General features: G+C 39.9%; 104 protein-coding genes and 2 tRNA genes (2 of these 106 cut by a window edge). 78 read left to right on the plus strand and 28 right to left on the minus strand.

Going from position 1 to position 115343, the window contains the following annotated elements:
• Positions 1-52, plus strand: the end of a protein-coding gene (locus CH377_RS11380) for a cytochrome c (RefSeq protein WP_100723927.1). It extends 905 nt beyond the left edge of the window; the window shows 52 of its 957 coding nt (coding positions 906-957); its start codon lies off the left edge, out of view; the stop codon is at positions 50-52.
• A 56-nt stretch (positions 53-108) separates the two neighbouring features.
• Here the strand turns inward: CH377_RS11380 and CH377_RS11385 are convergent, their stop codons facing one another.
• The 4 genes from CH377_RS11385 to CH377_RS11400 all read right to left on the minus strand — a co-directional run bounded on the left by CH377_RS11385 (position 109) and on the right by CH377_RS11400 (position 4102).
• A complete protein-coding gene (locus CH377_RS11385) occupies positions 109-423 on the minus strand; it encodes an antibiotic biosynthesis monooxygenase family protein (protein WP_100723928.1) in 315 nt (104 codons plus the stop codon).
• Between the two features lie 67 nt (positions 424-490).
• Positions 491-1267, minus strand: a complete 777-nt coding sequence (locus CH377_RS11390) for a helix-turn-helix domain-containing protein (RefSeq protein ID WP_100723929.1) — start codon at positions 1265-1267, stop codon at positions 491-493.
• Positions 1268-1311: 44 nt separating this feature from the next.
• On the minus strand, positions 1312-3834 hold the full coding sequence (locus CH377_RS11395; protein WP_100723930.1) for a cation-translocating P-type ATPase: 2523 nt from the start codon (positions 3832-3834) through the stop codon (positions 1312-1314).
• A gap of 43 nt (positions 3835-3877) precedes the next feature.
• On the minus strand, positions 3878-4102 hold the full coding sequence (locus CH377_RS11400) for a YgaP-like transmembrane domain (protein ID WP_243402114.1): 225 nt from the start codon (positions 4100-4102) through the stop codon (positions 3878-3880).
• A gap of 130 nt (positions 4103-4232) precedes the next feature.
• Between CH377_RS11400 and CH377_RS11405 the strand changes: the two genes are divergently transcribed.
• A complete protein-coding gene (locus CH377_RS11405; protein ID WP_100723931.1) occupies positions 4233-4793 on the plus strand; it encodes an ion transporter in 561 nt (186 codons plus the stop codon).
• A gap of 58 nt (positions 4794-4851) precedes the next feature.
• Positions 4852-5823 carry a UDP-glucose 4-epimerase GalE gene (gene galE / locus CH377_RS11410; RefSeq protein WP_100723932.1) on the plus strand — a complete coding sequence of 324 codons (972 nt, stop codon included), beginning with the start codon at positions 4852-4854 and terminating at the stop codon, positions 5821-5823.
• A gap of 57 nt (positions 5824-5880) precedes the next feature.
• Here galE and CH377_RS11415 read toward each other — a convergent pair whose 3' ends face one another.
• Both CH377_RS11415 and fbp read right to left on the minus strand, forming a co-directional pair.
• Positions 5881-7533 (minus strand): thiol-activated cytolysin family protein, encoded by a 1653-nt coding sequence (locus tag CH377_RS11415; protein WP_100723933.1) that lies wholly within the window; start codon positions 7531-7533, stop codon positions 5881-5883.
• 316 nt (positions 7534-7849) lie between these two features.
• Complete coding sequence (fbp, locus tag CH377_RS11420; protein WP_100723934.1) at positions 7850-8872, minus strand: class 1 fructose-bisphosphatase; 1023 nt, start codon at positions 8870-8872, stop codon at positions 7850-7852.
• Between the two features lie 117 nt (positions 8873-8989).
• Between fbp and CH377_RS11425 the strand changes: the two genes are divergently transcribed.
• The 7 genes from CH377_RS11425 to rpoD all read left to right on the plus strand — a co-directional run bounded on the left by CH377_RS11425 (position 8990) and on the right by rpoD (position 14706).
• Positions 8990-9412 (plus strand): hypothetical protein, encoded by a 423-nt coding sequence (locus CH377_RS11425; RefSeq protein ID WP_100724050.1) that lies wholly within the window; start codon positions 8990-8992, stop codon positions 9410-9412.
• 62 nt (positions 9413-9474) lie between these two features.
• Entirely contained in the window at positions 9475-9690 is a 216-nt protein-coding gene (locus tag CH377_RS11430) for a hypothetical protein (RefSeq protein WP_086449339.1), read from the plus strand.
• A gap of 68 nt (positions 9691-9758) precedes the next feature.
• The gene (locus tag CH377_RS11435) at positions 9759-10223 is read left to right on the plus strand and encodes a hypothetical protein (protein ID WP_100723935.1); all 465 of its coding nucleotides are present in this window, start codon (positions 9759-9761) and stop codon (positions 10221-10223) included.
• A gap of 201 nt (positions 10224-10424) precedes the next feature.
• A complete protein-coding gene (gene rpsU, locus CH377_RS11440; protein ID WP_008591132.1) occupies positions 10425-10634 on the plus strand; it encodes a 30S ribosomal protein S21 in 210 nt (69 codons plus the stop codon).
• Positions 10635-10672: 38 nt separating this feature from the next.
• Positions 10673-11122 (plus strand): GatB/YqeY domain-containing protein, encoded by a 450-nt coding sequence (locus tag CH377_RS11445; protein WP_100723936.1) that lies wholly within the window; start codon positions 10673-10675, stop codon positions 11120-11122.
• Between the two features lie 11 nt (positions 11123-11133).
• Positions 11134-12924: a DNA primase gene (dnaG, locus tag CH377_RS11450; RefSeq protein ID WP_100723937.1), complete on the plus strand. Its 1791-nt coding sequence runs from the start codon at positions 11134-11136 to the stop codon at positions 12922-12924.
• Positions 12925-12939: 15 nt separating this feature from the next.
• Positions 12940-14706: an RNA polymerase sigma factor RpoD gene (rpoD, locus tag CH377_RS11455; RefSeq protein ID WP_086448759.1), complete on the plus strand. Its 1767-nt coding sequence runs from the start codon at positions 12940-12942 to the stop codon at positions 14704-14706.
• 102 nt (positions 14707-14808) lie between these two features.
• Here the strand turns inward: rpoD and CH377_RS11460 are convergent, their stop codons facing one another.
• On the minus strand, positions 14809-16422 hold the full coding sequence (locus CH377_RS11460) for a glycerol-3-phosphate dehydrogenase/oxidase (protein ID WP_100723938.1): 1614 nt from the start codon (positions 16420-16422) through the stop codon (positions 14809-14811).
• 62 nt (positions 16423-16484) lie between these two features.
• On the opposite strand from CH377_RS11460, the gene tyrS reads away from it, so the two are divergent.
• Positions 16485-17702 carry a tyrosine--tRNA ligase gene (gene tyrS / locus CH377_RS11465; RefSeq protein ID WP_100723939.1) on the plus strand — a complete coding sequence of 406 codons (1218 nt, stop codon included), beginning with the start codon at positions 16485-16487 and terminating at the stop codon, positions 17700-17702.
• A 13-nt stretch (positions 17703-17715) separates the two neighbouring features.
• Complete coding sequence (locus CH377_RS11470; RefSeq protein WP_100723940.1) at positions 17716-18915, plus strand: polysaccharide deacetylase family protein; 1200 nt, start codon at positions 17716-17718, stop codon at positions 18913-18915.
• Positions 18916-18939: 24 nt separating this feature from the next.
• On the opposite strand, the gene CH377_RS11475 is transcribed toward CH377_RS11470, so the two are convergent.
• From CH377_RS11475 to CH377_RS11490, 4 genes are all read right to left on the minus strand, one after another.
• Positions 18940-22317: an efflux RND transporter permease subunit gene (locus tag CH377_RS11475; protein WP_100723941.1), complete on the minus strand. Its 3378-nt coding sequence runs from the start codon at positions 22315-22317 to the stop codon at positions 18940-18942.
• A 38-nt stretch (positions 22318-22355) separates the two neighbouring features.
• A complete protein-coding gene (gene def / locus CH377_RS11480; protein ID WP_086448754.1) occupies positions 22356-22886 on the minus strand; it encodes a peptide deformylase in 531 nt (176 codons plus the stop codon).
• Positions 22887-22889: 3 nt separating this feature from the next.
• A complete protein-coding gene (locus CH377_RS11485) occupies positions 22890-23576 on the minus strand; it encodes a hypothetical protein (RefSeq protein WP_100723942.1) in 687 nt (228 codons plus the stop codon).
• Between the two features lie 52 nt (positions 23577-23628).
• Positions 23629-23704: transfer RNA gene (locus CH377_RS11490), tRNA-Ala, on the minus strand.
• A gap of 62 nt (positions 23705-23766) precedes the next feature.
• On the opposite strand from CH377_RS11490, the gene CH377_RS11495 reads away from it, so the two are divergent.
• The 7 genes from CH377_RS11495 (at position 23767) to CH377_RS11525 (ending at position 35344) form a co-directional block, all read left to right on the plus strand.
• Entirely contained in the window at positions 23767-24072 is a 306-nt protein-coding gene (locus CH377_RS11495; protein ID WP_086448752.1) for a hypothetical protein, read from the plus strand.
• Positions 24073-24081: 9 nt separating this feature from the next.
• On the plus strand, positions 24082-26850 hold the full coding sequence (locus tag CH377_RS11500; protein ID WP_100723943.1) for a SpoIIE family protein phosphatase: 2769 nt from the start codon (positions 24082-24084) through the stop codon (positions 26848-26850).
• Between the two features lie 14 nt (positions 26851-26864).
• Positions 26865-27194, plus strand: coding sequence for an STAS domain-containing protein (locus tag CH377_RS11505; RefSeq protein ID WP_086448750.1), 330 nt, complete (start codon positions 26865-26867; stop codon positions 27192-27194).
• 65 nt (positions 27195-27259) lie between these two features.
• Positions 27260-28912 carry an acyl-CoA carboxylase subunit beta gene (locus tag CH377_RS11510; RefSeq protein WP_100723944.1) on the plus strand — a complete coding sequence of 551 codons (1653 nt, stop codon included), beginning with the start codon at positions 27260-27262 and terminating at the stop codon, positions 28910-28912.
• A gap of 6 nt (positions 28913-28918) precedes the next feature.
• Positions 28919-31660 (plus strand): ATP-binding protein, encoded by a 2742-nt coding sequence (locus CH377_RS11515; RefSeq protein WP_100723945.1) that lies wholly within the window; start codon positions 28919-28921, stop codon positions 31658-31660.
• A 314-nt stretch (positions 31661-31974) separates the two neighbouring features.
• The gene (locus CH377_RS11520) at positions 31975-33378 is read left to right on the plus strand and encodes a choice-of-anchor D domain-containing protein (RefSeq protein ID WP_165780509.1); all 1404 of its coding nucleotides are present in this window, start codon (positions 31975-31977) and stop codon (positions 33376-33378) included.
• Positions 33379-33394: 16 nt separating this feature from the next.
• Positions 33395-35344 carry a S8 family serine peptidase gene (locus CH377_RS11525; RefSeq protein WP_100723947.1) on the plus strand — a complete coding sequence of 650 codons (1950 nt, stop codon included), beginning with the start codon at positions 33395-33397 and terminating at the stop codon, positions 35342-35344.
• Between the two features lie 9 nt (positions 35345-35353).
• Here CH377_RS11525 and CH377_RS11530 read toward each other — a convergent pair whose 3' ends face one another.
• The 10 genes from CH377_RS11530 to ispH form a co-directional block, all read right to left on the minus strand.
• Positions 35354-36382, minus strand: a complete 1029-nt coding sequence (locus CH377_RS11530; protein ID WP_100723948.1) for a protein-glutamate methylesterase/protein-glutamine glutaminase — start codon at positions 36380-36382, stop codon at positions 35354-35356.
• Positions 36383-36388: 6 nt separating this feature from the next.
• Positions 36389-36880, minus strand: a complete 492-nt coding sequence (locus CH377_RS11535; protein ID WP_100723949.1) for a chemotaxis protein CheD — start codon at positions 36878-36880, stop codon at positions 36389-36391.
• 2 nt (positions 36881-36882) lie between these two features.
• Complete coding sequence (locus tag CH377_RS11540) at positions 36883-37392, minus strand: chemotaxis protein CheW (RefSeq protein WP_100723950.1); 510 nt, start codon at positions 37390-37392, stop codon at positions 36883-36885.
• 10 nt (positions 37393-37402) lie between these two features.
• Positions 37403-40279: a methyl-accepting chemotaxis protein gene (locus CH377_RS11545; RefSeq protein WP_243402124.1), complete on the minus strand. Its 2877-nt coding sequence runs from the start codon at positions 40277-40279 to the stop codon at positions 37403-37405.
• Between the two features lie 49 nt (positions 40280-40328).
• Positions 40329-42440 carry a chemotaxis protein CheA gene (locus CH377_RS11550; RefSeq protein ID WP_100723951.1) on the minus strand — a complete coding sequence of 704 codons (2112 nt, stop codon included), beginning with the start codon at positions 42438-42440 and terminating at the stop codon, positions 40329-40331.
• Positions 42440-42823 carry an STAS domain-containing protein gene (locus CH377_RS11555; protein ID WP_100723952.1) on the minus strand — a complete coding sequence of 128 codons (384 nt, stop codon included), beginning with the start codon at positions 42821-42823 and terminating at the stop codon, positions 42440-42442. Before CH377_RS11555 ends, CH377_RS11550 begins: the two co-directional genes overlap by 1 nt.
• Before the next feature lie 13 nt (positions 42824-42836).
• Complete coding sequence (locus CH377_RS11560) at positions 42837-43199, minus strand: response regulator (RefSeq protein ID WP_100705876.1); 363 nt, start codon at positions 43197-43199, stop codon at positions 42837-42839.
• Between the two features lie 19 nt (positions 43200-43218).
• Positions 43219-44490 (minus strand): hybrid sensor histidine kinase/response regulator, encoded by a 1272-nt coding sequence (locus CH377_RS11565; protein WP_100723953.1) that lies wholly within the window; start codon positions 44488-44490, stop codon positions 43219-43221.
• Positions 44483-46561 carry a PAS domain-containing sensor histidine kinase gene (locus tag CH377_RS11570; protein ID WP_100723954.1) on the minus strand — a complete coding sequence of 693 codons (2079 nt, stop codon included), beginning with the start codon at positions 46559-46561 and terminating at the stop codon, positions 44483-44485. Before CH377_RS11570 ends, CH377_RS11565 begins: the two co-directional genes overlap by 8 nt.
• Before the next feature lie 132 nt (positions 46562-46693).
• On the minus strand, positions 46694-47632 hold the full coding sequence (gene ispH, locus CH377_RS11575; protein WP_100723955.1) for a 4-hydroxy-3-methylbut-2-enyl diphosphate reductase: 939 nt from the start codon (positions 47630-47632) through the stop codon (positions 46694-46696).
• 242 nt (positions 47633-47874) lie between these two features.
• Here ispH and CH377_RS11580 point away from each other — a divergent pair, with 242 nt between their 5' ends.
• Together CH377_RS11580 and CH377_RS11585 are read left to right on the plus strand one after the other, a co-directional pair.
• Positions 47875-48723 carry a flagellin N-terminal helical domain-containing protein gene (locus CH377_RS11580; RefSeq protein ID WP_010515586.1) on the plus strand — a complete coding sequence of 283 codons (849 nt, stop codon included), beginning with the start codon at positions 47875-47877 and terminating at the stop codon, positions 48721-48723.
• A gap of 379 nt (positions 48724-49102) precedes the next feature.
• Positions 49103-50734, plus strand: a complete 1632-nt coding sequence (locus CH377_RS11585) for an ArnT family glycosyltransferase (protein ID WP_100723956.1) — start codon at positions 49103-49105, stop codon at positions 50732-50734.
• A gap of 198 nt (positions 50735-50932) precedes the next feature.
• Here the strand turns inward: CH377_RS11585 and CH377_RS11590 are convergent, their stop codons facing one another.
• Entirely contained in the window at positions 50933-51964 is a 1032-nt protein-coding gene (locus CH377_RS11590; protein WP_207797668.1) for a glycosyltransferase family 2 protein, read from the minus strand.
• Positions 51965-52138: 174 nt separating this feature from the next.
• On the opposite strand from CH377_RS11590, the gene CH377_RS11595 reads away from it, so the two are divergent.
• The 8 genes from CH377_RS11595 (at position 52139) to CH377_RS11630 (ending at position 60634) form a co-directional block, all read left to right on the plus strand.
• On the plus strand, positions 52139-53221 hold the full coding sequence (locus CH377_RS11595; RefSeq protein ID WP_100723958.1) for a PHP domain-containing protein: 1083 nt from the start codon (positions 52139-52141) through the stop codon (positions 53219-53221).
• A gap of 61 nt (positions 53222-53282) precedes the next feature.
• Positions 53283-53702: a hypothetical protein gene (locus tag CH377_RS11600; protein WP_100723959.1), complete on the plus strand. Its 420-nt coding sequence runs from the start codon at positions 53283-53285 to the stop codon at positions 53700-53702.
• A gap of 35 nt (positions 53703-53737) precedes the next feature.
• Complete coding sequence (locus CH377_RS11605) at positions 53738-55108, plus strand: TolC family protein (protein ID WP_100723960.1); 1371 nt, start codon at positions 53738-53740, stop codon at positions 55106-55108.
• 10 nt (positions 55109-55118) lie between these two features.
• Positions 55119-55568, plus strand: coding sequence for an LIC13259/LIC11441 family protein (locus CH377_RS11610; RefSeq protein WP_100724052.1), 450 nt, complete (start codon positions 55119-55121; stop codon positions 55566-55568).
• A complete protein-coding gene (locus CH377_RS11615) occupies positions 55555-56628 on the plus strand; it encodes a heavy metal-binding domain-containing protein (RefSeq protein WP_100723961.1) in 1074 nt (357 codons plus the stop codon). Before CH377_RS11610 ends, CH377_RS11615 begins: the two co-directional genes overlap by 14 nt.
• 10 nt (positions 56629-56638) lie before the next feature.
• Positions 56639-59926 (plus strand): efflux RND transporter permease subunit, encoded by a 3288-nt coding sequence (locus CH377_RS11620; protein WP_100723962.1) that lies wholly within the window; start codon positions 56639-56641, stop codon positions 59924-59926.
• 17 nt (positions 59927-59943) lie between these two features.
• A complete protein-coding gene (bufA2, locus tag CH377_RS11625; protein ID WP_100723963.1) occupies positions 59944-60207 on the plus strand; it encodes a BufA2 family periplasmic bufferin-type metallophore in 264 nt (87 codons plus the stop codon).
• Between the two features lie 118 nt (positions 60208-60325).
• Positions 60326-60634: an LIC_10421 family protein gene (locus tag CH377_RS11630; protein ID WP_100723964.1), complete on the plus strand. Its 309-nt coding sequence runs from the start codon at positions 60326-60328 to the stop codon at positions 60632-60634.
• A 79-nt stretch (positions 60635-60713) separates the two neighbouring features.
• Here the strand turns inward: CH377_RS11630 and CH377_RS11635 are convergent, their stop codons facing one another.
• On the minus strand, positions 60714-61565 hold the full coding sequence (locus CH377_RS11635) for a flagellin N-terminal helical domain-containing protein (RefSeq protein ID WP_100723965.1): 852 nt from the start codon (positions 61563-61565) through the stop codon (positions 60714-60716).
• Positions 61566-61874: 309 nt separating this feature from the next.
• On the opposite strand from CH377_RS11635, the gene CH377_RS11640 reads away from it, so the two are divergent.
• Genes CH377_RS11640 through CH377_RS11650 form a run of 3 tightly spaced genes read left to right on the plus strand, consistent with a single transcriptional unit; the run spans position 61875 to position 64944 of the window.
• The gene (locus CH377_RS11640) at positions 61875-62432 is read left to right on the plus strand and encodes a cob(I)yrinic acid a,c-diamide adenosyltransferase (protein WP_100723966.1); all 558 of its coding nucleotides are present in this window, start codon (positions 61875-61877) and stop codon (positions 62430-62432) included.
• The gene (locus tag CH377_RS11645) at positions 62405-63697 is read left to right on the plus strand and encodes a peptide MFS transporter (protein WP_100723967.1); all 1293 of its coding nucleotides are present in this window, start codon (positions 62405-62407) and stop codon (positions 63695-63697) included. Before CH377_RS11640 ends, CH377_RS11645 begins: the two co-directional genes overlap by 28 nt.
• A complete protein-coding gene (locus CH377_RS11650) occupies positions 63694-64944 on the plus strand; it encodes a C40 family peptidase (RefSeq protein ID WP_100723968.1) in 1251 nt (416 codons plus the stop codon). The genes CH377_RS11645 and CH377_RS11650 overlap by 4 nt, the downstream gene beginning before the upstream one ends.
• A gap of 146 nt (positions 64945-65090) precedes the next feature.
• On the opposite strand, the gene CH377_RS11655 is transcribed toward CH377_RS11650, so the two are convergent.
• Positions 65091-65705, minus strand: a complete 615-nt coding sequence (locus CH377_RS11655; protein WP_100723969.1) for an LON peptidase substrate-binding domain-containing protein — start codon at positions 65703-65705, stop codon at positions 65091-65093.
• Between the two features lie 62 nt (positions 65706-65767).
• Between CH377_RS11655 and rfaE1 the strand changes: the two genes are divergently transcribed.
• The 28 genes from rfaE1 (at position 65768) to CH377_RS11795 (ending at position 89566) form a co-directional block, all read left to right on the plus strand.
• Positions 65768-66778: a D-glycero-beta-D-manno-heptose-7-phosphate kinase gene (rfaE1, locus tag CH377_RS11660; protein ID WP_165780518.1), complete on the plus strand. Its 1011-nt coding sequence runs from the start codon at positions 65768-65770 to the stop codon at positions 66776-66778.
• The gene (gene rfaE2, locus CH377_RS11665) at positions 66775-67269 is read left to right on the plus strand and encodes a D-glycero-beta-D-manno-heptose 1-phosphate adenylyltransferase (protein WP_100723971.1); all 495 of its coding nucleotides are present in this window, start codon (positions 66775-66777) and stop codon (positions 67267-67269) included. The genes rfaE1 and rfaE2 overlap by 4 nt, the downstream gene beginning before the upstream one ends.
• A gap of 81 nt (positions 67270-67350) precedes the next feature.
• Positions 67351-68967, plus strand: a complete 1617-nt coding sequence (locus CH377_RS11670) for a CTP synthase (protein WP_100723972.1) — start codon at positions 67351-67353, stop codon at positions 68965-68967.
• On the plus strand, positions 68967-69818 hold the full coding sequence (gene kdsA, locus CH377_RS11675) for a 3-deoxy-8-phosphooctulonate synthase (RefSeq protein WP_100723973.1): 852 nt from the start codon (positions 68967-68969) through the stop codon (positions 69816-69818). Before CH377_RS11670 ends, kdsA begins: the two co-directional genes overlap by 1 nt.
• 41 nt (positions 69819-69859) lie before the next feature.
• Positions 69860-70459 carry an LPS export ABC transporter periplasmic protein LptC gene (lptC, locus tag CH377_RS11680; protein WP_423789949.1) on the plus strand — a complete coding sequence of 200 codons (600 nt, stop codon included), beginning with the start codon at positions 69860-69862 and terminating at the stop codon, positions 70457-70459.
• Positions 70456-71787: an LptA/OstA family protein gene (locus CH377_RS11685; RefSeq protein ID WP_100723975.1), complete on the plus strand. Its 1332-nt coding sequence runs from the start codon at positions 70456-70458 to the stop codon at positions 71785-71787. Before lptC ends, CH377_RS11685 begins: the two co-directional genes overlap by 4 nt.
• A 9-nt stretch (positions 71788-71796) precedes the next feature.
• Entirely contained in the window at positions 71797-72522 is a 726-nt protein-coding gene (gene lptB / locus CH377_RS11690; RefSeq protein WP_100723976.1) for an LPS export ABC transporter ATP-binding protein, read from the plus strand.
• Positions 72519-73955, plus strand: a complete 1437-nt coding sequence (rpoN, locus tag CH377_RS11695) for an RNA polymerase factor sigma-54 (protein WP_100723977.1) — start codon at positions 72519-72521, stop codon at positions 73953-73955. The genes lptB and rpoN overlap by 4 nt, the downstream gene beginning before the upstream one ends.
• 3 nt (positions 73956-73958) lie before the next feature.
• Positions 73959-74921 carry an HPr(Ser) kinase/phosphatase gene (hprK, locus tag CH377_RS11700; protein WP_086448715.1) on the plus strand — a complete coding sequence of 321 codons (963 nt, stop codon included), beginning with the start codon at positions 73959-73961 and terminating at the stop codon, positions 74919-74921.
• Positions 74896-75162, plus strand: coding sequence for an HPr family phosphocarrier protein (locus tag CH377_RS11705; RefSeq protein WP_207797669.1), 267 nt, complete (start codon positions 74896-74898; stop codon positions 75160-75162). The genes hprK and CH377_RS11705 overlap by 26 nt, the downstream gene beginning before the upstream one ends.
• A complete protein-coding gene (locus CH377_RS11710; protein ID WP_100723978.1) occupies positions 75159-76958 on the plus strand; it encodes an LIC_11548 family sensor histidine kinase in 1800 nt (599 codons plus the stop codon). The genes CH377_RS11705 and CH377_RS11710 overlap by 4 nt, the downstream gene beginning before the upstream one ends.
• A complete protein-coding gene (locus tag CH377_RS11715; RefSeq protein ID WP_100723979.1) occupies positions 76959-78302 on the plus strand; it encodes a sigma-54-dependent transcriptional regulator in 1344 nt (447 codons plus the stop codon).
• The gene (locus tag CH377_RS11720; protein ID WP_100723980.1) at positions 78295-79140 is read left to right on the plus strand and encodes a hypothetical protein; all 846 of its coding nucleotides are present in this window, start codon (positions 78295-78297) and stop codon (positions 79138-79140) included. Before CH377_RS11715 ends, CH377_RS11720 begins: the two co-directional genes overlap by 8 nt.
• Positions 79137-81080: a replication restart helicase PriA gene (priA, locus tag CH377_RS11725; RefSeq protein WP_100723981.1), complete on the plus strand. Its 1944-nt coding sequence runs from the start codon at positions 79137-79139 to the stop codon at positions 81078-81080. The genes CH377_RS11720 and priA overlap by 4 nt, the downstream gene beginning before the upstream one ends.
• Positions 81080-82024, plus strand: a complete 945-nt coding sequence (gene fmt / locus CH377_RS11730) for a methionyl-tRNA formyltransferase (protein WP_100723982.1) — start codon at positions 81080-81082, stop codon at positions 82022-82024. Before priA ends, fmt begins: the two co-directional genes overlap by 1 nt.
• The gene (locus CH377_RS11735; RefSeq protein ID WP_100723983.1) at positions 82021-83025 is read left to right on the plus strand and encodes a PASTA domain-containing protein; all 1005 of its coding nucleotides are present in this window, start codon (positions 82021-82023) and stop codon (positions 83023-83025) included. The genes fmt and CH377_RS11735 overlap by 4 nt, the downstream gene beginning before the upstream one ends.
• A complete protein-coding gene (gene rpe, locus CH377_RS11740; RefSeq protein WP_100723984.1) occupies positions 83022-83666 on the plus strand; it encodes a ribulose-phosphate 3-epimerase in 645 nt (214 codons plus the stop codon). The genes CH377_RS11735 and rpe overlap by 4 nt, the downstream gene beginning before the upstream one ends.
• A gap of 101 nt (positions 83667-83767) precedes the next feature.
• The gene (gene rpsP, locus CH377_RS11745; RefSeq protein ID WP_100723985.1) at positions 83768-84034 is read left to right on the plus strand and encodes a 30S ribosomal protein S16; all 267 of its coding nucleotides are present in this window, start codon (positions 83768-83770) and stop codon (positions 84032-84034) included.
• Positions 84034-84264 (plus strand): KH domain-containing protein, encoded by a 231-nt coding sequence (locus CH377_RS11750; protein ID WP_008591501.1) that lies wholly within the window; start codon positions 84034-84036, stop codon positions 84262-84264. Before rpsP ends, CH377_RS11750 begins: the two co-directional genes overlap by 1 nt.
• Complete coding sequence (rimM, locus tag CH377_RS11755) at positions 84257-84775, plus strand: ribosome maturation factor RimM (RefSeq protein ID WP_100723986.1); 519 nt, start codon at positions 84257-84259, stop codon at positions 84773-84775. The genes CH377_RS11750 and rimM overlap by 8 nt, the downstream gene beginning before the upstream one ends.
• Entirely contained in the window at positions 84765-85433 is a 669-nt protein-coding gene (trmD, locus tag CH377_RS11760; protein ID WP_100723987.1) for a tRNA (guanosine(37)-N1)-methyltransferase TrmD, read from the plus strand. The genes rimM and trmD overlap by 11 nt, the downstream gene beginning before the upstream one ends.
• Positions 85430-85849, plus strand: coding sequence for a 50S ribosomal protein L19 (rplS, locus tag CH377_RS11765; protein WP_100723988.1), 420 nt, complete (start codon positions 85430-85432; stop codon positions 85847-85849). The genes trmD and rplS overlap by 4 nt, the downstream gene beginning before the upstream one ends.
• Positions 85850-85925: 76 nt before the next feature.
• Positions 85926-86621, plus strand: coding sequence for a ribonuclease HII (locus tag CH377_RS11770; protein WP_100723989.1), 696 nt, complete (start codon positions 85926-85928; stop codon positions 86619-86621).
• Positions 86587-87393 carry a hypothetical protein gene (locus CH377_RS11775; RefSeq protein ID WP_100723990.1) on the plus strand — a complete coding sequence of 269 codons (807 nt, stop codon included), beginning with the start codon at positions 86587-86589 and terminating at the stop codon, positions 87391-87393. The genes CH377_RS11770 and CH377_RS11775 overlap by 35 nt, the downstream gene beginning before the upstream one ends.
• A complete protein-coding gene (locus tag CH377_RS11780; protein WP_207797670.1) occupies positions 87381-87644 on the plus strand; it encodes an EscU/YscU/HrcU family type III secretion system export apparatus switch protein in 264 nt (87 codons plus the stop codon). Before CH377_RS11775 ends, CH377_RS11780 begins: the two co-directional genes overlap by 13 nt.
• Positions 87645-87658: 14 nt before the next feature.
• Positions 87659-88843: an HD-GYP domain-containing protein gene (locus tag CH377_RS11785; protein WP_100710218.1), complete on the plus strand. Its 1185-nt coding sequence runs from the start codon at positions 87659-87661 to the stop codon at positions 88841-88843.
• A 71-nt stretch (positions 88844-88914) separates the two neighbouring features.
• Positions 88915-89274 (plus strand): YraN family protein, encoded by a 360-nt coding sequence (locus CH377_RS11790; RefSeq protein ID WP_100723992.1) that lies wholly within the window; start codon positions 88915-88917, stop codon positions 89272-89274.
• A 94-nt stretch (positions 89275-89368) separates the two neighbouring features.
• Positions 89369-89566 (plus strand): hypothetical protein, encoded by a 198-nt coding sequence (locus CH377_RS11795; protein WP_008590301.1) that lies wholly within the window; start codon positions 89369-89371, stop codon positions 89564-89566.
• Between the two features lie 30 nt (positions 89567-89596).
• Here CH377_RS11795 and CH377_RS11800 read toward each other — a convergent pair whose 3' ends face one another.
• A complete protein-coding gene (locus CH377_RS11800) occupies positions 89597-91132 on the minus strand; it encodes a YifB family Mg chelatase-like AAA ATPase (RefSeq protein WP_100723993.1) in 1536 nt (511 codons plus the stop codon).
• Positions 91133-91214: 82 nt separating this feature from the next.
• Here CH377_RS11800 and CH377_RS11805 point away from each other — a divergent pair, with 82 nt between their 5' ends.
• The 15 genes from CH377_RS11805 to CH377_RS11875 all read left to right on the plus strand — a co-directional run bounded on the left by CH377_RS11805 (position 91215) and on the right by CH377_RS11875 (position 105872).
• Entirely contained in the window at positions 91215-91589 is a 375-nt protein-coding gene (locus tag CH377_RS11805; RefSeq protein WP_100705834.1) for a type II secretion system-associated lipoprotein, read from the plus strand.
• Positions 91558-92571 (plus strand): M23 family metallopeptidase, encoded by a 1014-nt coding sequence (locus CH377_RS11810; protein WP_423789948.1) that lies wholly within the window; start codon positions 91558-91560, stop codon positions 92569-92571. Before CH377_RS11805 ends, CH377_RS11810 begins: the two co-directional genes overlap by 32 nt.
• A gap of 86 nt (positions 92572-92657) precedes the next feature.
• The gene (locus CH377_RS11815) at positions 92658-93551 is read left to right on the plus strand and encodes a general secretion pathway protein GspC (RefSeq protein ID WP_100723995.1); all 894 of its coding nucleotides are present in this window, start codon (positions 92658-92660) and stop codon (positions 93549-93551) included.
• A 7-nt stretch (positions 93552-93558) separates the two neighbouring features.
• Positions 93559-95349 (plus strand): type II secretion system secretin GspD, encoded by a 1791-nt coding sequence (gspD, locus tag CH377_RS11820; RefSeq protein ID WP_100723996.1) that lies wholly within the window; start codon positions 93559-93561, stop codon positions 95347-95349.
• Positions 95350-95353: 4 nt separating this feature from the next.
• Positions 95354-97027 carry a type II secretion system ATPase GspE gene (gspE, locus tag CH377_RS11825; protein ID WP_100723997.1) on the plus strand — a complete coding sequence of 558 codons (1674 nt, stop codon included), beginning with the start codon at positions 95354-95356 and terminating at the stop codon, positions 97025-97027.
• Positions 97028-97038: 11 nt separating this feature from the next.
• Positions 97039-98265 (plus strand): type II secretion system F family protein, encoded by a 1227-nt coding sequence (locus CH377_RS11830; RefSeq protein ID WP_100723998.1) that lies wholly within the window; start codon positions 97039-97041, stop codon positions 98263-98265.
• Between the two features lie 23 nt (positions 98266-98288).
• Positions 98289-98771, plus strand: a complete 483-nt coding sequence (locus CH377_RS11835) for a type II secretion system protein GspG (RefSeq protein WP_100723999.1) — start codon at positions 98289-98291, stop codon at positions 98769-98771.
• A 5-nt stretch (positions 98772-98776) separates the two neighbouring features.
• A complete protein-coding gene (locus CH377_RS11840) occupies positions 98777-99346 on the plus strand; it encodes a type II secretion system protein (RefSeq protein ID WP_100724000.1) in 570 nt (189 codons plus the stop codon).
• Positions 99327-99875, plus strand: coding sequence for a prepilin-type cleavage/methylation domain-containing protein (locus tag CH377_RS11845; RefSeq protein WP_100724001.1), 549 nt, complete (start codon positions 99327-99329; stop codon positions 99873-99875). The genes CH377_RS11840 and CH377_RS11845 overlap by 20 nt, the downstream gene beginning before the upstream one ends.
• Before the next feature lies 1 nt (position 99876).
• Entirely contained in the window at positions 99877-100572 is a 696-nt protein-coding gene (locus CH377_RS11850) for a type II secretion system protein GspJ (protein ID WP_100724002.1), read from the plus strand.
• On the plus strand, positions 100569-101699 hold the full coding sequence (locus CH377_RS11855; RefSeq protein ID WP_100724003.1) for a type II secretion system minor pseudopilin: 1131 nt from the start codon (positions 100569-100571) through the stop codon (positions 101697-101699). The genes CH377_RS11850 and CH377_RS11855 overlap by 4 nt, the downstream gene beginning before the upstream one ends.
• Positions 101699-103315 carry a cell division FtsA domain-containing protein gene (locus CH377_RS11860; RefSeq protein ID WP_100724004.1) on the plus strand — a complete coding sequence of 539 codons (1617 nt, stop codon included), beginning with the start codon at positions 101699-101701 and terminating at the stop codon, positions 103313-103315. The genes CH377_RS11855 and CH377_RS11860 overlap by 1 nt, the downstream gene beginning before the upstream one ends.
• Before the next feature lie 12 nt (positions 103316-103327).
• The gene (locus CH377_RS11865) at positions 103328-103858 is read left to right on the plus strand and encodes a hypothetical protein (protein WP_100724005.1); all 531 of its coding nucleotides are present in this window, start codon (positions 103328-103330) and stop codon (positions 103856-103858) included.
• A gap of 1 nt (position 103859) precedes the next feature.
• Complete coding sequence (gene gspN, locus CH377_RS11870) at positions 103860-104816, plus strand: type II secretion system protein GspN (protein WP_100724006.1); 957 nt, start codon at positions 103860-103862, stop codon at positions 104814-104816.
• Positions 104817-104831: 15 nt separating this feature from the next.
• Entirely contained in the window at positions 104832-105872 is a 1041-nt protein-coding gene (locus CH377_RS11875; RefSeq protein WP_100724007.1) for a sulfite exporter TauE/SafE family protein, read from the plus strand.
• A gap of 117 nt (positions 105873-105989) precedes the next feature.
• Here the strand turns inward: CH377_RS11875 and CH377_RS11880 are convergent, their stop codons facing one another.
• Positions 105990-109583 carry a vitamin B12-dependent ribonucleotide reductase gene (locus tag CH377_RS11880; RefSeq protein ID WP_100724008.1) on the minus strand — a complete coding sequence of 1198 codons (3594 nt, stop codon included), beginning with the start codon at positions 109581-109583 and terminating at the stop codon, positions 105990-105992.
• A gap of 217 nt (positions 109584-109800) precedes the next feature.
• On the opposite strand from CH377_RS11880, the gene CH377_RS11885 reads away from it, so the two are divergent.
• Positions 109801-109876, plus strand: a tRNA-Asn gene (locus CH377_RS11885).
• A 176-nt stretch (positions 109877-110052) separates the two neighbouring features.
• On the opposite strand, the gene CH377_RS11890 is transcribed toward CH377_RS11885, so the two are convergent.
• A complete protein-coding gene (locus CH377_RS11890) occupies positions 110053-111195 on the minus strand; it encodes an NHL repeat-containing protein (RefSeq protein ID WP_100724009.1) in 1143 nt (380 codons plus the stop codon).
• Between the two features lie 652 nt (positions 111196-111847).
• Here CH377_RS11890 and CH377_RS11895 point away from each other — a divergent pair.
• Together CH377_RS11895 and CH377_RS11900 are read left to right on the plus strand one after the other, a co-directional pair.
• The gene (locus CH377_RS11895; RefSeq protein WP_100724010.1) at positions 111848-112399 is read left to right on the plus strand and encodes a hypothetical protein; all 552 of its coding nucleotides are present in this window, start codon (positions 111848-111850) and stop codon (positions 112397-112399) included.
• A 14-nt stretch (positions 112400-112413) separates the two neighbouring features.
• On the plus strand, positions 112414-114633 hold the full coding sequence (locus tag CH377_RS11900; protein ID WP_100724011.1) for a membrane dipeptidase: 2220 nt from the start codon (positions 112414-112416) through the stop codon (positions 114631-114633).
• Positions 114634-114688: 55 nt separating this feature from the next.
• Here CH377_RS11900 and CH377_RS11905 read toward each other — a convergent pair whose 3' ends face one another.
• On the minus strand, positions 114689-115343 hold the 3' portion of the coding sequence (locus tag CH377_RS11905) for a LytR/AlgR family response regulator transcription factor (protein WP_100724012.1). The gene runs 53 nt beyond the window's last position; 655 of the gene's 708 nt are visible here — the last part of the coding sequence; its start codon lies off the right edge, out of view; its stop codon occupies positions 114689-114691.

Raw genomic sequence — 115343 nt, forward strand, 5'->3', positions numbered from 1 at the left:
ATTTGCTTATTTGCAAACCGTTCCAGCTATTAAAAATAAGATCAATAATTGAAGATTGATATTCAGAAGAGCTGAGAACCATTTTCCGTTCTTCTGAATCTATATATCTTACGTTTTCGATGGATCGAAAATCTCGCGCTCGATAGATATCCCAAGTCTTTCTAACATTCCAGGCATATCAAAACCTTCTTTTTGATATGATGTTAGCACTTCCTTTTTTGCATTCAAAATTGCTTCTTCATTTTCCCAAACTGCTATCGTTACAAATTGGATCTCGTCCTTACCATTCTCGCGAATATATGCCGAGTCTTGTATAAAGCCGGGAAGGTTCTTAATCAAGTTCCGATTTACCTTAACTCGATTGAAAAATTCTAACTCTGATTTTTTGGGTACGATAAACGTATCGATCAATACTTTTTGCATTTTTGCTCTCCTTCTTAAGAGTAGAATACTCTATCCAAAGGATCAAAAATTGTAAAAATTCAGGATTCTACCAGTAAGGTGTGGATAGTTTAAAAAACTGTTTCGGCGTCGTGTCTGTGAAAGTTTTGAATTCTCTGATAAAATGGGCCTGGTCAAAGTATCCAGCATCTTGTGCAGCTTCCGTTAAACTGGTCTGAGAAGAATATGAATCTATAAAGTTTCTCATTCTAACCAGGACGGAAAATTGTTTGGGGCTTATCCCAATTGTTTCCCTAAATCTTTTTTCATAGGAATCCCTACTAATAGGCATTCCTTTCAGCAAATCCGCTATTTTCAGATTTCCTTTGGATTTTCTGATCTTTCGGATAGAATCTAAGATTAAATTGTCCTCTTTAGATCCGGTCCATTCCGAGATCAGGAAATTTTCCACTATAGAGATTTTTTCCGGATTCGTATTTGCTTTGAAAAGTTTTTCTTCCATTTCCGAAATTTTCTTGGATGAGATCAAATTGTCCAAAGACAGATTCAGTTCGAATAAGTTATGAAGAGGTTCTTTAATAAAATTTGCGGCTCCGCCTTCTTTAAAGATCACTAATAAAGTAGAGGCATTTTTAGAATATTCGATTAATCTAGGTATACGTCTAAGTCCGGTGATCCCGGACATCGGAAGAACATTCTCTTGATCATTATACTTGTGAGCAATCTTTCCTGAGATCCTAAATGAAATGACTAAAGACGATCCAGGCAGAATTTTGTTCTGCATTCCGTGTTCGCTCTCAATGATCAGGAATTGGCGAATATACGGTTGTAAATCTTTACTAGGTAAAAATATCTCAACGTTCATAAAAGAGGATTCTAAAAGTAGATTGTGTCTTCTTTATAGAGTTCTCAAGCAAAAAAACGGTTCTTTCTGATTTCCCAAATAAGGCCGGATACCAATCCTAATCCGATAGAGAAAAATACCCAATCGGAAGGTATTGTTTCAAATCCGAATAACCGAAGACTGAATTCAAATTGGAAACTTGAGATCAGCGCGGCTGCAGCTAAAAGGAAAATCCAGAAAACGCTGGAATGTAAAGATCTCAGAATGGAGATAAATCCTCCTTTATGAGTCAAGTTTGTCAGCATTAAACTGAAATTGGATACGACTAAAAAGATAAAACCGAAAGATCTGATTTGATTTTCGTTATGACCTTGGTGTTTTAGCCAAAAATAAGATGCTAATAATACTCCTAGAACGCCGGCCCCTTGAGAAAACGATAAAGTAAATCCTGAGAAACTTATTAAACTAGAACTTTTTCGTCTTGGACTGGAATAACGATCTCCTTTTTCCAGATCCAACGACTCAAAAACAATGGAACAGGTTGGATCTATAATCAGCTCTAAGACTAAGATATGTGCAGGAAAAAAGAAAATAGGATCACCGGTGAAAGCGGGAAGCAAAGACATTCCTATGATAGGGATATGAACGGATAGAATATAAGAAATACTCTTTTGTATATTCTCATAGATCCTTCTTCCTAAAAATACCGACTTTACTATGGAGGAAAAATTATCATCGAGCAGTACAAGATCGGATGCTTCTCTTGCTACATCTGTTCCTCTTTTTCCCATGGAGATCCCTATATGAGCCGCTTGCAGAGCAAGAGCGTCATTTACTCCATCTCCCGTCATGGCGACTATTTCTCCTTTTCTTTGGAATGCCCTTACTATCTTTAATTTCTGTGCCGGTTTGATCCTTGAAAAAATACCTACCGTATCTAATTTAGACTCCAATTCATCTTCGTTAAGTTTTTCTAACTCATCTCCGGTGATACTCTCTTTATAACCTTCTAATCCGATTTTATAAGCCACCGCCTTTGCAGTTCCTGCATGGTCTCCCGTGATGATAATAACTCTGATCCCTGCTTGTATACATTCCGAAACAGAAGAGGGCACAGTTTCTCGGATTGGATCTTCTAATAAGATCAGTCCTAAAAATTCGAATTCTAAATCGTGTTGGTTTTCTGGAAGAGAAGAATTTACAATTCTGGACCTTGCGACCCCTATTGCTCTGTATCCCTGCAAAGAATAACTTTCTGTGATCTTTTCCCATTTATTAGTTCTTTCTTTCGAAAAATGGCATAAGTCAAAAATCGCTTCTGGAGCACCTTTGGTTCCGATCACAAATATTCCAGGTTCTTCTGAATTCCATGCGTAACTGAGCGCAAGTAGTTTAGGAGAAAGTGGATATTCCTTTTCTAAGGTCCAGTCTGCATGAAGATGTTCCGTATCGTATAGAAGATTGATACCTAATTCACGGATTGCTTTTTCCATCGGGTCGAAAGGATCTTTTTTTGAAGCAAGGATAGAAAATTTTAAAAGTAAATGGAATTCTTCTGCAATATTCGGAGTTTTAAATTCGAATAAACTATTCTCTTCGGAAGAAACCAGACCTTTAACTTTCATTTGGTTTTCAGTTAAAGTTCCTGTTTTATCCACACATAATACTGTTGCTGCTCCTAATGATTCAATGGAGTTCAGTTTTCTTGTTAAAACTCCACTTTTGGAAATTCTCCAAGCTCCTAAGGAAAAGAAAATACTAAGGACGACAGGTATTTCTTCCGGTAATACTGCCATTAAAAATGTAAGTGCAGCCAAAACAGACTGCATCCAATTTCCATTTCGTATTCCAAGACCATAGATTAGAAAAACAGCAACTACTAAGGCTCCTAAAAAGAAGAATGTAGTAAATCTTTTAGCTTCCTTTTGGAGAGGGCTTTCTGATTCGGAAATTTCTCCCATTTCTTTTCCGATTGTCCCAATAGAAGTGGAGTCTCCGGTGAATAATACTTTAAAAATCCCCTCTCCTGAGACTACCTTTGTTCCGGAATAAAGTTTTTGGGATTCAGAATAAGGTCCTAAGTTGTTTGGATTTGTCTCTTCTTTTAAAACCGGGATGGATTCTCCGGTTAATAGAGATTCGTCTGAATGTAAATTTAAACCATCTATTAAATATCCATCAGCAGGGACCTTATCTCCTTCTGATAAAAAAACCAGATCTCCGGGCACGATGAACGCAGAATCTATCTCCATCTTTTTTCCTGCTCTGATCACCTTGGCTCTTAATGGAGAAAGTTTTCTGAGAGATTCTAATGCTTTTTCAGACTTATTCTTTTGAAAAATTGTGAGAGAAATTACCGCGATTACCGCAATGGAAAGGGTGATCGCTTCTTCTAAATCCCCTAAGAGCGCATAGATAAATCCGCAAGCCAATAACAAAGAGAGCATTGGTTCGGAAAGAATGGAAAGGGTAGTCCTCCAAAAAGATGTTTTTCTTAGTTTAGATTCGTTTGGTCCGAACTTATGGAGAAGTTCGGAGGCTTCCTGAAAACTTAAACCTTTATAAACAATCTCCTTGGTAGAGGGCATAGAATATATTTAGTATAGAACCGATCTCGTTTGCAATATTTTTCTAAGACCCTATAAGTTTAAGATTTTTTAGAATGAGTACGCGTATTCCAACCGAATAAGGTATAAATTGGACACAACCCACAATCCCAGTTGCAAGTATCACAAAGCCGACTGCAAAAATTGCCAGCTTATACAAATCTTCTATATAAAATGCCCAGGTAATCAAGGAAGTTCCGAGTATTACCCTGATTGCTCTGTCCCAAAAATTTGAATTTATAAATTTCATAATGAACACCTATTGACTGTATCTCTGTTAAAAATATTCTTCTATTTTAAGTCTTTGTCAATGATTGGACAGACAGAGATTCATTCTAACGTAATGATAAATATCAGTAATATCGGAAGTTGAAGTGATTATGAAAATTGATCGTTATATCATCAAAACTATATTCAAAACATCTATAGAATATATATTTATTCTGTCTTTGGGAATACTTCTGATCTATCTGGACGAAATTGAATTTTCAGGCCTGGAGATAAAATATCTTATATTAACCCTCGCAGGTTTTAAATCTTGTTACTTTTTTATAAAAGGTTTCAGAAGGATCTCTGAATTTTCAGGATTAGATCTGAAATACTATGAATTTCTAGTGTTCATAGCATTCAATATCAGCGTAATCGTTTTGTCTTTCGGTTTTGATTATCTTTGTATTTATAAAACGGACACGAGTTCATTTTCAGGAATTCCCCTAAATTTAGATTATTCTTCTCTATGTTTTAAATTTGTATATTTTAGCTTAATGATCTTCACGAATATTGGGATTATCAAGATTGTCCCGGAAAGTACTGAAGCCGAGATCCTTGTAATTTTCGAAGCAATTTTATCCTTTATTACGATCATCTTTATTCTATCTGACTTTATAAGTCTGAAAGAATCTTTAACTAGCTCTTCCTTTAAGAAGGGAGATGATACTTAATAGGCATTCAAATTCCCTTTTACAATTTCGATCCTCCTGAAATACATGTAAAAGCTTTATGAAAAAAATACTGATCACCGGTGGAGCTGGATATATCGGCTCCCATATGAATAAATATCTCCATAAATTAGGCTTGGAAACTGTTGTATTCGATAACCTTTCTAACGGTCATGAGAAAGCAGTTAAATGGGGGAAGTTTTTTAAAGGAGATCTATTAAATAAAGCGGACCTGGATCGTGTATTTTCAGAACACGAATTCGAAGCAGTCATTCATTTTGCAGCATTAGCATATGTGGGAGAATCGGTTACTGATCCCCAAAAATATTACATTAATAATGTGATGGGAACTCTCCAACTTTTGGAAGCGATGAGAAATCATGGGGTTAACTACTTCATATTCTCTTCTACCTGTGCTACTTATGGCGCGGTTACTGAAGTTCCGATTTTAGAAACGACTCCCCAAGATCCGATCAATCCCTATGGTCAATCCAAACTGATGATCGAAAAAATTTTAACGGACTATTCTCACGCATATGATCTAAAATTTGTAGCACTTCGTTACTTTAATGCTTCCGGTTCCGATCTGGATATTGGAGAAGAGCATGATCCTGAAACCCATTTACTTCCTATCGTGATCGAAAAAGCATTAGGAAGAAGGGATTCACTTACAGTGAACGGAAATGATTATGATACTCCGGATGGGACAGCAGTCCGAGATTATATCCATGTGATGGATTTAGCTCAGGCTCATCATCTAGGATTGGAATATCTGAAAAAAGGTGGAGTTTCTGACTTCTTTAATTTAGGCACGGGACAAGGATTTTCTATTTTAGAAATTATTAAAACCGTGGAGAAGGTCTCCGGAGTTCAAATCCCTTACAAGATCGGCCACAGAAGAGAAGGAGATCCTGCTAAATTGATTGCGGATAATACTAAAGCCAAAAAGGTTTTAGGTTGGGATCCTAAATTTGCAAAGATAGAAGATATAGTAACAAGCGCCTGGGAATTTCACAAAAATCATACTCATTAAAAAGAAAAGGCTTCTTCCCCGCGCAGAGAAGAAGCCTGAAAGATCGGTTAATAGTGATTACATTTCTGCTGTTTCGTTCTCTTCTATAATGGACCAAGCACCGGTAATCTTGTTCAACTTGTATTTATAAGTTAACTGCTTTCCGCAAGTACTGATACTTCTGCTTAGATTACGGGTTCTTAATACTGTTCCATTCAATTTTAGTTCTATATCCAAAGCGGTTCCGAAACAATTCGAGTTATACAATTCCACAGTGAATTCATGCTCGGAGCCGACACTCATCGCATTATTCAAATTGATCTCCGGTCCAGTATAAACATCCGCTTCCGGATTTGTGGAAAAGAACTCTTGTCCGTCCATTAGGAAACGAACCTTATCATCCACTTTCCCAAGTTTTGCAGTGAATACCTGAGGATTTTCGGAATAAGTTGCCTCACAATCCCTTTGGTCGTACACTGTGGTGTAACTCATCTTAGCTACAGATCTGTCTTTCAGATAGTTTAAAGTATAGGCGATTGGAACTCCAGGGTTAGCTGCTGAATAATTTGCAGCCTCCGGATTTGCTAAGAAATTTCGGATCGCTTGGTACATACTTCCTGGAGTCGCGGAGTCAGCTGCGCTGATCGGAGCTAAAGCTAAACCTGCATTTCCACCTCTTACGAAGTAGGCAATTCTGGTTCTGTCTAAGACCTGCTCGTGAGTTACTGAAACCTCGCCACCGATCGGAGGAACAGGAGAAACCGCGGAAAGAATTCCTGGATCCCAAGCGACTTCCAATGCTGTTTTAACTTGGAGAGCTGTGTATTCAGATTCCAAAAGGAAATAGACCGCTCTTCCGTAAGATACTTTAGAAACATATAATGGTGGATTATTTGCCTCAATTTGTCCTTCAGGATCTTGGAAATTGGCTCCATCTCTGAAAACTGAAGTAGAAAGTGTAGGATCTTCGAAGTTTACGTCATAGAATTTCTGAGTGAACTTCATCAAAATATAGTTCTTTTTACCCAAATTATCTATTCCGAGGCTGACTTTCAGACCAACATCAGAGAAACGAGCATCCAATCCAAGATTGAATAAAAGATGATTTTCATTATAAACTTGCTCAACGCTGAAAGAAGCATCCGCTGCAGTTCCTACCACATCTGTAGATAGAATATCTTGGATCCCTTGTTGGATATTAGATGCGCTAACCTGAGGCAATTCCTTAGAGTAGATCGCATTTGGAGAAAGTTTTAAACCAGTAAGGAAAATTTTTCCACCTGATCTTGGAATGGTAACCGGAGTATAACCTCCTGCTTCCAAAAACTTACCTTGCAATACTGCACCTGGATAAATCACCTCTGAGCCTTGGTTCAGAATTGCTCTATCAACAAGACTTCTAATTTCGGAAGCCCCCCACTTGGTAGTAGTACAAGCATAATGGCCATTCTTAGAATCCGGAACCGGGATACCCGCTGGAAAAGGAGTGATCGCTTCTTTGCTAGAAGATGAAAGGGCCTTTCCGTAAGAAGGTTCTGTATATAAATCGCCTGCACTTGCAATTTTAGCCGCTCCTGGGCCTGTTTCTTCTATATGTTTAGAAGTGCCGGAACCTGCTAAAAAGCCTAATAAACCGCTTAAGTTGGATTGATTCGGGGAACAACTCGCTAAGTATCCTGCGGTTAAAACCACAGCTACAGAAGGTTTGATCCAATTTTTCACTATCTTCATTCTTTCAAAATACCTTGTTTTATATTTCAATGCCTGCAGATTATCTGCCCAAATTATTGTAGCAAGCGCTAAAATAAAATTATGATATTTTTATTTATTATTAAAACATAATATATAAGAAGAATGAAAAGCGATATGTAAGTCTTCTTGGTGCAAAGTAAGAGATGGCTAAAAATATAAGTAGGATTTAATTACTTATTTTTGAAGGGTTTTTGAGGGAAAATTTAAAAGAGAAGAGGAGCGGAAAGAAGGAGAAGGTTAGTGAATTGCGGACCTTCTGCCTGCGAAGCAGATAAAGAAAGCCCGCGAAAGTATATTATTTTTTTATAAAGGTAAGGAAATGTTCTACTTCTTTTTTAGAACCAACTACGAATGTGGTTCTTTCATGCAGCTCTTCTGGCTGAAGATCCAGAATCCTTTTGCCTTCTACAGTTACTGCCATTCCACCAGCTTGCTCAGCGATCAACGCCATAGGTGCAACTTCGTATAAAAGTCTAAGTTTACCTTTTGGATATTTAGATGATTTCGTATCATTTGGGTATAGGAAGATCCCGCCTTTTAAAAGGTTTCTGTGGAAGTCTGCAACAAGGGAACCAATATAACGCAGAGACTGAGGTTTGCGCCCGCCTTCGATTGACTTAATGTTTCGGATATAATTTTTCACTTCGTCCGACCAATAGTCATAGTTACCTTCGTTAATGGAATAGATCCCGCCAGACTCAGGCATTTTCATTTCCGGGTGAGATAGGATAAATTCCCCACAAGAAGGATCTAATGTAAAACCGGAGACTCCCTTTCCAACACAAAGAACAAGCATGGTAGAAGATCCGTAAACGATATATCCTGCAGCTCTTTGTTTAGATCCTTTTTGCAAAAGATCTTCTTTGGTTCCAGGAGTTCCTTGAGGAGAAATTCTCAAATGAACTGAAAAAATAGTACCGATAGAAACGTTTGCATCAATATTAGAAGAACCATCCAAAGGATCTATAGCGATCGTATATTTTCCGATCTTATAACCTGTAGGAATAGTGATAATGTCTTCCTGCTCTTCACTTCCCATCACGCATAAGTGTCCGCAACGAGTGAGAGTGTGAGTAAAAATTTTGTCCGCGTATTCGTCCAGTTTCATTACTGTTTCGCCCTGGACGTTAGTTTGGTCAGTTGCTCCTAAGATGTTTTCTAAAAGACCGGCTTTTCTTACTTCTCTAGAAACAACTTTTGCAGCGTATACGAGATGGCTCATGAGTGCAGTAAAATCCCCTGTTGCTTGGGGAAGTTTGAGTTGTTCCTCGATCAAATATTGGGAAAGACTCATTAATTGGGTAGGGTGGGCGCTCACAGCGGTTTCTCCTTTTTGCTTTTTAGCTCTACCGGATATAAAATCGCTCCTGGGCAGGTTGACAAGCCTGAAAAAAGCGGTTTTTAGATGGGTATCAGGTCGATATTTCTAATAGAGATGGAAACAACGGATCAAAAGCAGCCTATCCCGGACGTGTTCGAAGAATTTACGAACCAGTTCTTGCGTGATGTTAAAAATTCACTCAGCACAGAAATGGTTTTAACCCATTTTTATTTCCAAGATCTTTCCCAGTATTTCAAATTATTGGGAGAACAAAAATCAGGGGAAATTGTAGAAGAATTAAAATCAGTTATCCAGGCCCATCTTCGCCCTTACGATAAATTGTATGTTTTAAATTCCAGGTCCTTTTTAACATTTTGTCCGGATTGTAGATTGGATATTGTAAAAAGTAGATTCGACGAAGTGATCTTCCAAGTCAATCATCTGATCATTGACTATGAGATCCGCTTTTTAGAGATCACTGAACCTTTAGATTCCTTCCAGCCGGTTTACGAAAAACTTCTTAAAGCCCATTTCTAAAAAAAAACTCTATCGAGAAAATGAACGGTTGTACCGTAAATTGAAACGTATTGGGGGAGAAGATGAAAGACAGGGCAAAACAATTTAAGGCAACCTTGGAACGTTATATCAATTACCGTGGAATAGATATCATTCTCACCCTAAAAGATGGAACCGTGATTGAGCTGGACAAAAATAGAAAAATGAACGGCGACGTGGTGATCAAAAACGGTGATTTCGGAATAGAAGCAGAAATTGAAATTTCTTCCATCCAAAAAGCGGATTTTTTTGCCGCTTAAAACACTCTTTAGTTCTTGTCCGACTTAATTTTTTAGACTACAATTCTCCTCCGCGAGCTGGAGGAATTATGGAAGCAATAGGATTGGTCTTCATGGCCGGTTTTGTCGGAACCATTTGTATGTCTCTTTCCATGTGGTCGATTCACTATGCAGGATCTGTAAATGCAGATATGATCCGAGCCGTAGGAAGTTTTTTCACAAAGGATATGAGTAGGGCTTTGGTCCCGGGGATAATCACTCATATTATCGTAGGGATTATATTTGCATTTCCGTATGCGTTCCTAATCAGCCTGGCTCCTCATATTTTGATCGCTTCTATTGTAACAGGCGGGGCAGTGGGATTCTTCCATGGATATTTGGTAGGTTTCCTTCTGGTGGTATTAGTAGCGAGAAATCACCCGATGGAACAGTTTAGAGAAGCCGGGATCAGCGTTGCAGCTGCCCATGTTTTCGGGCATTTGATTTATGGAGTGGGAATCGGAGTCATACTTGGTCTATACGGGTATAACTGGACCTCCATTTTGACCATGTAAGGTCATTTTGGGGTTTTCCAAGTTTAGAGACTGAAAACTGGCCAAATGACCTTGACTTCCAACCCGGTCAACAGAAATTAGTAAATACGGGGTACTTTGTCCCCAGACTCCGGACCTCTGATCTTTTCAGTGGTCGGTATCGTTTTTTTGCGATATTGTTTATCCGGTCCTAAAACAATCCAAACAGGAGAACTCCACCGAATGGTAGGAATCATTGTAAAGGAAGGCGAGTCCATCGAATCCGCTCTCAAACGTTTTAAGAGAGATTGCGCTAACGCCGGAATCATGAGCGAGATCAAAAGACGTGAATTCTACGAAAAGCCAAGCATCAAAAAGAAAAAGGCTTTAGAATCCGCAAAACGTAAGTTAGAAAAGAAAAAACGTCTCTTCTCCCGTAAAGACCGCGGTTAATTCCCGGTCTTAGGTTCCTAAGAGATAGGGGAACGGGCATGTCCCTGCAATTAAAAATTAATACCGACCTGAAAGAGGCTATGAAAGCAAAACAGGAGCCTCTTCTCTCCACTTTACGCCTACTCAAGGCTGATATTCAATACGAGCTTACGAAAAACGGAGCCCAAGAATTAAGCGATGAACAAGTCATCGTTTTGATCAAACGTGGCTATGTAAAACGTACGGATGCAATTCAGATGTATGAAAAAGCAAATCGTAATGATCTCGCGGAGAAAGAAAAGGGTGAGGCTGAAGTCTTAAAATCATATCTTCCACCTGATGTGCCTGAGGATCAAATCATCGCCGCTGTAGAAAAATTCGTCATAGAACTCGGAGCTTCCGGACCTAAAGACATCGGAAAGGTCATGGGGAAAGTTATGGCTGAGTTTAAAGGCGCGAACATAGACGGATCAAAGGTTTCTGCGATCGTAAAATCTAAACTCTCCTAAGCGGGCTTATCTTGCAGTTCCAAAGGGAATTTATCGACCGTATTCGTAGGGAAGTTCCCATCGAAAGTTTTATCAGTCGATTTGTGCCCTTACAAAAAAGAGGGAGAAACATGGTGGGCCTATGTCCATTCCACCAAGAAAAATCTCCTTCTTTTAATGTTTCCGTAGATAAACAATTCTATCATTGTTTTGGATGTAAGGCATCCGGAGATCTATTCCAATTCGTAATGAGTTACGAAAGAGTGGATTTCCAAAGAGCGAAAGAGATCCTTTCCGAATATTCAGGCATTCCGATCCAGGAAAAAGCAAAAGAAGAAGTAGAAAGAACTGAACTTCTATATAAAGTAAATAAGAAGGCCCTACTTTTCTTCCAAGAAAATTTGAGAGGGCCGCAAGGTCTTGCAGCAAGAGAATATTTGAATTCTCGGGGTCTGGGAGAAGAGATCCAAAAATCATTCCAGCTGGGATATGCCCCTGGTGGATTTAATCATTTGGCCGGAAAAGTTTTTAATACAAAAGAAGAGATCAAGGCCGCCTTAGAAGTGGGCCTAATCCGTGAATCTGAAAAAGGTAAGGAACCTTATGATTTTTTCAGAGATCGGATCATGTTCCCTGTTTTTGATCTTTCTGGCAGAGTAATCGCATTTTCAGGACGAATTTTAGGCCCGGGAAAAGAGTCTAAATACGTGAACAGTCCAGCTTCTTCCATATTTGATAAAGGAAGAACATTTTATCATCTTCACCAGGCAAAAGAATCCATCCAAAAGTCCAGGACCTCAATTTTAGTGGAGGGATATTTGGATGTGATCGGTCTCGTAGATAAGGGGCTGGAAAATACCGTTGCATGCATGGGAACCGCTGTGACCGAAAATCATATCCGGACCATGAAAAAATTCTCCGACAAATTCCTTCTGGTTTTGGACGGAGATTCTGCAGGTAGAAAAGGTGCGCTTCATGCAGCGGAACTTTGCCTGAAAGAAGGCTTGGATTGTTTTGTTATATTATTGCCGGAAGGAAAGGATCCTTTCGATCTTTCCAAGGAATTGAATCGCCAAGAATTGCATAAACTTTTGGAAAATCAGATCCCAGCTTCCTCCTTCGTGGTTGAGGAACTTTTAGATAAGGCGGATTCTCGAGCTCTTCCTGAAAAGAAAAGAAGAGCTTTGGACAATCTATACCAATTCCTGAAAGGGTTTAATCGAGACTCCGATAAGGAGTTTTTTCTGGGTTTAGGGGCAAGAAGGCTCGGGATCAGTATGGATGCAGTTTTGCGAGATTATAAGGGTGGAGGAGCCAAGTTTGCCAACCCTAAGTCCGATAATAATAAGGATAAATCCGCCAAACGAGTATCTGGCCCGAATCCGGCTGAAAAATGCGAAAGAGAGATCATTGCCTTACTCGTGAAGGCTAATCATTTATTCCGTTTTTCCGAAGAATTATCCGGATTGGAATTCTTGGACTCTAAAAGTGCGTTTTTATGGGACTTTATATATACGAGATACGCAAGCGAAGAAGAAGTTTCTCCTGCTTCCGTTATTTCTTCAGAGATCCCAAACGAATTTAAGGAATCCATAGCTCCTTTTCTGATCTCAGAAGCGGACATGAGTCCTGAAGATTCCGTGAAGGTATTTAAAGGATTATTAAATCAACAGAAACTTTTCGTGATCGATAAGAGAATGGAAGAGTTAGATTCGGGTTCGCCTATGGATGATCCCGAACATTTTACAAAACTGGCATATTATAAGACCGAGAAAGCAAAATTATTGGAATTTATCCGTAATGAAAACTCGGGCGTAAGATAGATAGGGGACCGCAGAATGGAAAATCTACAAAGCATGCCGGAAGTGCAGAAGATCATCGCGATAGGAAAAGCAAATAGCGAAATTTCCTACGACGAGATTAATGAGATACTTCCGGATAAGATCTTAAACTCAGAGAAGATTGACGACGTATTTACTCTTCTTCATGAGATGGGAATAGAGATCGTAGAAGAATATACTCGTAAATCTTTGGAGCCGGCTACTTCCATCCTGCCTAAAGATGATCCGGCTCTTCCGGTAAAACCTGCTCGCAAAAAGAAAGAAACAGCATCTTCTGCAGGTGGTTCCGAAGACCCGATTCGTTTGTATTTAAAAGAGATCGGAAAAGTAAATCTGATCTCCGGAGAAACGGAAGTATTCCTCGCTAAAAAAATTGAGAAGGGCGAGAAGATAATCGAAGAGACTATCTTAGGTTCTTCTATCCTTAGAGCGAACTTCATCAAACTTCTTCCTAAGATCCGAAGTAAGAAGACTAAGGTGTACGATCTTGTCCGAGTAGACAAGATGTACGCGATGAACGCGGAAGAAGCGAAAAAGTTAGAAGAACTATTCTTCAAGAACATCTCCGTTATCCAAGAACAGGAAAAAGTTTTACAAGAAGCTCAATCCAGGATCCGCAAATATTCTGAGAACTCTAAAAAGTTCAAAGAGTTCAAAGAGAAAATTGATATTTCTAAAGGTATCATTGATACTGCTGTAAGGGAACTTGGAGTTTCTCAAAAAGAGATCCAGAAAATTTCCCAAAAGATCAAATCTATGGTCTTCAGGATCAAGGAGATCGATCGTCATTTCTTAAAGATCAAAGCTCAATATGGTTACGACGTAAAAGATATCAAAGCTTTCAACCGCTTCATCGAGAAAAACGAGAAGTTAGAAGATATCGAAAAGATGATGGGAGTCTCTATAGACGAGGTTCGCGAAGTCATCAAAGATATTCGTAATAATGAGCGTAAACTTCGCCGTATGGAACAAGAAGCAGGTTCTTCTGTTCAAGAGATAAAAGACTGGGGCGAAAAGATCATCAAAGGTGAGAGAGAGATCGCTCAGGCCAAAAAGGAACTTGTAAAAGCAAACTTAAGACTTGTGGTCTCCATCGCGAAACGTTATGCGAACCGAGGAATGCATTTCTTTGATTTGATCCAAGAAGGAAATATCGGTCTAATCAAGGCAGTGGATAAATTCGAGTATAAGAAAGGATATAAATTCTCCACTTATGCTACTTGGTGGATCCGTCAGGCAATTACCCGCGCAATTTCAGACCAAGCAAGAACGATCCGTGTTCCGGTTCACATGATCGAACAAGTGAACAAGGTGATCCGTGAAACTCGTCTGTTCGTTCAGGAATTTGGTCGTGATCCTTCCAACGAAGAGATTGCAGAACGTTTAGGTTGGCCTGTTCAAAAAGTAAAAGCGGTTAAAAACGTAGCAAGAGAGCCAATCTCTCTCGAGATCCCCGTAGGTTCTGAAGAAGATTCTGAACTAGGTGATTTTATCGAGGACAAGGATGTGGAATCTCCAGTAAATTCTGCAGCTTCCAGTATTTTGGCAGAACAGATCCGTCAGGTTCTTCATACTCTTCCTGCAAGGGAGCAGAAAGTGATCCGCATGCGTTTCGGCTTGGATGATGGATATCCTCAAACCCTGGAAGAGGTTGGTTATCAGTTCAAGGTAACTAGGGAAAGGATCCGTCAGATCGAAGCAAAAGCACTTCGAAGACTACGTCACCCATCTCGTTCTAAAAAACTGAGAGATTATATCGATTAAAATTTTTAGAGCGTTTCGCACAAAGGCACGAAGATCACGAAGGATTGAGCTGCGGCTCACAAAAGACTTTGTGTTCTTTGTGAGCTTCGTGTGAAGTAATTTTTACTTAGCCTTTGCTTCGTATGTTGCTTTCAGGGACTCGATGAGTTCAAGTGCCTCGGACTCTTTTTCTTTTCTGTAAGATTCTTTCCAACCTAATTGTTTAGCCAAGATCTTTGAAACTGGCGTTGCTAATTTAGCAGAAAGTTTTAGATCTAAGAATTGGATACGGAACCTTCTTGCAAGAACGTCCGTCACTGTGAGTGCAAATTCTTCTTTTGCAAACCATTCCACTTCTTCTTGGAAATATTCTATACCTTTCAAAAGCTGGGTTGGTTTTTTACCTAGGATGACAAACACTTCTCCACCATAAAAGTTCTGGAGGCGTTTTGCAGATTCTTCATTTACCTTATACATTTTCTGAATCTCTTTGTATAAGTTTGGCGAATAGCCTACTTTTCCAGGGAATGCATATTTTGCAGTTCGGCTAGATCCGAATTCTTCTAATCCGCCTTCTTTCAAAACTCTATCGATCAGGTCTTCGGACATTTTTCTGTACGTGGACCATTTTCCTCCCCCCATAGTAATAAGCCCGGAAGAGGAGACTAAGATCACTTCTTCTCTCGAAATGCTCTTTGTATCTTGGTTTCCTTCTGGCGAGATAAGAGGTCTGATCCCGGAAAATACTGAGATTATATCTTTTCTTTGGAGTGGTGAGGCTAAATAATCGGATCCCGTCTGAAGTAGGAATTCTACCTCTGACTCCAAAGGAAGCGGATCTTGACTGACTTCATGAATTGGAGTATCTGTAGTTCCTAGGATCACATGGTCTTCCCAAGGAATGATAAAGACTACTCGTCCGTCTTTTGTTTTAGGAATGATAAGGGCTGTATTGCAAGGAATGGTCTCTTTTTTGAAAACTAAATGGATACCTTGACTTGGAGAAAGCACACGATAGGTTCTTGGATCATCCTTTAAACGAATATCGTCCACCCAAGGCCCGGTTGCATTTACCACAACTTTTGCTTTTACATTATAAGTTTCCCCGCTTAAGAGATCCTTTACTTTTCCGCCTACAATTTTGCCGTCCTTCTTCTGGAAGGATAAAAGTTCTGTTTGGTTCAGTACTAAAGCGCCTTCTTTAGAAGCGGCACGTGCTATGTTTACATTCAGTCTTGCATCGTTAAACTGAGAATCGTAATATAAAATTCCGCCTGTTAAGCCCTTGGTTTGGAGAGCAGGAAAATCCTTTTCTACTTCTTCCTTAGAAACTCTTTTATGAGAAGGTAGATTTCCTTTCCAAGCCAGAATATCGTACATTGTCATTCCAATACTGTAATACGGTTTTTCGTACAGTTTGTATGTGGGGAGAATGAATGGAAGCGGTTTGACCAAGTGAGGTGCATTGTCCAAAAGTCTTTGTCTTTCGGTGAGTGCCTCGTGTATGAGTTTGAAATGAAATTGGGCGAGGTAACGAACCCCTCCGTGTATTAATTTTGTGGAACGAGAAGATGTTCCGGAGGCAAAATCCGATTTTTCCAAGAGTGCCACTTTCAGTCCTCTGAGGCTCGCGTCCAATGCGGCCCCGGCTCCAGTGGCTCCGCCCCCCAAAATCAGGAGGTCGAATTGTTCTTCTTTTAATTTTTCAAACCGGCTTTTGCGATCGTGTTTTTGCATGTACAAGGTCTTCCTGCTTTACAGGCTGATTTCGGTGGGTGAAATTGCAATAAAAGAGCCAAATGGAACCTAAAAAACAAATCGAATTGATACGACGCGGGACAGTCGACCTGATCAGTGAAGAGGAACTTACCTCAAAACTTACTAAAAAAAAGTCCTTAAAAATCAAAGCCGGTTTCGACCCGACAGCTCCAGACCTGCACTTGGGGCATTTCGTTTTACTTAGAAAATTGAGGCATTTCCAGGAACTGGGTCACGAGGTGAATTTTCTTCTAGGGGATTTTACCGCGATGATCGGAGATCCTACAGGCAAATCCGAAACCAGAAAAAGACTCTCTAAAGAAGAAGTGCTGAAAAACTCGGAAACTTACCAAAGCCAAGTTTTCAAGGTTTTAGATAAAGAGAAGACCAAGATCGTTTATAATTCCCGTTGGTGTTCCGGAATGAATTTCGAAGATGTTCTGGTCCTGACTTCTAAATACAGTGTAGCACAAATTTTAGAAAGAGATGATTTCAGCAAAAGATACAAGGGCGGACAATCTATCTCTCTGATCGAGTTCCTCTATCCACTTGTACAAGGTTATGACTCGGTCGAAATGGAAGCCGATGTGGAACTTGGTGGAACGGACCAAAAATTCAACCTTCTTGTAGGGAGGGAATTACAGAGAGAGTACGGAAAAGAGGCACAATGTGTGATCACCCTTCCACTTCTTGTAGGTCTGGACGGGGTTAAAAAAATGTCCAAGTCTCTCGGAAATTACGTAGGGATTACGGAAGAACCGATCGATATGTTCGGAAAATTAATGTCCATTTCGGATGATCTGATGTGGAATTATTTCGAATTACTTACAGATCTTCCTATGGAATCCGTTTCCGAACGTAAAAAAGGTATCGAGTCCGGAGGACTTCATCCTAAAGAAGTTAAAACGGAACTTGCAAAATTAATAATGGATCAGTTTTCTTCTCCGGAAGCAAATTCGGAAGCAATTGAAGAATGGAATAAGGTCCACAATCCGAAAGCAAGGGCTATCCCTGAGAATATTCCGGAAACAAAGTTAGGCCCCGAATTTTTCCAAGAATCCGAAACTCCACAGCTGATCTGGGTTCTCGCCAAACTGGGTTTCGTTCCTTCTACCTCCGAAGCGAGAAGGTTGATCAAGTCCGGGGGGATTTATGTCGACGAAGAGAAACTTTCGGATGAAAAATTTACTGTAAGCAAAAACGCAGAATACTTGATTCGCCAAGGCAAAAAAGGAAAATTCATCCGTCTGGTCAGTTGACCGAAATCAGAACATGCTCAGCGAAGAAGAATCCACAGTACTATCTAAGACGATTAAGGAAATCCAGGACAACGAAGTAGAATCCGAAGTCCTGGAAAAGAAATTTCGTCAGATCCGGATCGGTTCTTCCGTATTCTTTTTCTTAATCCTGAGCATAACCACCGTTTTTGCTTTAGCGAGAAGATTGGATTCTCTCCAAAATACAGTCCAAAAACAGAATGAAGTCATCTCTGTTCTTTCTGAAGACATCACAAGTTTACGATTAGAAGAACAACAAAGAGAAGAGGAAGTACTCCGTTTTAAATCATCGATCTTGGATGATGTTCCTGATGGTGATTTAAGTGAAGAAGTTAATAAAAACTTAAGTTCTTTACAGGCGGTTATTCCTAAACCCGGAACAGGTAAAAACATAAGCAGGGGAAATCCTAATTTTAAGGAAATCTCCCTTACTTTCGATTTGGGGACTGGGGAAGATCTTCAAATACTTTACGAATTTATGATGCGGTTCCCGATTAAGGTAACTCTATTCGTTTCCAATGAGAATCCCGCTAAAAAAGGGGGATCTCTATTCTCCAAAACCAATTTAGTTTATCTTAAAAAACTGGCAGCTTTGGACGGTAGAGTGGTTTTTGGAAATCATACCTGGAGCCATTTCAATTTACCAAGAAGTTTAAAAGAACCTTCTCTTAGAAAAAGAGCGCTTCTAAGTTATGTGGCTGATGAGATCCCGGATTTTAATCTTCTTTTGGAAGAATTAACTTCCGTTGAGGATAAGTTTAAAACGATTACTGGGCTTACTCTTACCAAATATTATAGATTACCATATGGCGCAGTGGACCAGATCATCTTAGATGTATATGCCACACAAGGTTATGAAAATCATATTTTCTGGAGTAATAATACTGTAGGTTCTCTGGATGTACCTGACTTTGTGTATAAGAAATACATAACCAAAAAGGATTCCGCGACCGGAAAAACAAAACTAGTTCAAAATCCTCATTATAAAACGAAAGAAGAGATGTTGGACTTTTTATATCGCTGGGAAGCTGCTGACAAAAATGGGATGAACGGTGCAATTATTTTGATGCACTTGGGTTCGCCTAGACAATCCGAAAAACTTATCTATATTCTACCTGATTTTATCCAGGCGATGTTAAACAAAGGTTATAAATTCGTAACCGTTCCGGAAGTATTGAACGAAAAGCAGGATTAATTCCTACTTTTCGTTTTGATCTATTTACTTCTTCTTTTTACCTTTATTATTCGTAATAACCGGATCTGGCTCACTGGAAAATTCAGGGCTTGGGAAATAGACAGCTCCTCTATGTGATCCTTTTTTCTTGCCGAAAAACTGATCTAACCATGCCTGAAATTGTTTCGTTTTTGATGAGAACCAATTTTGGAAATTGTATAGATGAAGATAAAACACAGGTACCATCAGAAGTGTAATGATACTAGCAAATGCGAGTCCCCAACCGAATGCCAAAGCCATTGGAACTAGGAATGGATCATATCCTCCGATCCCGTATGCAGTAGGTAAAAGTCCTAAAACTGTGGTTACAGTTGTTAAGGTCACAGCTCTTAGCCTTAAGTTTCCTGTATCTATTAGGATTTCCTTAATGTTCTTATTCGGATTTTCTCTGCGAAGTGTGTTTGCGAAGTCCACAAGTACAATTGAGTCGTTTACTACAACTCCTGCAAGACCTACAATTCCAAGCATTGCCAAAAATCCGAAATATTCTCCATGACTCACAAATGCCAAGATTACTCCAATAAAGGAGAAGGGGATGGCACTTCCTATCACGAGAGGTTGCATCAAAGATCCGAATTGAGAAGCGATGATGATGTACATTATGAGTAGGGCCATTAAGAATAGAAATCCCAAGGATCCCATGGATTCCTCTGTATCTTTATTCTCTCCGCCGAAACGGACAATATAACCCGGGTACTTATCTATGATCTTTTCTTCTTCGGCTATTTTTTTAGCGAAAGCATTTGCTTCCCTGGAGTTTGCTTGTTTTCCGCCTGCTAAATTCGCGGAGACAGTTATTAAACGTTTTCCGTCCAAGTGATTGATATTAGAAACACCCGGGAGCCTTTGCATTGTTACCAGTCGAGATACTGGGATCATTTTTCCGATAGAATTCGAAACATATACATGGTTCAAACTGTCCACAGACTTTCTGTAGGATTCCGGAAAACGTACTTTTACTTCTACTTCCTCGTCCGTTCTTTTGATCTTTGTGGCAACAGTTCCTTGGAAAGCAGTATTGATTGCTTGAGCAACTCTGAATACGGAAACTCCGGCAGTGGAAGCTAATGATTCGCTTACCCTAATTCGGACCTCGTCTTTTCCTTCGTTGAAGTCGTCAGCTATATCAGTGACTCCTCTTACTCTTTCTAATACACCTTTGTATTCTGCCGCAATTTTAAGAAGAGTATCGTAACTATCTCCTCTTATCTCGATCGCAACCGGTTTTCCTACTGGAGGTCCTCCGGATACTTTTTCATATTCTAGAGCGATCAGTTTTCCTCTAAGAGATTCAAATTCTTCAGGGATCACCGTAGGCTCTGGGATATCACAAGGGTTTTTGGTTTCTTCCGCTTCTTTTTGGATCTTCTCTTCTTCAATTTTGCGAGAAGTTTCATTGAGTAACCAAAGAGTTTTTCTTCTGAGTTTTTGTATTATATCGTCTGTCTTATGACATTTTTTACGGTTCTCTTCCGCAGTTAGATAGGCCATTACCATTCCGTAATGTTTTCCTCTTTTGGTGAAAGGATCATTCGGATTAGCTTGGATGATCCCTACGCGAGTTGCATAATTTTCCAGATCTTCCCCGGGAACTTTTGCGATCTCCTTTTCGATCACCTCTAAATAACGATAGGTCTCGTTTAAGCTCGCCCCGGTTTTTGCAGTAACCTTTACGTAGAACTGATCTACTGAACCTGGAAATAATTTAAATTTAGAGAATAAAATCTGTATTATAAAACTCGCAATCAATAAAGAAACAAGCCCAATTGTCATCTTCCACGGATTATTCAATGCGAATCTAAGTGCAGGGACATACTTAGTATTCCTAAATTTAGAGAACCATCCGGACTCCTCTTTAATCTCTCCCACTTTTACTCCACCCTTATTGATATCATACAAGTGGTTTGGAAGAATAAAGAATGCTTCCGCAAGAGAAGCGCAAAGTGCGATTATCACAACAAGTGGAATACTGAATACGAACTTACCGAAAATCCCTGGCATGAATAGTAGTGGGGCGAATGCCGCGATTGTTGTAGTAACAGTAGCAGTCACTGGAGAAACTACTTCCAAGGTCCCTTTTAGAGTAGCCTCGTAAGGAGGAAGTCCTTCCTCAATATATCTATATACGTTCTCACAGATGATGATCGCATCATCCACAAGGATACCAACGACCAAGACTAGTCCGAACATAGAGATCAAATTTAAGGTCAGGCCAAATTGATCCATAATGAAGAAGGTAGCACCGAAAGACACCGGAATCCCAAGTGCGGTCATAAGGGCCACTCTCCATCCTAAAAAGAAGAATAGAGATCCAGTAACTAAGATCATCCCGAATGCAGCGTTTGAGATTAAAACGTTTAATCTACGTCTGATATATTTAGAAAGATCATTTACGAATGCGTATTGGAATTCGGGAGAACCTTTACGGAATTTTTCTACAGTGGATTTTACACTGTCCACTACCTTGATTGCATCTGCACTTTGTCTTTTTAGAACTGTAAGAGCTACGGTTTTGGTCCCGTTTACATTCTCAATATAATCCGCTTCTCTTAAACCTTCCGTCACCCTTGCTATGTCTTGGATACGTATCGCATTTCCGATCTCATTTCCTCTAACATGTACTTTGGAAATCTCCTCAGGAGTATCGAATTCTCCGATAGTCCTAAGAATAATCTCCTTATCCAGACCAGTGATATTTCCACCGGGAACATTTACGTTGCGATTTCTTAATGCACCTATTACATCTTGGCCAGTGAGATAAAAACCGAATAAACTATTTGGAAGAATATCCACTTGCATCTCGGTTTCTCTCCAACCCCTACGAGAAACCTTAGCAACTCCCGAAATATCTAAAAGTGCTTGTTCTACTATTTTTGCTTGAGCACGTAACTTCTTCTCTGCCTCGACAGATCCATCATCATCTTTTAATGTGATAGAAACCTCGATCACCGGAGTCCTTGCAGTTGTGATCTCTGTTACAATAGGATCTTCTACTTCTTCAGGAAGATCTTCTACCCGGTCTATGGCGGATTTAATATCGTCCACCACCTTTTGAGTATCCTTAGTATCTGGATCCAAAGTGATCACGATTCCGGATCTACCTTCGATAGAAGCGGATCTATATTCTTTAATCCCATCCACTTCTTTGATCGCTTTTTCCAAAGGATTTGTGACTAACTTTTCCACCTCTTGGGGAGAAGCACCCAGATACAAAGTAGAGATAGAAACTATATCAAAGTTGATATTCGGGAACGCTTCTCTATTCATTTTAACGGCAAGAAAACTTCCGGAAAGAATGATTAGAACGGTGAGTAAATTTACGAAGATACTTTTCGAAAGGAAATATTCGATGATACTTTTCATAGGTGTATTCTGCTTAAAAGGTTAGGGGAGAAGATTTTTTAGTCCAGGATTGGACCGCTTAGTTCCATGGAATCATTGAACCCGAACATTTTTGTACTCTTTAATCTATCTACGTACAAAACTCCGTGTAGGTGATCGCATTCATGTTGGTATACGATTGCGGAATATCCCTCGATGGTTTCGTCGTGGGTATTTCCTTTTTCATCCATCCATTTCAATTGGATCTTATTAGGTCTTTCTACATAACCTCTCATGCCGGGAACAGAAAGACATCCTTCCCAGTTACCGTCTACTGAATCAGTGATCGGTTTGATCTCTGGATTGATCAGTATCCTTTCCGGAACTCTGGATGGACTATCATCTTCGGGATCGGAGCCTACTACCACGATCTTCTTCATGATACCGATCTGAGGAGCAGCAAGGCCAACTCCATCTGCATGTCTCATTGTATCGAACATGTCCCGGATCAACTTTTTGAACTCTTTGGTCCCCAGCTCGTCCGGATGAACATCGTCGCTGGTCTTTCTTAGAAGTGGATCACCGATTTTGAGAATTTTACGTACTGACATTTTTCAGAACCTTGTCCTAGAGCTATCCTTCACCGGTTTTTGCCCACCAGATTTTAAGAATGGTTCTAGGATTTTAGACAGCATTCCAGTGGTCGGTTCTGAAAATCTTGGATTTTGAGCTTCCCATCTAAACACTGAAGTTCCAACGGAAATGTTTTGTAATATTTCGGCTTGGCTTTCCAAAGGTCCGATTGTTCTAGGAAGAAGGATACCAACAGGACATTTTGCTTTTTGGGAGTATAGGTCATCCTTTTCCAATCCGTTCCAAAGCTTTTCTAAACCGAATGGGTCCAAAAAGAACTTAGGGATCTGTGTTAAATTCCGTAAAAACCAATCCGTTTTTTCTAAAATCGAAGCTGAATAGCCGGATACCGGAAGAGGGTTCGGGAAGATCAGAAATGCAGAAAGTATTTTTTCATTCGGTTGGGTAAGAAGTGGCCAGATCAATCTCGCGGAAAATCCTTCCGCAATTAGAATTTGTTTCTTCTTTCTTTTCTGTAGAAAATCCACAATATCGCTATTTGAAAATCCGGAGAATTTTTCGGGACCTTCTGCCACAGTGAGATAATAGTCAGAAGAAAGTTCCGGGCTAAAGGATCGGTCGAAAGAATGTAAGGGGTCCCGAAGCCAAAGCACCTCGTCTTTTTTGGGATTTCCCCGGCTGGTAAAAGTCCAATGATTCTCTCGCATTAGTCTTGACAGTGATTAGGAAAGGAAACTATCTATTAGGTTCGGCTGAGAGTGGTGGAGACGAGGGGAATCGAACCCCCGACCTTTTGAATGCCATTCAAATGCTCTCCCAACTGAGCTACATCCCCTTCGATTCCAAATTGGTCTCCTCGGGCATGCTGTCAATATATATTATTTTAGGAGCAATCGGATGAGCGATTCCGTCGAGGAGCTACAGAAAAAAATAAAAATCCAAAACGATATCATCAAAGGTTATGAAAAAGTTTTGAGATTGAATGAGCAGGAATTGGAAAATGCGGATGAGATCATTCGTATGTATGAGACAATCATCCAGTACTCCGGACAAGAATTAAAAGATGTTAAAGAAGCTTTTGATGCAACTTCAATCGTGACTAACTTATCCAGAGACGAATTAATTTCCGCAATGAATCGTATTAAAGAACTTGAACACGCTAATAAAAGATTAAGGGAAGAGTCCCTTAAATTCCAATCCTAATTTCCGACCTTGACCCAGATAAAAAAACAGGAGACCCTACTTAGAAGTCGAAGTGACGGTTCCTTCTTTCTAGAAGAAGGTTTAGGGGTCTCCTCTATCTTTGATAGTTTTCTGAGGGAGGCGATTGCACTCACTCATGCAGATCTAGGCGGTATATTTTCCACAACAGAGTCTGCAAATATACGACAGATCTCCGGTCGTAATGAAAAAGAACTGATCGAAGCCGCTCACTGGGCATTCTCACAATCCGGAAAAGATCTACTTTTAGAAAGAGGTAAAACACCTCCTTGGGCAAAATCACCTAGCAGTTATCCACTTTTAGTAGTTCGATTGAAAGTGGATGATCTTGATTCTAGCTTAAAAGCTAATCGAGCAAGTTATGCAGTCTTAGTTTTGCAAGGTAAAACAACCGCAGATCGTTTTTCTAAAACTGATTTCGAACTTCTTCGTACGACATGTAAAACAGTTGGAAGATTATTAAAAGAGTCGCATGTATCGGGCGATGCTTCCTTAGTCACTCTTTCCTTACTAGCTACCACTCAGTTAGTATTAGAAGCTGCTCAGGCAAAAAGACAATCAGAACGTTTCGACTTCTTACTTACGGAAGTAATACGTGTTTCTGGTCTTATCAATTCATCCTTAGATCTTTCCCAATTATTAGAAGCAATCATGCTTTCTTCTAAGACAGTATTTAGAACGGAAGCTTGTAGTGTTCTTCTTTTGGATGAATCCAAAGAGTATTTATACTTTCACACGGTCCTTGGCGAAAAGAGCGAAGCTGTTACAAAGATGCAGGTCCCCGTTGGAAAAGGTGTGGCAGGACTCGTGGTTCGAGAACGTAAACCGATGATCATCAATGATGCCCAAAATGATGATCGAGTTTATAAAGAAGTAGATAAGGCTTCTCAATTCACTACTCGAAATATTATGGCGGCTCCTTTAGTTGCAAACGACGAAGTTATCGGAGTAATTGAAGCGATCAATACTGTAGATAGAGAAAAGTTTACTGGAGAAGATCTTGAACTTTTCCTAAGCTTTTCAGGGACTTCCGCTTTAGCCATCCAAAAGACCGGGCTTCTACAAAACCTAGAGAATGCAAACAAGGATCTTCGTAAAAAGGTCTCCGAGTTAGAGTCCCTTTTTGATCTATCCCAAGCAGTTAGTCTTTCTACGAATCGATTAGGCCTAGTCAGAAAGTCTATCCGACTGATCATTAGAGAGTTGGATGCGAGTGTTGCTGGTATTTTCTTATACAGTCTATCTAAAAAAAATTTTATCAACTGCGCTTATTATGATGGAAAATCGGAAAAAATAGATAGGGTTGTAGAAGAGGAAATTTCCGGGACCCAGGTCTTATCTAGTATAAAAGAAGGTCTTCCTGTCCTAAAAAGGGATATTTTGGACCAACCGTTCCCTCATGAATTGGATAGAAGATATTTAAAAGGTTCTTATATTATCGTTCCATTATTCTTGTCTAGTGGAGAACCTTACGGGGCCTTGACTGTTGCAGATAGAAAGGATAAACTTTCTTATCAGGACTCGGACTTTCGATTATTACAGACCATGGCCTCCCAGTTTACAAAGGGCTTCGAAGCTTTCCGTTTAAGAAACGAGATGTTGGAGAAAAAAGCGATCCAACAAGAGATGGAAATTACCCGGAAGATCCAACAGAATATTCTTCCTTCTGAAAAAGTATTTCATTCTAATTTTGATCTGGGAATTCTTTCCGTTCCGGCAAAAGATGTGTCGGGGGATTTTTATGATTATTACCAGTACAGTGATGGTCAGTATTCATTTTTGATCGCGGATGTTTCCGGAAAAAGTTTGCCTGCAGCTCTTTTTATGGCGATGAGCTCTTCTATCATCAGAACTCTTGCTAGAAATCATGATCTAAGTCCGGAAGAGATTTTAAGACAAGGAAATGAGTTAATTTTCGAAGATTCTCATTTCGGAATGTTTGTCACCGCATTCTTCATCCATTATAATCCTTCTTTGTTTACGATAGAATATGCATCTGCTGGTCATAATGATCAGGTCTGGATCAAAGAAGACGGTTCTTACGAATTATTAAAAGGACAGGGACCTCCTTTGGGTGTAATCCCGACTGCAAAATACAAGGGTGGAAATTTTACAGTCAAGCCGGGAGATATTTTTGTTCTCTATACGGACGGAGCTGTAGAAGAAAAAGACGCTCAAGGAAATGAATTCGGTCTGGAAAGAATGATCGAAGAGATCAAATCCAGAAAACATCTTCCTGCCCAAAAAATTGTGGAAGAATTGTATGCCACAATTCGTGCCTTCTCCTCTGGAAAAGAACCTTTCGACGATTTCACTGTACTTCTATTGAAGTACAATAATGATTTTCAATTTTTCAGGACTTTTGACGCGAATACCGGTCAGATCCCTATCTTCCGAGAATTTATTTATGACGCGATCAAAGTTAGGAATTTGCCTGATTTCTTAAGAGATGATATTCTTTTGGCGGGGGATGAGGCGGCTACAAATATCGTAATGCACGGTTATAAGGATACTCTGCTCAGAAATCCGAAATTCGATTGTAAAATTAGGTTCACTGAAGATTCTATCACGATCGTCCTGACTGATTCCGGGAAAGGATTCGACAGAACGAATGTGAAAGACCCGTCCATAGAGGAAAACCTCACCGGAAAAAGAAAAGGCGGATTCGGTGTGTATCTGATTGAGACATTAATGGACGTGGTAGATTATAAAATGGAAGAGGGAAGAAACATACTTACCCTCCAGAAATTTTTCCGCTGAACTATGAGGGCAAAATGGAACTGACGGTAGAAATAAAAGGGAACTCTAGAGTGATCCATCTTATCGGGAATATGGACGTTCATAATACCCATAGGATCGAACAGGCGTTCATGGATCATATCCGTAAAGCCACAGAGCCCAATATCGTCTTAGATATGTCCAATGTGGAGTTCGTTTCTTCCGCAGGTTTAAGAGTTATTGTTGGTTCCTTAAGAGTTTGCAAGGAAAGAGAGATCCAACTCAAACTTGCGGCTTTAAGACCAGCAGTTCGTAAGGTTTTCGAGATCATAGATATGGATTCACTTTTTAAGATTTATGATACTGTAGATTCTAGCCTCCAATAAATCCTTTTACCAAACCACGGTTTTTGGCTTTCCTCCCTGGCCTTTCTTTAAAAACTGTGTACCGTATGTCGGAACAAGCGTACTCTATAAATAATCCGTTTCAATCTTCTGATCCATCGGAATCCCAACCCGTTTCCAGTATTTACGACGATGCCAATGCAATGGGCAAAGAGTTATTGGAAAAACCTCTGCAAGGCGGAGGAACGGATCGGATCCTAGTACAACATTCTAAAGGAAGAATGACTGTTTGGGAAAGGATCAAAGTCCTTACCGATTCAGAGCCCAATATTCTCTACCAAAACTGGGGAAAAAATTTAGATGGGGCTTCCTTAATCACAGGTATTTTAAATATTAACGGAAGGGACGTAGCAATCTACGGACATGACTTCACTCTTAGAGCGGGGTCCATGGATGCTACTAACGGAAACAAACTCGCAAGACTCATCTATATGGCGGGTGAACACGGTATTCCTCTGATCGGAATGAACGACTCAGCAGGTGCATATGTTCCTGCAGGAGTAGGTGGTTTGGACGGATACTCCGAAGCATTCACAGCGCTCAGAAAGATCAGCGGTGTTGTTCCAAGCTTAATGTTAATGTTTGGATTTAACGCGGGTGGTGGAGCTTATCTTCCAAGACAAGGTTCCTTCATGATCCAACCGGAGAATACATTCTTTGGTCTGACAGGACCCGGGGTTGTTAAATCGGTTTTAGGTGAGGACATCAGCGCTGACGATCTGGGAGGACCAAAAGTCCATGGACAAAGCGGGGTAGTTGATCTAGTTACTAATGATGAGTTAGGAGCTTTAAGAACTGCACTCAGACTTCTATCTTATCTTCCTGATAATAGTTCAAGTGCTGCTCCTTTCCATCCAACTTCAGATCCTACGGACAGATTCATTTACGAAGAAGAGATCTTATTCAAAAAGACATTCAATTCTCCTACTGGGATGAATACTCCATTCGATATCACATTATATATCCAGAATATTTGTGATCATGGTCAGTATTTCGAGATCCAACCTCAAAGATCCAGAAACTTAGTTACCGCTTTCGGTAGATTGGGCGGACATGTGGTGGGATTTGTTGCGAATAACTCTGCAGTTTCTTCCGGTCAGATAGATATCGGTGCGGCAAGAAAAGGTACAAGATTTATCCGCTTCTGTAACGTGTATAATATTCCTTTGGTATTCTTAGAAGATACTACTGGTTTCTTACCTGGAAAAGAGCAGGAACAAAACGGTATCGTTTTAGAAGGAAGAAAACTTTTAGATTCGATCATCGATATCCGCACTCCAAGATTAACCCTTATCATCAGAAACGCATTCGGCGGAGCTTACGCAAGTTTTAACTCTTACCATACCGGTGCCGACATGGTATTTGCACTTCCTACTGCAAGAATTGCAGTAATGGGACCTGCAGGTAAGGATTACGTTTACAAAGACGAGATCACCGCTATCCAAAAAGAATATAAGGAAAGTCTGAAGAATGGTGCATCTGAAAAGGATGCCGCTGCGACCAGGGATAAAAAACTTCAACTTCTCTCTCAAAAATATGAGAAAGAACTCATGAATCCTAAGGAAGCATTGTCCTTAGGTTCGGTTTCTAGGATCGTTCTTCCTGGAACCACCAGAAACATCCTGTTCAAAAATTTAGATTATTTAATCCGACACTACAAACCTGGACCAATGTCCGGACCTCAAAGGGAATTCGAGTAAACACAGATGATCGACTACCAAAATCGGCGCATTACATTTCGCGAATCTACTTCTCCTTGGATCCATTCTTTCTCCTTAGAGACGATCAAATGTTTGATCGTTTGCCGAGGCCCGGTTCGAAAAGAAGCAATGGAAATTTTCGACCAGATTGGAATCAGGGAATACGGTATCTTACTTTCAGAAAAAGATTCGGTCGTTTATTCGATGGCACTCGCCCCTGAACTTAGAGATTTTAGATTTCCTTCTAATATCCACAGAGTTCCAGATTATATGGGAGCAGGTGCGGAAGAAAAGGCTGCAAGGATCAAACAAATCATCCAAATCGCAAAAGATAACGGATACACTCATATCTTTGCAGGTTACGGATTTATGGCAGAAGACTCCGAGTTCATCGAGGCAATCGAAGAGAGCGGAATTACATTTATGGGGCCTTCTTCTCATGTGGCTCACCAAGCAGGTTCTAAGGACGAGGCAAAAAAACTTGCTCGTAAACTGAATGTTTCCGTGACCCCGGGTGTGGATACTATCTCTGCAACTTGTCTTCTTAAAAAAGCAAAAGACGAAAAAGCGTTAGTTGCTCTAGCGAAAGAGAAAGGATTAAATTATACTTACGATTCTTCTATCTCTATAGAGGAAAACGCAGAAGCATTATTATACGCAGGTTACGAAAAGATCGTAGAATTAGTAACCATCCCTGAATTACAAGCTCAGGCGGAAATTGAAACTGCAGAGATCTGGAAAAAATACCCAAGTAACCGTATCCGTTTTAAATACGTGGGTGGTGGCGGTGGAAAAGGCCAAAGGGTAGTTTCCAAACCGGAAGAAGTAAAAACCGCAGTTCAAGAGATATTATCAGAATCTAAAGTAACTGCTCCAGGTTCTAATAGAAACTTTTTGATAGAATTAAATATCGAAAAAACCAGACACAATGAGATCCAGTTGATTGGTAACGGAGAATGGTGTTTGGCTTTAGGCGGAAGGGACTGTTCCGTTCAGATGCACGAGCAAAAACTTCTGGAGATTTCCCTTACTCAGGAACTTCTACAAAACGAGATCGCTATTCTTGAAAAAACTTCTCCTAAAAAAGCGGAGATCATGAAAGCGGATCTTCAAGTTTTAAGAGAAATGGAAGAGCAATCTGAAAGATTCGGACAAGCAGTTGCACTTAACAGTGTTTCCACTTTCGAGCTGATTGTAGAAGGGACCAACCACTTCTTCATGGAGATGAACACCAGGATACAGGTAGAACATAGAGTTACTGAGATGGTATACTCTTTGAAATTCACCAATCCTGAAAACAAATCCGAATTCTTTATCGTAGACAGTTTGATCGAGGCAATGGCACTTATTGCTCTTCACGGAAAAAGACTACCTAAACCAGAACGTATAGTTAGAAATATTTCCGGTGCAGAAGTTCGAATCAACGCTACCAATAAGGCGATCCAGCCTCACGCAGGTGGAGTTATCCTAAACTGGTCTAAACCTTTACCGGAAGAGATCAGAGATGATCAAGGAATTTCAGTTAGAAACCCTGATACTGGTTTATTCGTACATTATAAAGTAGCCGGTGCTTACGATTCCAATATCGCACTTTTGATCACTTATGGAACTAGTAGAGAAGATAACCTTCGTAAACTCGGAAATATCCTAAGAAAGACCGAGCTTAGAGGCCAGGATCTACAGACCAATTTGCTTGTTCATTACGGTCTGATCCATTGGATTTTAGGAAAAGATCCTTTATTCAAACCATCTACAGCGTTTATGATCTCTTATCTTGCCGCAGTAGGCGCACTTGAAAGCCTAGGCAAAGACATTGATCTGGAAGTTGCTTGGACAAAAGCTCTTTCTAATGCTCCTGCAGAAGGGAAAAAAGTTCTTTCTCGCAAACTCACTCTGATCACAAGACCTCTTGGCGAATTACTTGCGGACGCTCACGTTTTAGCAGGATTTTTAGGTTATCATGAGAATGTTTCCTGGAAAATCGAAAAAGATCAAGTGGTTTGGGCACGAAATCCGATCCATATTCTTTCCGATCTATACTATTATCTGCATATGGAAGGAGAATTACACCAATCTCCTTCAGAACAGATCTGGGATCATGACCAACAAGTTTTACAATCTGCATTAGCATTTTATAAAGAACTGGAAAAACTAATAGGGAAAAAAGCCGATTCCGCTGATTGGGATTCTGTATTCGCAGGAAAAGCCCCTGCAGGTGTGGATGCTTCAGTTTGGGCAAATGCGATCTCTTCACATAAAGGTTTCCAAATCGGATTAGATTTACTTAAAATTATTCCGAACCTTGGAAACAAATCAGGCTTCTATAAACTCGGTGTAGATGAGAACTTAGAGCCGGTAATTCCTGAAGAATTTAAGAAGGCAGACACAAGAGATGCATTCATTAAATTTTTGGCACCGGCTCCTAAAGCAAGTTCGGATGAAATCGTTTCCCCAATGGGTGGAATGTTCTATTCCAAAGAAGCTCCTGATCTTCCTCCAATGGTGCAAGAAGGTGAACATTTCAAAGCTGGCCAACCTTTATTCATTGTAGAAGTAATGAAGATGTTCAATAAGATCACTGCTCCATTCTCTGGTACTATTAAGAATGTAGTATTGAAAGACAGTGATGGAAAGATCATTCAAAAAGGACAAACTATCTTCAAGATCGTTCCGGATGAGATTGTTAAGATCGAAACTCCAGAAGAGATCCAAGATAGAAAGAATAAGGTAACTTTCTCTCTACTTTAATCGCAAACAATCTCTCGTTTCCATTTATTTCGGAAGCGAGAGATTTTCCTTCCGAATTTTTATCCCATTTTATATAAATCACTTAAGAGATAATTTAAACCTTTCTAATTTTATCGGTTTGGCATCTAAAATCGATATTTTAATGGCGGAAATTCCAGCTTTTCGAATATCTTTCTACAGTAGATAACTAACGTCACTTTAGAATGTTTCTTAAAATTCAACTTTTACTAATTTATTTTTTATTCATATTTTTCAGCTGTACGGGAGAAGGTAAGTCTCCTTTTTTCTTTTTCCCATCTTCGGATAGTCCTTCCGTGCACGGTATTGTGCTAAAGGAATCCGGAAAGGAATATCCCTCAGGATCAACATTCGTTTTGGGAAACGTAATTCGAAATACCCAAGGACAATCGATCCAATTTAGACTGGTAAACCAAGGGAGCTCTGTCGTAAATATCGGCGATGGTTCAATTATCGGAACCAATTCTAGTGAATTCCTTCTAATCGCTTCTAATCTTACATCCACTTTGGAACCGGGCGATTACAAGGAATTTGAAATTCAATTTTCCCCCGACAATACTCTAGGAGTTAAGACTGGAATGTTTACGATTAATTCGGACGATCCTGTCGTCGGGAATTATTCCCTAAAACTTACCGGCACAAGTATCCCGGCGCCCGCACCTAGAATTGAGGTAAAAATCTCATCCACAATTCTTACGGATAACTCGTCCGGATCTCGGCAAAGTTTTTCCACTCAAGAGAATACACAAAGTACGCCTAAGACGTTTACGGTGAAAAATACAGGGAATTTGAATCTGAACCTAATCAATCCCATCGATGCCCAAGGCAGTGATAATGCGTATTTTTCGGTTACTCAACCTTCCAAGACAACTTTAGCACCGAACGAATCTACTACCTTTACAATCAGATTCAATCCGAACAATACTACAGTTAGAAACGCCATAGCACAAATATATACTGATGACCCGAATATACCTGTCTTTAGAGTCCTACTAGAAGGAACAGGAACTCCAACTCCGGTTCCAAAGATTGAGATTACCTACGTAAATAATTCTTCCGTAACGGAGAATGCGACCTTGCCCGGTCTCCATTCTTTTAATTTCGGAAGTATATTTCCCAACTCTTCTTCCTCAAGTAAGACCTTTATTATTAAGAATGTCGGAGATATAGGGACTACATTGAATATCAGCGGAGCAACTGTTTCCGATAGCACAAATTTCACAGTGTCTTCCATAAGCTCACTAAGTTTGGCCAAAAACAGTGGAACAGATCCCGCTGCCACATTTACCGTAACTTTTAATCCGATTAGTATAGGCAATCAAACGGCAACTTTGACGATCAGTAGTACGAACGGAGCTTCCGGAAATACTTCCAATAATACGGTCGAGCTATCAGGACTAGGTGGAAAAAGGGACGTGCTTTTAAGTTGGTCAAGCTCTAAAGAAAAAGGGGTTCATCAAACCGGAGGAGGTTATATTTTATGCTATAAAAAAACTTCTTCATTTAACACTGCGATGGAAACCGGAGTTAGTTGTTTAACGGTGCCTTACGTTTCCGGTCCTTATGCTCCTAATTCTGTCACTGCAACATTAAGTTCTGCGGGTACATATTATTTCCGAGTCAAAGCTTATTCCCAATTAAATACTGCGGCAAACTTTTCAACCGCGTTTACCCTTACGGTAACTTCTCCCGGACCATAACGTATAGAGAAAGCATATGAATGTTAAATTAAAGATCTTCTTTTCAACTTTAATTACGATCCTCTCGATTTTCACTTTCGGAGTTTTGTTCGGTGAGGACTTTCCAATAGGAATCGGAAAAACCAAATCGTATTTTGAATCTATAAACACCTCTAAAATAAACGTTTCTTCAGACGGTAAGATAGTGGAGGGAGAGATAATCGTAAAATTCAAATCGAATATCGGAATGAATAGCCGGCTTTATAGTTTGAAAAGTTTAGGAGGATCTCAAAAGGCGACCTTAACCGATACAGCTCATATTCTGGTAAAATTGCAGGATGGAGAATCCGTATATTCAGCAGTTGAAAAGTATAAAGATCTTCCCGGTGTGGAATATGTACAGCCGAATTATATTTACAGAATGAATTCGGTCCCTCCTAACGATCCGAATTATGGCCAACAATGGGCAGCAAAAAATACGGGGCAAACGATTACAAAATTAATCGATGATCTATACTCCTTAAATAATCCACCGTCCGGTCAGGGTTACGATCTAGGTTTGGAAGATGCTTGGAATTTATCGACTGATTGTTCCTCTACTGTGATCGCAGTGATTGATAGCGGGGTAAATTATGATCACGAAGAACTTAGTTCGACCACATGGGAGAGTTCCAGTTGTGTTGGTAATTACTGGGCTGGCACAAAGTATTGTAAATACGGTTACGATTTTATCGATTTAGACGATTCTCCTATGGATTACACAGGCCATGGAACTCATGTCGCGGGGATAATTGCCGCTCAGGGAGATAATTTAAAGGGAATTGCCGGTGTCTGTTGGTCTGCAAAGATCATGTCTGTTCGGGTTTTGGACCAGTATGGAAATGGAACTAGTGCTTCAGTTTCTGCCGGATTGAATTTCGCAATTAATAACGGTGCAAAGATCATCAATATGTCCTTGGATGGACCAGCAAACGATCCTTCAATGGCCGCGGCAATCAGTAATGCAGGCATCAATAATGACGTTCTATTTATCGTCGCTGCAGGAAGCCAAGGGATCAATTTAAGCACTAATAATAGATTTCCTTGCGAGTATTCCAGTCCTAATATAATCTGCGTAGGATCTGCAGACCAAAAAGGATCCATCGCTAATTTTTCCAACTACGACAATTCCGCATCTACTGCCAATCGGGGGGTGGATATTTTGGCTCCCGGAACGAATATATTAAGTTCATATAATGTGATCTTAACCGGAAATATTACGGCAGACGCAAGTACCGGTTGGACATATTCCGGAAATTCTTCCAACGATTGGGGATATTTGCCGGATACAGGCGTTTGTTATAGTGAAATTTTTAATTCCAACGGTCCCGGTTTCGGATTCCCGGGAGGTTGTGGCTCTTATTCAATACTTCCAAATACAAATTCCTATGTTTACAAAACTTTCGATCTGTCCGAATATAATGAAGCTCAGCTGCAAGCAAGAGTAAAGTTCCAGGTAGCCGATGCGGGGGACTTTTTGGAATTTTTGGCGGATCCAAATGGAGGAAATCCGATCCAAGACGGAGTTACGATAAAAAGACCGTTCCAATCTCCTGCAAATACTTTCGAAAATTATATAGGAGATCTAACGTTTTGTACTACGTCTACCTGTTCCATAGGTATAAGAATGTCTACTGATTCCGATGCTACTGTCCCAACAAGTACAATCGTTAAAGCGCTTTCTATTAGATGGGCAAAATCTACCAACTCCTCTTACAACGTTCTCAGCGGAACATCCATGTCCACTGCATACGTTACCGGGACAGCCGCACTATTGAAACAATACCAACCGTCTTTTGATTATTCGGATATTTTTAATGCGATAGTAAATTCGGGGGAAAATACAACTGCTGCAGTTGCGAATACCAAATTTGGTACTTCCTTGAACACTTACAAAGCGTTAATTTATCTAAAACCTCCTACTATTACCTCGGGCGTTTTACAATAATCTTAATTTTTACTGAGAGAGAATCTCGGAGGGAACATCCCCTAAGGAAAGTATTTTTTCCGCAGCTCCTCTTTCTATCGCTTCCCTTGGCATACCGAATACGACTGAACTTGCCTCATCCTGAGCGATTGTTCTGCCACCTGCTTGTCTGATCTCTAAAAGTCCTGCTGCTCCATCAGATCCCATTCCCGTAAGTAAAAACGCTTTGGCATTACGTCCTACATGTTTTGCTACAGAATGAAATAATACATCCACAGAAGGTCTATGACGATTTACTAATGGACCATCCGTGATCCTTACTATAAATTGAGCTCCACTTCCTACCACTTCCATATGTTTATTCCCAGGAGCGATGAGTGCGGTCCCTTCCTGGATCCGATCTCCATCTTTAGCTTCTTTTACAGTGATCTTGCATATCTTATCTAAACGATTTGCAAATGCTTCCGTAAATTTTTCAGGCATATGTTGCACGATCACTATTCCCGGGCTATTTGCAGGAAGAGAAGTAAGTATGTCTTCCAATGCGATCGTTCCACCAGTAGAAGTCCCGATAGCCACGATCCTATCAGTAGTTGCAATTTTAGTAAAATCCAGTCCGTTTGTTTTGGGAGAAGGGGCCGAAATTTGGTGTTTCAATTTAGAAATGGATGCAGAGCGGATACATTCTCCCAAATAAACTGCCGAATCTTCTAAAAAATCTTTTAAGCCGATCTTTGGTTTAGTCACAATCCCGACTGCTCCTTCTTTTAATGCGACCCAAGCTGTCTCGGAAGATTCTTCAGCGAGAGATGAACAGATCAAAATAGGAGTAGGGTGGGTGTGCATGATCTTTTTTAGAAAGCTGATCCCGTCCATTCTTGGCATTTCTATGTCCAGAACGATCACATCAGGCCATCTTTCAGACTTTCCCAATTTTTCTAACGCAAAAACTGGATCAGGAGAAGACCCAATTACCCTAATATCAGAATTCATTTCAAGGACTTGTTTTAGTACGGATCTGACCACTGCAGAATCGTCTATAATATATACGTATATCATGTTATACTAATTTTTTGGATTTTCCATATACACCTCTCCGTCCCAGAGTGAGAAATATATTTTTCGATGGGATTTACCTCCGATATTGGAAGCTGTTAGGTCAATATTCGCTTTGCGAACTAAATCAAGGACTGATTCCACATTTTTTTCACCTATTTCTACAATCTTTTTCACTTCTTCAAGTTTATCCTCTTCCGGAGAAAACATGGATGCTCCGCCAAAAATTTTACACACGAATCTACCCGGTCTTTCCCCCAATTTTTGGAATTGTTTTAGAAAGGATTCCAATGCATCGTCCGCGTATTTTGGATGGGGTTCCGGAATATGAGAAGGTCGTTTAGGCAACATTATATGAGCCATTCCTCCTACTTTAGAATAAGGATGCCAAAAACATAATGCAACGCAGGAACCTAATAATGTGCGGATCCTAGTACCATTCTCTCCCCAATAAAAACCTCCAGGCTGGAGAAAAATATCCTTAACGATCTCGGGTTCCATTTTTAACCCGCAGAGACTGCGTTAACCGCTTCTTCTTTTGTTTCCTCTAATGCGGTCAATTCTTCTACAGTCAATAAACGAAGAAGATTGAGTAAAAGAATGAATCCACTCGCTTGTCTTGCCATACCCGCTAAAAAATCCACACGTATTCTGGAACCGAATGTTGGAGGAGGTTCAATTTCGGAAGAAGGTATACTTAACACTTCGTATACAGCTTCTACGATAAGACCGATATCCATCCTGGCACCGTTTACAGATTCGGGGACTTCTACTATCACGATACATGTCCTTTTATCCGGAGAATGTTTCTTTCTAAAAAACTTATCGCATACATCCAAGACTGGAACCACATTCCCCCTTAGATTGATTACCCCTGGAATAAAGGAAGGCATCATAGGGACCGTGGTCACATGGGTGTATTCTAAGATCTCTTTTACGTTAAGAAGTCCTATCCCGAAAGTTTCCTCTCCGATCTTGAAAGTTAAATACTGGTTATCTTCGAAGGTGCTCAACGTATATACCTCAGTATTTTTCGAACTTAGGTTTGTCCGGAATACTTACAGTCCTCACTGCCGCTAAACTTTTGGATCCATTCCCAGTAGTTTCTCTTCCTTGCGATTCTTTGCTTAATCTAAAGAATAGTACCGATTCTCTAAGAGATTCCGCTTGGCTATTCATCTCTTCCGCGATCGCAGCTAATTCTTCGGAAGCAGATGCATTTTGCTGAGAAACCTGATCCAACTGTCCCATTGCCTTATTAATTTCAATTACTCCGGAAGCTTGTTCTTCACTGGAAGCTGTGATCTCTTGTACTAAATCTGCAGTTTTTCTAATATTCGGAACAATCTCATTAATGAGTTTTCCCGCTTTTTCTGCGATTGCTACCGAGGATACGGCAAGGCCAGAGATCTCATTGGCTGACTTCTGACTTCTTTCTGCTAACTTCCTAACCTCAGAAGCTACTACTGCAAATCCTCTTCCATGTTCTCCCGCTCTCGCAGCTTCGATCGCTGCGTTAAGAGCAAGTAGATTGGTTTGATAAGCAATATCCTCTATGATCGAAATTTTTTCTGCAATCTGTTTCATCGCAGTTACAGTTTCAGTTACTGATTTACCTCCATCTTCAGCATCTTTGGAGGACTGGCTAGCGATCTGTTCAGTTTGTTTGGAATTGCTAGCGTTTTGATCAATAGAAGCAGTCATTTCTTCCAAAGAAGAAGTGGTTTGTTCTACAGAAGCAGCTTGTTCGGATGCACCCTGACTAAGCGAATTTGCAGTAGAAGAAACTTCTCCAGCTGAACCTACGAGGCTTCCTGCCTTCATGACAATATCACCCATGATCTCATTCAGTTTATCTACTGTAGTATTTCCGTACTCTTTCAGTTTTCCAAATGTCCCGAAATACTCGTTTTCTATTTTAGAAGTCAGATCCCCGTTCGCTAATCTTTGCAATGCATCTACAACTTCGTTTAATCCGGTTTCACTGACTTGCAGGAAAGAATTGATACCTTCTCCTAAATTTTTAAAGAAACCGTCTTTTCCTTCTAATCGGACCCTGGTTTTAAAATCTCCTTTTGCTGCGGCACCTACTATCTCTTCAATTTCTTTTTGGACTGCAAGTTCTCCTGTTATATCAGACCATTCCACAACTGCTCCTAATCTTTGCCCTTCGGCACTCAAGATAGGATTCGCTATTAGATTAAATGTTCTACCACTGATCACGATCGAAGATTCGTAGGTGCTATTCAAGTTACCGACAAGATTTCTTTGGTGGGCAGGGTTTTTATGGAAAGTATCGATATTCGTTCCAAGTAAACTTTGTAAATTGAAAGAAGCTAATTGTTTTCTAATATCTCCTTCGCTGTTTTGGAACATCTTATATACTGCTTTATTCATATACTTGATGTTAAAATCATTATCAGCGATCATCACATTGGTGGAAGTATTGTCTAATGCGACCTTGATACGAGTAAGTTCCTCATTTTCCAATTTACGAGCTTCCGCAACTTTTTTCTGTTCAGTTACGTCAGACCATTCAACAACCGCGCCTAATCTGTCTCCATTGTCTGTAAGAATCGGATTCGCAATTAAATCGAAACTTCTTCCACCAATCTCGATACTAGATTTGAAAGTATTTGTGAAAGAAGCGAGTATTCCTCTTTGGTGAGCAGGATTTTTATGATAAGAGTCTATATTCGATCCTAGTAGTTTATTCAAATGAAAATTAGTAAGTTGTTTTCTGATATCCGTTTCACCTATCTCAAACATTTTCACAATCGCTTTGTTCATATATTTGATATTCAGATGAGTATCAGCGATCATAATATTTGTACTTGTATTATCCAAAGCGACTTTGATACGGGTCAGCTCTTCATTCTCCTGGCGTCGGACTTCCAACATTTTCTTTTGTTCGGTTACATCCGCCCATTCCACCACAGTTCCTAATCTATCTCCGGACTCGGTTAGTATTGGATTTGCAATTAGATCGAAACTTCTTCCGCCGATCTCGATAGTTGAGCGGAATGTTTGATTAAGATCTTTTAGGAGTCCTCTTTGGTGAGCCGGATTTTTGTGGAAATTATCGATATTCGAACCCATAAGGGCCTCTAATCTAAATTGTCCCAATTGTTTCTTAATATCTTCTTCCGCATTCCCGAACATTTTGCGGATAGCTTTGTTCATATAGGTGACTTTTAAATTTTGATCCGCCATCATGATATTTGTGGTTACATTATCTAAAGCTGTTTTGATTCGAATAAATTCTCCGGAATCGGACTGAACGTTAGAAACGAGACTACCGGAAGAGAATGGTTTTAGGTAAATCACAAGAGCAGGCAAGAGAAGAGTCCCGAATATAGCGAATAGGAAATGAAAATATACAGGAACTTCTTTCTGGACAGGAATAGAAAGCGACGATCTTGTCTTACTCCAATCGGATTTCAATTTTTCCAATTTAGGCAGAGAATTTTCGGAAACTTGATTTAAAAAATTTTCTTTCGTATCCTTGGCCTGAATCCCCAAAATCCCCTTTGCCGCTATGATACTTTCTTGGAGGGACTCTAGATCTTTTTGGAATTGTTGTAGATCTTCCGGATTTTTTGCGCCGGAAGAAAATCCTTTCAGATTAGATGAGATCTCGTTTTGGATCGTTTTAAGATCTTCTAATTTAGAAGAAATGGACTCTTTGCTTAAACCGGGAAGAAATAAGGAATACAAACGGGATTCATAATCCTTTAATTCCGAAGATATTGTTTCGGAAGAAACCGAAATTTTATCAGAGGACCCGGATTCAAATCCATGATCGTACAAATAACTCCAACCAGCTGATCCAAATGTAAGAATTATTCCTAACAACAAAGACCAAACAACAACACTTAGTTTTAATTTACCCTGTCCCATACGATTTACCTATTCTATAAATTAATTATTTCCTTTATTATCGAATCACTTAACGAGCGAATGTTCTATCTTTCAAATTAGTTCTTTGGATTTTTAGCAATGAATGAAGTCCAGGCACGTCCAGAATGAACGCGATCTTTCCAGTCCCCAAAACGGAGGTCCCGCTAATACATTGGATTCCTTTGAAAATTTCATTCAAAGGTTTGATTACTGATTGGATCTCACCTAGTAGATCATTTACTAGGATCCCGAAATTCCTGCCGTCATGTTCTAAAACGAGAACATTCTTTCTTCCTTCATCCGGATCAGGAAGTCCCAAAAATCTTCCTAGATGTAGAATAGGGAGAACTTCTCCTCTTAAGTTTATAGAACCTGAAATTTCTTCCGGAAGAAGTTGGAGCTCCGACTCCATTGTCTCTCTTACCCAATCCATTGGTACCACAAAGTAAGAATCACAGGATCTAACTAAGAATCCGTCTATAATCGCAAGTGTGAGAGGAAGTCTAATAGAGAATATACAACCTTTTCCAAATTCGGATTGTACATTCACGGATCCTCTTAAAGATTCTATATTGCGAAGTACAACATCCATTCCAACACCACGACCTGAAAGGCTTGTGACTGATTCTGCTGTGGAAAATCCAGGTTGGAAAATAAGATTAAAAATTTCTTGTTCGTTTAATACTTGAGCTGGATCTATTAAACCTTTTTCGATTGCCTTCTGTCTTATTCTTTCATGATTGATCCCTTTACCATCGTCAGAGATCTCGATTGAAATACTTCCTGTTGAATGAGAAGCCTGGATCTTTAATTTTCCTTTTTGAGGTTTTCCAACGGAAGCCCTTTCTTGGCTGGGTTCAATTCCATGATCCAGTGCATTTCTAAGTATATGAACAATAGGGTCGTTTATTTTTTCGATCACTGAACGATCAAGCTCGGTTTCTCCACCCAAAATTTCAAAATCAACCTCCTTTCCAAGTTCCAAAGAAATGTCTCTAACAGTTCTTCTATACTTTTCAAAAAGTTCTCCGATAGGCACCATTCTAAGAGCCATCGCAGTCTCTCTAATCTCTCCTACTAGTCTCGATAATAACTCTGCAGACTCGTTTAAGTCTGAATCTTCTTTATCGATAAGCAAACGACCCAGACTTGCTTCCGAGATAATCAACTCTCCTACAAGATTCACTAATTGGTCTACTTTCGCTGAGTCTATACGTATTAGTTTAGGTACGATTTGATTTGTTTGTACTTTTTCACCTTCGGGCTTTTTGGAAGAACTTTGTTCTTTAGAAGTTTCCGTAGAATGTATGGTGATTGGTGACTGAAGGCGAAGACCCTGTAATTCCAACGCTTTATAATATTCTCCCTTTTCGCAAGGGACCTCATTTGCGATCGTATGAAATATTTCTTCTGAAGAATTTGGAGGAATCAGTCTTAAAAAGGAAGAGTCTTTTACAAATGAAAAGACGGATTCTAAATCCTTCTTATTCGAACTTGATTTGAGCTGGACCTCGTAACCTAAATAACAACTTTCCGAATCCCAACTATTCCAATCGGGTATTTTCGTTTTATAAACATATAAGTATTGGATCTCGCCAATCGTTCTAAGGTATTTTAAGAATGAAAAAGGATCCATTCCATCTTTAAAAATATTTTCACCCGGAAAGAATGTGATCTGCCAATCGGAGTTAACGTTACCTTGCTTTTCGGAGGTATCTTTAGTTTGATCTAAACCACTCCCAGAATTCCTGATTTCTTTTTTCTCAGAAGGTTTGCCGGTAAACCCCTGGGCCTCACTTATGATCTTAACCTGTTCCGCTTCTAATTCTGTGTTTAAATTTTTTCCGGGAATTGGATCTTCTACAATTCTTTTTAAATGGTCTATCGCTCTTAGTAAAAAGTCTATTTTAGCCGGGTCTAACTCTGTTTTTCCCGATCTAGCCAAATCCAGTAATGTCTCCAACTCGTGAGAACATTCTTCTATAGATTCGTAGCCAAACATTCCAGCAGTTCCTTTTACCGTATGAACGGAGCGGAACATAGAATGAATTGCTTCTTCGTCGAATTCCCCTTTTTCCATGCGCAGAAGGTGTAATTCTGCTCCGGATAGTAACTCCAAAGATTCTTGTATGAATGCTTCTTTGATCTCTGAAAGATCCATTACACCTTCTCCAATCCATAAGAAAATTTAAAGGATGAGGAATCTTTTTTGGAAATCCGGATGCGGTCTTGGAAAAATCCGATCAGACCATATAGATCATAAAATTCTAATAAACAATTTGGATGGTTTAAGATAGCAAGATCCCAGGATTTAAATAAGGAATCTTTTTTTAGAAATATTAAAGACTGAACAAAGCTAGAATCCACCTTTTCCAAAGCGGAAGTATCTATCTCTATTCGGATAGGGTTTTTATCCAAAAGAGATTGTAATCTGGATTTCCAATCGGAAGCATAATAAATAGAAGCTTCTCCGGAAAGATCCAAATGAAATATCGGTCTGGAATTCTTTTGGCCTAATTCAGATACTTTAATTTCCAAAGACATAAAATTTACCTGATTATACTAGTAAAACCTGGATCGTTTTTAGAAGTTCTTCCGGAGAAAAAGGTTTAGTAAGCCAAGCTTTAGCACCGGCCTTTAAACCTTCGGTCTTCAACTCGTCTTGGGATTCAGTCGTAAGCATAATGATCGGGACAAATTTATGGTTAGAATCTTCCTTAATGGCCTTTACGAAAGATATACCGTTCATGTTTGGCATATTCATATCGCTTACCACCAAATCCACTTTGCCTTCCTTTAACTTCTCCAAACCTTGTAGTCCATCTTCCGCTTCTATTACGGAAAAAGAAGCCTGAGAAAGATGGAGAGTAAGTATCTTTCGAAACACGGCTGAATCATCCACGATTAAGATTTTTTTCATATTCTCCTTCTTGTCATTATCACTGAATGGGTAATAGTAATTCGCTCATCACACAAAGACGGACCTGTTCTCCGGTATGATCTTTTGCATTATGAATAAAGAATAGACCGTTATGCTTTCTAAGGATTTGATCCACAGCAGTGAGCCCTAAACCAAGACCAAATCTTTCTAAATGGGAGACACTTTCTACAGGTGGGTGGATTCGGAAGAACGGTTGTAGAACAAGATTTTCATGTTTCTCATCCACACCTCCATAAGGTTTTTCATCTACAATGTTCTTTACCACAACGCAGAAATAACCTTGATTAATACTGGTAAATACCTCTAAGGAGGTTTTAGGAGCGCAATATTTGTATGCGTTTAAGATCACCTCTTCCAAGGCGAGAAGGAACAGATCTGGTTCAATATCCAATTCCACTTCCTTTTTCAAAATTGGCAGAGAAAGTCTGAGCCCTTTCTTTTCTAAATAGGGTAGAATGAACTCGCTGGAATGTTTAATCTTCTCCACAATTTCAGATGCTTTGATCTTCTTCTTTTCTAGATTTCGATTGATAATCTCCAATAATTGAGTAAGTCCCTTAAGCAGGTTTTTGGTAATCTCCTGATTCTCGATTACCAGGTTCATCATACTTTTATTAATTAGATAATTATCTCCTTCCTCCTTCATTTCAGTCTTAATCATATCCAGAAGACTGATAATCGCCCCAATCCCTGATCCTTGGGATAGGGAAGTTTGCAAAGAATGTATGGAAGATTTCTCCCAAGATTCGTCTCCTGCTTTCCTTCTTGTTTCCTTATAAGTTAGCCATTCCAATTGATTTCTGAGCTTTAAACTTTCTGCTTCTAAAATAGCGGCTTCGCTCGCCTTTAAAAAACGATAATCAACAGCTTTACTTAGAGCCTTATGGAATTGGTCAGGAAGAATCGGTTTAATTATATAATCGAATACACCTAGTTTCATCACTTCGATCACAGTGTCCGTGGAATCGAGAGCAGTTTGAACTAGAACGGTTGCGTCCGGTTGGAATTCCTTCAATCTCTGGATAAAAGTAGGACCATCCATCACCGGCATCATAAGATCCACAATATAGAATGAATATTTATTTGCTTTGGCCATTTCCAAAGCCTCTTCTCCATTGGAAGCGGATTGATATTGGATCCCGAACTCGTCGCAAAGAGCTTCGAGCATTAGTGTATTTTCTAACTTATCCTCGACTATAAGTATAGGATCTCGGACGACACTCTTTCTCTCCTGTTTATTCCTGATTGCAGAACTCGTAGAGTTAGTCATTGATTTGATCCGCCAATTCTTCTAATACTAATTTAAGCTCGTCCAAGGAAATTGGTTGTGAAAGAACGAAGTCAAAATTCTCCTTGGAATATTTTTTTTCAAAATCTTGAGTCTCTTCCGGGAGGATCAGTACTGTTTTCCAAATTTCTGATATTTTATTCTTTAAAGGAGAATTTGAATCTTGGAACAGAACAATTCTCTTATCTTTTTTAAGTTCTTTGAACAGTAGTGGTTGATTTTGTTTTTTAAAAAAATGAGTAAGGAGTTCTGCGTTTTTCTGGTTCGATAATTCTAATTGTATAAAGCAGAAATTTTTTAATTTATCAGGATAAGCCCCCGCGAAATTTTTCCTTGGTTTAGATTGTTTAGGAGTTTGCTCCAATATAGGAAGGTTCAGATAAAAAGAAGTTCCTATCCCTTGTTGGCTTTTGACCCTGATACTTCCGCCATGTGCCTCTACTAGTTTTCGAACAATGGAAAGCCCAAGACCCGTTCCTTCCGTATCTCTAGATCTGGAATTTCTTACCTGATAGAACGCATCAAAAATTTTTTTCTGTTCCGCTTCAGGTATACCGATCCCAGTATCCGTGATCTCGATAACCCAATCTTTTCCTTCTTTTTTAATGGAAAGATAGATGGATCCTTGCTCGGCTGTAAATTTAACTGCGTTACTAACCAGGTTTAAGAAGATTTGTCGAATTCGTTTAGGATCTCCCCAGATCATACAAGTGAATTCATCCGGATCACTCCAAACTAAATGTATATACTTCCTTATAAGTTCAGGTTCTAAAAATTCAACTACCTGCTCTAATTCCTTTCGAAGATCCATTTCAGAAAAGTAAAAGGAAGACTTTCCAGCGTTCAGTTTAGAAAGTTCTAAAATATCATTAATTAAACCTAATAAGTGTAATCCCGATTTATGGATTAAGTCCAAATATCTTTTATCGTTAGAATTTTCATCTTCTATCTTGATTAATTTGGAAAGCCCAATGATAGCATTCAGTGGTGTGCGAAGCTCATGGCTCATATTGGCAAGAAAATCACTTTTAGCCGTGCTCGCTGCTTCTGCTTTTTCTTTTTGGACGGAAAGTTCCTTTGTTCGCCTGACTACAGTTTCTTCTAAGTTTTCTTTATGGATCTTTAGTTCATCCAATATGGACATTCTTTCTAGATAAAATCCAAGCAGATCTACAAATGTACGAAAGGTGAACTGTTCCTCCGGACCGGATTCGTGTTCGAAGAATTCCATTCCCAAAAATCCAAACCAATCTCCCGACATTCGGATCGGAAATAGAAAAATTGTATCTGTCCTTCTTCCTTGGTAAAATGACTTTTCAGAATCAAGGAGATCCGAAGTTCGAAACTCAATGATATCATTCCGAAGTAGGTAAGGTTTCCATCGGGCAAATTTAGAAGAAAGTGAAATTTCAGGATGAGTCTCTGCAAGAGTTGCACTTGAATAAGGGCTCTTAATCTCTGCTTGTAATGCTAATACATCTGGATTAGCGGTCTTCTTATATAGATAGATTCTTTCAGCTTCTACCAAAACTAAAAAATGTTCTATTGCTCTCTCTATTGTAAAACTTTCATGAGTTGTATTCAATAAGATCTGTGAAGCAGCCGTAAGCCCCATCTCTGATCTGAGTCTTTTTGCAGTTAATTCTTCTCTTATTATTTTTTCACTGATATCCCTTTGAATAGATAATAAATTTGTAATATTTCCGTCTTGATCTTTGACCGGAGACACTTTCCATTCAGAATAATATTTCGTTCCGTCTTTTTTATAGTTAATTGTAGAAGAAGAATACGAGTCGCCGCGCAATAGACAATTTTTAAGATTTTGTAATATTCTTCTGTCCGTTTCTTTTCCGAATAGAACTTTGGGAGAACCCCCAATCAATTCTTCGGCGCTATATCCTGTCAGCTCACAGAATGCTGGATTTACAAAAACAATAGATGGCCCGTTCTCATTTAGAACAGCGTCTGTAACGAGAATTGCGTCCGAAGTTTGGGAAACGATAATTTGAAAAAGTCCGATTTCTGTGTCGAACCGCAGATCTTCCCCGACCATATAGGCCAGAAAATTTACGTGAAAATAAACTTAATTCAACCATTTTAGCAGAAAATTCCACAAAAATGACTTATTCGAACGGAAATCACTCAAATTAGTCAAATTTGAGACATAATCAAATTGTCGTAGTGACTACATCAGAAGATTCGCAGGCAATTTAAAGCTCATGGAATCCTCCCTAGAGTCAGGGAAAAGATCCAAAACTGCTTTCGGGTAGAATTGTATAAGTTTAGATATAATCTCATCTACTAATATCTGAGGAGTAGAGGCACCAGCGGTGATTCCCAGAATTTTGATCTCTGAATTAGCTATATAATCTTTGTTTAATTCTTCCAAGGAGCTGACTTTGAAAGAGGAAGGTTTGGATTTTTGGGCCAATTGAAGAAGTCGAAGCGAATTAGAACTATTATCCGCGCCAATTACCATCATTGCGTCGATCGCTTCCATCATGGAAGAAACTGCTTCTTGTCTTTCCGTAGTTGCATAACAGATATCATCCTTTGCTGGATGTTCAACGCTCGGGAATAATTCCGCAATCTTCTCCACCACTAGTTTGGTGTCTGCCACGGATAAAGTGGTTTGCATAAGATAGGTGATCGGTTTGTTTATATCCAATTTTCCGATCAATTTTTGGACATCCTCAGGTGATTCCACGAGGAACATCTGGGCTTCTCCCATGGTTCCTATTGCTTCGTCATGCCCTTGGTGCCCAATATAGATGATTTGATGAGAGTCTTTATATCTGCGCGCTTTTCTGTGAACTCGAGTGACCAGAGGGCAGGTGGCGTCTCCGATCTTCATTCCTCTACGCTTTGCTTCTTCTACCACTTCTGGAGAAACTCCATGAGCGGAGAATACTACTGTGGATCCGTCTGGTGCTTCACCTAATTCGTTAATGAACTTAATGCCTCTTTTTTTCATATCTTCCACGACTCTGCGGTTATGGACGATTTCTTTGCGGACATAGATCTGTTCTTCCGAATTGGATTGGACCTGTTCCACATAGGAAATTGCGTATTTGACTCCGGCACAGAAACCGCGGGGATTCGCTAGATAGATTTTTTCAAGCATCTGCTTTCAGACTCTGGCGCCTCCCGAAAGAGGCAAGCATTTTCGTGCTAAAACCTTCTCCAATAGCCCAAAAGCGACATATACACTTTCAGAAGGAAGGGATCTTTTATCTGCTTTTGGGAGAAAAAAGTATCTCTTCCAATTTCAGGATCTTCCCGATTTTCAAGGGGAAGAGGTCAAGGAAGACCTCTAGGAAAATCAAATTCTCTCTTCGGAGAGATTCGGATTCAAGGAGGAACCGAATGATTATTAACCACAATATCAGTGCCATCTTCGCTCACAGAACTTTGAAGTTCAATAGCGAAAGCATGAACAAAGACATCGAAAAGTTGTCTTCCGGTATGAGAATCAACCGTGCAGGTGATGATGCATCCGGTTTGGCCGTGTCTGAAAAAATGAGGACACAGGTCGGAGGTTTACGCAGGGCGGAACAAAACACTGAAGACGGTATGTCTTTGATCCAAACAGCAGAAGGGTATCTGCAAGAAACCCATGAAGTTGTCCAAAGGATCCGCGTGCTTGCTGTGCAAGCTGCGAACGGTATTTATACCGAAGAAGACCGTCAACAAATACAAGTAGAAGTATCTCAGTTGGTCGACGAGATCGACAGGATTGCTTCTCAGGCCGAGTTCAACAAAATGAAACTCCTTACTGGAGCTTTCGCTCGTTTGAACCCGACTGCAAGTATGTGGTTCCATATGGGTGCTAACATGCACCAAAGAGAAAGAGTGTATATCGAAACGATGAACACTGCGGCTCTGGGATTAAGAAACCCGACCGTTCTGACTTTCATCTCTCTTTCTACGGCGGGAAAAGCGAACTCCGTAATCGGTCTTGCTGACGATGCTCTTAGATTAATTTCTAAACAAAGAGCAGACTTGGGAGCTTATTACAACCGTCTGGAACATGCTGCTAAGGGCTTGATGAACGCTTACGAGAATATCCAAGCGGCTGAATCAAGAATTCGTGATACTGATATGGCTGAGCAAATGACCAGCTTTACCAGATATCAAATTCTGACTCAGGCTGCTACTGCGATGCTCGCTCAGGCGAACATGAAACCTCAAACCGTGCTCCAGCTATTGAAGTAATTCAATAGCTAACCTGCCGGTTTGACTTAAGTAGTATTCCGGCAGGGGAGCTGGCTTTAAGCTAATGTTGGTTCTTTCGACGGGACCACGGATTTATATTTATTATAAATCGCCGTACGACTCTGAAGCCTAACTTCTCGTAAGCGAAAGTTAGGCTTTTTTTTATCCTCTTAACATAAAGCGCAAAATTTGTACCGTTAGAATTGAAGCCTATTGATAGAAATAAAAACAAAAGCCGAAAACTTTATCGCAAATCCGAATTTTTATCCAATTTGTAACTGAACGCGAATCTTGATCTTTAGTTTTAGAATGCGTAGGTTGATATGTTTCTTTCTTTGGAATAAGGAAGTTAGCACTTCCAAGGAAGATTCGTTTGTTGATGCGAAATTGGTTTTTACCTCTGACAATTCTTATATATTTGGGCTTATTACTTTTTGGTTTAGGTAGCTTTTCTCTTATTGATTGGGATGAGAATATTTATGGTGCAGCTTCCAAGTCCATGCTGGAGACCGGAGAATACTTCAGGATCCAAGTTAATGGGCAGCCATTCAGCGAAAAACCTCCATTCTTCTTTTGGGTTGCAAATCTATTTTATAAAGTTTTTGGACTTTCAGAATTTTCAACCAGGCTTCCTTCTGTTTTTAGCGGGATCCTTTCCTTTTTGATCTTAGTTAGATTCGGATCACTTTTACATTCTAAAAGATTCGGATACGTTTGGGCTTTTTTATATTCAGCCTCTCTTTTGCCTCTTCTACTTTCCAGAACCGCTTATATAGATCATTTATTTAATACATTCATATTAGCATCTATTCTTTCCTTATATTTATATGAAACAAAGGAGAAGGGGGACTTTCAGTCTAGGGCGATCTGGATCTTATCTGCAGGATTTTTTGGCGGGATTGCTGTTTTGACAAAAGGTCCGTTAGGTTTGGCAATTCCACTTTTTGTATTTGGCGCAAATCGACTCTTAGATCGAAATTTTAAGATTCGAATCTTTGATTTTATTCTATTCGTAGTTGTTTCTATTGCTGTATTAAGTTTTTATTACCTAACGAATTTTATCTTATATGGGAATGAATTCTTAATCCAGTTCTTCGATTTTCAAAAGAAACTGCTAACAAAGTCTTTAGAATCTCATACAGGTCCTTGGTTTTATCATTTTATCGTAATGTTCATAGGATTCTTCCCTTGGACTGTATTTCTATTTCCAGGAGCAAAGAACTGGAGAATGTTTACCAATCCGAAAATTTCCAGGATCTCTCGGTATTTTATAATTTGGTTAGGAGTCGTTTTGCTGATATTTTCTATAGTACAAACTAAACTTCCTCACTATTCTTCTTCTATCTATTTTCCTTTATCATTTTTTATTTCTTATTTGATCTTAGAAAAACCGGAGATCTTAAAATCAAAAACTTTTGCATTTTTCTTTTTAGGAATCGGGTTAATCATAGGTCTAATATTTCTACTTCTACCACAAATCTCAGAATATTCCAGTTCCACGATGGGAGTCGGAAAGGAATTATTACCTGTTTTCAATTTCTGGGATTCTTCTTCTGGATTGGTTCTTATTATAGGAATTCTTATTGGTTTCATAGGATTACAACAATTCAAAAAGGGGAAAGAAGAAGGAAAGGATCTTTTCTTGGCGTCTACTTGGATCTCTATGCTGATCTTTGTTGGAGTTCTATCATCGACGATCACTCCTAAGATCATTTCCTTTCTACAAGATGGAAATCTCCGTCTTTACGATAAAGCAGAGATTTCCGGAAATCGGATCGTATATTATAAATACCTTTCCTTCTATCCTATGTTTTACCGAGAGAAGAAAATCTATCTGATGGGAAGTTATAAGTTTAAAGATGAAACATTTTTATTGGATTCTAATGAAAGACTTTCTATAATCTGCAATCGAAATAGCGTTTTGGAATTAGTATTAACTCATCCTCAAAGAAATTTTCAAGAAGTAGCTGCAGAAAGTGGGATTGTACTTTTGGATTCTTCACCAAAGTAAATAGCAAATACAAGTTCTGAGTGGGAAAGGGTAGGCGGAATTCGGAATCTGCGTTCCAATTTTTTAGATGAAAGATTTAGATTGCTAGATTGCCTTTTTTGTGATATAGGGATGGCGGGTTTCTCCCACGGGCCTCTCCCCACCACCCAAGATTCAGGGTGGGGGCGATCCTTACCCTTGTAGGAATTCCTACAAAGTTTAGATATTCCCACTTACGATCGTTTTCTCACTTCCTGAAGATCGTTGTGAGACAGTCGGAATGATCATCTGGTTTCGAGATGGGATTTCCATTCCGAATCGGATCAATCTCAATTCAAAATTAGTTCTCTGGATTTTTGAAACTGTATGCAAAACGAGTCCAATCGCTATTTGGATCCAGGAAAATAACATTAGTCCAGTTGCAAGCACTGCCAAGGGAACATGATACACATATCTGTATTCTACATAATCTATTACAGGAGGAGTTCCCGCTACCAAAGACAAAATTCCGGAAACGACAGAAAAGAATCCGAAGAAGTGCATAGGTTTATAATCTTTAAAGATCCATAATATATTTTTCACCACTTTATATCCATCTCGGATAGTATTCAGTTTAGAAAAACTCCCTGCGGGTCTATCTTTATACGGAACTGAGATCTCTTCCAGGCGAAACCTTTTGTCTAAGGCGTGTAAGGTCATTTCTATTTCTATCTCGAAACCGGAAGAAAGGATCGGATAATTTTTCACAAATCTACGAGAGAATACCCTATAACCACTCATTGGGTCTTTGAGTTTCGTTCCAAATAGAAAGTTAATCAATGTTAGAACAAGTTTATTTCCTGTGGAATGAAACCTTCTCTTATTCTCTCTTCCATAATCTCCTTCGCTCAGACGATCTCCTACGAGCATGTCTAAATCTTTTTCCTTCAAAGTTTGGATCATAGAATGAATTTTAGAAGCAGGGTAGGTCGTGTCCGCATCACACATGATATAAAGTTCCGCATCAATCTTTGTGAATGCAGTTCTAACTGCATTTGCCTTTCCTTGTCTTGCTTCGAATAACACTTCTCCCGAAATGGAGTGTTCCGCTAAAACGTTTTTGGAGATCTCAGAAGTCTTGTCCTTTGAATTATTATCTACGATCACAAAATATGCATTCGGGATCTCTTTATAAAATTCTAAGACGGTTTTTTCAATAGTAAGTTCTTCGTTGTATGCAGGAAGAACCAATACAAGAGGGAATGGTTTCATTCTAAAATAGAGTTCGTCCAGGTGCGACCGAAGAATCATCCAGAATTTGTATCTTCTCTGTTACAGATCGATTAATCCGAAACATTCTATATTTGAAATCGTATACAAGTTGTAACATTCTAAACTCGGAATTCTAGTTTTCGCTTAAAGCCTCATCTATGTACTAGCACTAGAATGAAAAGAAGTACGATAATCTTCTTAGTTTCTATCTTTCTCGGGGCATTATTACTCGGAAATTTGCTCACTTGGGCGATTTTTAGAGCGGATACTTTTAGATCCTCGATGAATTGGGAAAAATATTCCAATCCTTATAAAAGAAATACCAAACTCAAACTCCAAAAAGCTGGAATTCATTTACACACGAACCGCACCTGGTTCACTCCCGGCAGGAATTCTCCGGAAGAGATAGAGACAGTCTATGCTGCAAATGGTTATAAAATTTTAGGTTTCACCGATTACGAAAGGGTAACCAGTCCAAATTCCCCAAAACTTGCTCAAATCAAAGGATTCGAATGGGGAACCAATCTTAGAAAAAGACATTTTAGTGTGTTAGGTTTGGAAGATGCAAGTTATGATCTATTTCCTCTTTACGCCGATCCGGAAAATTTACAATGGGTAATCGATAGAATCGAATCCAAAAATGGATTTGTAGTGATTAACCATCCACTTTTGAATGAATCATTTCCGATAAAACTTCTATCTCAATTAAAAGAATACGATGCATTGGAAGTGATGAGTCCATTCGGAGATATTCCTAAATTTTGGGATAAAGTATTAAGTGAGAAACATCCTTCCTTTTGTATGGCTTCAGATGATCTTCATTATCTTCCTAGGGATGAGTATTTGAGAGTTAGAACTTCTGGAATTCCAAATTGGAGAGATCTAAGTTCCGAAATTTATAAACAAGAAGGAGAATCTTTAATGAGATACCTTCTTGTAAACACTGATAGTCTAGATGAAAAAGAAGTCCTTCGTTCCCTGAAAGAAGGGAATTATCTTTGTGTTCGCAAGATGGAAAGAAGTTTAGCTGAACCTAAATTAGGAGCTATAGGCCTGAATTCGGAAAATGAGATCCACTTCGATTTTGAAGATACTCCGATCAGTGTAGACTTCATTGGACAGAATTCAGAAATTCTTTCTCATACTTCTTATCAGAATAAAGGCTCCTATAGATTAAAACCTACTGACCTGTATGTGAGAGTTCAGGTGGTCTATCCAACTGCGATCATTCTGAGCAATCCATTCTTCCAACAATAAAGATCTTCTCCCTTTTTTTCTTGACTTTTACGTAATTAATACAGTCAGATAGAGAAAGATAATGAGCTTAGGATCTAAAAAGGCAATCGGTTCCGTATTGGCGATAGGGTTTCTTCTCCAAATCGCTTGCGTGTCCGTTTATAACCTAACCGGAAATTGTCCGGTAAGTATGTCTTATCTCGAAAAACAGAAGGAAACTTCCCAACTTCCTCCTTGTCATAGAACCGAAAAATCGGAGCAAAAGAGCGAGTCATCTTCCAATGAATGTTGTCCTAAAGAGAACAGCGTCGTTTCTTTGGACCTTTCTAAACTTTTAGATTGGGAAAAATTAGGATTAAATAAAGTCCTGATCTTCCTATTTATCTCCGAACTCAATTCACCACAGATTGTATTAGAAAACGTCATTCTGGACGATTCTTATATTCCGATCCCGTCTTCACATTCTCTTAGTTTAAGCACTCTCCAAGTATTTCTTATTTAATTCATATTTTCTTTCTTTAATCTTTAGGAGGAAATATGAACGCGAGACTTATTGTCTTAATATCAATTTATACATTTTTTTCATCTGCGATAAACGCGGAAAAAAAGAGCCTGGAAGAGATCTTGAATGTTTTAGTCAAAGAACATCCTGAATCCAAATCATTAGCTGGACTTTCTCAGGCTCATAAATCTCATTCTGATGCAACTGGTATATTACCTGATCCTAAAATAGGGGTAGCCTTCAGAAATTATCCAACTCGAGGAGGGTATTCCACTTCTGATCGAGCGCTGGACACTCCCACAATGACCGGGATAGAATTATCCATCTCTCAAGAGTTTCCTTTCCCGGGAAAATTGAGCACTGAAAAAAAAATCTCCAAGCTAATGCAAACAGAATCGAATTTTGCCTATATAGCTGGAGTGAATCGGATCTTAGGGGATTTTTTCAGCCGATTGAACAAATACAAATATTCAGAAAAAAAGAAGGCCATCAACGAAAGAATATTAACTTTACTCGGCGCACAAAAGTCCATTAGTGAAAATTCATATTCATATGGTGAGAATACTTTATCAGGAGTATTAAAGGCGACAGTTGCCAAAACGGAAGCTATCGAGAAAGAAACCGAATATACGACCCAGTTGAAAGACTTGAAGTCTCAGCTCGAATACTACCAAATTTCCGACAAAGTTACCTTCTCCGATCTATACTCTATAGATTTGGATTCTTTTTTAGAGAATAAAAATGAAGAGTTAGAAGCATTGTTAACTGCACAAGCCCAATTGATTGAGGATTCTCCGGAATATAAGATACAAGCAGAGGAAGAAAAACGTTTAAAGGAACAAGCAAAACTTACAAAGTATTCGTTAGCTCCTCAAACAGAAGTTTTTTTCTCCTACATGAAACGTAGATCCCAAACTTTCGCCTTAGACCAAGGACCTTTAAATTATGGGCTTATGGATACCACGGAGTATAGAGGAGATCTTTTCAGTTTTGGAATGAATATGAGAGTTCCGGTTTGGTCTGCTCTAAAATGGAATTCCATCACGGGAGAAACAGAACATCTGGCAGAAGTGGGTAAGGACTCTGTCGAAAAAACAAGAGTGCAAATGTTTTCTGAACTAAATAGAAATCTCGCCTACATCAAAGGTGTTTCCAATCAGATCCGTTTGGTAGAAAAAAGACTGATCCCTGAACTGGAAAAATCCGCAAGAGCCGGTTCCTTTCAGTATGCTTCCGGAAAAGTAAATGTGCAAGATACACTTCTTGCTCAAACTGAAATCCTAAACACAAAAATTCGGTTAGAAGATCTAAAAGAACGCAAAAACGAATCTATTCTGAACACGTTAAAATTACTGAGTTTCATCTATAGGGATAATAAAACTCCGGAGCATGATAAACATAACTGAGGATAAACCTATGAAAAAATTACATTATCTATTTTTAATTTTCATCCTGACTTCAGGAAATCTATTCTCTCATGAAGGAAAGGAGACTTTTGTTTTAAGAGAAGTAGGTAAGATCCATTCTTCTATCTATTCAGAAACACCTGGAAATTTGGATGTTCAAAAATTAGTCCAACTTCTGAAAGAGAATGCGGATCACAAGAAAGATACTGAAAAATTCAAAAAAGCGCTCCCAATTGCTGAAGAATTGGGTAAAACTTTAGATCTTTCTAAAAAGAGAGAACTATTTGAACGTTTATCCAATGAGCTGGAATCGATTGTTGGCCATCATGATAAATCCGGAATTTCCGTTTTCTATTGCCCAATGCTCAAGAAAAAATGGCTAGCTTCGGGTAAAGAGATCAAAAATCCATACAATTCCAAAATGAAAAATTGCGGGGAGATCACCTATGAAGCTAAATGATCTTTCTATTTCTTCATTTGTAGGATTACTCGGAAAACTTTTGGCCATTCTAATTCTTTTGGCCTTAATAGCGGACTGTTCTTCTAAAAAGGATATCTACTATTGTCCGATGCATCCTCATTACACTTCCGATCGTCCCGGTAATTGTCCTATTTGTAATATGGACTTGGTCAAAAAGGAAAATCCTTCCGAGCATAAGGATCATACGACTGCAGCATACGAATCAAAGGAAGAGGATCATTCTTCTCACTTATCCGAAACTACTTCAGAGAAGAATTCCAAAGAGTTAATTCTCTCCTTCGAAAAACAACAATCCATTGGTATCAAAACGGAGTTAGTGAGCAGAAGGAACCTGACAAAAAAAATCAGCGCTTATTCTAGTGTTGCTTATGATCCGGAATTATATTCTGCATTGAGTGAATATAAAGAAGCAGCTCGTTCTTCTGAATTTCTTTCTCCAGAAATCCTTAGAAATTTGCAGTTAAGACTTAGACAATTGGGTTTAAGCCAGGATCAGATTAGAATTTGGACTTCCGGAGCAAGAGATCCATCCGAGTTGATCTTAGGAGGAAAATCGGGTAGGGCGCATATCTATTCTCAGATCTATGAATCAGATTTTACTACGGCTAAAGTTGGACTTCCTATAAAATTCAAAACGGATGTTTATCCTGAGAAAGAATTTATCGGAAAGATCAAAAGTATAGATGTGATTTTGGATAAGAATAACCGCACACTTAGATTAAGGAGCGAGGTTTCGGATCCAGGGCAACTTTTAAAACCCCAGATGTTTGGAGACGCGATGATAGAAGTTTCTCTTCCGAAGGTATTATCAGTTCCGACTTCCGCAATTTTAGATACGGGAAAACAAAAGATTGCTTACGTACAAACTGCCCCGGATAGATTCCAAGCGGTTTCAGTACAGACTGGTAAGAATATAGAACCTTGGGTTGAAATTTTGTCCGGTTTGAAAGAAGAACAAAGAGTTGTGACTGAGTCCACTTTTTTGATCGATTCGGAAGCGAAGATCAGATTTGGTTCTGACTCTTCACATCTTCATTAAGGAAACGAATATGATTCAGTATATCATTCGATTTTCCGCAGAAAACAAGTTTTTAGTCCTTCTAGTTACATTGGCAATACTTGTCGCATCTTATGTTTCCATGAAAACTATTCCTTTGGATGCAATTCCGGATCTTTCAGACACTCAGGTGATTGTGTATTCTCGCTGGGACAGAAGTCCGGATATCATGGAAGATCAAGTTACTTATCCAATCATCACTTCTCTTTTAGGTGCACCTAAGATCAAGGTAGTCAGAGGGTTCTCAGATTTCGGTTTTTCTTATGTATATGTCATTTTCCAAGATGGTACTGATATCTATTGGGCTCGATCGAGGGTATTAGAGTATCTCTCCAGGATCCAACCTCTACTTCCTGCGGGTGTAAAAACCGAATTAGGTCCGGATGCGAGTGCAGTTGGATGGGTATACCAATATGCTTTAATTGATCAAACTGGTAATAACTCACTCGTAGATTTGAGAACCTATCAGGATTTTCATCTCAAATACTTATTAAATTCCGTTCCGGGAGTTTCCGAAGTAGCTGGAATAGGTGGATTTAAGAAACAATACCAGATCACCATCCATCCGAATGCATTAAGATCTTATAATGTAGATTTCGAAACCGTTATCCAGAAAGTCAGGGAAAGTAATCAGGAAACCGGTGGACGACTACTGGAAATTTCCGGCGCAGAATATATGGTGAGAGGGAGGGGATATCTTTCCTCTCTAACAGATATCGAAAATATTCCACTTTCTACCGATATTAATGGGACTCCGGTACTTCTGAAAAACGTAGCCTCCGTCCAATTCGGACCGGATATTCGACGAGGGATCGCTGATTTAGATGGAGAAGGGGATGTAGTCGCAGGCACAATAGTCATGCGTCATGGAGAAAACGCTCTTTCCGTTATAGAAAGAGTGAAAACCAAATTGGAAGAAATAAAAAAGAACCTTCCAAAAGGTGCAGAGCTAATCACCACCTATGATAGATCAGAATTGATTGAACACGCTATCAGCAATTTGAAGTTCAAATTGGTAGAAGAGATGATCATAGTCTCGATCGTGATACTCATTTTTCTATGGCATTTTCCTTCTGCCATTATTCCGATCCTTACGATCCCAATTTCTGTAATCATCGCATTCATTCCAATGAATCTATTGGATATAAATGCGAATATCATGTCCTTGGCGGGAATGGCAATCTCAATAGGAGTGCTCGTGGATGGGGCAATTGTAGAGGTTGAGAACGCTTACAAAAAATTAGAAGAATGGGAAGCAGGAGGAAGAATAGGGGACTATCATGCAGTCCGCTTAGAAGCACTATTGGAAGTTGGACCTTCCGTATTTTTTTCGCTGCTTGTGATAGCTGTAGCATTCTTCCCTATATTCACGCTTGTGGACCAAGAGGGAAGGTTATTTCGTCCGTTAGCATATTCCAAAAATATAGCGATGGCAGTAGCTGCGTTCTTAGCCATCACTTTAGATCCTGCTGTCAGAATGTTATTCACAAGAATGGAGCCTTTCCAATTCAAGAACGCTCTTTTCTCCAAAATAGCGACTACGATGCTTGTAGGAAAATATTATCCGGAAGAAAAACATCCAGTCAGTAAAATATTATTCAGATTTTATGAACCGGCTTGTCGTTATGTTCTTCATAGACCTATGACAATTATAGTCTCCGCATTCACTTTGGTGGTCCTAACCATTCCTGTATATTTTAGCTTGGGTTCGGAATTTATGCCTCAACTCTATGAGGAATCTTTTCTTTATATGCCAACTACCTTACCCGGGATCTCGGTAGCGGAAGCTGAAAAACTAATGATCGCTATGGATAAAAAACTGAAAAGTTTTCCAGAGGTGAAACGTGTTTTTGGAAAAGCAGGACGGTCGGATACAGCTACGGATCCAGCTCCATTCTCCATGATGGAAACTGTGATACTTCTCAAACCACAGGATGAATGGAGAAAGGCGGATAGATTTTATTCCAACTTTCCAAGGATCTTCCAATATCCATTTCTTCCTTTTATATCCGAGAGGCTAACTAAGGACGAGTTAGTGGAGAAGATGAACAAGGAGATGCAATTTCCAGGTGCCACAAATGCCTGGACCATGCCGATTAAAACTCGCATCGATATGCTGAGTACTGGGATGAGAACTCCTATCGGAATTAAGATCTTAGGCTCTTCTCTCGAGGAAATTGAATCCATTGGGATCAAAATAGAGGCACTTCTAAAAACGGATAAAAATGTTCGAAGTGTATTTGCGGAAAGAACCGCAGGCGGCTATTTTCTAGATCTTAATTTAAGAAGGGAAAAATTAGCAAGATATAATATTTCAGTGGAGACCGCTCAGCAGATCATAGTGGCAGCTATTGGCGGAGAACCAATCACCCAAACCATCGAAGGTAGAGAACGTTTTTCAGTAAATGTACGCTATCCTCGCGAGTTGCGAGATTCCTTGGAGAAGATCAAAACCATTTTGGTTCCCACAAAAGAATTCGGTCATATTCCTATTTCAGAAATTGCAAGTATAGGCGCAAAAACCGGTCCATCTATGATCCGGGATGAGAATGGATTTTTAGCGGGTTATGTATATGTGGACCCTTCTACCTCAGATATTGGAGGTTTTGTAGACAAGGCAAAGAAAAAGGTCTCAGAGTCCATCCTACTTCCTCCTGGATATTCAATAGTATGGAGTGGGCAGTATGAAAATATGATACGTGTGAGGGAAAGAATGATGTACATTCTACCTTTGACAATCTTCATTATATTTTTATTATTGTATTTCAATACCAAATCCTATATTAAAACGTCAATTGTGCTTCTGGCAGTGCCATTCTCATTAATAGGAGCAGTTGGACTTCTTTACATCTTAGATTACCAGATCTCAGTCGCTGTTTGGGTGGGAATGATCGCACTCATGGGACTGGATGCGGAGACAGGAGTGTTCATGCTTCTGTATCTGGATCTTTCCTATGAGGACGCTAAGAAAAAAGGAAGATTAAGAACTAGGGAAGATCTGATAGAAGCGATTATTCACGGAGCTGTACATAGGATCCGACCTAAAATTATGACTGTTCTTGCTGCAATGATGGGACTTCTTCCTATCATGTGGTCCGCTAGCACAGGTTCGGACGTGATGAAAAGGATCGCGGCTCCTATGGTAGGGGGCCTCGTGACCAGTTTTATTCTGGAACTTTTAGTATATCCTCCTATTTACATGCTCTGGAAGGAAGGGAAACTGGGGGATATTCTTCCAATCCTTCCTATCACCAAGAAAAAAAGAACGAAATCCATTTAACAAGAGGGAACAAATAAATGAACAACACTACTAAAAAATTGATTATCGGAGCAGCTCTTTCGGGACTGTTTTTATCCGGAGAAGTATATTCCGAAAAACAGGATGCAGGTTCGGACAATACAAAAGGAGAATGTCACGGAGTCAATTCCTGTAAGGGAAAAAGCGACTGTCATGCTAACGGAAATTCTTGTTCAGGACAAAACTCCTGCAAAGGGAAGGGCTGGATCTCCTTAACGAAAAAAGAATGCGATGCAAAAAAAGGAACTTTCAAAAAATCTTAAGTTTAATTGATTTAAGTCATTTCGCATTCCATATAATGTTAAGTTAAATTCTATCAATTTAATATTGACTATCGAACACTGTACCCGTAAACTTAGTCGGCACATATTAGGAGTTTTTATGAAAAAAACCTTAGCTACCATTCTATTTTCCCTGATCCTGGCAGGTAATATCTCTGCATTTACCGAACTGGACAATCTGCTTATTGCGGAAGCAACCACTCCGGATCTGAAAAAGATCGCAAAAGAATATTTTAACAAAAAAGCCAAAGACCATAAAGATCTGGCTGATAAATACAAGTCCTTAGCTGGTCAATCCCATGGTGGAAAGGCAACCGCTGATGCTGCAGAGAAGGATAAATACAAAAAATTAGCGGACCATTGTGAAAAAGAAGCTGCAGCTTACAAAACACAAGCGGATAAGTTCTAAACTCAACCAACCATTTTCGTAATAAAAAACCCGTCCTCTCGGACGGGTCTCTTCGAATTTTCAGAAAATCAAATTCCTTTTATCCGAATCTTTCACTCAGAAGTTTTACCACTTGTTCCGGTCTCATGTTTGCCTGAGCAAGCATTGCGACACCACTTTTGGTTAAAATCTGATTTTTGGTATAGTCCACGATATGTTCCGCCATATCCGCGTCCCTTACTCGGCTTTCCGCAGAAACCATATTGATATAGTTTGACTGCAGGCCTTCTGCTGTAATTTCCAAACGGTTATAATAAGCTCCTAAATCGGATCTTTGTTTATTCACCTTTTGGATCGCATTGTCCAGAATACCGATCATCGCATTAGAAGAGGCAGGAGTAGACAGAGTCTGCTTTTTCCCGTTACTTTCCAATTGAAGCGCGCCTGCATTCATGGCATCCACGAAAATTTCCAGCTTCTCGTTTTGATTCGGTCCAACATGCAACTGGATCGGATTTTTAGAATCCTTAGAGTAGGCTCCGCTCAAAGGACGAATTTTATTGAACTCGGCGGATTTACCCAGCCTGTCCACTTCTTCGATGAGTTGGTCTACTTCCAGTTGAACGAGTTTACGATCGTCGTCCGAGTAAATCCCGTTGGAAGTTTGGATGGATAATTCTCTCAATCTTTGGAGAATATTATTCACTTGTTCTAGATTACCTTCAGTAACCTGAATGAATGAAACTCCATCCATTACGTTTCTTTCTGCTTGGGCAAGACCACGTATCTGGGTGCGCATCCTTTCGGAAACAGCAAATCCCAATGCATCATCACCGGCACGATTGATCCTCATACCGGTTGATAATTTTTCTGTAGTTTTGTCCAGGTCGTGATTAACTGTCTTCAGTACGTTGTTCGCACGAAGAGCACTGATGTTGTGATTGATAATCATCAACAACCTCCCTGTAGCTAGAGTTTGGATCCGTCCAAACCATGAGCCGGGCTTTTAGGAGGAGAGAGCCTCCCGGGCAACCCGGATATCCACTGCGAATTTCACTCCCTTATTTTTGTGGGGAGATTTTTTTTACGATTTTTCCTAAAGACTAAAGTCAGAATCGACGATAATCCAAAAGAGGGAAAATCTACTCTCATTCTACCATTCACTTTAGCTATTTCGCAACTTTTTTTCCGTTAAAACTGCTTTTCTTGCGGGAATTTTCAGAACTTTTTCGGATTCTGTCCCCTAAATTTAGGCCGAATCATGAAAATTTATACCAAAAAGGGAGATTCCGGAACCACATCCTTGGCTTCCGGGACCAGGGTCTCCAAATCAGATCCCAGGGTCGAATTATACGGGACCGCAGACGAATTGAACTCCGCAATAGGAGTTGCAATTTCTTTCCTAACAAAAGATTCCAAATTAAAGGACTCATTAGAGAGAATCCAAAATTTACTCTTTGAATTGGGGTCCGAACTTGCAGGATATAAGAAGAAGGATGATTCTTCCTGTATCCTAGAAGAGGATATTTCTGAATTAGAGAAAGAGATAGATCTTTGGCAAGATTCACTTCTTCCTTTAAAAAATTTCATATTACCTGGCGGATCGCCTGCTTCTTCTTTTTTACATGTTGCCAGAACCTTGGCCAGAAGATTAGAAAGAGACCTGGTGCATTACAAAGAAGAAGGTCATGAGGTCTTTGCAGAAAATCTCAGATTCCTCAATAGACTTTCTGATCATTTATTCGTAGCCGCAAGATACGCAAATTTTGAATCTAAGATCCCGGAACCAGAATGGAAATCCAGAGCCAAAGGCAAATAACCCATCCTAGGGGTTTATATGTTCTCTTCTTCGTGGAAATGTGGGAGAGATTTTCTTTTTACGGAATGAGAGCACTTCTTGTTCTTTTTTTGACTAAAGAACTCCTGATGCCCGACGCTCAAGCGGGCAGAATATACGGTTTTTATAATGGATTCGTATATTTGACTCCTATCCTGGGAGGCTTACTCGCAGATCGATTTTTAGGATATAAACGTTCCATCTTCCTTGGTGGAATTCTCATGATGTTTGGTCATCTATCCTTGGCCTTCAACGGACTTTGGACTTTTTATCTGGGATTAGGACTTCTAATCGCAGGAAACGGTTTTTTCAAACCTTGTATCTCCACTGTTGTAGGAAGGATTTACGAATTAGAAGGGAAACCAGAACTAAAAGATTCCGGTTTTACTATATTCTATTTTGGGATCAATCTTGGCGCAATCTTGGGGACCTGGGCCTGTGCCAACCTTGCTGAATACAAAGGTTGGCATTATGGGTTCGGGATCGCAGCTGTTGGAATGTTAATTGGTCTTATCATTTTTGGATTTTTAGGAAGAAGAGTAAATCCAGACGCATTCTTAGCAAATGGAAACAGATCCGATTTAGATTCTGAACCGGAAGATCCTAAACAAAATAGAGAAAGAATTTTTGCGATTATGGTTTTCTCTGCAATTACGATCACATTCTGGGCTTCCTATGAGCAGATTGGTTCTTCATTAAGTCTGATCATCGACAGGTATGTGGACAGAAATATTTTAGGTTGGGAAATCCCTGCTGCAAATTACCAATCTTTAAATCCACTTTTTGTTGTAAGTTTGGCCCTTGTTGTTTCTTGGATATGGAAAATATTCGAAGAATCAGGAAAGCATATATCCACTATAACCAAGTTCTGTTTAGGGCTGATCATTTTGGGATTAGGTTACCTTCTTCTTTCCATAGTAACTTTTGGATCGACTGAAAAGTTTTCCTCTATTTGGATTATTCTTTCCATTCTACTTTTAACAATCGGGGAATTGTTCGTGTCACCCGTTGGTCTGTCCCTAGTTACGAAACTAGCTCCCGTAAAAGTTGCCTCCATGATGATGGGATTTTGGTTTTTAGCGAATTTCTTCGCTCATGTTCTCGCAGGCGAATTGACTAGGTTCATGGGAGGAAGAGAATCTTTATCGGGGTTTTTCTTGATCTTCTTCATTCTACCTACAATCACAGCGATCGGTTTATTTTCCTTCCGTAAAAAATTAGAATCTTGGATGCATGGTGTAAAATGAGAATTTGGATCTTACCTAGCCTTCTTCTTTTATTCTCCGTTTCAATATCTGCAGATCCTTTCGAGGACCTGCTCAAATCGGATTGGGACAAATCCCAAACACTTCTGATCAAAAACTCTGTTTTCCAAAAATTAGGACAAAGAGCCGGAAGCAAAGAAGTGCTGAAGATTACTAAAAACGTAATTCCTTGGGCGATTTTGGAAGGTGTAAGCCCGGAAAAAACGGCAGAACTCATAGTGAACTTGGATTTTGCAGTTAAAGAAGGACTTACATTTGAAGAAGCAGAAGATGCAATCCCAGTCGTTTCCAAACGCGAGTTGTCCAAAGAAGATTTTAGTTATATAGGTTTATACTTTAAAGAAACCAAAAAAGCAGGAATCAGAGAAGAAGTTAGAAACCGTTTTGTAGAAGCCGCCATGGAAAAAAAATGGGACGGATTTTCGGTACTCGCAGGTGGAAGAGCACTCATTGCAGGTAAACTCGTAGATTTTCCGGAAAACCGTTTAGCCTCTAAAATTCTAACTCAATTTCCTGCAAAGGGTAGAAGTATCCCTTTTGCTAAAACGGAAACCACTTTTAAATCAGTACTCGATTCCAAATTGGACGGAGCATCTTATATACTTCTTTCTAATTTAAAAAAATTGCATGAAGGTGAGAAGGTAGCATCTGCTCAAAAATATGCATCTGCTCGTGCGGTGGAAACCTCTTTGGAAGAGGTAGGTGGAATTGTAATTGGAGACAGACCAAGAATCGAACCTTTGCCTGATCCTCCTTTAGTTCCGAATCTGCCTGAACCCGGAGAACCCACGGAGCCGGACAAACCTGCAAAGGAAAGTTGGGAAACCTTATCTGCAGCAATTCTACAAAAGGTTGCGAAAGAATGGGTGGGAACTCCTTATAAATGGGCAAATGCTGCAAAAACCGGAACCGATTGTTCAGGATTTACTTTCAGAGTTTTGACAGATGGTCGTATAGGTGTTCCTGAAAAAATGGTATCTCGTGCTTCTAGTGCGCAAACCAAAATGGGAACTGGAGTTTCTCATAATGAAATGAGATCCGGAGATTTGATTTTCTTTTCCGCTTCTCCCAACCAATCCAAAGTAACTCATGTGGGAATGGTTTTAAATGGAGAAGAATTTGCCCATGCTTCTTCCACAAGAGGAGTGGTGATCGATAAGATCAGAATGAAATGGTGGATCGATCGTTTTGTTCTATCACGCAGAGTATTTAAGAAAGTTATAAATTAAGACACAGAGCTTAGGAGAGGCCACAAGGAATTTTTCACACGAAGACACAGAGTCACAAAGAAATTTTATAACGCTAAATAGAAAGACCTCCGTGTCTTCGTGCCTCTGTGTGAAACCCACTCTGCGTCTCTTTCAAACTCTGTGTCTCATTCCCCTAAATTCATTTCTTCTACAATTCCAACAAGAAGTTGCGCTTTCAGAATTTGATCTGTGCTGGAAAGGATTTCCTGCTTTTTCTTAAAATTAAAATTTAGGATAGAAGAGATAAAATCCACAGGGAAAGGATGAGACCAAAGATCGTTCATTCGGAGGATCAATTCTTCTTTCGCACCTTCTGAAAGTAGAATACGTTTAGTGAGATATAAGATACGATCGAAGATCTCTACGAATATTTTATCTTCGATATATTTGGAATCAGGTTCTATTTTTTCCACAATCCCGATCCGAAAAGGTTCCATAGTATCGTAAGATTCCAGTTTTGCGATACCTTTACCTTCGAGTAGGATATTGGATCTTCCATCAGGAAGTGGATCTCTTCGAACGATTGTACCCCAACCAAAAACAGTTTCAATTTCAGGTTGAGGATTTTTTAAATTACCTGGCTCCATTTTAATAGGAGCAATCGCCATTTCTTCTCCGGACTCGGAACAATAATCGAGCATCATCCTGTATCTAGGCTCGAAAATATGAAGAGGGAGAAATGTGCCTGGAAATAAGATGACTTCAGGAAGAGGAAAGATCGGAATTGTAGTTCTTGACACCTAGGATTTATCCTAACCTGTTGAAGTGAAAACGCAAATCAAATTGTAAGACCGGTTTAAAATTGTACTACTTAGATAAAAAGCGATATTTGGAAGCGGCTTCTAAATTAAAAACCACTAAAATTATAGTCATAGGTGATCTTATCCTAGATGAGTATCTGATCGGAGAAGTGAATCGAATTTCTCCTGAGGCTCCCGTTCCTGTGGTCTGGGTAAGGAACGAAAAAACAACTTTGGGTGGAGCGGGAAATGTTGTAAAAAATCTTTCACGTTTAGGAGTCCAATCCTTTGTGCTTGGTAGAGCGGGGAATGACTCTGCCGCCAAAACCTTGGATGATCTTCTTTCTACAGAAAATACAATCTCTTCTAAAAACACAATTATCCGTTCCGAAAAAGTTCCTACGATCCTAAAAACTAGAGTAATCGCTGGTCACCAACAAGTTTGCCGTATTGATAGAGAAGAAACATTTCCTTTAAGCGATTCGGAAGAAAAACAATTATTAGAAAGTTTTTCCAAGATCATCCAAGAAGCGGACGCAGTTGTTCTTTCCGATTATGATAAGGGAACTTTAACTGCAAGTCTCATCCGCAAATCGATCGATATAGCAGTCCAGCATAAAAAAATCGTAACGGTGGATCCGCAAGTGTCTCATTTTTTCCAATATGAGAAAGCGACTGTAATGACCCCGAATCATCATGAGGCAGGAAAGGCTCTCGGCAAAAAATTAGAAACAAATGCAGAAGTAGAAGAAGCAGCCAAGAAGATTGCGGAAAATTTAAATTCTCCTTCTATGATGATCACTCGTGGAGAAAAAGGAATGAGCCTTTATATTTCTTCCGAATCTAAAACCTATCATATTCCTACTGTGGCTAAAGAGGTTTTCGATGTAACTGGAGCAGGTGACACTGTGATCTCAGTTTATACTTCTTTTTTGGCAGCTGGTTTAGGTGAGTTAGAAGCGGCTATCGTTTCCAATGCAGCGGCAGGAGTAGTGGTAGGTAAACTAGGTGCTGAAACTGTTTCCTTAGAAGAACTTTTAGAAGCTCTGGAGAAAAGAGGAAGTTTTCAGTGAAGTCTTCTTTCTCTTCTTGTATTGAGAAAATTATTCCTTTTCACGAAGCTAAGAATGTTTCACAAAAGGTCCGTTCTAGCCAAAAAATCGTTTTTACCAATGGTGTATTCGATCTAGTTCATAAAGGACATCTTACTTATCTCTCTCAAGCGAGGGACTTGGGTGATGTTCTTTGGATTGGGATCAATTCAGATTCATCCGTCAAAAGATTAAAAGGTCCCGAACGTCCTGTAAATCCGGAAGAAGATCGGGCACTTCTTCTTTCCTGCCTTTCCTTTGTGGATTATATCAGTGTGTTTTCGGAAGACACTCCTTTGGAACTGATCTCTCAGATAGCACCTCATATTCACGTAAAAGGGGGAGATTATGATCTGGAAGCTCTTCCTGAGACTCCACTTGTCCGCAAATTAGGTGGAGAAGTTAAAATTCTACCCTTTGTTCCCGGATTTTCCAGTACGGATCTGATCCGCCGCATTCGGCAAAAACCCTAGATTTACTTCTCAATTCTACGAAATTCCGAGTTGGATTTTCCGAGACTGAAGAAAACTCTGTTCAGCAGGTAGGAGTTCGGTTTGTCCAAAACTAAATTTATTTTCGTGACCGGAGGTGTTTGTTCCTCCCTTGGTAAGGGTGTATCCGCTGCAGCCCTTGGATGCCTTTTGGAAAGTAGGGGTTACACCGTTTCTCTTCAAAAAATGGATCCTTATATCAATATTGATCCCGGGACCATGAGCCCGTACCAGCACGGTGAAGTGTATGTGACCGAAGATGGCGCAGAAACTGATTTGGATCTTGGATATTACGAAAGATTTACCAAGTCCAAGTTTACTCGTAAGAATTCGGTCTCCACAGGACAAATTTATAATACCGTAATCCAAAGAGAAAGAAAAGGGGATTATCTGGGAAGAACAGTCCAGGTTGTTCCTCATATCACTAATGAGATCCGAAATAGGATCTATACTCTTGCAAGAGAAAATGCAACTGACTTTGTGATCGTCGAGATCGGTGGAACAGTGGGAGACATTGAGTCCATTCCATTCTTAGAAGCGATCCGTCAGATGAGATACGAGCACGGTCCTTCTCAAGTTTTATTTATCCATGTTACTTTAGTTCCTACCATCACAGTAGCAGGGGAAGCAAAAACAAAACCGACTCAACACTCTGTTAAAGAACTTTTGGCGTTAGGGATCCAACCGGATATTTTGATCTGTCGTGTGAACCAACCTATGCCAAAGGAAATGAAAGGGAAAATTTCCTCCTTCTGTAACGTTAAAGAAGAAAATGTAATCTCTGCTTCCGATATCAGTACTTCCATTTACGAAATTCCTAAAATGTATAAAGAAGAAAAATTGGATCAAGTTGTTCTAAAAACATTAGGGCTGGAACTTGGAAAATCTAATTTTACGGAATGGGAGAAGATCATAAAAAGTCTTCACTCCGCAAAACAAACCGTACAAATAGCAGTGGTTGGAAAGTATATTTCTCTTCATGATGCATATCGTTCCGTTTACGAAAGTTTATCCCATGGTGGAATTGCGAACGAAGCAAACGTAGAATTTATAAAAGTAGATCCTGAAAAACTGGATAAAACGAATGTGAAGGATGTTTTAAAATCAGCACATGGTGTTTTAGTTCCAGGTGGATTCGGGGACAGAGGGATCGAAGGTAAGATCGCGGCAATCCAATATGCAAGAACCAAAGGAATTCCATTCTTCGGGATTTGTTTAGGTATGCAATGTGCAGTGATCGAATACGCAAGAAATGTCCTTGGCCTAAAAGATGCAAACTCTACTGAGTTCAGACCTGACTCTCCAGATCCAGTAATCTCCCTTATTGAAGAGCAGATGGATATTGATCAGATGGGTGGAACTATGCGTTTAGGTTCTTATCCTTGTAAGATTAAAAAGAACACTTTGGCCTTTTCTGAATATAAACAAGAGCTGATCTATGAGAGACATAGACATAGATTCGAGTTTACCAACAAATACAAACAAAGATTCGAAGAGAAAGGAATGATCCTTTCTGGTATTTCTCCGGATGAAAACCTGATTGAAATTGTAGAAATTCCGGAACATCCTTGGTTTATAGGCGTTCAGTTCCATCCTGAATTCACTGGAAAACCTACAAAACCGCATCCATTATTTGCCGGATTTATCCGTGCTGCGGTCAAATTTGCAAGGAAGGCATAATGAGCGATAAAACTGCCCAAGAAAGGGATTTTTTAAGCGGTAAGAAGATAGGAGGAAAGAATCCATTCTTCCTGATCGCAGGTCCTTGTGTGATGGAAAATAGAGACTTACTCGAAAAAGTCTGCGCAGAGATGTTAGAGATCACCACAGAACTCGGCATCCCTTATGTTTTCAAAAGTAGTTTCGACAAAGCAAATCGTTCTTCTGTTTCTTCTTATAGAGGCCCAGGACTTACGGAAGGGATCAAACACTTAGAACATATTAAGAAAAAATTTAATGTTCCTGTGTTAACTGATATCCATGAGACAACTCAAGTTGGTCCTCTCGCAGATGTGATCGATATGTATCAAATCCCGGCATTCTTAAGCAGACAAACTGACTTGATCGCAGAATCCGCTAAAACCGGAAAATGGGTGAATGTCAAAAAAGGACAATTTTTAGCTCCTTCTGATTGTAGACATATCAAAACTAAAATCCAAGAATCCGGTTCCGAAAAGTATATGGTTACCGAAAGAGGGACCACATTCGGTTACGGGAATTTGGTATTCGACGGAAGAACTGTCCCTATATTACATAGTTATGATATTCCAGTGGTATTCGATGCTACTCACTCCGCACAATTGCCTGGAGCAGCCGGAAATATTACAGGAGGACAAAGAGAATATATCCCAAGTATGACAAGAAGTGCCGTAGCTCTCGGGATAGAAGGTATCTTTATGGAAGTGCACCCTGATCCTGCAAAGGCACTTTCTGACGCTACCACTCAGTATCCTCTTTCTGAAATTAAATCCTTATTAAAGGAATTGGTCGGTTTAGACCGTTACGTAAAACAGGAAATCCTAAACCGCTAATCGATATAGCCTTGTATTCCCGCATACTCACTCTACTCAAAATAGACCCGGAAACCGCTAGAAAATACGGTCCGGGGCTTGGAGTAGGACTAGCGATTTTATTCCTAGTTCTTTTCTTCTATTCCGGTGGAAAATCGGATGCTAAATACACTCGTGTAGAAGAAGAAAAAGAAAAGGGCTCCACTGTTTCTTTCAAAAATTTTGCAAAAGACCAATATGATGGGAACGGAACCATATTATGGAAATTGAAAGCGGAAGAAGCATATCTTTACGCTGACGAAAAAAGATACGTTCTGTATGGGATCAATTTCGACCAATATGAGGATGGAAAGTTCAAGTCCAGGCTTACCGGAGAGAAGGGAGAGATCAATCAGGTCAAAAAGTTGATGAAACTCACCGGAAATATCCTTCTTAAAACGGAAGAACATAGGACCCTGAGAGCAAAATCATTGGATTATAATGATGAAACTAAAGAACTCAGTTCCAATGAGGAAGTTGTGATAGATGCAAATGGAACTCATATTAGAGGAGTCGGTCTTAGAGCGGACAAAGATCTGAACAAGTTCACAATTTTAAGACCGAGTGCGATCACACAAGGCGGCTCTAATCCTCTCAATTCTTCTTCACCTAAAGAAAAATGAAACGTATCCTAGTTCTATTCTATCTATTATTTTTTCTCCCAATACATTTGGGATCTCACTCTAGACCTCCGCTTTTATTTTCAGCGGAAACATTAGATCCAAAAAGTTTCCAGGGAATCGGAGAAGCAGATCCAAAGCGTAAGGAAAGTTTTCCTACATTTTGGGGAGCAAACGCATTAACTCAAGAAGATAGAGAAGTCCAAGGCCTCAAAGTTACAATATTCAGTTTAGAGGGTGGAGCCTGGATCCAGCATAAAAAAGTTAAATTGGGCGCAAACCGGATCGAGGTTTTCGGAAAAGAAGCCTATAAGGCTTTTTTAAAGAACGGTGTACATATAGAAGACCAGGAAAACGGAACGGTGATGAGAGCAGGTGTAGGAGAATATGATAAATACTCCGAAATGGTCTATATCAAAGAAAGGCCAAGGCTTAGTTTCCGGGATAAAACCGGCAAAACCACAGTTATATCTGCAAAACAAATTGATAGAGAATTAAGTACTAAGATCACTAAATTACATGGTGGAGTGATCGTAAATCATCCCGAAGTTACTATATTTTGTGCGGAAGCGGTTTTTAAAGAATCAGAACATTTGATCACTACTGATCCTAACCCGATCTTAATTTCCAAGAACAGATACCTGAGTGGAAAAAAATTATCCTTCTACACAAATGAAAGCAGGATACTTTTAGAAGAAAACACTGTACTATTCCAATCTTCTGAAGAGACCAAAAAAGATCCGGAAGGAAATGAGAAAAAACAAACGGTTCTCACCATCCTAAAAGGGGATAAAATAGAAAGTCGCCCGAACGAAGAAAATGACCGGACGGTTATGATCAGTGGAAATGCAACAGTCTTAAGAAAGGATATGAAAATCACTTCAGATAATATTGAATCAGTAGGAAGAGATTCTCATATCATCAAGGCTAGAAAGAATATAAAAGTGCATGATAGAGAGAATAATCTTCTTCTTTCGGGTAACGTATTCGATTATTTTAGGAATGAGAACTATCTTCACCTAACTGATGAAGGTAAAATGGAATTTTTAGACAAAAATTCCGATCAGGTAACAAGCACAATCACTGCTCAAGAGTTTGAACGTTTCTTGGACCAAAAAGAAACAGTGATCCGAGGAAATATCTGGATCAAATCCAAGTCCACAGAGGCGCAGGGAGAATACGCCACTTATTTTGAAAACGACGAATCCGTACTTTTAGAAGGAAATCCTAGGATTAATCGAAGTGGTAAGATCCTAAGAGCAGGAAAAATCGTCTTTTATCCAAGAGAAGGAAGATCAATTCTGACAGAAGGAGTCCATTTAGGAAATTAGGCTTACATAATGGGACAAAGGATCCGGTGCCAAAACTTAATCAAAATATACAATAAGCGTAAGGTTGTAGATGGAGTCAGTTTCGATGTTCGCAAAGGAGAAGTAGTAGGTCTACTAGGCCCGAACGGTGCCGGAAAAACTACTTCCTTCTATATGTCTGTCGGTTTCGTAAAACCGGATTCGGGTCATGTATTCATAGACGACCAAGACGTAACGGAAGCTCCAATGCACACTAGAGCAAAACTTGGAGTAGGTTATCTTGCACAAGAAGCTTCTATCTTCAGAAAACTTACAGTCGCAGAAAATTTAGAAGCCATCTTAGAAACTCTGAACATTCCCAGATCAGAAATCATTCGCAGAAGAGACGAACTACTGTTAGAATTACAAATTATGCGAGTCGCTAACCAAAAAGGTTTTACTCTTTCCGGCGGGGAAAGAAGAAGATGCGAAATCGCTAGAGCCTTAGTCACAAATCCGGATTTTATCCTTCTTGACGAGCCGTTCGCAGGGGTTGACCCTATAGCTGTTAAAGATATTCAAACTGTTATAAATAGTTTAAAGAAGAAGGGACTAGGCATCTTAATCACCGACCATAATGTTCGAGAAACATTAAAGATCACGGATAGAGCATATATCATGCATAGCGGTCGGATACTAATTGCGGGAACTCCTAAAGAACTCGTGAACGATAAAGAAGCGAAGAGAATGTATCTAGGAGAGGACTTCAAGCTGTGAATCTGAACCATCAGTTAGTACAGAAGCAGACACAGAAGCTTGTCATGACGCAGGATTTGCGTCAGTCGATAGAGCTTTTGCCTTTGTCTACTTTGGAACTCGCTGATAGGATCAGTGCCGAACTGATTGAAAATCCGATGCTAGAAGAAGAGCCCGGCTCTGAAAGAAGTAAAAGCCCGGAACTTTATTCAGTAGATGATTTAAAAAGAAAAGAGAAGAACGACTTTCTTAAAAACTCGGATCAGGGTTGGCAGGATTCTTTCAGTTTAGACAAACCTCAGTATCGAGGCACAGATGCTTCTGACAGAAACCAAAAATACATCGAATCATCTCCGAATACTCAATCACTTTCAGATCATTTACTCTGGCAACTTAGGATCTCTTCCTTAAAAGGAAAAGAAATGGAGATCGCGGAAATTTTGATCTCTATGCTGGACGATAGAGGGTTTATTTCACAAACCCAAACGGAACTTGCCACTGAAATAGGAGTTTCCGCCAAAACGATCAAAAAAGTTTTAGAACAGATCCATCAATTAGATCCACTTGGAATAGGTGCCGGAAGCATTCAGGAAACATTATATATCCAAGCAAAGATCCTAAAACCGGAAGATAAAAATTTACACGATCTTATCCAAAACTATCTAAAAGATCTGGAAAAACTGGATTATAAGGGGATCTCAAAGAAGATGGGTCTTCCTGTAGAATCCATAGAGGCAATGGCTGCCGAGATCAAAAAACTGGAGCCGTTCCCCGCAACATTATACACTCCTCAAAAACCGGATTATATTGTTCCAGACGTTATTATCAGGGAAATAGAAGGTGAGTTTAGTATATTACTAAATGATGAGTGGCTTCCTAAATTAAAAATCAATAAAGAATACAAAGGAATGCTCAAAAAAGGAGCCGGTGCTAAGGATTCCGACAAGGAGTATATCTCCACAAAACTAAATTCTGCAGAATGGTTAATCCGATCAGTAAACCAAAGAAGACAAACCTTGTATAGAGTTGTCTCAGCAATTATAGAACTACAAACCGAATTTTTTCGCAAGGGAGTGAGATTTTTAAAACCTCTTACTCTGAAAGATATCGCAGAAAGATTGGACCTTCACGAATCCACAGTCTCTCGTATCACTTCTAATAAGTATGTACAAACTTCCTGGGGAATTTTAGAATTAAAATGGTTTTTCTCTTCCGGATTAAAATCCAAAAGTTCCGAAGGTGGAATGGAATCATCTAAAACAATTCATGATATTATACGTAATCTAGTAAAAGAAGAAGATCCCGAAAACCCATTATCCGATCAGGACATAGTGGAAAAAATAGAAAGTAAAGGGATAGAGATCGCCAGAAGAACTGTGGCAAAGTACCGAAAAATACTGAAAATTCTACCGTCAAACCAAAGAAAAAAAGTAAAATCTCTGGAAGCAAGGTAACTCATGTCCGTTCCAGGAATCAATGTATCCAATATTCTGAAAGACCATCCTGAATTAGGTTTAAAACTAATCGCAGGAGAAAACGGACTCCAAAATCGGATCCATAGCTCCGAGATCAATAGGCCCGGTCTTTCACTCACAGGATTTTATGAAAGTTTTGCTCATGATCGTATCCAAATTTTTGGAAAAGGAGAATGGGCGTATATCACCTCTAAAGAAGGTGAGGATATGGAAAAACTCGCCGCTGATTTTTTCCATTTTCATTTGAATTGTATCATATTTACCCATGGAAATGTTCCTCCTCCTATTTTTGTAGAATACTGCGATCGTTTGAATATTCCATTATTAGGTTCGGATGTTTCTACCCATAAATTCATTACTCTTATCTCTCAAATTTTAGATAGGAGTCTCGCACCTAGAACCATGAGGCATGGAGTTCTGATCGAAGTATTCGGGATTGGGATACTTCTATCCGGTAAAAGTGGTGTGGGAAAAAGTGAAACAGCTCTTGAACTTATAGAAAGAGGGCACCGTCTAGTCGCCGACGATATGGTCGAGATCAGAAGACTCTCCGAAAGTTACCTAATCGGAACTTGTTCCGATCTTCTTCGTCACCATATGGAGATAAGAGGATTAGGAATTTTGAATATAAAGGATATATTCGGGATTGGATCAGTTCGAGATCATAAACTCATAGAATTGATCATTCATCTGGAAGAATGGACTGAAGAAAAAGAATTCGATCGTACTGGGCTTGAAAACAGAACGGAAGAAGTTCTCGGAGTCAATATTCCTTTGATCAAACTTCCGGTTCGTCCAGGACGAAATATTCCTATCATCGTAGAAACCGCTGCAATGAACCAAAGGTTGAAAAAACTAGGAAAGAATGCAGCGGCGGAATTCAGCCAAAAACTAAATATTTATCTACAGCAAGGAAAAGTTGAAAGAAATCCACCTCAAAATTAACGAAAACGGCGCAGGGATGCATGCCCGTCCCGCCTCTGTCTTTGTGAATTGTGCCGCAAAATATTCCTGTGAAGTCCTGGTCTCCAAAGATGGAGTGGAAGTGAACGGCAAAAGTATCATGGGACTCATGATGTTGGCATTAGCACCCGGCCAGGAATTTTCCATCAAAACAGAAGGTGTTGGGGAAGAAGAAGCAGCAGATGCATTGGCCAAACTAGTGGAAGGCGATTTTGCGATATGAAATGGTTTCCATTCCGGGTCGAGGAGGAAAATCGATATTATCTTCGAGATTTCCTAATTTTATCCGGAGTGATCTCTTTAGCAGTACTCGCGGCTGAGCTAATTCATTTTCGGAATTCGGAAAATATAGATATAGTAGATCGAATACTGATCTATGTATATTATACGGTTCCTTTAGTCGTACTATTCCTGATCCTTTCTTATTTTTATAGGAATCGTAGGAATTTAGAAACTGGAAGGCTTAAAAGTTCCATCCGATATAGACTTTCACTTTCCTTTTTATTTATAGCAATGCTTCCTTCTTTCCCTGTATTTTTGCTTACCTCCAATGTAATCGGAAGAGTATTCGAAGGATTTTACGGTTTGGATATTGCCCAAGCTCTAGAAGCTGGAGATCATTTTGTCAGAAAAGAATTGGATCTTGAAAAAAATAACCTATTAGAAAAAGCTAAATTATTCAGGAATCTTGTCCAAAGGCAAAACCCAAATCCGAACTTACTTACGAACCGTGCGAATGAATTAGATCTAATCTCTAATCCGAATTATTATGTGGGATGGTATGAGAATAATGTTCCTACACTCGAGAATAGATCCTTAAAATTAACGATTTCTCCGGAAGAATTTACAAGCCTCGGGAAAGAAGAAAACATTTCGGAAAGATTGGCATTAAATCAAAATTTAGGATTTTACCTACTTAAAATAGATTCATCTAATCCGGCAAAATTTTTGATATTAGGAAAACGCGTTTTTCAAGGAGAAGAGTCCAGAGCTTATTCTTTTATCAATACCAGAAAAAATTATATAACTGCCGACTTAACAAAGGAAAAACTTCCTTATGAAGTCAGGCTTACTATTACATTATTGACCGTATTTGCATTTTTACTTTCTATATTCTTCTCACTTGTATTTGCCAGGAAAATTTCAAGGCCTATCATAGATCTTGCCAACGCTACTCAAAAAGTTTCCTTAGGAGATACAGATATCAATCTTCCACTAACAGAGGGAGGTGAGATCGGTGCATTAGTAGAATCTTTTAACCAAATGGTGAAAGATCTAAAATCCAAAAATGAAGAGCTAATGCATACCCAAAGGATCGCAGCTTGGAAAGAAGTAGCTCAGCGAATGGCTCACGAAATTAAAAATCCTCTGACTCCGATCCAACTTTCTGCGGAAAGAATACGTAGAAAATTGAACTCGGATGTCCCTGAAGAATTCCAAGAGATCGTAACCAAGGGAAGCGAAACCATAGTCGGTCAGGTAAAAATTTTAGAACATCTAGTAAACGAATTCTCTGAGTTTGCAAGAATGCCTGCACCTAGGTTGATCAACCAACATTTGGAACCGGTAGTCTTAGAAAGTGCGAAACTTTTCGAACACACACCAGGCATCCAAATTGAACTCAACTTCGCAAAAAATTTGCCTGAAATCTTTTTGGACAAAAAACTGTTTTTAGGGATCATGAACAATCTTTTCAAAAATGCGGTGGAAGCCATAGAAAAGAGAAGGCAAAGCGGCGACTCCGGATTTTCCCAAGGAAAAGTCCGGATTTCTACCGTATTAGAAAAAAGGATCATGAGACGATCAGTGGTTTTACTTGTAGAGGATAATGGGATCGGAATTTCTCAAGAATACAGACCTAAGATTTTCGAGCCTTATTATTCCACTAAAGACGAACATGTTTCCGGGATAGGGCTTGCAATCGTTCAAAAAACGGTGATCGATCATAACGGTCATATTTCCGTGGACTCATCCGAATTAGGCGGATGTAAATTTAGGATAGAACTTCCCGTAGCTTAGATGAGAATATTCATAGTAGACGATGAACCGGAAATCCGCAAATCTCTCCAAGATATTTTGGAAGATGAGAATTACGAAGTGGAACAATTTTCTTCCGGCAAAAACTTCCTAAAACATCTAAAGATAGAAAGGCCAAGCCTTGTTTTATTAGATGTGTGGCTCGGAAATGAAGATGGATTAATCATCTTAGATGAGATCAAAAAAATTTATCCGACAGTCCCAGTGGTCATGATCTCTGGACATGGAACAATAGAACTTGCAGTACAAGCTACCAAAAAAGGTGCATTAGACTTCTTAGAAAAACCATTGTCCATCGCAAAAGTATTAGAAGCAGTAGAAGAAGCGCTTGTATATTCCGAAAAGTCAGAAGCTCCGGAAATCAAATTGGAATCTGATGAAATTTTAGGAAATTCTCCTGCAATCCAAAAAGTGAAATTCTCCATAGCTCAAGCAGCTGCTACAAACGCTAGAGTTTTTATTTATGGAGAAAATGGAACGGGCAAAGAATTAGTCGCCAAAACTATATTCAAAAATTCTAAAAGGAAAGACCAACCGTTCGTAGAGGTCAATTGTGCTGCTCTTCCTGAAGACTTAATAGAATCGGAACTTTTCGGATACGTAAAAGGTGCTTTTACGGGTGCAACTGACACTAGGATCGGAAAATTCGAGGCTGCAAATGGAGGCACCTTGTTTTTGGACGAGATATGTGATATGTCTTTGTCCACCCAGGCAAAAGTTCTTCGTATCCTACAAGAACAAAGATTTGAAAAATTGGGAAGTACAGAACAAGTTTCCGTAGATGTTAGGGTGATCGCTGCTACAAACATCCCAGTAGAAGAAGCAATTAAAGAAGGGAAATTCAGAGAAGATCTTTATTATAGATTGAATGTGATCCCGATCGTAATTCCTCCATTAAGAGATCGCAAATCCGATATTCCATTACTTGTAGATCATTACGTCAGACAAACAATCGCAGAAAATAATCTAACTCCTAAAATTATAGAAAAGGAAGCGGTTTCCATCTTAGAAAACCATTTCTGGCCAGGGAATATCAGAGAACTTAAGAACGTGATCGAAAGACTTTGTATCATGACTGTAAGCGATATTATCCGCGCTCAAGACGTGAAGGACTCCATGACTGGCTTCGTAAAAGCGAATGATCTGGTGGAAAAAGGGGACTTCAAAAAGGCGAAAGAAGAATTCGAAAAACAATATATTCTAAAAACATTACAGACAAACGAAGGAAATGTTTCCAAAACTTCCAAGGCTCTCGGAATAGAAAGATCTCATTTATACAGAAAAATGAAATCCTTAGGAATACAGGCGGACGATATCCATGACTAAGCCTGGAATATTTCAGGAACTAAAAGGAATTCTTCAGGACTTCAAATTTTTAGTCCAAAATGGAGAATTCCCGATCATACGCAGACAGGGTGAAAAAGATCCGCAAGATATGGACCTGGAATGGAAAGATTCTTGGGCCTGGTCTTCTTTAGGATCTAAAAAGGAAAAAGAGACTTCTGTACCAGGGGTCCAAATGAGGATCCCTCCTAAAAAAGAAGACAGAAACTTCTCCTGTAAATTATGTTCGGATCGACTTAGCGCAGTTCGTCATTTTATCATCAGAGGCAGAAAGAAAATATTAGTACTTCATTATACTGGGGAAACTATTTCCGGTAAAGAATCTTATGTAAAAACTTCTCCTTTAAAAATTTTCAGAACAAACGAAGCAGAAGACGTATTCGATAGAATGATCCAAAAAGTATTCGGATTTACGATGAAGGAGTTCTATTTCCAAGAATTTCCAGGATGTTTATTTTCCCAAGATAGATCTAATGAAGAAGATTGGAAAAGAAGAGCCCATAACTGCAAAGTCCAAGTATTAGAAACCATACAAGAAGAAGGGATCCAAGGAATTATACTTCTAGGTGCCGCAGCAACCCTATATTTTGGAAAAGAAGAAGCACTCAAACAAATGGGAAAAACTTTGGAATTCCAACCTGGGACTCCGATGGTAGTGCTTCGATCTCCTGAAGCGATCTTGGCGGTAGAACAAAAAAGAAAGTCCAGCAAGGCAGATTCTCCGGAATTCCAGGATGCTAAGAAGAAGGAAATAGAAGTCAAAGAAAGTATCCTATCTCAACTTGGGATCTTTCATCAGGAGATTAAAGAAAAAATTTGATCCAATACGCAGAACTAGCCTTTGATCTTCCTATCTTAGAAGACACGTTCACCTACGAGGTACCTCCAGGCACTCAAGTTGGAATGAGGGTAGAAACAAAACTTAGAGGAAGAAAAGAAGAAGGGATCGTATTATCCTTACATCATAATGAACCAAGCTACGAAGTTTTGCAAGTAGATCGGGTCATAGACAAAACTCCAGTTATCAACGAAGAGCAGATTGAGCTCGCATATTGGGTAAAAGAACAATACCTTGCTTCTCTGGGGGAATGTATCCACAAGATGATCCCTTCCGGGAGAAGACATTCTAAAGTAAAACTTAACGAGAATATCTCCGCTTCCGAACCGTTTAAATTAAACGAAGAACAAGAAAGAGCTTACCAAAACATAAAATCGGATTTTGGAAAAGATTCTATCCATCTTTTATTCGGGATCACCGGAAGCGGAAAAACAGAAGTATATCTACATTTGATCCGTGATATACTACAAAACTCAAACAAAGGAGTTTTGTTATTAGTTCCTGAGATCGGTCTTACCTATCATATTATTCGCAAATTAGAAGCAGTCTTTCCCGGACAGATCGCATTATTACATTCTGCCTTAAAGGTCTCAGAAAGATTCAAAGCATATACGGACCTTCTACAAGGTAAAAAAAGGATCGCTGTAGGAACAAGATCCGCAGTATTCGCACCCATCTCAAATTTGGGACTCGTCATCATAGACGAAGAACATGACGGTTCTTTTAAAGAACATTCCACACCAAGATATCATGCAAGACAGGTTGCATTACAAAGATGCAGGCAGAATAAAGCGGTATTAGTTTTAGGATCAGCAACTCCTTCTTTAGAAGTGTATCATCTAGCAAAAACCGGTAAGATTGGACTGCAAGTCCTTACCAAAAGACCTGGAACAGCTAAACCGCCTACAGTCCGGATCGAAGAAAACAAAAAAGACGCAAGACTTCTTGGGTCGGAACTTACATTTGCGATCAAGCAGAGGTTGGATAAAAAAGAACAAGTCATTCTACTTCTAAACAGAAGAGGATACAGTCCTCTCATCTATTCAGAAAAAGAAAAAACATATATCCCATGTCCAAATTGTACATCTCATCTATGTTATCATAAAAAAGGTACCGTTATCTGTCATCTCTGCGGATTTTCAGATTCTCTCCAAAGATTAGAATCTAAACTGGGAGAAAAACTTGTAATGATGGGAACGGGCACCCAAAAACTGGAAGAATTCCTTTTAGAAACTTTCCCTGGGGCAAAAGTAGAACGTTTAGACCAAGATTCTATCCAGGATAAAAGTGTTCTTACTGACGTGATCGGAAGATTGGTGGACGGAGAGATAGATATTCTCACCGGTACACAGATGATCTCCAAAGGTTTAGATGCGGCCCGAGTGACTCTTGTAGGAGTTCTGAATGCAGGAATTGGTTTGGGGCTTCCCGATTTCAGAGCTGGAGAAAGGGTATTTTCTCTATTGACCCAAGTGGCGGGAAGAGCAGGGCGATCCGATCTAGCGGGAGAAGTTTTGATCGAAACAAATACTGTAGATCATCCGATCATCCGAATGGCATTGGACCAAGACTATATTCGATTTTATGAATCGGAGATCAAAACAAGAGAGGAACTTTTTTATCCGCCATTCTCTCGTTTAGTACGTATCTTATCCAGATCCAAGGATGAAAATCTTTCTCTCAAAACGATCGAAGAAGTTCATCAAGTTTTGAAAAAGTATTTACCAGAACCAAACACAGTTGTTTTAGGTCCGGCTCCTTGTCCTTTTTATAAAATAGATGCGAATTTCAGGAATCATATACTAATCAAAACGACTGTGCAGAATAAATGGAGAGAGATCCTAAAAAAAGAGATCAGACCTCTTAAAATTTCTAAAAACGTTTACCTGGAATTGGATTTTGATCCATTGGATCTTGTCTGATGAAAATCGCATTTTTTGGAACCCCGGAACCTTCTGCCAAACTATTGCAGGCGCTATTACAAGAGCCTGAGATCCAAGTACAATTCGTAGTTACAAATCCGGATCGTCCTAAAGGAAGAAGTAAAACTCTCGTTCCAAGTCCTGTAAAAGAAGTAGCACTTACAGCAAATCTTCCCGTATTCCAATACGAATCCATAAAGAAGGAAAAGGAAGAAGCACTTCAAAACTTGTCCAAGTTCGACGCAGAACTTTACGTAGTGTTTGCATACGGTTCTATTCTTCCTAAAGAAATTTTTTCTCATCCTAAATTCGGTTCCATCAACCTACATGGGTCCATTCTTCCGGATTTGAGAGGTGCTTCCCCAGTCCAAACTTCTCTTTGGAAAGGTTATACTAAATCCGGGATCAGCATCCAATATCTGGGGGAAAAAATGGATGAAGGAGATATTATTCGCATCCAAGAAGTGACTGTGGATTTAGAAGATGATACCGGATCTCTTATGGAAAAGATTACCCAGGCAGGGATCCAAAGTTTAATCCCACTTTTAAAAGGGCCTAGAACTTCATCTTTCGAGGCTAGTCCTCAAGATCATTCCAAGGCAACTTATTGTACTAAAATCCAGGCAGAAGATAGAATCCTGGATCTAAAACTTTCAGCGATGGAAGTACATAATCGAATTCGTGCTTTAAGTCCGGATCTGGGCGGATATTGCAGTTTCAGAGGCAAACGTTTAGTTTTATGGAAAACAAAACCTGTAGATTTTTCTGAAACGTCTATCCAGGTAGGCAAATTGAAACGAATGGACAAAAAGGCCCTTCTTTTCCAGTGTGGAGATGGCCGTTTCTTAGAAATCCTTTCCGTTCAACCGGAAAATAAAAACAGAATGACTGTGGCAGATTTCATGAACGGTTTCCGTATTTCGGACGAGGATCGTTTCGAGTGACCAAGGAAGAACTCCGCTCTAAATATCTCCCTATCGGGGGTTACTTTTTTTTCATCGCATTCGGCTTAGTAGTCTTCTTCATAGCCGCCTTCTTAGTTGTATTCGTTCGTACTAAAAGCTCCACCATGGTAGTAATGCCTGATGTGGTAGGCAAACCGTACAACGAAGTCCATAACGAATTAATGCGTCTCCAGTTGAAAGTCAGATTGGAGTCAAAACGTTATCCGGACAAAACTGATGGAATTATTATCTACCAATCCATTCGTCCTGGAAGAGAAGTGGAAGCAGGTTCCAAAGTTTCTCTTACAGTCAATATTGGTTTAGACCGAATCGATATGCCTAACCTTAAAGGGCAAAGTTTGGTCTCCGCTAAAAACTCCATGGAAAAAGTTCTCTCGGGAGAAACTTACGTTTCTCTAACACTTGGCGGGATCACCTATGTGGAAGTGAAAGAAGGAGAACAACCTGACACTGTAGTTGATCAAATTCCGGAAGCTGGCAAAAATATCACCGCAGGTGAAAAAGTATTCTTACTGGTTACCAAACCTTCTACCAAGAAAAAAGAAGGGGAGCCTCAGGCAGGATTAGATTTTAAGCCTGGTGATTCTTTTGCATTCGCGCAAAGAGCATTGGTAAGAGCAAAAATTTCTTCCAAAGCAGAAGTGGTTATTACCAAATTTCGCCCTGATAACGGAAAGATTGAATCTGTCCAAAAAATAGGAAATGAATACAAATTTAAGGTATTTTATTTCGAGCCGGAAGATAGGGTAGAAAGCGGATACGAAAGTTTCGTGTATGAAGCTCCTGAAAACGGGACTTATTCTTTAATCGTAAAAGATCAAAACGACGAAACCAAACAAGTGGAAATCAGCGCTCCTACTACTTACCAAGAGGGAGAAAAAATCCAGACTGTCTTTTACAGAACAGGAGACGTGACACTGGTTCTTTTGGACGACAAAGGTTCGAAAGTAAAATCCAAAGACTACGAGAACGAATTTTGAAAATCTCTGCTTCTATCCTAGCCACCCAACTTACAGCACTCGCAAATACTGTTCCTAATTTTAAAAAAGAAGGAATAGACCTAGTCCATATGGACGTGATGGACGGAAACTTTGTGCCTCAGATCAGCTTCGGAGAAGCGGTCAATAAAGAGATCAAAGCAATGACCCAGATCCCACTGGACGTTCACCTAATGGTGGAAAAGCCTGAGAATCATGTCCCGAAATACTATGAACTAAATCCTTACTGCATTACTTTTCATGCAGAGACTACTCGTTTCCCAATTCGTTTAGCCCAAGAAATAAAGAAGAATGGACCAAAAGTTGGAGTTTCTCTCAACCCTGGGACTCCAGTTTCTGCGTTAGAAACACTTCTACCTTATATTGATCTAGTACTCATCATGACTGTGGAGCCTGGATTCTACGGACAGAAATTCGTGGATGGGGGAATGGACAAGATCAGAAAAGTCAAGTCTCTGATCTCTTCATATCCGATCGAGCTGGAAGTAGATGGGGGAGTCAATGATACAAATATCAAAGAACTCTCGCAAGCTGGTGTGGACATCTGTGTGGTGGGTGCCGGTTTATTCAAATCCGGTGACCCAAGCGAGAACGGTATCCGCTTAAAAAGCCTAACAAAGTAAGTCTTTTATTAAATATTGACAGCCGGGCTTTCCGGGAAATTATGGCGTATTAGGCAAACCCATGCGGTAAGCCATCCTTATTTATTCGAAGGAATTTTACTTTGGTTAAGATCAGACTACAAAGAACCGGAGCCAAAAACAACCCTCACTACCGGGTCGTGGCTGCAGATGCCCGTTCCCCTAGAGACGGTAAATTTATCGATATTCTTGGACACTATCACCCGGCAGAGGCGAAAGGCCAAACGACCCTGAATAAAGAGAAAGTTTTAGGCTGGCTTAATAAAGGTGCTCAACCTACCGGAACCGTTCTGAACCTCATTAAACACGAGGGAATCTGGGCGGAATATAAACAATCTCTGAAGAAGTAATGGAAGAGCTGATCCGCTATATTGTTACTTCTCTAGTAGATCATCCGGAGGAGATTTCCGTTAAGGAAATCGAGGGCGACGAACAAACCGTCCTAGAACTCCGGGTTTCCCCGAAGGATGTGGGGAAAGTGATCGGCAAGAATGGTAGGATCGCAAAGTCCTTAAGAGCGATCTTAACCGCAGCCTCCATTAAAGCCGGAAAAAATTTCTCCTTAGAAATTATTGACTGAGACTCGAATCCTAACCGGACATTTAGGAAAACCCTTCGGACTGAAGGGTTTTGTCCGACTGGTTGCAGAGGATAGTTCCATTCCGGGACTCAAATTTCCCCTCCAAGCCGTTCTAGAATTTCCCTCTAGAGAACCGGTTTCCGTAAAAATACTTAAAGCCACTATACAATCAGGAAAGATACTTTTACAGTTAGAAGGTATCAATTCTCCGGAAGAAGCTTCCTCCTTAACTGGCGGAAAACTGTATATCGATCGTTCTCATTTTCCAAAATCTAAAAACGAAGAATATTATCTATTCGAACTGAAAGGTTTGAAGGCGATTTCGGAAGATGGAAAAGAACTTGGTTGGGAATTGGTAGACATCCTAGAAAATCCGGCACATTCTATTTTAGTCTTTCAAGCAGAAGATTCAGAGATCTTAGTTCCTTATGTACAAAAACATGTTGGAAAAGTAATCTTAGAAGAAGGGTTGATCGTTGTCCTAAACCCCGAGGACTGGAATGAAATTTAATTTTATTACCTTATTCCCAACTAAAGTCCAGGCCTACTTTTCCGAAGGACTACAGGAGAAGGCCATCCAGAAGGGAGTATTCTCAGTTAATATTGTACATCTTAGAGACTTCTCCAATAATAAACATCTCAAGGTAGACGACACTCCTTATGGCGGAGGTCCAGGCATGCTTTTAAAAGTAGAGCCAATCGACCTGGCCTTAAAGTCATTAGGAGAAGATAAAGGACTCGTAATTCTTACAACTCCCTCCGGTATTCCATTCGATCAGAACGTTGCAGAGAAACTTTCCAAGCTCGAAAAGCCTATCACTCTTATATCAGGATATTATGAAGGAGTGGATCACAGGGTAACAGAGCATCTTGTTGACATAGAACTGTCCCTTGGAAATTATGTAATTTCAGCCGGAGATTTGGCTAGCCTCTGTATAACAGATGCTGTGTCCAGGCTTTTGCCCGGCTTTTTAGGCGACCGAGAGAGCCTGGAAGAAGAATCTCATAATGAAAGGGATATTTTAGAATATCCACAATATACGAAACCTTCCGATTACAATGGCTGGAAGGTTCCTGAAATTCTCTTGGGCGGAAACCACGCGGCGATCGAATCTTGGCGCAATGCCAATCGAAAGAAAGTCGACCCTGATATTACGAGGAATTTATGAAAGAACTTTTAAAAGGCGGACTTCCTACAGAAGCAAATCGTACCCTGAATTTCAATGTTGGGGATACTGTAAAGGTCCATTATAAAATCCAAGAATCCGGTAAGGAAAGGGTCCAGGTTTACGAAGGAGTTGTGATCTCCATCTCCAATGGCGGAAACGGAAAATCCTTCACTGTTCGTAGGATCTCTTACGATGTAGGTGTTGAGAGAGTATTCCCACTTTATTCTCCTCGTATTGCTAAAATTGAACTAGTACGTAAAGGTAAGGTTCGTCGTTCTAAACTATTCTTCTTAAGAGAACGTTCCGGAAAATCTGCTCGTATTCGCGAGTTGAAAGGCGGAAAAATCTTAGTAGCAGAAGATAGAAAACGCCAAACCGCGGAAGAAGCAAAAGCTGCTGCTCCTGCTGCAGAATAAGATCCTTTAATCATTGCGGCGGAATTCTCTGCCGCAGTTTCTCTCCTTCTCCTTTTTACCTTTTCCCTTAAAACCAATGCCTCTCGCAAATTTCGAACCGGAAGAATTGAAATTTTTTTCGGAGTTTCTTCCTTGCGGGATAGATGAAGCAGGCCGAGGTCCTTACGCTGGCCCCCTATCAGTAGGAATGGTTTCCTTCGCGCCGGATATTTTGGAAAAAATCTATGCGGGCCAGATCTTAAAAGGACTGAACGATTCCAAAAAACTCTCTGAATCAAAACGTGAATCTTTGTTTCAAGAAATCCAGGAAACCGCCCACAGAGTCGCCCATGCATTCTTATCTCATACCTATATAGATCGTTACGGGATCAACAGAGCAGTATTAGAAGGTATACTGAAATGTTATAGAAAGGGCTCCCAAGCTCCGATAGAAAGTACCGGAAGAAAACTTCTGCTCTTAATAGACGGAAACTATAATTTTTCCAAATACAAGGAATCGGAAGAGGTAAAACGCCAGTCTTACTATTATAAAAAAGGGGATTCCAGGATCGCAAGTATCGCGGCCGCATCCATTATCGCAAAAGTAAAACGAGATCGTTTTATGAAAGCGATCGCTTCTAAGTTTCCAGGTTATGGATTCGAGGGGCATAAAGGATACGGAAGCGCGGGACATGAAGAAGCAATTCGGAATTTAGGACTAGCAAGAATCCACAGAAGATCTTTCACGAAAAAATTCCATGCTTCCGATCCCTCCCATCAATCCGACCGATAAAAACCAAAATCCTCAGGTCCGAAAAACGGACAGAGTGCCTGAATCACATCAGATCTCATTCTTAGTCGGATCTTCTAACAAACTCCAAAATCCGGAATTCTTCGAAGGAGAATCCAAAGAGGCTCCATTTTTCAGGGTTTGGGTGAAAGAAGGTACTAAAGACGGAAAGGCAAAACTTGTCTGGAAAGGAGAAACATTAGAAGCCGAAACCAAAACAAGTCTTCTTACAGGTGAACAATTACTTTTATCTCGAACCTTATCCGGAAGTAACTCCGAATGGAAAATACAGGAAAGGAAACTAACGTTAGAAACGGATGATTCCAAAATTTTTTCTCCTTTGGAAAAAGGACTCACTGGAGTTTTGGAGAAGGTACTACATAAAGAAGAAGGTCTTATTTCCGAAGACAGTATTTTGGCCTTCTTAAAAAGCTATTTTCCTCATTTCGAATGGAAATCGGAGACTCCCTATTTCGAGTGGGAATGGGAAGGAGGAAATGCGGAAGGGTATTTGGGTGGAACCGATCCGGGTCGTATATTTGTGCTCTTTATGGAGACCAAGGAAGACGGTCCCAGTCTCTATAGGTTTCACTGGAAAAAAGAAGATGCATCGGACCTGGTTCTAACTGCTATTTATACTAGTTCTAAATTGTACTTGCATATAGGTCGGAATCGTAAAAAATTTATGCAGTTCTTGGAAGAATCGGGAGTTAGATTCCAAGAACTCAGGATACAATATAAACCCTCTTTACAGAGAAGGGAATGGACTGCGTGAAATTCGGAATCGCCCTAAAGTTTACACCGAACGAAAATAAAGGCCCAAAAATCCTAGCCAAGGGAGAAGGTCTATTAGGTGAAAAGATCAAGGGTGTGGCTAAGAGACACGGAGTTCCTATAGTGGAGGATGCTCCTTTGGCCGAGGCACTTTCTCCGATACCGGTAGGACAAGAAATTCCGGAAAATTTATACAGAGCGGTTGCGGGTGTTTTTGCTTTCGTACTCAGCCAAAAAGCGGAAGCAAATTAAGGGAATTTGAAAAAATGAAAAAATTGAACGTGTCCGAATTGAAGCCGGGTATGAGATTTACAAAGCCCGTTTATCTGGACAAAGAAAATCTGTTCATCACTTCCAATACTCCGATAACTGATTCGGACTTGGAACGTTTGAAAAGATTCGGTATCACTGAGGTATTAACACACGGTGATATCCTAGTCATAGATGTGGATCCAGAAAGATTGGAGACCCAATTAGAGGATTTTATCATCTCTACAATCGTAGACGAAGACCTTCTTCCTTTGAAGGGGATCTATGATAACCTGAACCGTATTAAGGTACAATTTTCTAATCTATATAAAAATACTTTCGCATTAGTACAAGACGTTTATAGAAAAGTTGCGGACGATAAAGTATTCGATTTTGGTCCAGTGAGAGAACAAGGAGAAGCGTTAGCTGATTTTGTAAGGACTCATAATAATCTGTCCTATCTGATCCTTGGAATGAATAACCCTGGGTATTATTTATATAACCAGATTACTACTTCCACATTCTACGCTTTGATCATAGGAAAACTTTTGGACTTCTCTCGTCCTAAAATGGTGGACCTTGCGATTTCTTGTTTAGTAGCGGATGTGGGAATGACAAAGGTTCCTGCTACCATTTCCGAAAAAACGGACCAACTCACTGACGAAGAATACAAATCTATACTAAAGCATACGATCATAGGATACCAGGTCCTGACCCAAAGGATTAAAATTAAGAACAGCTTGGCAGTTGTAGCTCTACAACACCATGAACGTTTTGATGGAAAAGGTTATCCTCAAAAGATCGCTGCAACTGCAATCGAAGAGAATGCTAGGATTTATGCAATTGCGGATAATTTTTCAGCTCTAATTACAAACAGACCTCATAGACAAAGGGTACTTCCTCATGAGGCAATCAAATCTATGATCAGTATGGATGTAGGTAAGTTTGACTTAAAAATTGTGCGTACATTCTTGAATCAGGTTTCCTTATATCCAGTGGGTTCTTGTGTGGAACTTTCGGACAAAAGAGTAGGGATCGTTCTGGCAGCAAATGCAGACAAACCTTTAAGGCCATCTATCCGTATTATAAAAGATGAATATGGAACCTTTGTTAGAAACCTGGTCTTAGTAGATCTTGTAAAAGAAAACCATCTGTTTATCGTCAAGGCGCTCGATCTTCAGGAAGCTACCGCAAACTCTTAATCTTTTTTTGGATTTAGACTTTTAGATCCAAAAAATATTCTCCATTCTTCTTTTCCGAAACAAGTCTCTGTATGGGACTTGGCTCTAAACAAAATGTGCTCAAAGGAAAAGAAGGAGAAAATATTGCCTCAAAACTGCTTCGAGAGCAAGGTCATAGGATCTTAGAAAGGAATTTTAGGATCCGAAGAGGAGAAATCGACATAATCAGCGAGAAAGAAAACGTCCTTTATTTTACGGAAGTGAAATACTGGAGTAAAACTTCTCCGATTCACCCCTTAGAAATATTCACGCAAGTCAAGATCCGAAGAATGAAAACGGCAGCTCAACATTATTTGAGTAAAAACGTTTCCTTTAGAGATCATTTTGTCTCTTTCTCACTGGCCCTAATTACTGAAAAAAGGGAACTGAAATATTATCTTAATCTATTCTAAAACAATCGTTAAGCGATTTGAAAAACGAGTCGATTTTCGAATTGTCTGCGGGTTCTCAAGGATGAGGACCTTAAATCGTTACAAGGAAGTAACTATGAAAAGCATCCAAATTCTCGGCAACTTGGCCGGGTCCGACCCGTTCGGACCGGACCCAGTGATTCTGAGAAAACGAGGAGTTCCAATCAAGAAGCGGAAATTCGAGGACTATAAGAAGAAGATCGAGGACGAAAACTACATTGATTTCGCAATCGATAAGATCGCTATGGAACTCTCGCATTTCCTGTCAAAGTAACCACAAAAATAAAACCGTCGAAAGAACAAGTTAGGTTACGGCCCTGTTTTCCGGAGACCATCCGGAATTCAGGAAAACAAGGGCCTCCTCCAAATTCCTCAAAAGAACATCCTCCGAACCTTCCAGATCTGCAATCGTCCTCGCCACTTTCCTAAAATGAGCGACCTTACGAACGCTGAACTTTTGTCTATTGGCTGCTCCCCAAAAATACTCCTCACATTCTTTAGAAAGAGGGATCATTCTTTCTACTTCTTCTCCTCTTAATTTTCCGTTATAGAGTTTTCCTGTTTCTCTGAACAATCTCCTACGCTGCCTGTCTGCTGCAGATTGGATAGAATCTCGGATGGATTTTAGATTTATGGAAACCTTCTCTCTATCCGTATTTCTAGAAAAACCTAGATGATAGAATATTTCAATCCGATCCAAAAAAGGTCCGTGAAAAGTGGATTGATAGTTTCTAATACTTGCAACGCTACAATTACATTCTTTTATTAAAGTTTGGTAATATCCACAAGGACAAGGGTTAGTCGCTCCTATAAATAAAAAAGAAGCAGGGTAGGTAATAGAACCTCTGATCCGTGAGATCGTAATTTTCCCTTCTTCCATAGGTTCCCTTAACGCTTGCAAATTCCTAGTATGGAATTCTGAGAGTTCATCTAAGAAAAGTATCCCATTTCCTGCTAGGGAAACCTCTCCCATTCTTAAACTACTAGAACCTCCTACGAGTGAGATATCGGAAGTAGTATGATGAGGACTTCTAAAAGGTCTTTCTACTTCTATGTTCGAAAGTATCTCTTGTAAAGAGCGTATCCCTAATAATTCTATTCCTTCTTTCTCTTGGATCCTGGGAAAAAATCCGTGAGCCAATTTCGCGAGCATTGTTTTTCCGGCACCGGGAGGACCGGACAATAAACAATGATGAAATCCTGCACTCGCTATCTGAATTGCTCTTATCGCAGGCAATTGACTTTTATGAAATGTAGATTTCCAGGGTAGAATCTCTGATCTGATCTTTATCTCGCTCTTAGGTTCAGGCTTAATCTCTCCTTTTGCCAAGGAGACTAAATCTTTTAGATGTGAGATCGAATAGATCGGAAATTTTCCGAGTATGGAGGCTTCTTTTCTATTTCCAAAAGGAACAACTGCTGCTGTAAACCCAACATTTTCCAGTTCGGAAAGTATAGGAAGAATTCCTTTCAGAGGTTTTATAGAACCATCCAGCCCCAGCTCGCCAAGGAAAAGAAACCGTTCTAGTTTTTCAGTCGAAGGTAATTGCCCTGTTAAATATAAAATCCCAGCCGCAATTGGCAGATCTAAGTATGTCCCTTCTTTTTTCCTGCCAGCAGGTGCAAGATGAACCAGGATATTCTGGAGAGAATATTCAAATCCACTGTTCTCAATAGCGATCCGGATCCTATCTGAGGATTCTTTAATAGAAGGACTCGGAAGTCCTATGATCAGGAACCTTGGGATCCCTCTTTTGATATTGATCTCTACGGATACAGGAAAGGGAAGTATTCCCTCCAGGGAGGCCCCCAGAAATTTGGTCAGTTTACATGTTTCCATAACCTGGACAGGTGCGGAAAAATTCGGGCCTCGCGCTTTTTTTCTAAAAACTAGTTTATCACTTCCGGACCTTCAGTAAGTTATGCATGAAATGGTGCGATTCTTCGCTTTTTTACTGGCTCTATTTACTATACAGTGCGGTGCCAGACTGATCAAAAAAGAGAAGTTATTCGAGATCAACGAGCATTACCAAGATAAGATATACAGCCTCAAAAAAGACACAAAAGTCTCTATGACCGAAACTTTTAAGAAGGGAATGTTGGTCCGAATCTATGTCGAATCGACTCCTTCCCTGATTAAAGTGAAATGTTTCCCTGCAGACCAGAAAAGGGAACATGCTATCGGCAGGCTAATTGCTTATCAGGTGAACGATGATTTAGAGAAAAAGACCATCAGTATAGAGGATTTGGATAAGATCGTTGCAAATGAGCTCACGGAATATAAAAAGAAAAAGTAGCCGTCGTTCCCCCCTAGGTTCAAGAAGGCAGCCCGATGCGGCCGATATTAAATATGTGAAACGGACGATTCTTTGCCTTCCCATTATATCCGCCATGGTGGCCTCGGCTTTATCGGCCGATCCTCTTAAAAATTACGAAAACGCGATCAATGATTACGCGAATAAGGACTCTTCCTTCTTTACTGATAAGGAAGAACGTAAGATCAAACAATTATTCTCCCAATCCCCGGAAGAATGGGAAGAAGATAAATATTCTTCGCTCAGCTATAATAAGGATAAATCCAATCTGGAACTTCCTTCTTTTATCAGCATCAACCCAATCGTTTCTTCTAAAATCATTAGCCAAAGCGGCTTTATTATAAAATCCTATATTGTAAAACCTAAGGATACTTTATTCAGGATCGCTAAATCCTTAAAAACCACTGCTGCTAAAATTTCAGAAGCAAACGGTTTAAACAAAGGTTCCGTTCTAAAAGTAGGACAAAGCTTAAGTGTTCCTGTAAAAGTAGGGAATGCTTCCCGCCAAAAGATAGAATATAAAAGAGTATTCATCACTCCAGTTTTAGGTGCTAGATTTTCTTCCAGATACGGTAAAAGAAAAGACCCATTCCACACAGGTGGAGGCGGTTACCATACAGGAATAGATATGGCTGGTCCTCAAGGAGCACCAATACTCGCTTCCGCAGACGGTGTAGTAAGTTTTGCAGGAGTTAACGGCGGTTACGGAAACTCAGTCATCATAGATCATCCAAACGGCTATAGAACCATGTATGCGCATTGCGCTAAAATTACAGTGGAAGAGGGAACGAAAGTGAAAGCCGGCACGGTCATAGGTGCCGTAGGTCGTACAGGCTCCGCTACAGGTTCCCATCTCCATTTCGAGGTGTTCTATAACGGAAAAAGGATTAATCCTGAGGTGGCACTTAGGAAAACCTTAAAAATTGTTACGAACCTAGACCCAGGCAAAGTAGCAAAACTTTAATAACCGATCATCTTTTAAAAAGCCGAGGCCCATACGTGAGGTCCGGCTTTTTTAGAATGATTTCTTGAGAATATCCGAAGGGCGCAATGAACGCAATTTTTATCGAATTCAGAAAACATACATTCTATGTTCTGATCCCTGTCGTGATATTTTTCTCCTTCTCTCTGGCATATCTTTGTAGAGGGATACTCCTACTTTTTCTGACCCCGAATGTGCAAACAGGTTCCTCCACTTCGGCACCGAGAAGGCCGGTCGCTGAAAATTCTATTACCATCGAAATGTCCAAGGAGATGGTAACCGGTTCTTTATTCAGGGGAAGTTTAGCTCCTCCTCCCGGCGAAACTCCTGCTGGAGTGGACGGAAATCCTGGAGCACCTCCTGATACTGGAGAAGGTGAGGAAATGAGGGTCACTGGAACCTTAAGTGGTCACTGGAGTTTTGCTCGAGTGACTATTCTAGAAAAAGGGAAACAAAACGCGGAAGAATTCGCGATGGGGGAAGCGGTTGGAGGATACAAAATAAAGTCCATTCTTCTCAACCATGTTGTCTTGGAAAAAGGAGGCCAATCTCTCAAAGTAGAGATAGGCCAAACACCAGGAGAGGCCAGGGCCAAATTAGGAGCTCAGGCAGATGTCCCAGGAGGACCGCCTGCAGCTGATACTGTCCGTAAAATTCTGTCCAGACAGGATGTGAATAGGAAATTAGCTAACGTAGCTGAACTTTATAAGGGAAAGTTTGGTCCTTATTTGGAAAATAACACGATCGCCGGCTACAAAATATACAGCATAGGCAGCGATCATATTTTTTATTCTTTGGGAGCTAGGACCGGAGACGTGGTGCGACGGGTAAACGGAATGCCCTTAAACGATACGGTGAAAATGATGGAAATATGGAATTCCTTGAAAACTGCCGATAAAGTATCCGTAGACGTAGAGAGAATGGGCAAGATATTGTCCTATGAATTCATCATCCGGAATTAAAGATTAAATGCGCAAAACAGATTTACGATCCAGATATTTGAGAAACGCAACATTCGCGTTTTTACTTCTTCTTTCGGTGAACGAGGGTTTACTCTCCCAAGCCTCCAAAAAAGGGACTAAGAGAAGTACGACCCCGTCTGCGGAAGATACAAAGGAAAAAACCTTTTATGCTAACTGGAGAGATACTGAACTTAATGATTTTCTAAAAGGGATGAGCGCGATCCTAAAGAAAAACATTCTTTTGGATGAGAGTTTAAAAGGTAAGAAGATCACAATCATCTCACAAAAAGAAATCCCAATCAAAAACGCTTTTCCTTTCATGAAGGCAGTTTTGGAATCCATGGGCTTCGCGATCGTAGAAGAAGTGGATCTGATCACTATAGTAAAATTAAAGGATGCACTTGCGAGATCTCCGTATGTGAGAGTAGGTAAGGAACCTATCCCTGAGACGGAAGCATTAGATAATCGTATTATCACCCAGATCATTCCGGTAGAAAATGTAAAACCGGAAGAATTGGAACCTATCTTAAAAAGATTAACCTCTCCTAATACTGATATTATCGTTTATCGAAATACAAATACAATCGTGCTTTCCGGTTCTACTGCAGACATTAATAAACTACTCACTTTAGTAAACGAGTTAGACGTACGACCGGATGAATCCACACCTGGAGCAGTTTCTTCTGCAGGTGATGTTCATATTTATACATTAGAATTTAATGAAGCAGAAAAGATCGCGGCGACTCTGATCAAGTTAGATAATCCGGTAGTAGGGGACCAACCTCTCCCGAGCGGAGCACCAGGTGCACCACCTCCTCCAGCTCCTAAAGTAGAAAAGATCAAAGCGGTTGCTCATAAAGAATCCAACTCTGTGATCGTTACCGCTACTGAAGCGGAATGGAATGAGATCCGTAAAATTATCCGAGTTTTAGATTCCGCAAGAAAACAAGTTTTATTAGAAGTATTGATCGTGGAACTTTCTTCCACTGATACAAATGACTTCGGTATTGACTGGAGATTCCAAGGACAGGGTCCTTATAGCCAGTTCAACTCAGGACTTGCTAAAGAAGGAAATATCATTAACTCCAGTGGTAGGATCAATCCTAACCTGAATACATTATCCGGATTCTCTCTTGGTTTCGTCCAAGCAGGTGCTCAACAGATCTTAGGGATCTTGAGTGCCAACCAAGGAAATGAGAACTTCAATGTTTTATCAGCTCCTCAAGTTCTCACCTTGGATAACCAAGAAGCTGAAATCAACGTAGGACAGGACGTTCCAGTTAGGACCCAAAGCCGTAACGCAGGTTTGGGTGGTGCAAACGCAGTGACAGTGGATAACTATGAATATCGTCCTACAGGTATTAAGTTAAAATTCACTCCTCACGTGAATAAGAATAATCGTATCACTTTAGATCTTTTGCAAGAGATCAAAAATATCGCCTCCATCGCACTTGCAGGAGGAAACCCAACCTTCAATAGAAGGGAAGTGAAGACTACTATCACTATAGATAATAGACAAACAATCGTGATCGGGGGTTTGATCTCCAACGATAAACAAAAACGTCTGATCAAGATCCCGTTACTTGGAGATATTCCTTATCTAGGCTGGATTTTCCGTAGAACTACTGAACAATTAAAAAAGACCAATTTGATGGTATTTATCACTCCACATATCTTGGATAATCGTGAACTTGCTGATAAGATGACTGTTAAGAAGAAGTTACAGCAAGAAAGATATGAAATTGAAAGGGAAAGGGTTCTAAACAAGGAAGCCACCATCAAGGAACGCGGAGAATAATACAGTGAAAACTCTAGGTGATATTCTCGTAGAAGACGGGGTCATATCCGCCAAGGATCTGGAAGACTCTCTCAAACTACAAAAAAAGAATCATTTACCCCTAGGACATATTCTTCAGAAAAAAGGGATCGCAGGAGAAGTAGATGTTCTCAAGGCGATGGCCAGGCTTTACAAAATGGAATTCAGGGAAAAGCTGGATTTCAAGGGAATGGAAGAAGTTTACGACCGTATCCCTTTAAAGCTCATCCAAAAAAGTAAAATAGTCCCTTTTGAACTAAACAAGAAGAACGTTAAGATTGCGGTGTCGGATCCTACGGATCTTCACCCAATGGACGATGTTCGTTCTGCATTAAAAGAATTTAAAATAGAATTCATACTCGCACCTGAACCGGAAGTGATGAGGCTTATTCACTCTCAGTTCGATACCACTTCTGCGGCAGCTAAAGACCTTCTGAATGAAATGGAAGGTAGCTTCTCGGAACTTGCAGAAGGTTTCGATAACGAGACAATCGATCTTTCAGACGATGCTCCTATCATCAAGATGGTGAACGTGATCCTTTCTCAGGCAGTAAATGAGAGAGCTTCGGATATTCACGTAGAACCATACGAAAAAAGCCTAGTGGTTCGATACAGGATAGATGGTATCCTTCATAACGTATTAACTCCTCCAAAATCTTATCACGCTGGTATCACCTCTCGTATTAAGATCATGTCCAACCTGAACATTGCGGAGAACAGATTACCCCAAGACGGTAGGATCAAACTCAGACTTGCGGGAAAGGATGTGGATATCCGGGTTTCTACAATTCCTTGTCAGTTCGGAGAACGTATCGTTATGCGTCTCTTGAACAAAACTGATCAGAAATATTCCCTGGAAACAATGGGATTTTATCCGGATCTTGTCAAAACACTTCGTACTCTTATTTACGAACCTCACGGTATTATCTTAGTAACTGGTCCTACAGGATCAGGAAAATCCACCACGTTATATTCCGCTCTTACTGAGTTGAATACTGAAGAAAGAAATATCATCACCTGCGAAGATCCAGTGGAATACCAGATCGATGGTGTTTCCCAAATGCAAATGCAGGAGAAGATCGGGCTTACATTTGCAACAGGACTCAGAGCTATTTTACGTCAGGACCCGGACGTGATCATGGTGGGGGAGATCCGGGATGAGGAAACTGCGAGGATCGCGATCCAAGCATCCTTAACAGGTCACTTAGTATTCTCTACCTTGCACACGAATGATGCCGCATCTGCCGCAACAAGACTTGTGGATATGGGAATTGAACCTTATCTTATTACTTCTACAGTATTGGGATTTATGGCCCAACGACTCGTAAGAACTATATGCAAAGAATGTAAAATTTCTTATAAGCCTACACCTCAGGAATTGGAATCCATAGGAATTGCTAAAAAGGATCTGAAAGGTGGAGTTTTATACAAAGGCAAAGGTTGTTCTCATTGTATGAACACCGGGTTTAAGGGAAGAACAGGGGTTTACGAACTTCTGATCATTAGCACTCCGATAAAAAATGCAATCCTAGCCGGATCTGATACGAATAAGATCAATGATATCGCCTTAGAAAACGGATTTGCTACAATGAGAGATTATGGCATCCGAAAAGTATTGGATGGAGTTACCACCCCGGATGAAGTTCTAAGAGTTACTTAAGTTTTCCTTCCATGGCACTTTTTACTTATACTGCGTTTAACAAAAAAGGAAAGGAAGAGAAGGGGATTATAGATGCCCCAAATATCCAATCTGCAAGAGCTAAACTTAAATCCAAAGGTTTTTACGTTCGTCAAATTTCCGAAGATGCGGAAAGAAAGGACAGAGAACTTTTTCCATTCTTAGCAAAACTTCTTTATAGAGTTCCTAAAAAGATCATTGGTCTTTTTTCCAGACAGCTCGGTACTCTTTTGGGCGCAGGCATTCCTCTAGATAAATCTCTATCCAGTATCATTGAACAAACTGACCACGAAGTATTTCGTAAAGTAGTGATCGCAATGCAGGCGGATATTACTGAAGGAAGTTCCTTATCCGATTCGATGAGAAAACATCCGGACGTATTTCCAAACCAGTATCCTTCTCTTGTTTCCGTAGGAGAAAGAACAGGTGATTATGAAACTGCACTCATGCGTCTTGCAGAGATGGAAGAAAAAAACCTACAACTAAAAGGTAAGGTCACAACAGCGCTTGTGTATCCTGGAATTATTTTCTGTCTTTTACAAATCGTTATCATATTTCTACTTACAACAGTTGTTCCTCAGATCGAACATCTATTCATAGAGTTCAACGCTACACTTCCTTTAATTACTCAGATCGTAATTGGAAGTTCTAGAATTCTAACCGGATATTGGTTTTTGATCTTTCCTATGATTGGGGCTGGAGTTGTGGGCTTCTTCTTTTATAAATCCACTCCGGAAGGTAAGGAAAAATGGGAAAAGTTCGTTCTTAGGATCCCAATCATCCGAACTCTCAATAAAAAAGTACTTATATCCAATTTTGCGAGGAACCTTGGGATCCTTCTTACGAACAGAGTGCCTCTGATTATTTCTCTCCAAATTGTAGAACAAATCGTTAATCATTCCGTTTTCGGACAAGAAATACGAAATGCTTGCGATAGAATTCGAGAAGGAGAGAAACTTTCTGCTGCATTCACAGGGTCAGAGATATTGCCACAACTAGTATTAGGTATGATGTCTGCCGGAGAAGTTTCGGACAGGGTCCCTGAGATGTTGAATAAGCTAGCGGAAATTTATGACCAAGAAGTGGATTCCGCTTTGAAAAATGCAACCCAAGCAATCGAGCCACTCATGCTCGTTTTTATGGGTTTTGCGATCGGTATCATTATGGCGGCGATCATCGTTCCGATGTTCAGCTTGACCCAGAATTTACAAGGTATATAACAATAGAAATAGGAGAACCGACTTTGAAAACGGGAAACAAACGGAGAAAAGGATTCACTCTTATCGAATTAGCGATCGTTGTCGCCATTTTAGGTGCTTTGATGACTATCATTCTTGTCAGTGTGGATTTCGGTGGAGTGAGCCTCGAGACCGCAAAGATGAAGATCAAAAAAGACAAACAGGAACTCAGACTTCATTTGGAAAGATACGCTTCTAAATTCGGAAGTTATCCTAGCGAAGAGCAAGGTTTAGCCGCATTAGTGGAAAGACCAACTAACGGAGAAATCCCTGAAACCTGGATCCCAATGGTAAGCAGTAAAGATTCTATAAAAGATCCATGGAAAAACCCATACAAACTCAGATTTGATGGAGCAGGTGAGATCCAGATCATTACTTTTGGTCAGGATAAAGCAGAAGGTGGAGAAGGTTTAAACTCGGACTTCGATATCACTAAAGAAGAACAATATCCTGCTCAATTCTCTTCCGCATCCGGCGCTAAAAAATAAATCAAATGGGCCCGAGAGCGAAAGGCCGGATCCGTTCCGGCTTCACATTGATCGAATTGGGAGTCGCAGTATTCCTGATTGGTGTGATGTTCGCTCTTGTGCTTCCTTCTTTAGTTAATTTACTCACACCAGGTGCCCAAGAAGAAGCGATGTTATTACATGACGTTGTGAACTTCTGTTTTCGTAGGGCAAAGATCAACCAGAGAACAGTCTATCTTCAGTTGAATGTAGATACCGAAACTTATACCATCCTAGACATGGAAAGGGATGAGACCGGTCTGAAAGAAGTCCCGGTATTCCAAGATAGAGAACTTCCAAGCTCTTCTGCAATCGTAGATGTGATGGATGGAAGAGGTTATAGATATAATACCGGAAAGATCAGAATTCCGTTTTCTCCCATGGCAGTGGCGGAAGATTTTTATATCCACTTAGGTCCGGATCCTGAGATCACTAGGACTCTCATCATCAAACGTTATGGTGGAAAATCTGAAATAGAAGACGGGGAAGTTGTAGTCTCCAAGGAACAATTGGAAGAATACAAACGTAGCGAGCAATATGGCACGAGTAAGTTTTAAAAGAAAAAACCCTCTTAAGAAAAGACAGGGTTTTACTATTTTAGAAATGACCCTGGCGTTTGCGCTTGCCGCAGGCTGGCTTCTTTATGTACTCATGGTGGTTTCAGAAGGAATACGACTCAAAAAAGTTGCAGCACTCCAGATAGAAGCAACTCACCTAGCAAAAATCAAAATGGCGCAGATAGATTCTGCCACCATTCTACAAGCGGACACTAGTTCGGGAGATATTCCAGGTTACCAAGACTGGAGATTTACCACCATCATCAAGGAGGAGAATTTAGATCTTCTGAAAATGGCAGGAAAAGATAGCGGCAAAAAACCTGAGGATCTGTTAGGTGGCGCAAACTCCAGCATGAATCAGCTCATCGCCAAAAGAACAGGTAATAACCAAGGTTCTGCTACAGGCGGGCTTATCGCAGTATTTCATATTTATGTAACGATAGAATATCCTACGGGCGGAAGAGATAACCAAGGAATCCCAGTAAAAGAACAGTACACGATCGAAACCTATAAGGCCAGGATGAACTGATATGCGAAAGCTTTTAAAACATTCAGTTTTTCTTAAGTTTCTTCGAAAAAGAAAAAGGTCCGGATTTACGTTAATAGAATTAACCATTGTGGCAGCATTACTTGGTGTTCTACTCGGAATGGTATTCGGTACTTACGCAACTATTTTAAAAGTCACCCGTCCAACTTCAGGCTCTGATGGTGTGGATAGAGAAAAAGCGATCTCTGTTATCGAAAATATTCGAAGTACCTTGACAATGGCATTCTATTTCCAAACGGAAAAAAATCTGGTCTTTGTAAGTAGAAAAGGTCGTAAATCGGAAGATGGACCAAGACATCCTGGTGAAAGTACAAAGGACCATTTTATAGTATTCGCAGCAGTCCATCCCAACTCGGAAGAAGTCGCACTTCCGGAAGTAAGAGAAGTAGAATATTATCTAAAACAAAAAGACGGCACAGATTATTATAAGTTAATGAGAAGAGAAGACGAGATAGTAGATCGTTATCCATTCGTAGGCGGACAAGAATACGAATTGTTGGATAATGTAAAATCTCTCTCCTTTAAATTTTCCAAAACAGGAAAAGAATGGGAAGAAGAATGGGATTCCTTCCAAAGGAAAAGTATCCCTCGTCTTATACGAATAGAGATCATAGCGAATATGGGAAATAAGGAAAGACGTTTTGAAACTCTCGCCTTCCCAGGGATGCTTCTGAAATGAATTCAGGTCTTGGTCTAAAAGGCAGAAGATTCTCCAGAAGAAGAGGGGCAATCGTTATGCTCTTAGTCGGGGGCATTGGTGTAGCTGCCCTAACTACCACCTTGGACTTTGCAGAAAGATCCATGGCAGAATATAAAATTTCCCAAGGAGAAATGTCTGGATTCAAAGCTTCTCTTTTAGCAAAAGCAGGATTCCAAGGAGCCTTGGCAGCACTTAGAAAAATCCCCGAAGAACAATTATACCAATCCGGGATAGGACTTAACCCGCCTCCAGTTCCAATGGGAGGTGGATGGATCTATTATAAGATCCAAGGAGAAGATGGAAAAATTAATTTAAATTCCATCTTCAATGCAGACACAAAAGAATTAAATTTAAGAAACCAAGAAATGGCCCAAAGACTTCTGGAACGTTTAGGAATGAAGAGGGACCTTTTTAATCCGGTGATAGATTGGCTGGACGACGACAGTCAGGGGAATTTCGAAATTTCCTATTATGAAAAACTGACCCCGCCAAGAAAGATCAAAAACGCGTACATGTATTCTCTTTCCGAGCTTACCTCCGTGAAAGGTTTCGATCCTAAAATAGTGTATGGCTCCCAAAAACCTCCGGACTATGAACAAAAATATTCCAAGGATTTTATGTCCGACGAGGAAAAAAGTCTGATCGGGGAGTCCGATTTCGTTCTGGCAAACAATCTGACCGCATTTGTTCCATTCCAGAGAAACTATGACGATAGAATCAACTTGAACGCCGCACCGTACTTCGTTTTAATGTCTCTATCCGATTTTATGAACCGCCAGTCTGTTCTTCAAATTATGAAAATGAAGATCAAAAAGGGCGGCTACCTGAAAGAAATTAAGGACCTGGAAACTATCCCAGAGTTCCAGGTGCCTTCCGTGGGAGGACTTTCTCTCTACAAAGAATTAGCAGGAGAAGGAACCGATGTTTCAGGTGGAAGGATCAAAACAAAAGGCGAAATATTTCGGATCACTGCAGTTGGGGAAGTAGAAAGGAACTATAATAGTAAAAAAAGTTCCGATGTTATGAAAGGACCGAAAATAGTCCGTAGGATTACCGGAATTTTCGATCTGACCAATAACTTGATGCTATATTATAGAGAAGATTAATGTTCTTATACGAAAAGTTTTTAACCGTAGATTACGGTACAAATTCTGTAAAGGGTGTTCTGTTCCAGAGAGTGGCAGGCAACCTGACTCTACTCAGAGCAGAGACCATGCCCATCTCCAGAATGGAAGAAAGGGAGTACGAAACAAATGTACTTCGTTTTATAAATACTTATTTTGCGGAAGAACATGCGATTGTATTATCTCTCTCTTTAGACAAACTTTTTGTAAGAGAGATCTCCATTCCTTTAACCACCGAAAAAGCGGTGAGAGAAGTGATCCCTTTCGAAATTGAAAGTAGGGTTCCTTTCCCTATGGAAACCGTAGAGGTCCTCGGTTCCGTCTGGAGAATAGACCAAGAAAAATCAGACGTAATTACTTATACTTCTCATCACTCAGAGTTTGATACATTAGCTTCTCCTTTTCTGGAATCAAGCCTCGTATTTCGAGGGATCTTCGTGGATTCGGTATGTTTGGGTTCTGTTATTTCCAAACATTTACATAAAGAGATACAATTTGCAAATGTTGCGCAGTTAGATATAGGTGGGAAAAAATCCATCTTGAATGTTACCAAGGACGGAAAGATCGCTCATACACGTTTTCTTTCCGTGGGAGGAGATACTCTAACTGAAGAAATTTCTAAAGCATTAAAAATTCCTAGAGATAAAGCGGAAGCCTTAAAGACCAGTATCCAATTTGAACCTTTCCATTCTCCAGAAGATGGTCTAAACTTATTCGCAAAAGAATATAAACTTAAAATAGCAGATATTAAAAAAGCATTTGTTATCTCTCAGGAATTTTTCACATCCTTAAGCGAAGAAGTTCGCAGAAGTTTCCTTTCATTAGAAGAAACTGAAAGACCGGAAGCAATTTATCTTTCCGGAGAAGGAAGTAAGGTTAGAGATCTGGAATCCTTTATAGGTGAAAACCTTGGGATCCAAGCCCGAAGATATGATTTTTTAAGCGCAGACCCAGATAGATTCGCTACCTGCTACGGGATGGCTTATCATCTGATCCAATCTAAAAAAGCTAAAATAGATTTTTTAGAAACTCCTTATGTAAAAAGACTTAATAAGAACTTATTCGATATAAGTATATTCAAACCTCATATTATCTTAAGTTCCGTTTCTTTTGTACTTTTGATCGGAGTATTCTTCTTAGGGATTATTTCCGACAAAAGAAAACTTGCCGCTGCCAATAAGATCCTGGCAGAAAAAGTAAAATCCAGCACCGGCTCCAGTGTCCCTTCTAACAGAGATCCTATAGAATTTGCAAAAAGCCTAAGAGATGGTGCGGAAAGAAAAACGGAACTTTATAGAAAGTATCTTTCCAAACCTAGTGTGTTAGATGTTCTACATGAGATTTCCTTAAAGTTCCCTGATCCTGGAATGCAACCATTCTTATTTCAAAGTATCACTTATGATAATGGTTCCGTTTCTATCCAAGGTGCGGTAAACGAGATCTCGGAAATCGGAAAAGTACAGGACTCCTTAGCTCGTTCTCCAATGTTTAAAAACGTAAAATTAGATAGCAACCGCCCGAATTTCGGACTTAAAACATTTAAAGTTTCCTTTGTAATTAAGATGGAGGTGACCTCTAAAATCGAAGAAAACGATTAAGAGGGATCGTCTATGTGGCAAAAATTACAACCTAGGGAAAAACTTTTATTAGTGATTGCTGCCGGGCTTATTTTGGTCCTGCTTATATTCTTAGTAGTCCGTAAAATTTATAGGCTTAGAACGGATCTTTCTGAAACAGTAAACAATACTCCCGGACTAGTCGCGCAGTTAGATAAAACAATCTCTGATTATTTATTTTTCAGATCACTGGAAAATGTGAACACAGGGGAGAATGATCAAAGTGCATTCGCGGCAAAGTTAGAAAGGATCTTTTCAGATAATGGAGTAAAGGATAGAATTTCCACGATGAGACCTATCCCTGCAAAAGCAATCGACAAAGGAAAATACCAGGTAATCGTTTTCGAAGTGAATTTAAGAGGTGTACCTCTAGAAAACGTTATGTCCGTATTATACGATATAGATAAGGGTAATAAGGTAAACGCAAGGGTGGAATATTTCCAAACTAATAAACCTTACCAAGACAAGAATACCTACGACGTGAACATGAAAATTGCGGCTTATAGTGTCGCTCCCGGAAAGTAAGATGGCTCGCGCAAAAAAGATAGAAATAGAAGAAGAGGAAGAATTAATCTCCAACGAGGAAGAAGAATTCCTCACGATGGAATTAGAGGAATTGCCTCCTGAAGAAGAGGAGGAAGATACACCCAGATTTTCCCTCAAACAAAAACTCATACTGATCGGAAGCGGACTCAGTTCCTTTCTTCTTTTTTTGATCTTATTATTCCCTTACGAAAACATTGTCCGCCAGCTAATGAATTCATCATCGGGACAACCAAGCAGCGTATTTTTTAACGAGTTATCTGTTTCGGTCCTACTCGGAAAAGTTTCCGTAAAATCTATGGAGATCATGGGCCAGACATTCAAGATCAGATCCAAGGATGCTCAGATCAAGGCAGGCCTTTTTTCCTTATTAAGAAAAAAGGTAAACGGTGATTTCGAAGTACAAGAATTAGAGATCGATTATGACGGCCAAACTTTGGGTAATATAGGAGAATTAGAAGGCCACTTAAAGTTAGATTCTCTTTCTGTCCCGGCCAGTAGATTCGGCGGAACATTTTCACTTAAAATGCCGGAAGGAAAATTCGGATCCTTTCCGAATCTTCCTGAAATTCCTTTTGTAGGAAAAATAGAAAACTTCTTCATAAATAAAATACTCATCACTTCCAGAATTGACCAAGGAATGGTTGAGTTCGAAGAGTTTGTTATAGATACCTCCGTCGCAAGATTGGATCTGCACGGAAACCTCCGACTATCCGATTCACTCCCCAGTTCTCAATTGAATCTAAGAGCTTGTTTCGAGTTAGAAAGAAATTTTGCTTCTGCCGCAGAAAATCAGATTATTGTGGGAGCATTGGATCTTTTAGAAAAAGGTGGAAGTGGGAAATGTATCCCAATTACTGGAACTTTCCAAAGGCCGGAATTTAAGATCCCTGGCTTAAACGCTCCAGCAGGTTTACCAGGTGCAGGTCCAGCTCCCTGATTAGTTGAACTTATAATGACTCCTTCACTGGTCCTTCTTTTTTTCGGATCGATATTGGCTTTCTGGGTCAGTACGATATGTGGAGGAGGGGCTAGCTTAATCCTAATTCCCATACTAAATAGTTTATTAATCCCCTCAATCGTTCCATTTGCATTAACCTTAGGAACAGCATCGAATTCGGCATCCAGGATTATAGTATTTAAGAAAAATATAAATTGGAAGATATTTTATTGGTTTGTTCCTTTTTCGATACCGGCAGTTTTATTCGGCGCTTGGCTCATAAAGTTTTTAAATCCGATATATCTACAATTATCCGTTTCACTTCTTCTTTTAGCAAATCTTCCTGAAATTTTCAAATCAAAGACAGACCATAGGCTAAATGAGAAGCCATACTCAAATTTTATCTTAGCCATACTCGGTTTTTTATCCGGCCTGGTATCCGGGATTACCGGAGCAATCGGATTATTGTTCAATAGGTTTTACCTAAATTACGGACTTAAAAAAGAAGAGATAGTCGCAACAAGAGCAGCAAACGAATTATTTCTTCATTTATTCAAACTGGCAGTTTATATAAGCTTAGGATTTTATTCTGAATCAGCAATTTATCTCGGGATTACAATCGCGTTTGCTTCTATCATATCCTCATTTTCCATTAAATATATCTTACCCTATATAAGTGATCTTCTTTTTAAAAGGATAGGATATATGTCCATGGTGATCGCAGGAATATTCCTTTTTTCTAATTCTGTGAATAAGATCATTGATCAAGATCATATTTCCGTTTCTTCCTCTTGGGTAATTAGAGAACAAGAAACAAGGATAAGTTGGAGAGAAAGTGATTTTATTTTGGAATATTCATGGGAAGAAGGTTTGGAAATCGAAAGACCGATCCTGCCACAAGAACTACCGGATCAATTGAAATTAAAATACGAATCAATAATTCAAAAGTATGATAAAGTACTGCTCGAAAAAGTTTTTCGATTTAGGAAATCGGTCAGTTATGAATTCTATTGTTATAAAGGATCTAGTGTAACAAAATTTGAATTTTCCGAATAAACTTATCTTACAGCCGGTAGAAAACAGTATTAAGTAAAGATAATAAAAAACCTCGAATAGCAAATTTGCTACCCGAGGTTTTCTTCATTATTTGCGTGAACGCTTGGAACTTTTAGATCAAGAGCATCCAGTGGTTGCCCCGCAGGACATACATTTCAAACAGGAACCGTTTCTTACCATCTCGAAAGACCCACACTCAGTGCAAGAATCGCCGGTATATCCTTTGATTCTTGCCATTTTGATCTCTTCCATCAAAGCAATCCCTGAACTCGGTTTTTCCGTCCTCATCATCTGAGAATAAGAAATTGTTTCCGGCTCAGAAGAAGGAGCAGTTTCCACTACAGCAGAAGCTGCTGGTTGAGCAGGCGCCTTAGGTTGGATGGACTCAGAAGATTTTCTGGATCCGATCTCGTCTCCTCTTAGATCTTCAGGAGCTACCTGACCAAGATCGTATCTTCCCAAGTAAGTGATCGCAAGTTCTCTGAAGATGAAATCGATTACGGAAGTACTCATTTTGATATGTTTGTTTCCGGTAACGATACCATTCGGTTCGAATTTGAAGAATGTGAATGCATCCACAAACTCTTCTAATGGAACTCCATGTTGTAGACCTAAAGATACGGAAATCGCGAATGCATTCATCAAACTTCTGAACGCTGCACCTTCTTTGTGCATATCCACGAAGATCTCTCCGAGTTGTCCGTCTTCGTATTCACCAGTTCTTAAATAAACTTTATGACCACCCACAACTGCTTTTTGAGTATAACCAGCTCTTCTGTTAGGAAGTTTGCGTCTGTGGGAAATATACTTATAAACGATCTTTTCCGCAAATTGAGAAGGATCTTTAGCAACTGCAGCTTCCGCGATCTCTTCTTGTTCTTCTAACTCGATTCCGTTTAGAAGTTCCAATACAGAGTTCAAAGGCTGAGAAAGTTTGGATCCGTCACGGTAAAGAGCATTCGCTTTTACCATCATCTTCCAAGAGATATAGTATGCGTTTTTGATATCTTCGATAGTCGCATCTTCTGGAAGGTTGATCGTTTTAGAGATCGCACCGCTGATAAAAGGCTGAGCAGCAGCCATTGTGCGGATATGAGACTCATAGGAAAGATAACGTTTTCCGTATTTACCACATTTGTTCGCACAATCGAATACAGGATAATCTTTCTCTTTTAAGTAAGGAGCGTTCTCGATGGTCATTGTTCCACAAACATAATCATTTGCTTTATTGATCTCATCTTTAGAGAAACCTAAATGTTCGAGCAAATTGAATGTGAAAGAATCATAAGTTTCTTTTGCGATCCCTAAGTTCTTTTGTAAGAAATTCTCACCTAAGTTAAACTTATTAAATGCAAAATTAATATCAAACGCGTAAGGAAGAGAAGCTTCTACTTTTTCCAAAATTTCGTTCGTGAAACCTTTTTCTTTCAGGCTTTGGGTATTGATTACAGGAGCTCCGTTTAAGGTAGCATGTCCCTTACAATAATTCACGATAGATTCGATTTCAGAAGGGGAGTATCCCAATTTGCGAAGAGCCAGAGGAACGGATTGGTTGATAATTTTGAAATAACCACCACCCGCTAATTTTTTGAATTTCACCAGAGCGAAATCAGGCTCGATACCAGTAGTATCACAATCCATTACAAGACCGATAGTCCCTGTAGGTGCAATCACTGTAACTTGTGCGTTTCTGTATCCGTGAGCTTCTCCCAAAGAAACCGCATTATCGGAATCTTCCTGAGCTGCTTTCAAAAGATAAGAAGGGCAGTATGCAGGATCAATTCCTACAGGAGTGATAGTCAGACCTTCGTAATCTTCGGAAGGAACATTATATGCCGCTCTTTTGTGGTTTCTTAGAACTCTAAGCATATGCTTTTTGTTCTTCTCATAACCAGGGAATGGCCCCAATTCTTTTGCCATTTCCGCAGAAGTAGCATAAGCGGTCATATGCATGATAGAAGTGATGGCACCAGTGATCGCCATTGCTTCTTTAGAATCATAAGGAATTCCCATGATCATCAATGCTGAACCAAGGTTTGCATATCCAAGTCCGAGAGTTCTGAACTTATAAGAAAGTTCTGCGATCTCTCTGGAAGGGAACTGAGCCATGGTCACGGAAATCTCAAGGATGATTGTCCAAAGACGGCAAAGATAACGGAAACTTTCTACATCGAAAACAAGAGTTTCAGGATCTACAAATTTCTGTAAGTTCGCAGATGCCAGGTTACATGCAGTATTATCCAAGAACATGTATTCAGAACATGGGTTGGATGCGTTAATGTTTCCATCTTCAGGACAAGTATGCCATTCGTTGATGGTAGTATGATACTGAGTTCCAGGGTCAGCAGAAGACCAAGCCGCAAAAGAAATTCTATCCCAAAGATCTCTTGCTCTAATGGTTTTTGCAGGTTTAGCAGCTCTTTTTTCTTTGAGAGCTTTTTCCTTTTCAGTTCTGTTATATAAATGCCAAGGAAGATCTTGTTCTACAGCATTCATGAACTCATTCGGAAGACGAACTGAGTTATTACTGTTCTGTCCAGAAACAGTATTATATGCTTCTGATTGCCAGTCTGTGGTTAACTCTTCGAAAATGAGCTCTTTATAACCTTGTCTAGCAAGATCGATCACTCTCTTGATATAATTATCAGGGATTAAAACTTTCTTAGCTTCTAAGATAGTTTTTTTAAGAGCGGAGTTCTTTTTAGGTTCGAAACGATCCTCTCCCTCCATCTCGTAACAAGCTTTCATGATCGCATTTAGATGTCTGTTGTTCAGAATGGATCCGGTAACAAGAGAAGCTACTTTTTTCTCTTCTTCTACTTTCCAATCTACGAAACGATCGATATCCGGATGATCTACATCCAAACATACCATTTTAGCAGCACGACGAGTGGTTCCACCGGATTTGATCGCACCAGCAGCACGGTCTCCAATCTTTAAGAAACTCATTAAACCGGAACTTTTTCCTCCGCCAGAAAGGGATTCATTTTCCGCTCTCAGGTTAGAGAAGTTGGTTCCTGTTCCAGAACCGTATTTGAATAGGCGAGCCTCACGAACCCAAAGATCCATGATACCACCTTCATTTACTAGATCATCATCTACACTTTGAATAAAACATGCATGAGGTTGTGGATGTTCGTATGCGGAAGAAGATTTTACCAATTTTCCACTGGTAGGATCCACATAGAAATGTCCTTGGGATTTACCATCGATCCCATACGCCCAATGTAATCCAGTATTGAACCATTGAGGGGAGTTGGGAGCAGACATTTGAGAAGCCAACATGAATGCTACTTCTTCGTAGAAAGTTTTAGCACTTTCTTCGTCTGAAAAATAACCGTATTTATATCCCCAATAGGTCCAGCAGCCCGCTAAACGGTGAAATACTTCCTGCGCTGAGGCCTCTCCACCGAAACGATCTTCTGCTTTTAAAGAAGAAAGTTTTTCAGTGTCTGGTTCAGAGCGCTGTAACCATTCTGGAATGCCTTTTTCATCTACTTTTTTTAAGTATTTTGGCACTCCTTTGCGTCTGAAATACTTCTGGGCAAGAATATCTACTGCAACTTGAGACCATTGGTCCGGAACAAGAATGTCCTTAGCTTCGAAAACAACGGATCCGTCAGGGTTAGAGATCTTAGAATTCCTCTTAACCCAGTTTAAGTCCTTAGAAAATCCCTTCTCAGGTGAAGTGAAATGTTTATTTAGCTTCATAGCTTGCTCCTCAATGAAACTCCGGCAAAATATAGTGCGTTTTTGGATTATGTCACGCTACTATAGCTTTCAAATTTTCAGGTAGTACTTTTTCCGAAAGCCGTTCGGTTTTGCCGGAAAAATCTTCTATGTCTCCTTCAGAAAAATACCTATGTCTCGAAGATTTTTCATTGCCAACCTGCCTCAATTCTAAAAACTGGATTCTGCTACCGCAAATTCCCCTTTAGCTCAGTCGGTAGAGCAAGTGACTGTTAATCACTGGGTCGCAGGTTCGAGCCCTGCAGGGGGAGCCAATTTTATTCCTTTTTTCCGAATCTTAACAAGAATGACTTTTTTAGGATCTATTCAATAGACCCTAAAAGCCAACATTTGTTTAGTCTTTTTTCAGAAAATTTTACATTCAACTGAATTTTTAAAGAAGAAAAGCGGGTCCTGCTAGAAGAACGAGGACCCGTTAGTGAAGTTTAAACTACTTCGCGTTATAGATCAGATATCTGTAATTTCCAGTATCCGTCACGATGAGCTGCTTCGAATCGATCAAAGCGATTCCCTGAGGATTTTTCAAACCTGTCGCAGTCGTGTTCGCGCTCGTGCCGCTAAAGCTCGACTGGCCTAGAACTACATCCGCGGCCGCGCCACTAACAGTCGGCCAGGAATTCCAAATCAATACCCGATTATTCCCTGAATCCGTCACAAAAATACGAGTCCCATCGGAAGTTACATACGTGGGTCCATTTAATAAATTATTTCCTGAACCGGATATAGCAGGATAAGTATCAAGATCGTCGCTTCCTAAGACTAGATCCGCTGCCTGCCCAGTGGATGTAGGAAAGGTATTCCAAACAAAAACCTTATGATAGAGAGAATCCACCACAAGCAATTTTGTTCCATCGGTCCATACACCTCTACTAGTTAAACAACCTTCTAAGCTAAGCATGCCGCCTGTATTGGTAAAATTCGCTTGTCCAAGTACAAGGTCCGCATTTGCTCCGTCAGCAGTCGGAATGGAATTCCAGATCAGTACACCGCATCGATCGTAATCGGAAACCAAAACTTTTCCTCCGGCCACCGCAAGACCGCCCTTATGCTGCCTAAACGTTGACCGCGATGTGGAATTACTTGCAGTATTTGTAGTATTTGTTTGTCCTATCACAACATTTGCCGAGGCATTGCTTGCAGTGGGGAAGGTATTGTACACCAATACTCGATTCGCGGTCTGGTCAGAGATCAAAAGTTTGGTCCCGTCTGTGGCGATATCCACCGGTCCAGTTGATACAGAGGCAGAGACGGTATTTGACCAAGAAGTACCATTTGTCTGTCCGATAACAAAACTCGCAGTTGGATAATTAGACGTAGGGACGGAATTGAAGACTAGAGTTCTACAGTTTCCAGTGTCCGGAACAAAAAGTTTCCCGTTGGAAAATAAGGGAGTCCCCTTAGGTCCAGTTCCGGAATTACAGTCATCTCCTATTGTGGATAAGGAAAAGCCTCCGGCGGTTCCGGAGCCGTCATTGTTTGAAACACCTGTAGTTAAATTATTCTGCCCGATTACCGCCGAAGCTTCTTGGCCAGTTGTAAACCCTGTGGAAGAAGAACTTGATCCTGAATTCAAGAGTAAAAGACCAGCTAGATTTTGTCCTCCACCATCCGAACAACCCGTAATTACCGCGAATAAGGTAATACTAATTAAAAAAAAAACGAAAGCACAAATGATTCATTAAATAACCTTTATATAGTTTTGCCATTCGAGGAATGAAAATATTCAATTACCACAAAGTTATCTTAAAAGATTATTACATTTTCAGAAAATAATCGAATACCCCCTCGATCGAGGGATAAACAAACGTTCATAAAATTATTTTGGACCTAAGGAAAAAAATTAAATCAACTTCTACCTCTTCTCAGCTAAGATCCTTAAAAAGATTTTCTCCTCTTGCAACGAACTCAGACTAGATTTCCCCAAACTGCCAGACATTCTTATTTCCCCATGAGGGACAAGAGGATTTTGTTGAAAATCTATGTCATTTCCATATTCTCTTTCTTAAAAGCGTTACGTTTAAAACAGATTATTCAATAAGCCATATTGTTAAACGAAATAATCCTAAAAATAAAACTCTTTATCGAACAAACGATATAATTTGATGATAGGTTTTAGAACGATCGATATATATATATTATGATTATTTTTTCCATTCATCATACTTAGATTCACTTTCATCCCAAACTCATTGCACAGCTGATCAAAGACTTGTATCTTCCTTTGCATGCCACGCAAAATAGCATTAATAGCCGTTTCTACCCTTATTTTAAGCTTATTTGTCCTTTTAGTGCTTCCGTCCTCTTCTAAGGACACAGAAGCTGCCCATTCTCATTCCGGAAAAAGCGGCTTTTCCGAAAGATTCTCTTCTTTATCCAATTTTTTAGGCCTGGGTTCATCTTCTTCCAACGATGAAGAAGGACTTATACCTGCTTCTCTTTTGAGAAATGAAACTCCTGACAATTTATATTGGGTAGCCGTAGCAACTCCAAGAGATGCGGCAGAAATGAAAGCCCAGAATGAGCTAAGAGAAGATTGGGCAGCTCTTTATGGAAAAATTTATTCCAATAAAGCAACTCGCATAGAGATAGATGAGTATTTTACGGCTCAAATCAAACTACATGAAGATCAATTAGAACTATTGAAGATCATGGAGGATCGATATCCGGAACGTTTGAATGACGATTCGAGAAGAATGATTCTGGCCGGCAAAGAACTATATGCTAAAAAGTTAAAAAACGTAAAAGATGAATATGAAAAACACATAAACCAAAAATAGATTTGGAGAGAATTATGAATTATCGGTCAATACGAAGATCCGTACGCGGCTTCGTAGTATGTACGATGTTTTTCGCAGGAAGTGTATCCGTGTTTGCGGATCCTTATTGGGGAACATTCAAGAAGGATAGCTGTACGTCAATTTTCCCTGGCAAACGTCAGTATTCAGCAATCCTTTACGGGATCCCTTCGGGCCAGAGCTGGGAAACTACCTGCGCGAATATGGGAGCAACCATTAACGGCCAAGTATTTACGAAGCCTAGTCGTTGTAAGAATACCGGTTTAAATATGTGGGGAGAATTCGATGTACTCGACGACTCCTGCGAAGCAAACTGGTCTGCTACAGACGATGGCGGAGCATATAACTGGACTCATAAGAATGACGGTTGCCAAACCTCTGGAACGTACGCGGGGAAAAGAAAATATTCTTCCCGTATTTGGAACGTAGTAGGGATTACTTGGGAAGCTGCTTGTGCTCAATTGCCTATCACAATCGCAGGTAAAACTTATACAACTCCAACAAAATGTGTGAATACCGGAACCACAGGAATGTGGGGAGAATGGTATGTTGCAGATTCAAGTTGTGAGTCCGCTCCAAAAGCGTATGCAAGAGGTGCTCAAGATTCTCTCAAAAGAACTGGAACTCTTTCTGGTTATGTGGATCTTCATACTCACCCAATGGCTCATTTAGGTTTTGGAGGAGTAATCTTCCATGGTGCTCCTTACGGAGAACCAGCAACTGCACTCGCAGATTGCCCTAGTATGTCTAACGAAGGCCACTCCGCTGGACACTCCAGAGTAGAAGCAATCGTTCAAGATGATATTATTGGAGCTCTACTTTCTACAGCAAAACATGATAATAGAGGATACGCAAGTTTCCCTTATTGGCCTGCAAACAATAGTTACACTCACCAAACAATGTATTATGAGTGGATCAAACGTGCCTACGAAGGCGGTTTGAGAACTATGGTTGTCCTTGCTGTAAACGGTGATTATATGTTCGGAGCAACTGATAACGGTCTTCCGGATATTATCAAAGGTATCGCAATTGCAACTGATCCAGTTTATGATCTAAACGACATGAACACTTTACGTCGTCAGACCCAAGCAGTATATGATATGCAAACTTGGATCGATCAGAAGAGTGGTGGAGCGGGACTCGGATGGTTCCGTATCGTAAAATCTCCTTCTGAAGCACAAAGTGTGATCGCTGCCGGTAAACTCGCAGTGGTTTTAGGTGCAGAAGTAGATTATTTAGTAGATTGTACAACCACAACTTGTACTGACTCTATGATCACTCAAGGTGTTCAAGCAATGTATGACGCAGGTTTACGTTATATATTCCCAATCCACTTAAAAACCAACGGGTTCGGTGGAGCAGGTCTCTATAATATCCTTGGAAGTGGAACCAAGTATGATTGTAAACACTACGGACAAGATTGTAATACTGCAGGTTTAACTTCTTACGGACCTAAGATCATGAAAGCCCTAATGCAAAAAGGGATGATCATAGACGTGGGACACATGTCCGCAAGATCCTTGGAAGGAGCTCTGACTTACGCAGAACAACAATCTTATCCAGGTATTGTTACTGGTCACACCGGCGTGTATGATATGGCGAACAAAGGAAATCGTCATGAGGCAAATCCAACAGGAGCTGCACTCAAACGAATCATTGCATTAGGTGGAATGATTGGACTTATCCCAGGGCAAGGAAATCTGGATGAAGTAGGAGAGTGGAGACAAAACTCTGATGGCTCTTATATCTCCCATGCTTGTGGAGGAACCACCCAGACATTTGCACAATCCTATCAGTATCTTAGAAACCTGATCGGAGACCAAGCGTATGACGGAAGAATCTCAGTCGGAACCGACTTTAACGGATTCGCCCATATGCCAGGACCTCGTTATGGAACTCGTGCATGCCCAGGAGGAGTATCTACGATCGCTCAACCTGATTCTGCTAAAGTAGGATATCCATTTGCTCCGGATGCTTCCATTAGGAAAGCTGCAACTCTTTCAGCTCTTCCTTCCCTTGGAAAATATACATTTGGGAACAGGACATTCGACTTCAATACGGAAGGAGCTTCTCATATCGGGCTTATGCCTGACTTCTTTGAAGATTTAAGACAGCAAGGACTTAAACGTTCCGATCTGGAACCAGTTTATCGTTCGGCTGACTTCTTCACCACTATGTGGCAGAACGCAGTCACAAGAGGTGCGAGCATCCAATAAAGAAATCTAACGAAATAGATTTTTCTTAAGCCCGCCAAACCCTGCGGGCTTTTTTTTAACCTAACATATCTTTTAGGGAATTATAATTTGATCTGGATAAGGCAACTTCTGCAGAGTCGCCTAAAAGAACTTTAAAATGGTTTCCTTTTCCATGTAAGATCTTTTTTACTTCGGATAGATTGATAATAAAGGATCTATGAGAACGGAAAAAATCAGAATTGAGTTCCGCCAGAACGGACTCCATTGTTTTACGTATCAGTTCTTTTCTGCCAGACTTAAGATGGATCTCCGTAAAATTACCAGATGCCTCTAAATATAGAATATCCTGAAATCGGATCACTTCTATCATTCCGTCTTTTTTTAAGGAGATACTATTCTTGCGCATAGAATCCGCCTTAGAAGCAGAGGCTGCCTTCATACGATCTATCGCTGCTATAAATCTTTCTCTAGTAAACGGCTTTGCCACAAAGTCCAAAACACCAAAATCAAATGCAGTTACCGCATTTTGTTTATCAGAAGAAATCACGATCGTATAGAATGAATCTTTTTCAGGAAGTTTTAATATCTCATAACCTGACTGCCCTTTCAGATTGATATCCAAAAGCAAAAGGTCTACAGGATTTTCCTTAATACTATAGAGAGCTGGAGTCAATTCATCGAATGTTTTAAGAGAGACTAGACTTTTTCCGAATGCCTCTCTACAATAATGC

It is taken from the genome of Leptospira haakeii, assembly GCF_002812045.1.
GTDB classification, from domain to species: Bacteria; Spirochaetota; Leptospiria; order Leptospirales; family Leptospiraceae; genus Leptospira_B; species Leptospira_B haakeii.

Bases quoted from the DNA above. Each gene is read 5' to 3' on its own strand.
- rpsU (WP_008591132.1), top strand. From the start codon at position 10,425: ATGGTAGGAATCATTGTAAAGGAAGGCGAGTCCATCGAATCCGCTCTC.
- rplS (WP_100723988.1), top strand. From the start codon at position 85,430: ATGAAAGAACTTTTAAAAGGCGGACTTCCTACAGAAGCAAATCGTACC.
- CH377_RS11800 (WP_100723993.1), bottom strand. From the start codon at position 91,132: ATGGAAACATGTAAACTGACCAAATTTCTGGGGGCCTCCCTGGAGGGA.
- CH377_RS11855 (WP_100724003.1), top strand. From the start codon at position 100,569: ATGAATTCAGGTCTTGGTCTAAAAGGCAGAAGATTCTCCAGAAGAAGA.
- CH377_RS11390 (WP_100723929.1), bottom strand. From the start codon at position 1,267: ATGAACGTTGAGATATTTTTACCTAGTAAAGATTTACAACCGTATATT.
- CH377_RS11475 (WP_100723941.1), bottom strand. From the start codon at position 22,317: ATGAAAAGTATCATCGAATATTTCCTTTCGAAAAGTATCTTCGTAAAT.
- CH377_RS11505 (WP_086448750.1), top strand. From the start codon at position 26,865: ATGGAACTGACGGTAGAAATAAAAGGGAACTCTAGAGTGATCCATCTT.
- ispH (WP_100723955.1), bottom strand. From the start codon at position 47,632: ATGCTTGAAAAAATCTATCTAGCGAATCCCCGCGGTTTCTGTGCCGGA.
- bufA2 (WP_100723963.1), top strand. From the start codon at position 59,944: ATGAACAACACTACTAAAAAATTGATTATCGGAGCAGCTCTTTCGGGA.
- CH377_RS11550 (WP_100723951.1), bottom strand. From the start codon at position 42,440: ATGGATCTTTCAGAGATCAAAGAAGCATTCATACAAGAATCTTTGGAG.
- CH377_RS11865 (WP_100724005.1), top strand. From the start codon at position 103,328: ATGTGGCAAAAATTACAACCTAGGGAAAAACTTTTATTAGTGATTGCT.
- CH377_RS11425 (WP_100724050.1), top strand. From the start codon at position 8,990: ATGGAAACAACGGATCAAAAGCAGCCTATCCCGGACGTGTTCGAAGAA.
- CH377_RS11585 (WP_100723956.1), top strand. From the start codon at position 49,103: ATGCGAAATTGGTTTTTACCTCTGACAATTCTTATATATTTGGGCTTA.
- CH377_RS11600 (WP_100723959.1), top strand. From the start codon at position 53,283: ATGAGCTTAGGATCTAAAAAGGCAATCGGTTCCGTATTGGCGATAGGG.
- CH377_RS11615 (WP_100723961.1), top strand. From the start codon at position 55,555: ATGAAGCTAAATGATCTTTCTATTTCTTCATTTGTAGGATTACTCGGA.
- gspN (WP_100724006.1), top strand. From the start codon at position 103,860: ATGGCTCGCGCAAAAAAGATAGAAATAGAAGAAGAGGAAGAATTAATC.
- tyrS (WP_100723939.1), top strand. From the start codon at position 16,485: ATGGAACCTAAAAAACAAATCGAATTGATACGACGCGGGACAGTCGAC.
- CH377_RS11595 (WP_100723958.1), top strand. From the start codon at position 52,139: ATGAAAAGAAGTACGATAATCTTCTTAGTTTCTATCTTTCTCGGGGCA.
- CH377_RS11710 (WP_100723978.1), top strand. From the start codon at position 75,159: ATGAAATGGTTTCCATTCCGGGTCGAGGAGGAAAATCGATATTATCTT.
- CH377_RS11815 (WP_100723995.1), top strand. From the start codon at position 92,658: ATGAACGCAATTTTTATCGAATTCAGAAAACATACATTCTATGTTCTG.
- CH377_RS11510 (WP_100723944.1), top strand. From the start codon at position 27,260: ATGTCGGAACAAGCGTACTCTATAAATAATCCGTTTCAATCTTCTGAT.
- CH377_RS11770 (WP_100723989.1), top strand. From the start codon at position 85,926: ATGCCTCTCGCAAATTTCGAACCGGAAGAATTGAAATTTTTTTCGGAG.
- CH377_RS11620 (WP_100723962.1), top strand. From the start codon at position 56,639: ATGATTCAGTATATCATTCGATTTTCCGCAGAAAACAAGTTTTTAGTC.
- kdsA (WP_100723973.1), top strand. From the start codon at position 68,967: ATGAGCGATAAAACTGCCCAAGAAAGGGATTTTTTAAGCGGTAAGAAG.
- CH377_RS11385 (WP_100723928.1), bottom strand. From the start codon at position 423: ATGCAAAAAGTATTGATCGATACGTTTATCGTACCCAAAAAATCAGAG.
- CH377_RS11395 (WP_100723930.1), bottom strand. From the start codon at position 3,834: ATGCCCTCTACCAAGGAGATTGTTTATAAAGGTTTAAGTTTTCAGGAA.
- CH377_RS11460 (WP_100723938.1), bottom strand. From the start codon at position 16,422: ATGCAAAAACACGATCGCAAAAGCCGGTTTGAAAAATTAAAAGAAGAA.
- CH377_RS11750 (WP_008591501.1), top strand. From the start codon at position 84,034: ATGGAAGAGCTGATCCGCTATATTGTTACTTCTCTAGTAGATCATCCG.
- CH377_RS11635 (WP_100723965.1), bottom strand. From the start codon at position 61,565: ATGATTATCAATCACAACATCAGTGCTCTTCGTGCGAACAACGTACTG.
- CH377_RS11555 (WP_100723952.1), bottom strand. From the start codon at position 42,823: ATGTCTTTGGAAATTAAAGTATCTGAATTAGGCCAAAAGAATTCCAGA.
- CH377_RS11400 (WP_243402114.1), bottom strand. From the start codon at position 4,102: ATGAAATTTATAAATTCAAATTTTTGGGACAGAGCAATCAGGGTAATA.
- def (WP_086448754.1), bottom strand. From the start codon at position 22,886: ATGTCAGTACGTAAAATTCTCAAAATCGGTGATCCACTTCTAAGAAAG.
- CH377_RS11610 (WP_100724052.1), top strand. From the start codon at position 55,119: ATGAAAAAATTACATTATCTATTTTTAATTTTCATCCTGACTTCAGGA.
- CH377_RS11850 (WP_100724002.1), top strand. From the start codon at position 99,877: ATGCGAAAGCTTTTAAAACATTCAGTTTTTCTTAAGTTTCTTCGAAAA.
- CH377_RS11525 (WP_100723947.1), top strand. From the start codon at position 33,395: ATGAATGTTAAATTAAAGATCTTCTTTTCAACTTTAATTACGATCCTC.
- CH377_RS11435 (WP_100723935.1), top strand. From the start codon at position 9,759: ATGGAAGCAATAGGATTGGTCTTCATGGCCGGTTTTGTCGGAACCATT.
- CH377_RS11685 (WP_100723975.1), top strand. From the start codon at position 70,456: ATGAAACGTATCCTAGTTCTATTCTATCTATTATTTTTTCTCCCAATA.
- hprK (WP_086448715.1), top strand. From the start codon at position 73,959: ATGTCCGTTCCAGGAATCAATGTATCCAATATTCTGAAAGACCATCCT.
- CH377_RS11900 (WP_100724011.1), top strand. From the start codon at position 112,414: ATGAATTATCGGTCAATACGAAGATCCGTACGCGGCTTCGTAGTATGT.
- CH377_RS11720 (WP_100723980.1), top strand. From the start codon at position 78,295: ATGACTAAGCCTGGAATATTTCAGGAACTAAAAGGAATTCTTCAGGAC.
- CH377_RS11790 (WP_100723992.1), top strand. From the start codon at position 88,915: ATGGGACTTGGCTCTAAACAAAATGTGCTCAAAGGAAAAGAAGGAGAA.
- CH377_RS11780 (WP_207797670.1), top strand. From the start codon at position 87,381: ATGGACTGCGTGAAATTCGGAATCGCCCTAAAGTTTACACCGAACGAA.
- rpoD (WP_086448759.1), top strand. From the start codon at position 12,940: ATGGAAAATCTACAAAGCATGCCGGAAGTGCAGAAGATCATCGCGATA.
- CH377_RS11650 (WP_100723968.1), top strand. From the start codon at position 63,694: ATGAGAATTTGGATCTTACCTAGCCTTCTTCTTTTATTCTCCGTTTCA.
- trmD (WP_100723987.1), top strand. From the start codon at position 84,765: ATGAAATTTAATTTTATTACCTTATTCCCAACTAAAGTCCAGGCCTAC.
- CH377_RS11530 (WP_100723948.1), bottom strand. From the start codon at position 36,382: ATGATATACGTATATATTATAGACGATTCTGCAGTGGTCAGATCCGTA.
- CH377_RS11570 (WP_100723954.1), bottom strand. From the start codon at position 46,561: ATGGTCGGGGAAGATCTGCGGTTCGACACAGAAATCGGACTTTTTCAA.
- CH377_RS11795 (WP_008590301.1), top strand. From the start codon at position 89,369: ATGAAAAGCATCCAAATTCTCGGCAACTTGGCCGGGTCCGACCCGTTC.
- CH377_RS11775 (WP_100723990.1), top strand. From the start codon at position 86,587: ATGCTTCCGATCCCTCCCATCAATCCGACCGATAAAAACCAAAATCCT.
- CH377_RS11840 (WP_100724000.1), top strand. From the start codon at position 98,777: ATGGGCCCGAGAGCGAAAGGCCGGATCCGTTCCGGCTTCACATTGATC.
- CH377_RS11880 (WP_100724008.1), bottom strand. From the start codon at position 109,583: ATGAAGCTAAATAAACATTTCACTTCACCTGAGAAGGGATTTTCTAAG.
- CH377_RS11545 (WP_243402124.1), bottom strand. From the start codon at position 40,279: ATGGGACAGGGTAAATTAAAACTAAGTGTTGTTGTTTGGTCTTTGTTG.
- CH377_RS11860 (WP_100724004.1), top strand. From the start codon at position 101,699: ATGTTCTTATACGAAAAGTTTTTAACCGTAGATTACGGTACAAATTCT.
- CH377_RS11515 (WP_100723945.1), top strand. From the start codon at position 28,919: ATGATCGACTACCAAAATCGGCGCATTACATTTCGCGAATCTACTTCT.
- CH377_RS11590 (WP_207797668.1), bottom strand. From the start codon at position 51,964: ATGAAACCATTCCCTCTTGTATTGGTTCTTCCTGCATACAACGAAGAA.
- CH377_RS11785 (WP_100710218.1), top strand. From the start codon at position 87,659: ATGAAAAAATTGAACGTGTCCGAATTGAAGCCGGGTATGAGATTTACA.
- lptB (WP_100723976.1), top strand. From the start codon at position 71,797: ATGGGACAAAGGATCCGGTGCCAAAACTTAATCAAAATATACAATAAG.
- fmt (WP_100723982.1), top strand. From the start codon at position 81,080: ATGAAAATCGCATTTTTTGGAACCCCGGAACCTTCTGCCAAACTATTG.
- CH377_RS11830 (WP_100723998.1), top strand. From the start codon at position 97,039: ATGGCACTTTTTACTTATACTGCGTTTAACAAAAAAGGAAAGGAAGAG.
- CH377_RS11895 (WP_100724010.1), top strand. From the start codon at position 111,848: ATGCCACGCAAAATAGCATTAATAGCCGTTTCTACCCTTATTTTAAGC.
- CH377_RS11445 (WP_100723936.1), top strand. From the start codon at position 10,673: ATGTCCCTGCAATTAAAAATTAATACCGACCTGAAAGAGGCTATGAAA.
- CH377_RS11535 (WP_100723949.1), bottom strand. From the start codon at position 36,880: ATGGAACCCGAGATCGTTAAGGATATTTTTCTCCAGCCTGGAGGTTTT.
- CH377_RS11565 (WP_100723953.1), bottom strand. From the start codon at position 44,490: ATGACTAACTCTACGAGTTCTGCAATCAGGAATAAACAGGAGAGAAAG.
- CH377_RS11805 (WP_100705834.1), top strand. From the start codon at position 91,215: ATGCATGAAATGGTGCGATTCTTCGCTTTTTTACTGGCTCTATTTACT.
- CH377_RS11875 (WP_100724007.1), top strand. From the start codon at position 104,832: ATGACTCCTTCACTGGTCCTTCTTTTTTTCGGATCGATATTGGCTTTC.
- CH377_RS11810 (WP_423789948.1), top strand. From the start codon at position 91,558: ATGAGCTCACGGAATATAAAAAGAAAAAGTAGCCGTCGTTCCCCCCTA.
- CH377_RS11405 (WP_100723931.1), top strand. From the start codon at position 4,233: ATGAAAATTGATCGTTATATCATCAAAACTATATTCAAAACATCTATA.
- CH377_RS11415 (WP_100723933.1), bottom strand. From the start codon at position 7,533: ATGAAGATAGTGAAAAATTGGATCAAACCTTCTGTAGCTGTGGTTTTA.
- CH377_RS11470 (WP_100723940.1), top strand. From the start codon at position 17,716: ATGCTCAGCGAAGAAGAATCCACAGTACTATCTAAGACGATTAAGGAA.
- galE (WP_100723932.1), top strand. From the start codon at position 4,852: ATGAAAAAAATACTGATCACCGGTGGAGCTGGATATATCGGCTCCCAT.
- gspD (WP_100723996.1), top strand. From the start codon at position 93,559: ATGCGCAAAACAGATTTACGATCCAGATATTTGAGAAACGCAACATTC.
- CH377_RS11485 (WP_100723942.1), bottom strand. From the start codon at position 23,576: ATGCGAGAGAATCATTGGACTTTTACCAGCCGGGGAAATCCCAAAAAA.
- CH377_RS11430 (WP_086449339.1), top strand. From the start codon at position 9,475: ATGAAAGACAGGGCAAAACAATTTAAGGCAACCTTGGAACGTTATATC.
- CH377_RS11845 (WP_100724001.1), top strand. From the start codon at position 99,327: ATGGCACGAGTAAGTTTTAAAAGAAAAAACCCTCTTAAGAAAAGACAG.
- CH377_RS11715 (WP_100723979.1), top strand. From the start codon at position 76,959: ATGAGAATATTCATAGTAGACGATGAACCGGAAATCCGCAAATCTCTC.
- CH377_RS11630 (WP_100723964.1), top strand. From the start codon at position 60,326: ATGAAAAAAACCTTAGCTACCATTCTATTTTCCCTGATCCTGGCAGGT.
- CH377_RS11645 (WP_100723967.1), top strand. From the start codon at position 62,405: ATGGAAATCCAGAGCCAAAGGCAAATAACCCATCCTAGGGGTTTATAT.
- CH377_RS11605 (WP_100723960.1), top strand. From the start codon at position 53,738: ATGAACGCGAGACTTATTGTCTTAATATCAATTTATACATTTTTTTCA.
- CH377_RS11560 (WP_100705876.1), bottom strand. From the start codon at position 43,199: ATGAAAAAAATCTTAATCGTGGATGATTCAGCCGTGTTTCGAAAGATA.
- CH377_RS11580 (WP_010515586.1), top strand. From the start codon at position 47,875: ATGATTATTAACCACAATATCAGTGCCATCTTCGCTCACAGAACTTTG.
- CH377_RS11640 (WP_100723966.1), top strand. From the start codon at position 61,875: ATGAAAATTTATACCAAAAAGGGAGATTCCGGAACCACATCCTTGGCT.
- CH377_RS11495 (WP_086448752.1), top strand. From the start codon at position 23,767: ATGAGCGATTCCGTCGAGGAGCTACAGAAAAAAATAAAAATCCAAAAC.